Source organism: Microcoleus sp. FACHB-672, from assembly GCF_014695725.1.
Lineage (GTDB): Bacteria > Cyanobacteriota > Cyanobacteriia > Cyanobacteriales > Oscillatoriaceae > FACHB-68.
In genome coordinates, this window is record NZ_JACJOU010000009.1 from 1 (window position 1) to 115,343 (window position 115,343).

Sequence of the window (115,343 nt, forward strand, 5' to 3'; positions counted from 1 at the left end):
CTTTCTCTCTACTGTTTTATTAACTTTTGAATGAAGCTTTTGGCTACACAAAATCGTTTCGCCAATTCCCGTTGCGATATTTCTTCATTCTCATACACTTGGATTATTTTTTCCCGCAAGTCCAGTGAGTAGGCTTTCATCTTCACACCCTCAACAGCTCCCCATTACTGTACCTCTGTTATTCGAGAAACGCTATAAATTAATGTCGTTAAACTTTTAAATCGATATAATTCTCATTTCACCTATGTCGTAGCGATAAAGGTTCTCTTGGGACAACAGCACTTTGGACTTATCGCTTAAGGGAACAAGATTGACACAGAGCGTTTGTCACTAAGAAGTTTTTGCGACGTAACCATAAAGTCTAGACTATTAAAAACCCTTAGACGAATAGGATGCGTCATGCCGATCTATCGCTCCAAAACCTCCACCCAGGGACGTAATATGGCCGGTGTCCGCGCTCTCTGGCGCGCCACCGGAATGCACACTGAGGATTTTGAGAAGCCAATCATTGCAGTTGCCAACTCCTTATAGTCTGCCCTCGCGCGAGATCATCGCCGATTCAGTCGAGTACATGGTCAATGCCCATCGTGCCGAGCCCCTGGGAGCTGGCATACTATTTTGAGTGGCTCGAAACTTTCTTTTCTATTCTATTACTGTCCTCACCTTAACGTGTAGTGCTATTAACAGGTTAGAGCGGCAACTAATTGTTGAATATGTATCGGCTCATGGGTTGCCATTAATGTGATCCGAATTCTACTCGTGGGAACAGTGGGAGGGCGAATAGTGCCGGCAAAAATTCCCCTTTCTTTCAAGTATTTTCCAGTAGAGAGCGCTTCTTGGGCATCTTTCACCGGCACACACACAATAGGAGACTCTTGAAATAGCGGAACAATCCCAACTGCTTTGAGCAACTGTTGCAAATCAGCCACATTTTGCCATAACCGGCTGCGGCGTTCCGGTTCTTGTTGGACAATAGCAATCGCTGCTAATGCGGCTGCTGTGTCTGCCGGCGATAGTCCGGTTGTATAAATCCAGCTCGGTGCGCGATTTCGCAAAAAGTCTATCAAAGCTGCAGAACCGGCAATATATCCACCTAAACTGCCCAAGGCTTTGCTGAGGGTGCCCATTTGAATCAGCGATCGCCCTGTGCAGCCAAAATGTTCAACACAACCGGCACCCCTTGTTCCGAAAACGCCGGTGCCATGCGCTTCATCCACCAGCAGCATCGAGCTAAACGCTTCAGCCACTTCCAAAAGCTGCGGTAATTGACAAATATCCCCGTCCATACTGAAAACGCTGTCCGTAAGAATCAGGCAGCGTCGGTGAAGTTGCCGGTGTTGATTGAGTTGATTTTTTAAATCTTCAATATCATTGTGCCGATACTCCAAAACCGTTGCACCACTCAAAATCGCCCCATTTTTCAGGCTGGAGTGATTGTATTGATCGCCCAGAATCAAGTCGCGTTTGCCAACTAAAGCAGTGATCGCCCCCAAATTTGCCAGATAACCGGAACTGAAAACGAGGGCATCTTCGGTTTGCTTCAACTCGGCAATTGCAGATTCTAGCTGCCGGTGCAATTCCCGATGCCCCGTAATTAATCGAGAGCCGGTGCTGCCGGTGCCGTATTCTTGTGTAGCATTAATTGCGGCTTGAATTAAGCGCGGATCACCGGCAAGTCCGAGATAATCATTGCCGGCAAAGTTGATTACCTCACGCCCTTCTAGCAAAACAGTTGCACCGGGGCGGTTTTCAATTGTTTGCACAGAACGATACCAGCCGGCGCGATGAATCGTCGCCAAAGATTGTTCTATCCAAGCATAAGGATCTGTTGCCACGCTTGCAATTTAAGGCTCGTTATCAATGACTTTCTCAATTCTTTCTCGTTTATCAATTTTGAGAATCGGTTTGGTGGGAGGAATCACCATTCCCATACCAAATGCCACATCTGGCAACTGATAAGCGTGGTATTCTCCAGGCGGAAATACCTGATTAGGAGTAAAACAATACTGTTTTAGATAAACAATTTGATTGGGTTCACAAGCCGATCGGTTTAAAACCGGCTGAACTTCTTGCGGAATATAAAATGCTTCTGGGGGAATGATTGGTTCCTGATGTCCATCACCCGGAACACTGTGAAACTCTCCACCTCCAAAGCCGGATTCACTCATAATTTTAATTGGGGACTATTTTGACTCCCTCAATCTAGCTTTGAAAAATCTCTCGCCGGCAGCTTTTGTTATAAAAAGTTAATCATCTGCCGGTGAGAAATCGCGTCTTGCTAAAACTAAGTTCTAGCGCAGGGGAATGCTCTCAAAATTTAACTCACTGCCCGGTATGCGGTTATTAAAAGCTGGTGCCGGTGGCTGGGAAAAAATAGAACTGTTGTAGGGGTTCGGCAAATCTGGTGTGCGAATAATGGGATCGCTAGACACCTGCTGATTCAACACATCTAAATAAAGATTGTGAACCTCTCTGCCATCGCGGTTCATTTCGTTTTCCACAAAAGAATTTCTATACAGCGTACCTTGACCAAATAGAAAGTCTATTTGACGCCCGATGCCGCGATTTTGAAAGAAAGGTTTATCGTTATCATAAAAAGTCCGCATAAATGCTTCTTGAACAGTTGTCTGTCCGCTTTCTTGAGCATTTGAGGGCATTGCTTCAGTAATGATTGCACTCGCAACACTCAGCGAAGAGATTGTCGCCAACAGCCCTATCCAATTTTGCAGCCGCACGCCCATAAGACTCCTCCTCAATTTTTCTCACTCCTCAATATTAAACGCATCTCGTGGCAAAATGGCTGAATACTTAATGTTGTGTGTTGATTAATGAGCGATCTTTGCGTGGCTACTGCCGATTTAACAACGCTGCGCCGGCAACTTTTGGATTTATTCTGTGAGCTGGCTTATCAAGAAGGAGACTTTGTGCTTTCTTCGGGGCAGCCTAGCTCTTATTACATTAATGGTAAGCTCGTGACACTGCACGCCGAAGGTGCCTTAGCGACGGGTCGTTTGCTGCTGTCTATGCTGCCGGCAGATACGCAAGCCGTTGCCGGTTTGACATTGGGTGCCGATCCGATTGTAACGGCGGTGAGCGTTGTTTCTGCCTATGAAAGTCGGCCTATCCCAGCCCTAATTATCCGGAAAGAAGCGAAGGGACATGGGACAAAAGCCTATATTGAAGGGCCGGCTTTGCCAGAGGGGGCGAAGGTTGTCGTTTTGGAAGATGTTGTGACAACCGGCGCATCGGCAATGAAAGCCGTTGAGCGGCTGCGGGATGCCGGTTACAGTGTTGATTCCGTCATTTCGTTAATAGATCGGCTCCAAGGCGGTGCGGAACTATATGAGCAAGCGGGATTAAAATTTGAAGCCGTGTTTACCATTGAGGCAATTCAGAGCCGGTGGAAGCAACTGCAAACTTAAATTTAACTGGAGTTTAACGCTTAAGCACTAGACCTTTTGCACAATCAAGGTAATGTCCGCACCAAGGACAAATTTTGGCGTGAGGTGCTTTAGCGCGTCTAATTTTCCCCAGCTCGAATTGATTGCCGGTGTCGAAGAACTGCTTTAAAAAGCAGCAGACATCTACATTGGTAAGAATTTGGGACAGGCGAATGGAGGTGCGACTCCAAGAGGCTTCTATACATAGGAAGGTGTTGGCACTGTCTTATGTATATCCAGGGGGAGACGGGCTACAGGCAAAGACCGACGAGGGTTATAAGTTGGCGGCAAGGATTGCCGAGAGCAAGCCCCAGGCTTGGCGGGAGTGGATGCAGTGGAAGGGCATTCTTGGTACTATACTGATCAGGCTTAATCCCTACAGCTATTTTGTCCATAAAATTAAATTAAGTATAAATGCTTATTTTGTTAGAGGTTCAAGCTCTGATCGACTGACTGAACCGTGATTAGATACAAGCGAACAAAACACGGCAAGAGGACTGAACTTAGCCAGGCAGAGGTTGTCACTTTTTCCAGAAAACGAGATAACGAGATACTGATCCAGTTTTTTGGTGGGCTGAACGATATAGGAGAAGGAGGAAGTAAGGATGAATAGTGAACTCCAAAATATCGATGTCATTGAAACAGATGAGGATACTGCTGAAGAGGATAGTGGTGATAGTGGGGGATTGTATCCTTACGATCCAACGGAAGCCGATATTGATATTAGAGATGAGCCTCACACTATTTTTGAGTTATTGAGGAAATATGACAGTGACAAGCTTATTATCGATCCAGATTTTCAACGCAATGTAGTTTGGGAATTAGACAAAAAAAGTAAATTTATTGAATCTGTTATCCTAAATTTCCCCCTTCCTCCCTGGTATTTAAATCAAACAAAAGAGGGGAAACTAATTATTGTAGACGGTCTACAGCGGACTACAGCTTTACATGAATTTGTTAACGATCAATTTAAGTTAAGTGGTTTAGAAGCATTAACTAAGTTGAATGGCTACACCTTTTCAGAACTTAAAGAACTACCTGGTGACTATCAAACAAGGATTGAAGATAAAAAACTTTACATATATCTTATTAAGCCCTCGGTTCCCGTTAAAGTTGTCTATGATATTTTCAATAGAGTTAACACAGGAGGAACTAAACTTGAACGTCAAGAAGTTAGAAACTGTATTTTTTCAGGAAAATCAACCAAGCTGCTAAAACAGTTATCAGAAAAAGAATATTTTATAAAGGCTATAGACAAGGGTGTTTCACCCAAAAGAATGAAGGATAGAGAAGTCATTTTGCGTTACTTGGCTTTTAAACTCTTTGATTATGAAAAAAATTATCAAGGTGATATGAGTGATTTTGTAGAGAGAGCTATGAAAAAAATTAATTTAATGGATGATCTAGAAATAGATCTATTAAAAAATGATTTTGAGCGAGTAATGAATTTAACTTTTGAATTTTTTGGTTCTAAAAATTTTCGTTTGCCCTCGGGGAAAAATAGGGGAAGAATAAATATCGCAATTTTTGAATCTGTGTGTTATTTTTTTTCTGGCAGGAGCGATAAGTTTTTACAACCTCACAAGAAGTCTATTCAAGATAACTTTATTAAATTGCTTGAAAATCCAGAATACTTTGACGCTATAAGGTATTCCACGAGTAGCAAATCTAAAGTTATTACCCGCTTTAAACTAGCACAAGATATTTTAGGAGACGTAGAAAATGCTAACTAAAATAGAGTTAAAAAACTTTAAGTGTTTTAAAGATAAAATACAGTTTCCTTTAACACAGATCAACCTGTTAACAGGCATAAATGGGCGTGGTAAGTCTACTCTTTTACAAGCTTTGCTTTTAATGCGACAATCTATTGAGCATAGGGAAGTTACAACCCAAATTGTGTTGAATGGAAGTTGTGTAAGACTGGGTAATTTTGTTGATGTTAGGAATAGTAGTATCTCAAGAGATGAACCCATTGTACTTAAATATTATTTCCATGAAATTGTTCATCCCAATAAAGTTATTCATAAAGGTATGGAATATTTATTAAGACCAAATTCAGATGATGATATGGTGGCAGAAATCAGCCAGATCAACTTGTGTAATAAATTTAATTTAGACAATTCTGTTACTACGGTACAGAGAAAGTATTTAAAAAAAGACAATACTAATGAATACTCAACTACTGAGAATGAATCAAAAAGATTGCGCGACTGTTCATTAAATAATTTAATACCTAATGATTCTAGCCCTACTTTAATAGAAGATGAGGAATTTTATTTGAATTCCTTAGATGAATCTTTCAATTTTAGTCATATGCACTACATTTCAGCCGATCGCATTGGCCCACAAGAATTTTATTTCAAGTCCACTTTAAAAAACTTTCCTAATGTAGGTGCAAAAGGCGAATTTACCGTAAATTTGCTTTATACAAAAAGAAATAATTTAGTTAATGATATGTTGTGCTTAAAAGAGGATGCAAAGACATTATCTAATCAAACAGAAGAATGGCTAAGTTATGTTTTTGAGGGAGCTAAAGTACAAATATCAGAATCAAGAAGTAACATTTTAGAACTTTTATTTAATACCAACGCTTTAAAAGAGCGCTATAAACCAGCTAATGTTGGCTTTGGATACCATTGCATTTTGCCAATTATTGTTTCAGGATTAATTGCTAGAAAAGGTGAAATATTAATTGTAGAAAACCCAGAAGCGCATTTACACCCAAAAGCGCAATCGCGACTAACTCACTTTCTAGCTAAGGTTAGCAGTTGTGGCGTACAAGTTTTTATTGAATCACATAGCGATCATATTTTGAATGCCTTGCGAATAGCTGTGCTTGATAAAATTATTGACCATGAAAATTTAAATATATTATACTTACAGCTAAATTCAGAGCAACAAGTTGTACAAATTCCTGTTCAACCTAACGGAGGAATTGAAGAATGGCCCAAAGGTTTTTTTGATCAAATGGATAAAGATTTTGAACGTCTTTTTGGAATCTAAGATGGAAATTTTTATTAATGAAGAATCCCTTCAGGGACAGTATCTTAATGATGTCGAATTCAAAGATGCAGTAAGAGTTTTTAAAGCTATTTTTGATTTGATTAATGAAAAAATTAAAGATAAACAGATATATAAGGAGGATAGTAATTTATATGTCAAGTATGAAGCGGTAAAAGGCTCTAATTTCAATCAAAGCTTAAATCAAATTAAAGACAGATCACTTAAATTGGCCTTCAAGAATGTTGTTTTTAATAAATTAAATGCTAAAGAATGGCGTGCCGAACAAGTACATCGTTCAGAAGACTTCTTTGATTGTTTGATGAGTAGTGAAAATGAACAGTACAAAAATGTAAATAATACATCATTGGCAGAAATAGCTGAGAGAAAATTACAAAACAGTAGTTCAACCTATTTATTAATTAATTTTATCAATTCCAGTTTTCACCTTGTTCATCCACATATTACTAACTGTTGCTTAATTACTATCGTTAAAAATAGTGATGTACTAGATTGTATAAAATTAGATGGTCTTGATAATAAACCTGCGCTTGAAGATTGGCTAGAACATACATTTAATTTAAGCTGTTCAGTATATGATGAACTCTCTAAGGAACCTCCTACAGACGAGCAAACTATACTAAGAGAAAAACAAAGATTTCAAAAAACTTCATCCTATTGTCAGGATAGAGCTATTTACCGCGAAGTAGATACAGATAAGTATTGGTATGTAGATAATTTACATTTCGGTAAAGCTGCTCATTTAGAAGTTTTTAATAAAGCTGGATATCATATTGGAGAAGCTGATCTAAAAGGCCATATAGATGAGTGTAAACAAGATAAAAATAAAACTATTCGCTTGTCTTGAAAATAATTTAATATGTATCTGAGGTATTAGCTGTAGATTATTGAATTGCTTCTCTGATCCTCAACTTTACCGCAAACCCAGGCGGATGCCTCTGTAGCCCCTCAACCGACGGATAAACCGGCAAAAACCCAAGGTTCACAAGTTTATGCCGGCAAACCCAAAATTACCAACTGCAAATCCCCTGGCATCCTTTGCCGTCAATCCGGGTTATCCAGTCCAACCTTAGATTCATCCGCCGCAAGTTTAGTCGGCTTTAATGCACCTGAGCCGGCATGAAGAGGCGATACACTCATATAAGCGGGCGCTAGAGCTAAAACCACATTGTGCCGGCGCTTGGAATCAAGAAGGCAATACCCTGGAAAAATTGCACCGATTATGAAGAGGCAGTGAAATGTTATGAAAAAGCTGTTCAATTCAAACCAAATGACCCAGAAATCTGGAATAATCGCGGCAATGCGATGACGTATTTGCACCGGCATCCAGAAACGATCTCTTACTATGACAAAGCGATTCAACTTAAACCAGATTACTTATCAAGCTTGGAGTAACCGGGGGAGTGGGTTTGCCCAATGGTGCCGGCATGAGGATGCCATCGCCCCTGATAACGCCGCCCTTAAATTTAAGCCTGACGCTCCTGAGATTTGGTATAACAAAGCTTGCAGTTATACATCGCAGGGTCATGTTGAGTTGGCTGTCGAAAACCTGCAACAGCCGCTCAGCCTCAATCCGGGCGAATATTAAGAAGCTAGCCAAAACTGACTCGGATTTTGATGGGATTCGAGATTCAGGAGATTTTCAAGCAGTTAATTGATACATAGGTTACAAGTATCCATGAAGATTAACAATCAACTTGCTTTCGTACTCTCTACCCTGCTGTTATCTGTGGGAAGTGCTGCGGCTATCGCACAGCCGGCAGCACCACCCGCCAAGCCTCCTGCTGCTAAACCGGCAGCGCCGGCAAAACCCACAACTGCGCCTGCTGCACCGCTTTCGACACGGGAGAGGCAGGAGTTGCAACAGCGAAGAGAAGAAGAGCGAATTCAAAGATATGTCCAGCGAGAAGTTAACCGCACGTTTGGGTTAACAACTTCTATGCTGAATGTTTTGCTGTTTCTGCTGATTCTGTTTCCGCTTGCCGGCATTCTCAGCCTGTGGCTGTTGAAACGCAGTTTGGCGAATCAGATTAAATCTGAAGTGAAAGACGAACTCAGTAAGGAAGTTAAAGGAGAGATGGTGCGGCTAATGGGTGCCGGCATCGAAAATAAACGAGAAATTGCTCCGCCGCCGGCACAGCCCACCATGAGCGGTGAAAATGTGGCTCAATTAAAAGAGTTGATTTCAATGGCAATGGCGACTCAAAATGTTATTTCAGATGCTCGCAACTCAATTGAAGAGTCGCTCAACACCCAAGCTAAAACAGGGGATTTACTTAAAGATGTTTTCGGCCATTATGTGAAGCAGGGCGATAGCCTTTTTCTGGAAGGTCGCTATGACGATGCGATTGAAGTTTACGAAAAGGCAATTCAGGCTAATTCTGAGGATTATGAATCTTGGTGTGGTAGAGGGGTTGCATTAACAAGGGTGGAACGCTATGACGATGCAATCGCGTCCTTTAACCAAGCCCTCCGTATCAATTCTGAGTATGCTGATGCTTGGTATGAAAAAGCTCGCTGCTATGCGGTGCAAGGCAATATAGATTCGGCCATTGAAAATTTGAGGCAGTCGGTTAACCTCAATCCCGATAAAAGGCAGATTGCCAAGACTGACCCTTCTTTTGACGGAATTCGGGATAATGAGTGGTTTGAAGATTTGATTGCTAGATAGAAAAAATTGCTGAGAAATTTTTAATACCGGCAACTTTATTAAAAGGCACTGAGGTTAAAATAAAAGTTTTACCTGAGTGTCTTTTATTTTTTGCTGAAAAATCTACAAACATCATTTATAAAATAGGGAAACTCCCATGTAAACTCGAATCTCAAAAGGTATCTGTCTGCTCATTCAAATTCGAGTTTAACTCCTCAAAATGATTGACAAGTGGTGCTAAGTGCGGAGATTTGGTGAGTAGGAGAATGAGGCATTTCTTCCAGTTTGCCCCATTCCCTATTTCTGTCTACTTATAAATACTTCTGCAGGAGCAATTCCAACTTTTCCTTGGCTGCCGGTGAAACCTTATCTAAAGGCGTTAAAATCGCATACTTCAACGCTGAATGAGCATCTGATTGCGGTGGATTTTCAGTTAAACGCCGCACAGTTTCTTGAATCACTTTTTGAGCGTTTAGCGCATTGCGTTGTAGATTTGCGACCACCATATCTACCGTTACACTATCATGATCAGAGTGCCAGCAATCGTAATCTGTTGCCAACGCTAAGGTTGCATAAGCCATTTCCGCTTCACGGGCTAACTTGGCTTCCGGTAAATTCGTCATGCCAATCACTGTCGCACCCCAACTGCGATAAAGATGAGACTCTGCTTTCGTGGAAAATGCCGGCCCTTCCATACAAACGTAAGTACCTCCTCGGTGCAGCGTCACATCTGGCAACTCTAAACTCGCCACTGCATCCGCCAGCACTTTCGCCAGCTGGCCGCAGACAGGATCGCCAAAAGCAATGTGCGCTACAATGCCATCACCGAAAAACGTAGAAATTCGGTTCTTGGTGCGATCAATAAACTGATCTGGCACAACCATATCCAGGGGCTTTACCTCTTCTTTAAGCGATCCAACGGCGGATGCAGAGATTACATACTCAACCCCCAGACTCTTCATTGCGTAAATATTTGCCCGGAATGGCAACTCTGAGGGTAAAAACGTGTGATTCCGACCGTGACGGGCGAGGAAAGCCACTGGGGTTCCTTCTAAGGTTCCCACAATCAAAGCATCGGACGGTGCGCCAAAGGGCGTGTCAACACGCACTTCTTCGACATCTTTGAGCGCATCCATTTTGTAGAGTCCGCTGCCACCAATGATCCCAATCTTTGCTTGAGCCATGATTTTTCCCTGCTGCCTTGTTATTTCGCCAAGCTATTTTACCGGGAAATGAGAAGGACTGGAGCGAGATGACCGGCTTTGTCAATGATAAGTATCACTTTATCGATTAAAAATTGTCACATTCCTGATATGCCGGCAATCACTTAACATCTTTATGAAATCTTTAAACTTATAAATATTGAGTGATGTTCAACCTCTACTTCCCAGAAACACAATGCAAGCTCAAGCCACATTACCTAAAATCTCATTAGACAAAATTGTTGAGCGGATTATGGCATTTCGCCAAATCTCCCGCATTGACCAGCGTCTGCTCATGTCGTCACTGCTCTCAAAAGATTCATTAAGCGAACAAGATCAAAGCAGTATCAACCAGGTATTTGATGCTCTGCAACGGGGATTACTTAAAGTAGTAGATTAAGTTTAAATGCCCATATTCAGTAATCTTTCGGATTCATTTTTCCAAAGAATTCGTTTTGTGATAGATGGTGCATTCCTGCCGGCTGCTTTTTATCTAGGATCTGCGATGTCACCCGCTTATTTATCCAAAAAATGAAGCGCGAACAGCAACATTGTCTGTTCGCGCTTCACTGTATATCCCGCAAAATTACTGACTATTATTAAGGTTTTGAAGTTGGCCAAGGAATTGTACGGTCTTGGCCGAGTTGCTTAGAGACGGCTTCTGCGCCATAGACGTTAAGATGGCTGGGATCAGCAAAATAATCATGTTGAGCCGGCCACCGGCTTGATAAATCGCGGAAAATAAATCCCCTTTCTCCGGCAAAGCGCTGCATAAACTGCTGGAATTCTCGCTCATGCCGCAGCCGCACTGAATCTAAATAATCCTGCGTCAAGGGCAAATTAACTATGACAAGGGGTATCCGTTTCGACTTCACAAAAGCCACAACCGATTGCAGTGCGGCGGCTTGCTGCCCTTGCAAGTTAAAGGAAGCATAATCACCATCGTATTCACCCGGAACTCGACGCACACGCTCATAGTACGTTGCCGGATTAAATCGAGTGGACACCGCATTAAAACCACTGCCGATCCGTTCACTTTCAGGGGATCTGGCCGGTTGCGCTGCCGGCGCTGTACGGGTTCTCTGTTGTGCCGGTGGCCAAGACGGGCCGCTTCCTCGGCTGGGTATGGTTCGTTGCTGGTAGTAGACCTCTGCAAGCGGCTGTTGCTGATTCTCGTCCCAGAGTTGCGCTTGATAGTGAGCGCCTAAAATCGGGCGAATTTTGCTATCAGCAGCGCTGCTTTTAAAAGATTTAAAAGACAATTTTTGTAAGCGACTGCTGCTTTTTCGCCGGATGGTGTGGCCAGGAGACTGCGGCACCTCTTGACGAAAATTGATCGGATCTGGCCGAATGATGCCGCCCCCCGGTGCGCTGCTGGGGCGAGTTGCCGGTATGCTGCTTGGGCGAGTTGGCGGGCTAACACTGGGGCGACTTCCCCCAGATAAACGCTGGTAGCCAGGAGAAGCAAGGATCGCATTGTAAGTGCGATCCACTCGACCACTGTTAAAAGCACGCACCCCATCCGCCCACACAATCATCCGAGGCAACTGCTGTGGGGTTAAAATTTTCCGCAGCAAGACATCCACAACTTGAGCCGTCGCCCCATTAACGCCAAAGTTAAAAACTTTTAGCTTCGCATATCCTTGAGATGCTAAAGCCGTTTGCAAAGCCACCGGATCGACGCCTTGCAGGGCGCGGGAACTGCCCACAATTAAAATATCAGGTGGGCCTGAAGTTGCCACATATTGCTGATATAGCGCCAGTTGCCGGTCGAGAAGTTCGCTATTAAAGGTTGGGTAGGAGGGGGCGACAGCCGTATAGGTGCCAGAGGCGAGGATGAGTGTGTCCCCTTCTGCTTGAAATGTTTGTGAAGATAATGCCGGCTTATCCCGGCCAAAAGCGATCTCTTCAGCAGAGAATAAACCAGGTAAAAGCATTAAACAGAAGGCAAATCTGTTCAAATGGCGCATGGCTAACAATTGGCGGTTCATGGTTGGTGACGCTCAAGTCATGGAAATTAGCAATTAATACCAAGTTGCGCGATAAATGTGCAAAGTTCCGGCAATTGGAACGATAACTGCCTACAGATTCCGCCCCAAGGGTAACGCGCCTATCGGGATGAATGCAACTCGGTCTAACCATTAACAATTAGCAATTTCGTAATAACCAAAAACCACTGTAAGTCATTCCAGAGTCATCTGGTTGTACTAACAGAAAATGCAGTCCTTGAGTTAATTGCTTGCGTTGTTCATACGCCTTGGCTGCGGCTGCAACTTCTTCATCTTCAAATGTCGCCAAAACCCATCGATCTGCAAGCCCAGCTTCTAAAATTAACCCATCTGGATCACCGGCAATGTAATTCATCGCTACAGGGCGGGCATCTTGCAGCCATCTGGCCAATTTCATGGATTGCCGGCCTCCATCAATAATAACCCCAGGCACGGGCACGGTTGAGGCTAATCCCAGATTAATTGGCAAGAAAGATTCTGGCATTTCCAAAATGGGGATCGCTCTGCCGGCAAAGGCATCAACCAGATCGCCGGCATTTAAAGCAGCAAATCGCCACTGTTCACCTAACAGAGTTTCTGGTAAAGGCACTGGCGGCGGACGATCAATCGCGAGCAAATCCACAACTTCGCCGGTGTAATTTTTCTCTTGTGGGTAATCTTTAGCTTTGACTAACAACCAATCTTTCACAAGGTTGCATTGCCGATTTGCTTCCACTCGCACGCCCAAAAGCTTGCCGGCTGTTTCCAGTAAGCTTAAGGATTGAGGGCGAAATACTTGAATGAGTTCGGGTAAATTACCACCGTTAGCCAGCTTTAAATGCTCAGCTAACCAGCTAGCATTGGCTTCCGCTTGGGGACACATCGCACTGTACCTAAAGCTGCCGGTTGCCTCACACACCAGCAATTCCCACAACTTTTGTCCTTGCTCATTTTTAAGGGGACGTTTGTAAAAATCAGCCAGCCAAATACGCATTTTGTTATCCCCAAGCTTATTCAAACCCTATAATAATACCGAGTAAGTGACGGGGATGATAGTCAAGCAGATTTTCGTATAATATCGGCTCTATTTTAATCGTTCCACTCCAATAAAAAAGGCAGGTATAATACCTGCCCTGACTTACCCGAAATTCTAAAAAGAACTACACCGGCAGACTCGCTAAAATCGGTTTAACATCCGCCGCACAACCGGGCGCATAAACCTGAGTGACATAGTCCGCAATCATTCGATCTGTATTGAACAAAGGAGCATTTGTTTTAATCGACTCCTTCATCATGCGAACCCAACCGTGAGGAATTCCATTCGCATCTTGGTCATAGTAAAGCGGAACAATTTCCTCTTCTAATAACCGATACAAAGACTCTGAATCAATGCGATCTTGCAATTCCTGATCGCTGGTATTAGCATCTTCACCAATTGCCCAACCGTTGAGTCCTTTGCCATTGGCATCAGCTTTGTAGCCTTCGCACCACCAGCCATCAAGGACACTGCAATTAATCCCACCATTAAAGCAAACTTTCTCGCCACTGGTGCCAGAAGCTTCCAGAGGACGGCGGGGGTTATTTAGCCACACATCAACACCTTGCACCAATTTTTGGCCGGTGTAGATGTTGTAGTCTTCAATAAATGCCACCCGCGTGAGAATGGATGGGTGCTTACACCACTCCATCAACCGCTGAATGATCCGCTTGCCTTCTTCGTCGCGGGGATGTGCTTTGCCGGCAAACACGATTTGCACTGGACGATTGGCATTGCCAAAAATCCTTAAAGCCCGTTCTGCATCGCGCAGCAGCAAGTGACCCCGCTTATAAGGACTGAAGCGCCGCGCAAACCCAATGGTTAGCACGTTTGCATCTAACAGCTCATCAGCTGCTTGGATGCGGTGGTGGTCTTCGTTGCGATTTTGTCGTGCAACCTTGACTTTTGATCGTGTATATGCAACTAGACGCTCTTTAAGGATTTTGTGACGTTCCCACAGTTCCTCATCGGGAATCGCGTCTACCTTTGCCCACATTTGCGGGTCAAGGAGTTGGCTTGACCAATCTGCGCCCATATATTCAGCGTAGAGGTCACACAGCAGGGGTGCTGTCCAAGTTGGGGCGTGGACGCCATTGGTGATGTAACCGATGGGGACTTTGTTCTCAGGCCGTTCTGGGTAAAGAATATTCCACATCTTGCGGGACACTACACCGTGCAGTTCACTGACGCCGTTGGCAGTGCGGCATAGGCGCAGGGCTAAGACGGTCATGCCGAAGGGTTCCCAAGGATCGCCAAGACGACGCGCCCCCAAGGCCAAAAACTGTTCGCGTGATAATTTTAAGGTGGGCCAGTATTGGGCGAAGTAGGAGTCCATCAAGTCAGATGAGAAGACATCGTGACCGGCAGGAACGGGGGTGTGGGTGGTAAACACGCAGCGATCCCGCACTGAGGCTTCGATATCGTAGAAGGATTTGCCGGTTTTCTCCATTGTGAACCGGGCAATTTCCAGGGTGCAAAAAGCGGCGTGTCCTTCGTTGAGATGGTAAACAGCCGGCTCTATGTTCAATGCTTCTAATGCCTTGACACCGCCGATCCCCAGCACGACTTCTTGGGCGATCCGGGTTTCTTGGTTACCGCCATAAAGGTGGCCGGTGAGCCAACGGTCGATAGGATCGTTATCTTGCCGGTCTGTATCTAGCAGGTAGAGAGAGACACGCCCCACCTGAGTCCGCCAGATTTGGACTTTGACAGAACGCTGGCGAATATCAAGTTCTACGGTGATGGGTTGGCCCTGGTCGTTTGTCATCAACTCTAAGGGCATTTCCTCAAAGCGGTTGTCAAGGTAGTAATCTTCTTGCCAACCGCCGTCATTGAGTCGCTGGTGGAAGTAACCTTGCCGGTAGAGTAAGCCAACACCAACCAGGGGTACGCCCAGATCCGAGGCAGATTTGAGGTGATCGCCGGCTAATATTCCCAAGCCGCCCGAATAAATCGGCAGGGATTCATGAATGCCGAATTCCGCACAGAGATAGGCAACGGGGTGTTCGCGAGAAATTTGGGGTGCAACGCGACTCGCCCAGGTATTGCGTTCTGACATATAGCGGTCAAACTGCTCGACAAGCGCTTTGACTTGCTTGATGTAGAACGGATCTTCGGTCAGTTCGGTTAGGCGTTCGCTAGAAGCTGTCTGAAGAATGGCTACTGGGTTATGGTTACAGCGTTCCCACTCATCAGCACTGATGCGCTGAAATAGGGAAACTCGGTCAGTTGTCCAACTCCACCAATAGTTATAAGCCAGATCTGCTAATCGCTTGAGAGGAAGGGGTAACTTCTGGGCTAACTTTTGGGCTGGAGTCATAGAACGGTCATTTGTCATAAAGTAGGTCACTCTCAATACTCTCCCAGTTCTCTGATGCCGGTGATGACACACGCACTCACGCCCCCAATAACTCTTCAGCGTTCCGTGCGGTTAGGGGCCTTCTCTGTGCGTTGTCATTCAACCTTTATCTCAGGAAACCGTATTCTAGCTTGACAGGATTTTCGAGAGAGGGTGTACTTCTTTACACTCTTTCCACTTTTGTTAACTTCTCAGTTCTCAGTGAGAGTGGAAGTGCCGAGCGCTCAGGCCGGCTGTTTCGGGTTTAGGGTGAAAAATGTTGGCACAGGTTACAGATGAACGTGCAATGGGTTAGGGCATGTCATCAATTAAATGTCAATTTAGGTGACAATCGATAGCCCCAGTGAGTTGAGCCAATCAACAGGAGTGTCCCCATGACGCGCCGCTACGCTTTGCGGGATGACCAGTGGGAACGCATTAAAGACTTACTCCCAGGACGAAAATAGACGGTTGGAGTAACAGCTAAAGACAATCGATAGACATGAACCTGCTATCTAAAACGTTGTCGGCACCCCATTTTTAATGCCTTCACGTCGAGGGCTGGCCAATCGTTCTCAGTTGCTCGGTAAGCGAGTTTAGCCCATCCCGCACTCAGTCTAATACTATTACCTTTTACCAAGCGTCCTCATCCTTATGGGTGAACTTATCGAAGGATTGTCAAATCCTCCAAAGGGTGAACTCGTTAGGCGATGGTGATCAAGGAAGTTGCTTTCTAATCTAGGAAGTGTAGAGATTCAACTCACTCCTTCTCAGTAAACTTAACGACACTAATCAGGGGTAATCAACTTGGCTACAATTATTGGGACATCTGAACACGACAATCTTAGTGGAACTGCTGGTAAAGACAGCATTATCGGGTTAGCCGGCAACGACAACATTGATGGAGGTATTGGTAGTGACACAATGGACGGCGGTGTTGGTGATGACGTTTATTATGTAGACCGCACCTGTGATGTAGTTATTGAAGGTGTTGGTACTAGCTTCGATACCGTCTACTCTAATGCCAGCTACAGTTTAAGTGCCAACGTGGAAAACCTTTACCTTCAAGGCAATGCTTATTACGGCTACGGTAACGAACTTGATAACCGTATTGTAGGCAATGCCGATAATAACTACCTCTGGGGTGGTGCTGGTGACGACTTCATCAATGGTCTTACCGGCAACGATACGATGGTAGGCGGCATAGGTAACGATGCTTACCTTGTAGATAGCACCAGTGATGTGGTTACTGAAGAGGTGGCTGCCGGCGAAGACGTTGTCTATGCCTATGCCAACTATAGTTTAAGTGCCAATGTGGAAAGGCTCTACGTCCAAGACGGTGTTGATTACGGCGCTGGCAATGAACTTGATAACTTTATCGAAGCCAATATCGGCAATAACTACCTCTGGGGCGGGGCAGGAAATGACACCATCTCTGGCCGTGCCGACAGCGATGTATTGACTGGAGGTGCCGGGGCAGATTACTTTAAATTCCACTCTGCCAATGAGGGTAATGATACGATTACCGACTTTAGCAGGGCAGAAGGAGATAAAATTGCGCTTTCAGCCTACGGTTTTGGTAACTTAATTTTCCCAACAGGAGAGACACCTGAATCTCTGCTTTCTTCTCAGTTTGCCACTGATGCTGGAGCGACTGATTCCAATCATCGTGTCATCTACAACTCATCAACCGGCGCACTCTTCTTTGATTCAGATGGTATAGGAGCAAACGCACAGGTACAAATTGCCAGCCTCTCAACAGGCTTAGCTCTAACTAACAGCGACTTCCAAGTTTTTGCATAGAATCGTTAACCTGTTGCTCAAAAAGCAAAGCAATTAAGCTTCCTCTCCAGCACTCAAAAGTAATTTTTAGTCGTAGCGTAGCTTTTTACGTGCATAGCTTTGAAGGGCAAAAAGCGATTTTTTAAACTAACGTCAGTTCGGGATAAGGAGGAGTGGAACAGATACAGTTGAAAGTGCCTAATTCTCAACGCATTTGACCACCCCACGCCCCGTTTAGAAGCCTTGTTTTTCCATGTCGATGACTTCTGTCAATGGTTTGAACCCCAGTGGAGGCAGAAATTGCCGGGGGACGGTGTGCAACAGCGCCAACGGTCTGGCAGCTTCTATCTGAGCGAAATTATGACGATTTTGGTTGCGTTCCATCAGTCGCCATACCGTAATTTCAAGTGTTTCTACACCCAACGGGTCTGCGGAGATTGGCGCGATGCCTTTCCAGGCTTAGTCAGCTACAACCGCTTTGTGGAGTGGATACCGTCAACACTCATCCCCTTGTGTGCCTACTTACGCCATTGCTTTGGGGCCTGCACAGGCATCAGTTTTATCGACTCGACCAGTCTCAAAGTATGTCACAATCGCCGCATTAATAGCCACAAAGTCTTCAAGCCCCTGGCAACTCGTGGAAAGACCTCGGGCGACTGGTTCTTTGGCTTTAAGCTACATCTGGTTGTCAATGAGCAGGGGGAATTGCACGGGCGTCGTCCTCACCCCTGGCAACACGGACGACCGTAGGCCAGTCCCTAAACTCCTCCAACACCTCTTCGGTAAGGTGTTTGGTGACCGGGGGTACTTGTCACAGAAATTGGCACAGCAGTTATGGCAGCAATCCGCGATTCAACTGGTCCCCAAGCTCAAACGGAACATGAAGAATCGCCTGATATTGCTCAGCGATAAGCTGCTCCTGCGGCGACGCGCAATTATTGAGTCTATTACCCTTCCAACTGAAGAACATTTCTGGGATAGAACATTCCCGCCACCGCTCCCCAGTCAATGGCTTTGTCAATGTAACCTGTGGGCTGATTGCCTATATGTCACCAGCCCAAGAAGCCGTCTCTGTTGAGCGACGAGGCTTTGCCTGCTGCCGCTTAAACCGAACTCACGTTAAACTATCATTACAGCGATTTTGGGGTGCCGATGAACACCCCATTTTTAATGCCTTCACGTCGAGGGCTGGCCGCTCGTTTTCAGCTTCTTGGTTAACTCGTGCAGCCCATCCCTGACGATGTCCACCTGTGCCGGCGTAGCAACCCTCTCAGCTAGCAACGTCCGGCTCAACATATTCTTTAACTGGTATTACTTATTGCTCTTACAGTTACTGCTTCGGAGCCGGCATCACACAAATTGGTATTTCGATTCAGTCTAATACTATTGCATTTTACCAAGCGCCCTCATCCTTATGGGTGAACTCATCGAAGGATTGTCAGCCCCTCCAAAGGGATGAACTTCTTGGGCGATGGTGATCAGGGGTGTTGTTTTCTAATCTAGGAAGTGTAGATATTCAACTCACTCACACCTTCTCAGTTAACTTAACGACACTAATCAGGGGTAATTAACATGGCTACAATCATCGGGACATCTGGACACGACAATCTTCATGGAACCGCTGGTAATGACAGCATCATGGGGTTAGCCGGCAATGACACCATCAGGGGAGGTATGGGTGTTGATACAATGGACGGCGGCATTGGTAATGACGTTTATTATGCAGACAGCACCCATGATGTAGTTATTGAAGGTGTTGGTGCTGGCATCGATACAGTCTTCGCCTCTAGCAGCTACGCCTTAGACGTAAATGAAGTGGAAAACCTTTATCTGCGAGGCAACGCTATTTACGGTTATGGCAACGAACTCAACAACCATATTGTGGGTAATGCCGGCGATAATACGCTCTCAGGCGATGCCGGCAACGACAGCATCTATGGATTAGCCGGCAATGACACCATCTATGGTGGTATGGGTATTGACCTATTGGTCGGCGGTGTTGGTAATGACGTTTATTATCTAGACGGTGATGTAATTAGTGAAGAAGCTGGTGCTGGCATCGATACAGTCTTCGCTTATACTGGCGAAATATTAAGGCCCAATGTGGAAAATCTTTACCTGCAAGGCAGCGCTATTTACGGCTTAGGCAACGAACTCAACAACTATATTGTGGGTAATGCCAATGATAATTGGCTCTCAGGCGGTACCGGCATAGATACAGTGATAGGCGGCTTAGGCAACGACTCTATTACTATTTCAGGTATCGGCAGCGATGTATTGACTGGAGGTGCCGGTGCAGATTACTTTAGATTCCACTCTGCCAGTGCGGGTAGTGTTACGATTACCGACTTTAGCAAGGCAGAAGGAGATAAAATTGAGCTTTTAGCCTTTGAATTTTACGGCTTAAATTTCCCAGTAATAGAAAACACATCTGAAGCTCTGCTTTGTTCTCAGTTTGTCACTGGCGCTGGAGCAACTAATTCCGATCACCGTATCATTTATAACTCATCATCGGGCGCACTATTCTATGATTTCGATGGTACAGGAGCAACTGCACAGGTACAAATTGCCAGCCTCTCAACAGGCTTAGCTCTAACTAGCAGTGACTTCCAAGTTGTTTAGCAGCGACTTCAAGTTATTGCATAGAATCGTTAACCTGTTGCTCAAAAAGCAAAGTAATTAAGCTTCTTCTCCAGCACTCAAAAGCAATTTTTTAGTCGTAGCGTAGCTTTTTACGTGCATAGCTTTGAAGGGCAAAAAGCGATTTTAAACTACCATTGCAGCGATTTTGGGGTGTTCACCGGCACCCCATTTTTAATGCCTTCACACGGATGGCAGGCCGCTCGTTCTTAGCCGCTCGGTTAGTTCGTTTAGCCCGTCCCTAACAATGTCTACCTGCGCCGGCGTAGCAACCCCCTCAGCTAGCAACACTTGCAAAGCTTCCAAGACTTCCAACTTCTTGCCTAGAATCCGATCAGCTACCCAGTGCGGCATCGGGTGCTGCACCTTCGAGACTTTCTCAACAATCCGTAACACTGTACCGTTTGGGGCCTTGTGAATCTCGCGGGATGTTGTGGTAATCGTTACCCCGTTGACCAGGTAATCGCGTAAATTCTCCATCGCCTTGAGCCTGAGAACTTCGGGGCAGGTATCCCGAAACGCACGACGGCACGGGAAATTGATGATTGGTTTTTCCCCAATCAGTAATCGCTGGTGCCTAACCTACCCTAATATTTTTGTACTGCGGTGGGTTAAGGCACAGGAAGTTGGTAATTAGTCTTTTCTCACTCAGTGATCGCCGATGCCTAACTCACCTTATTGCTGCAAACTAAGCACTGAAAGATTAACCCCGTAACTTGCGAATGAGTTCTCTGATCACATCAGTTTTCGTTCTGCCTTTGCTGGTGCAGTAAGATTCTAAACGCTCCAGCTCGGTAGAAGGAAGCCGAATGGTTAGCACTTTATCGGAGGGCGGTTTTGTTCTTGGCATGGCTGTTACAAGCTAATAAGACTGTAGTGATTAGGTGTTGAAAATATTGAAATACTTGTACTAATCTTGTGCTAATTCTAATTATAGCTTAGAGATTTTAAATTCGCGGTTGAATTAACCGGAATTTATGCTAAATGCTGCGCTCGCTCGATGAAAAAATTAGTAAGCAATGGCTTTAAAGTCGCTCCCAGAAGGGATGGGAGTGGAATCTAAAGACAGTTTGTTACTAAAAATTATGTTAGCAATTTAATCGGGAAACATGAAGATTTAACCAACCAGCACAACTCTGGCGGTCTCTACTATAAGCGACTTCAAAGTAAATACCGGCAACCCCAAATATACCTTGCTAATCTAAATTCGAGTGAGACTACCGGCCCATATTTCGCTTCATCCGATCAATCTCATCATCTGTTTCCCAACGTCTAAAGGCTTCCTCTAAGGAATCAGCGCCGCCGGACATTGTGCGAGTTTGACTTTGATTCCAACCGGCAGTTTGCCAGCTTTGTTCGGTTTTTTGCGTGTTGGTACGCGTTGCTGCTGCTGCGGCTGCTGCCTCGGTTGCTTTCGCCCGCACTTCCTGCCGGCGCTGTTGGATCTGCTTGTACAATTCCTTAGATTTCTCAATGCGTTCCTTAACGCCCTGCATTTGACCCCAGAATTGATTTCCTTGCCGCAACAGCGCCGCCTCTCTTTCTTGCGCTGCCTGAGCCAAATCGACCCGGTTCGATGCTTTCGCTTTTTCGATGCGGCTGTGCCAACGCTGGATATCTTGAGCGGTGGAGAGAATTTGATCTTGCAGCCCCTTTTCTTTGCGCTGCAAATCAACGATCAGCCGCAGGGTATCTTCTTCTTGCTCCCGCAACTGTTCTTCCAGCGCCTGCAACTCTAGATGGGGATTATTGCGTAAAAACTCTTCCAGTCTAGTTTCTAAAAACCGGCTGAGGTCTTCAAATAGGCCCATCGTTGGAACTCCCAAGATCAAGTGTGCCCTTTCATGCTATCTAAATTAGCCGGCAGGGCGATTTTAGATTTTAGATTTTAGAGGAATTCTAAAATCCAAAACCCAAAATCCAAACGATTTAGAACTTTTGCCCGACATAAATCGAGCGGACTTCACCGTTACGGCGAATCACGGCTTCCTGGTTCGCCACTTCTACCAGTGCCCAACCGCTAGAGCCGATACTCTCCCCGATGTTCACCCGGCGAGCGACGCCGCTGATTTCAAACAGGGCGGCTGAGCGTTCTCCGAGTTCGAGAATGCCAACCAAGGTATGAATAGCTGCCGGGTCAAGGCTGGGCAGAGTCGTTGCGTTAACGCTGGGTTCAGCACTTGGCTCAAGCGGCGGTGGTGGAATTTCGCCAGCCGGCACAGGTATTTCTGCTGGAATTGTCGGAACTGCCGGTTGAGGTTGAATTTCAGGAAATGCCGTTACGGCTGCGGATGGGACAACCGTTGGGGATGGGGCGGCTGTTGGGGATGGGGCAGTCGTTGGCGATGCCGTTGCCGCCGGGGATGGTTTAGCTGTTGGGGAGGCTGCAGCCGCCGTTGGGGATGGCTTAGCCGTTGGAGGCTTGGCTGCTGCCGGCTTAGGAGCCGATGGCGTTGCTTTAGCGACCGGCGGCTTAGGGGCTGGTGGTTTGTTCCGTGCGTTGTTTAGTGTCGGTATGGCCACTTTTTCTAGGGCAGTGGCGAGGCGGTTGAGCGCTTGGGCTAAACTGGTCGCATCTGACAGATTCAGTGACAGTGGCAATGCCGGCAGGTTAATGGTTGTAGATTGCTGGGTGGGTTGCTGTTGCTGTTGCTGTTGTGCCGCCGGTGCGGTGATTGTTGGTCTGCCGGCTACAGTTTTACCCACTTCTCCTCTGCTTTGAGCGATTTTATCGAGCGAAGCCATTACATAGTTCGCAAACTTGGCATCTGAGGCAGAGATCGTTGGAGATGGAGCGATCGGCGAGGGTGCCGGTGCCGGTGCTTTTGCAGACATCCGTTGCCACTGTGCACGACTTGCCAGCCACAAGCCCAGCATAATGACTAGGGAGCCACACGCTGCCCCTAGTAGCCATTTGTCAAACCACTGGTTAGAGTCTTGCTGTTTGTTGCCCGTTGTAACGACTTTCGCCTCAACGGTTTCCTGAGCCTCAGCCCGCTTCTGGAGTTCGGCGGGTGAGGTCATCGGCGGCATGACGATTGCCGGCACTGTAATTGGTTTTAAAGATACATATTCCGAGCGGGCCGACTCTGTGGGCAAGTGATTACCACCCACCAGAATTCGGTCAACGTCCTCGAATAAATCGTCCATTAAGCGATCTGCATAAGACTCAACCGCCACTGTTCCAGGGCCGGTTGGTTCTTGCAACTCTTCTGAGGCTATCGTTTTTGTTCTGACATTTTGAGACATAGGTTTTTCGCGTTTACGGCTCCTCAACGCCCCCGACCCACACGCTACGAATCCACGAGTTTACAGGGCACTCCTAAAAATTTAGCAGGAGAATTTCATCAACAGGTGGATTTTAGTCAGTTGATAAAAAAATTATAGGTTAAGAGGAGGGGCGCTAAGCTTGCCGTTCTGACTGTTTGCCTAGCGCCCTTGCTAGTTAGAAATGCCTGAAAATGAGTCGTAGCCTCAGATTTTGGCAAGTTTTCCCTGTGCAGATTCGTCAAAGATTCTACACTTTTCCCACACCGACTGCGGCCAATTGACGCGAACGCAGTTCCAAATACACCAGCAGCGCGTTGACATCGGCAGGATTTACACCGCCTATACGACAAGCTTGCCCAATAGTCAAGGGTTTGACCTTAGCAAGTTTCTCCCGCGATTCCTTGGAGAGGGTGTCAATGTTGGCGTAGTCTAAATCTGCCGGCAATTTCCGATGTTCTTGACGCGATATTTGGTCAATTTGGTGCTGCTGGCGCTGGATATAGCCAGAGTATTTGATATCAATTTCTGCGCCTTCTTGTTCAGCGGTATTTAAGTCTGGGTTTGCCAGTCCATAACGATCCAGATCAACGTAATGGATGTTAGGCCGGCGCAACAAGTCAGCGAGGGTGATTGAGCCTTTGATCAGTTGCTGCGTATCTGATGCGATCGCTTTGCCAATTTCATCATGCTCTTTAATCCGCGTGGTTTCCAGCCGGCGCTTTTCATCTGCAATATTTTGCTGTTTGCGGGTGAATAATGCATACCGGCGATCATCAATTAAACCGATTTCTCGTCCAAGCGGTGTGAGACGCTGATCAGCATTATCTGAACGCAACAACAGCCGGTATTCAGATCGAGACGTGAGCATTCGGTAAGGTTCGCGCAAGTCTTTGGTACAGAGATCGTCAACTAAGGTGCCGATGTAACTTTGCTCACGCGGGAAAATAATCATTTCTTGGTTTTTCACCAATCGCGCCGCATTGATCCCTGCGACGATTCCCTGCGCGGCAGCTTCTTCATAGCCGGTTGTGCCGTTAACTTGGCCGGCACAAAATAACCCTTCGATTTTCTTGGTCATCAGGGTTGGGTAACACTGAGTTGCCGGCAGATAATCGTATTCAACGGCATAAGCAGGACGTAGCATCACGCACTTTTCCATACCAGGAAGCGAGCGCAGCAATTGCACTTGCAGCTGTTCTGGCAAGCCGGTGGAAAATCCCTGAATATACAATTCTGGAATATCGCGACCTTCGGGTTCAATAAAGATTTGGTGGCTTTCCTTATCGGCAAAGCGCACAATTTTATCTTCAATGCTAGGGCAATAACGCGGCCCTTTTGCATCTACCCAACCGCCATAAACAGGCGATAAATGCAAATTTTCCCGAATCAGCCGGTGCGTTTCTGTGGTTGTGCGGGTGAGGTAACAATTCATCTGTTCCCGTTCCACCCAAGCTTCCGGATCGAAGCTGAACCAGGAAACTTTTTCATCACCCGGTTGCGCTTCCATGACGCTGTAATCTACGGAACGCTTATCAACGCGTGCGGGGGTTCCTGTCTTTAACCGGCCTGTCTCAAAGCCCAGCCGATTAAGGGTTTCGGTTAATCCTGTCGCTGCAAATTCTCCGGCGCGTCCTGCCGGCATCGATTTATTCCCTACCCAGATAATGCCACCGAGGAAGGTGCCGGTTGTTAGGACAACTGCTTTACATTGAAAGGCGACGCCAAAGTAAGTTTCAACGCCAATAATTTCATCATTTGCGCCTAATACCAAGTCAGTTGCCATGCCTTCGCGAATGGTCAAGTTTTCTTGGTTTTCGACAATATTTTTCATCACGGCAGCGTATTCGCGCTTATCGGTTTGGGCGCGTAATGCCCAAACTGCCGGCCCTCTTGAGGCGTTGAGGATGCGCTTTTGCAGGTAAGTGCGGTCGGCGATTTTGCCGATTTCACCACCCAGTGCGTCTACTTCGTGGGTAAGTTGAGATTTTGCCGGCCCTCCCACTGCGGGGTTGCAGGGTTGCCAAGCAATTTTATCTAAATTAAGGGTCAGCAGTAGGGTGCGACAGCCCAGACGTGCGCTAGCGAGTGCCGCTTCACATCCTGAGTGGCCGGCACCGACTACCACAACATCAAAGGCATCTTGGAATTCTACAGGTGTGTGTGCGGTCATAGTAAGCGTTTGAGCTGCAAAGACTCATATTAAATAGTTTAACGGCTAAACTGGGAGCGGCGGTATTATGTTTTCCTGGTGCCGATTTAAAATATCCAAATTTACTCTATATTAGACGCGATTAGCACTTAGGCTAACACCTCAACAAGCCGTTAAATTTTATGTTTCGGTAAGCTTTCTGCTGTTGCAAGCCTGATATGGATTCACCCACTCGTATTTTTGAGTAAGCTAGCAGAAGATGGTATGGATAAATTTTGGTTAACTGAGGAAGAATTGAGAGAGGATGTCGCCCATACCTAATGCCATTCAAGAGTGATTCATGGATATATAGCAGATGCTCAATTTGAGCTTAATTCTTTAACTGATAAAATACCGAGAAAAATGAAAATCAAATCTTTAATAAAATCTATTTTAAAAAAAGTTGTTTCACCTGTCAAAGTCAATCAGAATTTAACGAATCTTGTATGCAATACAGACTTGGCCTTAGCACGTCTTGCAAATTTGGGTTTTAAACCTAACCTTATTTTTGATGTTGGGGCTTATCAAGGGGATTTTACTAAATTTTGTGTGGAATTATGGCCTGAAACAAAAGCAGCTTGTTTTGAAGTCATCCCTCACAAAGTTAGTGAGCTAAAAGATTTAGCATCTTCTAATGCGTCGATTCAAGTATTTCCAACATTATTGGGTGCAAATTGTCATGATGAATTTCCATTTTATCAACTAGAACGTCATGCTGAAACCGCTTCTAGTGTTCTGAATACACAAACTGCCTTCAAGTTACCTCCTCAATATTATCCCATGTCTACAGTAGATGACATTGTCAAGAATCACTTTGCTGGACACGGCCCAGATTTGCTAAAAATTGATGTGCAGGGTTATGAACTTGAGGTTCTTAAAGGTACAGAAAACACGTTAAATCAAATTCAAGTAATTTTGGCAGAGATTAATCTATTAGATATCTATAAAGATGCTCCTTTGTTGGCTGAACTGATTGCGTGGCTAGATGCACGAAACTGGGTAACGTATGATATCTGTAGTTTTTGGCGTCGTCCACTCGATCAAGCTTTGTGGCAATCGGATTTTATCTTTGTGCAGCGTGACAGCTTCCTACGGGCTAATAAAGGCTATTCTAAAAAAAGTTAAATTGCAAGCTAAGCTTATCTGCCTTAAAATTAAATATCTCCCTAGAAGATAAAATCTAGGAAGCGTCAGTTCGGTTTAAGCGGCAGCAGGCAAAGCCTCGTCGCTCAACAGAGACGGCTTCTTTGGCTAGTGACAATAGGCAATCAGCCCACAGATGACATTGACAAAACCTTTGACTGGGGAGCGGTGGCGGGAACGTTCTATCCCAGAAATGTTCTTCAGTTGGTCAATAATAGAGTCAATAATTGCGCCTCAACGCAGGATCTGCTGATCGCTGAGGGACATCAGGGGATTGTTCATGTTCCGAAGGCTTCTAAACGGGCTATCGGGTGGTCAGATGTGTTGAGAACTAGGCGCTTTCAAATGTATCTATTCCACTCCTCCTTATCCCGAACTGACGTTAGCTAGCCATTCAGAGTCAATTCGATTGGAGTGGCTAGACAAAACGCGGAAGGCGGCACAGCTTTTTAGTGGATTGTTTGAGAATTAATTCAAGTAATTGATCGCAGCGTGTCGTGTTCCCTAAACCAGATACTGAAGATGACGCAAGTTGAGTGATCACGCAGTTGACTCTGTGCAACCCTTAAGTTACATTAAATAACGGTTGCCCGATATAAAATATAGATGCCGAAGATTGTTGACCATGAGCAATATCGCAAAGAGTTGCTCCACAAGTGCTTTGACCTGTTTGCACAGAAAGGATACGCTTCCATCACAACTCGACAGGTTGCTAAAGAATTGGGCGTATCAACCGGAACACTCTACTACTACTTCCCACGCAAGGAGGATATGTTTGAGCAACTGGTTGAAGAAATGAGTCAAGAGTATCTTCAAATCTTCGCCAGCGAATTAAAAGACGGGCAAACGCGATCAGAGCGCTTTGAGGCACTTGCCAACTTCGCAGTCAAGTATGAAGACCGTTTGATTAAAGAAATCTGTATGATGGTTGATTTTTGTCAACAGCAGGGTATTGAGGCAGTTCGCAATAATGCTGTCCTTGCACGAATCAGACACCGAAACAAGCAAGCTTTTGCCGACTTGTTTAGAATTCCAGACCCAGCCCTTGCAGACTTTGTGATGATTCAACTTATGGGCTTGATGCTGGCCCGTATGGAAGACAATCACATCCCAATCTTTGAGCAAGTCACGCTACTTGGAAAAATATTGACTACTTACCTAGGAAGATGAAGAACTCTATGATCCTGCAACGGCTAAAGCCTCTTAATCGGTGGATGATCGCACTTATTGTTTCGGGAATTGCCATCACAGGTGGCTCACTCTACTACAGCATTTCTGAGTTTGGACAGAAGCCGGTCGAACCTGTGGCACCTGCACCCACTATTGAGCCAATCACAGCGTTGGGGCGACTAGAACCCGCATCAGAAGTAGTGCGAGTGGCTGCCCCAGCGACGCTAAATAATGATCGCGTTGCTCAACTGCTAGTTAAGCGAGGTGATCGCGTTCAGGTAAGTCAGGAAATTGCGATTCTTGATAGTCGCGAAAGGCTGCAAACAGCTTTACTTGAGGCGCAGGAGCGAGTTAGCACAGCTCAAGCAAAACTAGCTCAAGTCAAAGCAGGAGCAAAATCTGGGGAAATTGCAGCTCAGCAAGCCGAAATTACTCGTCTTGAAGAAGAGTTGCAGGGCGAAATAGCGACTCAAACGGCTGTTATTGCTCGTCGGCAATCCGAGGTTAACGGCGCACAAGCCGACTATAACCGCTACCTAATGTTGTATCAGGAAGGAGCGATCGCAGCTTCCAACCTCGACCAAAGGCGGCTTACATTGGAAACTGCTCAAGCACAACTCAACGAAGTCAAATCTAATCGGAACCGCACGGCTGACACATTGCGTGCCCAAATCAATGGAGCCAGAGCCACGCTAAACCAGATTGCCGAAGTTCGCCCTGAAGATGTCCGGGTGGCGCAAACGGAGATAAACCAGGCACTTGCAGCAGTTAAACGGGCTGAGGCTGAGTTGAAGGAGGCAACCATTCGCGCACCGATCGCAGGGCAAGTTCTGGAAGTTTACACCCAATCCGGTGAGGCGATCGCTGACGAAGGCATTGTTGACCTGGGAAAGACTGACCCAATGGAAGTGGTTGCAGAAATTTACCAGAGCGACATTGCCAAGATTCGCAGTGGTCAATCAGCGATCATTACTGGTGAAGGGATTTCTGGAGAACTGCGGGGAACCGTTCGTCAACTTGGGTTGCAAGTCAGCCAGCAAAAAGTCTTCAGCAATCAGCCTGGACAGAACCTTGATCGCCGCGTCGTAGAAGTCAGAATTCGCCTCAATTCAAAGGATAGTCAACAAGTGGCAAGCCTAACTAACTTGCAGGTACAGGTAGCCATTCAACCGGAAATGAGTTTGAACTAAAACATAACGGTCGCCCGATATCTAAAATTTTTGCTTACGTGTCATCAGAAAAACCTACACCAGGAAATTACTACTATGCTTCAAGGCACCTATCTGATTCTTTGCATTCTGGGAATTGCTTTACCCTACTCCCAATTCATCCCATTTATGCTGGAAAACGGACTTGATTTGGAACGTTTCTTTGAGCAGCTTTTTATCAATCGAATTTCTGCGTTCTTTGGTATGGATGTCGTAGTCTCATCTCTTGTTCTGTGGATATTTGTGTGGTCTGAAGGTTCACGGCTCAAGATGAAAAACTTGTGGGTTTACATTGCAAGTAATTTATTTTTTGGTGTTTCGTTAGCGCTACCTCTATTTCTACTGCTGCGGCAACGCAAGCTCGAAGAAACCACTTACTTAGATCAAATAGTTCAGTCTTAAACACGCTCCTGCTTTAACCAATTTCTCAGTTATTGTCTGTTCTCCAACTTTATACTTTCTTGGCTCAAATACTCAACTTATGTTGCGTAAACTACTTCGCAAAACACCTCTGGCATGGTTACAGGTAAAGCGAGAAAAAACTCGCCTCTTTGTTGCCTTAGCTGGAATTGGCTTCGCCGATATCCTGATGTTTTTCCAGCTTGGACTGATGGAGTCTGCCTATGTTTCTGCTACGGGGATGCACTATAGGCTACAGGGCAACCTGTTCTTGCTAAATTCTCTATCTGATAACGTGCAGACCATCAAACCCTTCTCGCGCTCTAGGCTATTTCAAGCAGCAGGCACAGATGGAGTCGCTGCCATCAACTCTCTCTATCTAGGAATCGGAAGATGGCGTAATCCTGCTAATCGAACCTTCTGGCAGGTACAAATCTATGGTTTCAACCCCAGTAACCCAGCAATGGATGTGCCAGATGCTGCACCTGAATTGAATAAACTCAAGATGTTGAATTATGTACTTTATGACCAGGCAGCGCGACCCGATCTGGGTAATGTTGCTAGTCAACTTCAGCAATCTAAACCGCTTCCAGCTCAACTGAATGACTTACAAATTCAAGTCACTGGTGTCTTCACAATGGGAGCTTCTTTCTCAGCTGATGGCAATTTGATTGTTAGTGACTCTACTTTCTTGCGTCTGTTTCCAGAACGCCGAGCAGATGATATCGATGTCGGTCTAATTACGCTGAAGCCGGGTGCAGATATCAAGCAAGTGCAAGTAAATATAAAAGCCAAATTGCCGGATGATGTGCTGGTCCTGACCAAAGAGGAATTTATCCAACGGGAGAGAAACTATTGGAGTCAAGTTAGTCCCATCGGCGTTATCTTTGGCTTTGGAACTATCGTAGGCTTTTTGGTGGGGACGGTAATTGTTTATCAGATTCTTTACTCTGATGTTTCAGATCACCTGCCCGAATACGCCACGCTTAAAGCAATGGGCTACGGTGATCGCTTCCTAGTAGGAATTTTGCTTCAAGAAGCTTTGATTCTAGCAATCCTGGGTTTTATTCCGGGATTTGCGATTTCACTTGGGCTTTACGGACTAATAGCACAAGCGACGCTACTTCCCGTCAAAATGACGCTTGAGCGTCTGGTACTCGTGTTGTCTTTGACGCTTGTGATGTGTATTGCGTCGGGAGCGCTCGCAATGAGGAAATTACAGTCTGCTGACCCAGCTGATATTTTCTAACTTCACACGATCAATAACCTTAACCCTTCATACAAAACCCTGATGTAATGGTGAATACGTTTATAGCTCCTCTTGTCGCGCTCGCCGCACTTGATAGCCTCAATCCAACGGCAACGGCAATTCAGGTTTACCTGCTCAGTACTCCAAAACCTATTGTACGGTCCGTGTTATTTATCCTTGGTGTCTTTTTGGCATATTGGACGGCTGGGTTGCTCATCGTTCTTGGTTTTGGCAAGGTAATTACAACCTTGATGAGCAGTGCAGGTTCATTTTTGTCAAACCCAATTATCTATGTCCTCCAATTCATCATTGGCGCTGTGATGCTTGCGGTTGGCTGGACACTAAACACAGCTAACGAGCAGAAAGCTGTAAAACATCCGAAAAATCTCAAACCGACTTATACGTTTTTACTCGGGCTTGGCGTAACGATCTGGGAATTTCCAACTGCGCTTCCCTATCTAGCTGCGCTCGAACGAGTGATTCAAGCAAGACTAGATCTACTCTCGATCATGAGTGTTCTGGGTCTCTACAACGTGGTTTTTGTTTTCCCTTTGGTTATTTTGCTGGGGATTTACATCGTATTTCAAGAGTCAGCTACAGGTCAACTGAATGGTATCAACCGCTCAATTAACAAGTTCGCACCTAAAATTTTGCGCGTCGTTTTAATTTGCCTTGGTGCAGTCCTCATCTTTGATTGCATTGCCTACTTGTTTTGTCATCCTTTTTTGCCTTCGTAGTTCAAACGATTACCTTAATTCTAACTAAGTCACTATGCCTACTTTAAACTCCTTAAATTTTACTCAGTTTTCAAGCACTAAACCTGTTATTTCTATCCATCAACTCAATCACTATTTTGGTGAGGGAGAATTACGAAAACAAGCACTATTTGACATCAATCTCGACATCCATTCTGGAGAAATTGTAATTATGACTGGCCCCTCGGGTTCTGGCAAAACGACATTACTAACACTAATGGGAGGCTTGCGTTCTGCACAAGAAGGTAGCCTGAAAATCCTGGGACAAGAGATGAATGGAGCGAGTAAAAACGAGATGAGGGTAGTGCGACAGCAAATTGGCTATATTTTCCAGGCACACAACCTGTTGACTTTCCTCACAGCTAAGCAGAATGTGCGAATGTCCCTAGAGCTACATGATCGCTATCTAGACCAAAATATGGATGAGATAGCAACCGATATTCTCAAGACAGTTGGTTTAGGAAATCGTGTTGATTATTACGCCGATAATCTATCTGGAGGACAAAAGCAACGGGTTGCTATCGCGCGTGCTTTGGTGAGTCATCCGAAAATTGTTCTAGCAGACGAACCTACCGCTGCACTGGATAAAAAATCAGGTCGAGATGTAGTAGAAATGATGCAGAAATTGGCAAAGGAACAAGGCGGCACTATTTTGCTAGTGACGCATGATAATCGGATTTTGGATATTGCTGATCGCATTGTTTATATGGAAGATGGTCGCTTGGCCGCCAACCCTGATGCTGTTGCACTTGTGGAATAGCGCTCAATAAGCGAAAGCGCTCACTATTCACTATCTAACCCACATTCCGCCCTTTCAACTGTCACAGTCGATAATTTTGACCTCATCGCCTAGCAATAAACCTCAACTCCTCCAACACCTCTTCGGTAAGGTGTTTGGTGAGCGGGGGTACTTGTCACAGAAATTGGCAGGGCAGTTAGGGCAGCAATCCGGGATTCAACTGGTCACTAAGCTCAAGCGGAACATGAACAATCCCCTAATGTCCCTCAGCGATCAGCAGATCCTGCGTCGAAGCGCAATTATTGACTCTATTATCGATCAACTGAAGAACATTTCTGGGATAGAACATTCCCGCCACCGCTCCCCAGTCAAGGGCTTTGTCAATGTCATCTGTGGGCTGATTGCCTATTGTCACCAGCCCAAGAAGCCGTCTCTGTTGAGCGACGAGGCTTTGCCTACTGCCGCTTAAACCGAACTGACGTTAAGAAGATATTGAGATTGGGATGCCGGCAAATCTATTTGAGGAGAATTTAAATTTTTAACCGGCTTTGATTGTCATCTGCCGTTTGCGGCGTGCTGCTAGCAATCCTCCAACACCCACAATACTGCCAAAAACGGTGAAAGGTTCGGGAACTTCTTCTGATTTTACAACGGGTTCTGCGTCCCAGCAATTGATACTATCAAGTCCCAGGTCAAGTCCCAAACCAGAAAAAGGATTTGTCCCGGCACTAGCACTGCCGGTTGAGAGCGCTCCAGCAACAGTGGACAGAGGATTTATAGAAAAAGAAGCTTTCCCTAAAACACCGCTTCCTACAATCGGTGTTCCTTTAGGAGCGAGCAAACCACCCCAAAATGTTGTAGGAGATTGAGAAACTAAAAACCCCGCTAAAGTTGGCTTACCGGAAGCACCGCTGATAAAGCCACCAATACCCGACAAACCGCTTACGGCACCTTTGATAAATTTGCTGCCAGAGAAAGAGAAGTTTGTTACAGATCCCAAAGTTGCAGGAGTGGAAGTGTTTAACAAAAAGGAGCCACTTCCCCCACCCTTCGTTGTAAAAGAAAAGTTGAATGCTGCTTCAGCCGGCGCACACACTGATCCAATTGCTAGAACTGCTGCTCCTGCTGTAGCCAATGTTAATTTAGTCAATAATTGTGATGCCATATTAAAACTTTCCTGTTGATGGTTAAAAAAGAAAAGACTGGCGACACTCGCCCAATCTTCAAGACTGTGTAATGTCAGAGCAGCAGCGCTCACACTAGAACATTTTTCAGTGGGATGCCGGCAGATTAGGCCAATTGCTACTTTGAAACAGCAAGCTCGACAGCGCTAATAAGTAGTTTTACTCTCTAGCGTTCAGCAGCAATTTGGTGTCTTGTGTAAATTTACTCGCCAGACTCAGCCACAGGCAATAGCTGGTGCTATGTTTTTACAAAAACATTACATTTGTAGAGCTTGTTTAATGAAATTGTAAAGACGGGCACTCTTAGAGGGGGCAAGAGTTAGTTTAAATACATAGGATTGCCCCAAAGAGAGACCTGATTTAATAGGCTGTGTAATTATTGATAAGCCGGAGTCAATTTAGCTTTATTTTTATGCCGGCAAAATGTTGAAAAATTATACTTCATTTCCGCTCAAGCAGCCGGCATTCTTCAAAATAATTAATATTTCAGGCTTTCTGCTGTGCAAACAATTCCTTAAACCTGCGCTGTTGTTGATTGTGATCCACAATAGGAGCGGGATAACCAACAGCTTGGCGTTCCACCGGCGTAATTTTTCCACTCAGCAACGCGGCGGTATCTACACCGGCTAATTCTGGAATCCATTGCCGGATATATTCACCATCGGGATCGTATTTTTGCGCTTGCGTGGCTGGGTTGAAAATCCGCAAAGGTTTGGGGTCCATGCCACTCGATGCACTCCACTGCCAACCGCCATTATTTGCAGAAACATCGCCGTCATAAAGTTTTTGCATGAAGTATTTTTCTCCCCTTTGCCAGTTAATAATTAAGTCTTTTGTAAGGAAACTGGCAACAATCATGCGGCAGCGGTTGTGCATCCAGGCAGTTTGATTCATTTGACGCATTGCCGCATCAACAATGGGGTAGCCGGTTCTGCCTTCACACCAAGCTTGGAAACGCTCATCGTTCTCATCGTCATCCCAAGGAAAGTCTTTAAAAGGCTGACGATAAGGGCCGGCAGCTAATTCGGGAAAATTATACATCGCGTGTTGATAAAATTCTCGCCATGCGAGTTCTTGTTGCCAAGTTTGGACGCCGGCACACGCTTCATCACTGGCACATCCTTGCATTACAGTATCGGTTGCCGCCCAAACGCTGCGAATACCAATCGCACCAAATTTAAGGGCAGCACTTAGGGTAGAAGTGCCCTCAACGCCTGGAAAATTACGCTGTTCTTGATATCCATAAATTGCCTTTTGGCAAAATTCTTCCAGTTTTTCTTGCGCCGGCTTCTCTCCCGGTTCTAGTAACAGAGGGTTATCCCAAATAAAGCCTAAATCTTTGGCACTAGGAAGTGTGCCGGCACCAGCATTTTTTGCGGCTTCCTCTTCACTTACAGTTAAATTTTCAGCAGCTTGCAGTAATTCTGCCGGCTCGGCTTTCGGTTTGCTCACCCAATTTTTCCAGAAAGGTGTGTAAACCGTATAGCGCTGTCCTAAACCCGTGCGAATCTCCTCTGGTGCGTGTAAGATTTGATCCCAAAAATTATGTACTTGAATGCCTTTTTCTTGGAGGGCATTTTTAACCGTGAGATCGCGTTCTTGAGAATACGGTTCGACATCCCAATTCCAGAAAACCGCTTTAGCATTGAGTGCGGATGCCAGTGCTGGGATCGCTCGCTCTGGCTGAGCTTGCAGGATTAATAATTGGCTGCCGGCTTTTGCATAACGCTGCTGAAGTGATTGCAAACAGCCTATCATGTAAGTAACGCGTGCCGGCGCGACATCCCCTGGTTTGAGAATATTGGGATCGAGGCAAAAAACACCCACGACTTTCGGAGTTTGCTGCCGTGCTGCTGCCAGTCCGATATTGTCAGAAATGCGTAAATCTCGCCGGTGCCAAAATAGAATTAAGTCAGACATTGATTCTCAAATTTCTACAACTGTTTTTAAACGTTCTAGGGACGCAGAGGATGATTTTAAGCAGCCCAAAGTTTGCGTCCTTTACGTTTAAAAGTTTCCACTTCTGCCACCATAAAGGCTGGGGATATTAGTGGAGATCGGTCTTTCGGATGTTTTTTTCTGATTCGCTTTACTTTAAATTAAACTGATTGGTATGTCCAGAAATTTTGTATTCGCAGTGTGGGTGGCTAGCGCTCTTGCGGTTTTAGCGGCAGATGTGAGTGTTGCCGGTGACGCATCTCTCAGCGTCGCTCAAGGAGTTGGCAGCGCCTCTTGTCTGACGGAACGGTTTGACAAAGTGCCGCGCTCAGTAACCGTTATTACACGCTCACAAATTCAACAACAAACCGCCTTGACACGGGACATGAATCAAATTCTCTACCGGCTGGTTCCGGGTTTTGGCTTTTCTGCACGAAACACTCGTTTTTCAAGAAGTGCTTTGCGAGGTAAGCAGCCTTCTGTGTTAGTTGATGGTGTTCCCTTATCTATCGATCCAAGAAATATCGAGCCGGCCACCATTGAGCGAATTGAAGTTATTCCTAATCCCAATAATCGGTGTCGATTTTAAATAATTTGAATGTTGCCGGCATCGAATGGAAGTTTATTTTACCAAACTCATCAAATGTCTGTCTAAATCGATCAAATAATCTCTACCATAAGGGCCATTTTCTAAGCCAGCAATCAGATGATCCGGAAGATCCTGCGCAATTTCCACACTACAGGAGCCGGCTGCTAATGCAATTGTTGCCACCGTATCCACATCACCTGTAAAGGCAATACAATCTTTTAAAAGTTCGCTCATGCTGTCATTTCGCATCACGGCGGTAATCGCTGCTCTGACGCTCATCCAGCCTTTTGAACCGACCTTTTGCTGCCACGGTTCTCCCCATTGATAACCGGCAACCTGAGTTTCAAGAAATGTTCCTAAGTTGCTTTTTTCTCCTAGCTGGTAAATGAAATAATGTGACATCAAAGCAGATGCAATAGCAGCATTAATTCCATCGGGTGTATTATGAGTAATAGCCGCCTGAATTGTGGCAGCTTCGATGACTTTTTCGACTGTAGGAAATACTCCAATCGGGCCGGCACGCATTGACGCTCCGCTTTTATCACTTGTCCAATTAATTTGCTCTAAAAATTGATTACCGTCTTGAATGCCTAACAAAAATTGATAAAATCTGCCGGCATAGCCTTCTCGTTCATCGCGTTTAAAGGCTGTAACAAATGCTTGTGCTAAAACTTCGGGTGTCCAGGGTTTTTGAGAAACAATGGTTTCGGCAATGGCAATGCTCATTTGGGTGTCATCTGTGTAGCACCCTGGAATTAACGGGTGACGAGGATTCTGTATATACCGGCCCAAATTATTGTATTGATCAATGATTTCTTGGTCTGCATATTCAAAACCGGCACCGTAGGCATCTCCAACTGCTAGCTCAAGCAACATAGATTTTTATGTGTTTATAAAAAAGTTAGTTCTGAGATCGATATCAACTGTCTGCCGACTGTAATTCTTGTTTTTGAGGAACAGGTTGTATTTTGTAAATCGCTGTAGCCACTTCTTGAAAAACAAAGTTATTTAGCTCATAACGCACTGTATCAACTCGTACTCCATCTGCCAAAGGTTGATGAATAAACTCAATTCTGTATTCTAGAATCGGCTCGGCAGCACATAACATTGCCGTAATTGCGTTTTCTTGTACTTGAAATCGAAAGCAAATGGGAAACAGCAAATTATTTTGCAATCGCAAATCCTTATAACCGTACACAACTGTTGCATCCGAACCTAAAGGTGCGAAGCGAGTTTTATCTGTATAAATATCCTGAGAGTGAGAGGCTCTTTCAAGAACGGATAAGCCGGCTTTCAACGCTAATAAATATAACAGTCCGGATAACTGACACAAACCTCCCCCATAACTAGCTTTCAGTTCATTTTGAACTAAAGTGCGACCGATAACATAACCTCTAGATTTGTTAGGGTTGCCAACCAAATGCCAAAATGACAAGATTTCTCCTGGCTGGATTGTTAAATTATCAACTTGCTGAATCGCTAATTTTAGGTTATGAATTTTATTAGCAGAAAATTCATTAGAATAAATCGGTTGAGTAATCACAATTTGCGAATTAAAACTTGTGCCTTGCTCAACCCTATGATTAGAATAACTAACAAACCTAGCGCTACGCCCTGTTACAGCATCGATTAACTTTCTATGGCAGATTTTGATATAAAGACGCAGACGGGGTGGAAGCAAATTTTTCATATTAAAATAGTAGAGGCTTTAGCGCAGCGTGCCCTCTAGGCACAGCATATCGAGCGCAATCGCTTAAGGATTGAACCAAAAATTTGATGCCCCCCTATCTCAAGAGGACACGCTGCGCTACAGATATTTAAACTGAAATAAGATGCACACAGTTCAAGGCTCTACAGGTTGTTAATAGCCTTGACGACAATAAGCGCATTGAATTCCGAGCGGAACTAAAAATAATTTAGCATCAAGCGAGCTGAGCGGGCGAGAGAGAAATATTTCTTATAAATTCAAAAACGGACGAGCTAGGAAAAAGCTAGAAATCGATTTCGCATCCACCGGCTCTCCTGCCCAAATCGCTTGATCCAATTCTTGAGGCGTCATTAAGACTGTTTCCATATCTTCGTCATCATCTTGATCTGGAGGAGTTTCTAGCAGTTCCAAATCTTGAGCGAGAAACGCATAAATAATTTCATCTGAATAGCCAGGGGCGAGAAAAAATTCCCCTAATTTTTGCCATTTATGAGCGCGATAGCCGGTTTCTTCTTCAATTTCACGCTCAATTGTTTTAGCAGGATCTTCATTCGGTTCAATCGTGCCGGCGGGGAACTCTAAGAGCCGGCCTTGAACAGCAAAGCGATACTGACGCAGCAACACCAATTTCCCCTCTGGCGTCACCGGCACCGCTAGCGCACCGCCCGGATGACGGATACATTCCCAATCGCCCTCCACCCCATTTGGCAGACGCAATGTCGTCACATCAAAATTAAATTTGCGACCTTGATAGGCGAGACGTTGTTTTAAAACTTCGGGCGGTTCTTGGCCTAGAGGCATAATCGTTTTTAAGTTTTAGAGTTTTGATTTTTGATTGAAAGTTAACGGCGTGCCAAAAACTTTTGACAACGAATCTCGCAAAAAAAGCTAAACTTTTAACCCCTTTAGAGAAGCGATCACTCTATCTTCGCTATTGTTAAAAAGTGAGTGATCGCTTCTGCTTATATTGCTTTACTCTTGCACTTTATGTCCAATGGCAGTGATAGCCTGTTTAAATGACTCTTCTGCAGCTTGCGAGTCCAAAGTTACTGTCTTGCCGGGTACATCCACTTCTATGCTTGCATCTGGATCGATCGTTTTAATCGCTTCGGTGATGCTGTCCGCGCAACCTTGGCAAACTATTGAAGGAACGTTTAATTTTAGTGCCATACTTCAACCTTGTTAATGTACTAATTCTTATTTTCAACCTTGATGGCTCTGCTGGCTATCAGCCGCCAGGAAGAATTTGTTTGATCCCAGATGAGTGAGCTTAAAGCCGGCAGACTCCTCCACAGTCTAATGCGTGAAGCAGTTGTACGATCGCTTTCCCTGAAATTGGCTCCACCCAATCTGGAGCAATTTCAGCCAACGGCACCAGTACAAACGCCCGTTCTCTCATGCGCGGGTGAGGCAATTCTAGCGTTGGCGTGTCCAAAATTAAATTATCAAATAATAGTACATCTAGATCGAGGGTTCTGGGACCCCATCGTTCCCTGCGAACCCGTCCAAATTTAGCTTCAATAGCTAGCAAGGTTTCTAACAATTCTTGCGGTGTAAGTTGCACGCGCAGCAACGCACAGCCATTGAGATAAGCCGGTTGTGGAGGACCCACCGGCACGGTTTTATACCAGCTAGATTGACGTTCTAAAGTAATCCCTGGAGTGTTGCCAAGAATTTTGATAGCAGCTTCAAGAGTTTTGCTGCAGTCGCCAAGATTGCTGCCAAGCGCGATGGCGCAGCGTGCAGGTTTTTCCAATCGATTTAATTTTTCGAGTGAGACTATTTACTTTGAGCTTATTTTTGAAAGGTTAAAAGTAGCAAGCAGGCATCTCTTGAGCCGATGCTGTTGATATGCCGTGCTTCTTAACCAATCGTACTACTTGATTATCTCTTAAGCAAGCCCAACTTAAAAACTAAACTGGGTGCGGAGGTTACCAATAAAAATAGTTGGGTTATCATCGAAATTATTTGGATTTCCAATAACATAAAAAGCTGGAACAACCGCAATGTTATCTGTAATGGGAAGGAAATAACTCGCTTCGATTTCGTACTGAGTGCCGCCATTTCCGCCCCCGGCAGCTAGAAAGTCGCGCCCATCTAAAACATCAAAAGGAATCAGAAAAGATAGAGTTCCCAGCGCTCCTTGCCGACCTAGATCGGGAAAAGCAAAGCCAAATTGAAAAGCTTGAGCGTTAACTTCTCCACTCGGACGACCCGACGTGGTTGGCTCTATATTGGTACTGCCATAACTATAACGCCCAAAAAGACCAAAGCCACGAGTAACCAGCCAGTCAAAGTTAATGCCAAAAGTATCGGCACTAGCATTTTCAATTGAGCCACCAAAGCCATCATCAGCAACGCCATAAATTGGCTCTCCAGTCGCCCCGCCAACGCCAAAGCCAGTTAAATTACCATTTTCATCAAAAATGGGGACATTTGCATCAATTTTGGAGCGGGTGTAGTTCAAGCGAATGTTTGCTCTGTCGCTGGGAGAAAAAATGACCTCAGCCGTTAGTGTGTTCGTGGCATTAAAAAATCCTTCATTTGGATCGGATGCCGTATCAAAAAAAGCAGTAGGTAAATACTCATTACTTTCCGCCAGATAGCCAAAGCGAAACTTAAATTGCTTGCTCATGTCTAAGAGAACAACTGCACCTGCACCCCGATCAATTGTATTAGATAGAGTGCTGCTAATCGAGTTAAAACTACCTGCACCTGTCAAGAAAAAGGTAAACGCATTGTTATCAAAGTAGCGATACCAATTAATACGTGGGCCGACAACAAGTCGAATTTTATCAAGTACGGGAAATTCATAAAATAATTCCCGCAAAACTACTTCACCTGAGCCAACATTTGGCCCTGCCGTTTGGTCAGTATAAGGGGCACCGAATGTGTTGTAAAGGCCGGCAGACGCCAACGCATTCGCCGGTGAGTTACCATTACCAACAGCTAGCTGAGTCACTAAACTATCTTTACCCGTAAAAGAAGTTTGAAGCGTCAACCACACCAAATTACTAAAAGTGGTTGCCGGCTCCTCATCGGTTGTTTGAATAATGGGTCGGTTGGTCACTGAATTTCGCCCTGCCGGCCGAATTTCCAGCGGCGATCCTAAATCTGTTGTTTCAATTTGAAGCGTGTCGCCGAAACTCGCTTTAGTAACATTAAAGAAAGCTAAACCAGAAAGCTTAGTTATTGTGGAAAATTGATTCGATTCTAACTCAATAGTACGAGCTTCTAAGGCGTCTACCCGACCTCGTAAGGTAGCGAGTTCTACCTGAAATTCTTCTTGCAAGCGCTGCAAGATAGCTAAATCTTCTTTTGTGGCAAAATCACCATCTTGCCCAATTAATCCGACAATGACTTCCAGACACGCATTTAAGCCGGCAGCAAACTCATATCGAGTTAGGGCGCGGTTTCCCCTGAATGTTCCATCTGGATAGCCGGCAATACAACCGTAGCGTTCAACCAAGTTTTGCAATGCTTGAAAAGCCCAATCGGTCGGCTGGACATCTGTTAATTGCGAAACAGAAGTTACTTGCTCCATTGAGTCATTTTCTTCGACTTCCAAGCCAGAACTGCTTAAAACACGGACTTCATTAAATTTTTGTTCGGGTGAAGGCGTAAAAGTGCTGGTAACGTCATCGGTTTCCACTTCCACCTGAGTTAATAAACTTGCCTCATCAAGCCTCAGTTGCTTATGTAAAAGAGGAAAAGTGTTTAAAACTTCCTCTGCACTTGCCTGAAGTTGTCCCCAGCAAATTAAATGACTGAAGACAAATAAAGATAAACAAGAAGTTTTTAGAGGTACATTCCAAATTTGATAAATCTGTGCAACTTTCACAAGAGATCCTCACACTTAATCGCTACTAAATCATTATGAAGGCGGATGTTATCAATAATATAATATTAAAAGTTAATGTTCATAATATTAATTATAAATTCGCATTTGTTAACATTTTAAATTCAAAATGCTTTTTTGTTTAAGTTGAGGTAAATATTCTTAATTTTATTTTATAAATATTTTGTAGTAGTCTGTAACTATCTGAATTATTAATGCCAATTGGAGGTTAAGTTTTACTTAAAATTACAGTTTTTTCGCTGGTAAATTCGCAATATAAGCTCGCCAACCGCCCCACTCAGTAATCTCCTGCTTGCCCTCGCATAAGAAAGCTTCTCCTAAAACTCCTAACACCTCTTCTCCATCTAAAAGAAGAAGTTTACCCACACACAACCCAGCTGGCTCTTGTAATAAAATCTGAGTGAGATTGTTAGTCGGTATTGCCCAAATTTCAACACAAATAGAGCCTCCACCTATTTTGACTTTCATCATAGCAGGGTGGCGATCTTCAATTGACCAAAGACGATAAGCGGGTTCTGTTAAAGTTTCTTTAATAAAAGTCGCGCCGGCATTCAGTAAATTTTCGTTCAGCTCTAACCCGCGCATCAAGGTGCCATTCACCGCTAAGCTTACGGTTTGCATAAAAATATTGGCCTGCTAAACTATAGAAATGACTGGAGTTACTACTGTTTTGTAAGTTTTTTCTAAAGCGTGAATAACTGACTCAGTTTTTCCAGTCCAACCCACAATTCCTCCTTGAGCGCGAATCATTTCTAAAGTAGATTGTTTAAATTTTGAAAAATAGCTTTCAGTGGCATCCTCGACCAACAAACACTCAAATCCCCGATCATTTGCCTCTCGCATGGTTGTCTGAACGCAAACCTCAGTAGTTACTCCAGTTACAATTAAATGAGTGATTTCTTTTTCGCGCAAGAGAGATTCTAAAGGAGTGTTAAAAAAAGCGCCTTTCCCTGGTTTTGGTATTATGGTTTCGCCCGGTAAAGGTTCTAACTCCGGGATAATTGCATTGCCGGCTTCACCGAGAATTAAAATGCGTCCCATCGGGCCAACATCGCCAATTTTCAACTGGCTTTTCCCACGAAGAAGTTTAGCCGACGGACAATCAGATAAATCGGGCTGATGTCCTTCAATTGTTTGAAAAACCGGCAACTTGCACGCGCGAAATATTTCTAGTAATTGCTTAACACTTGGGACAATTGCTTGAAGCCTGCTGACATCATTTCCTAAAGCATCGCCAAAACCTCCAGGTTCTAAAAAGTCTCGCTGCATATCGATAATTAACAGCGCTATATTACCATTTAAAGGAAGTTCGTAATCGTAAGGTTGAGCAGCGATGAAAACCATATTTACTAACTCATTGCTATTGGTCACTAAATGATAGCGAAATCGGTTTTTCCCAAATGGCTAAAACAATGCAGCCAGCTCGGCTTTTAACACTGTGTTGACTGCCGGGTGAATTAATCACAAGCGTGCCGGCTTCATGTTCACCATTTCCATCGGTTTGTGAGCCAGAAATTACAAAAATGTGTTCAAAGCCGATATGCTCATGCCTAGGAACACTTGCTTCCGGTTGGTAGCGGAGTAGCGCCGCAGCAGATCCTTCTTCACCATTCCCATAAAGCGGGTAGATATCAACCCCTGGACGAAAAGGTTGCCAGGGTAACTCATCCTGTCGTGAAGCAATATTGATTAAATCTTTGAGAATTAAAGCCGGCTCATGCTGTTCAGTCATAAACTTTGCTACCTAATTGCTAATTATTAAAAGAAATTAGCAATGATTAATGTCCGGCCATACTACGACCGATTGTTGCAAAATCTGCCTCAGCAATCGTACTTTCATAAGCAAATTTGCCTTCACTAATGACTAAAATTCGATCTGCTAGTTTTAGCAATTCATCTAAATCTTCGCTAACTAACAACACTGCAACCCCTCGATTTCGCGCTTCAACAATTTGACCGTGAATGTACTCCACAGCCGCAAAATCAAGACCAAAACAGGGATTTGCAGCAATTAGCAGCTTAATTTGATCGCCAGAAAGTTCTCGCGCTAACACCGTTCGCTGCACATTTCCCCCCGAAAGATTGCCCACCGGCGTCTCTGGAGAAGGCGTTTTGATTGAAAACGCGTGAATCAATTTTTCAGCCATCTGGCGAATTGCCCGCAAAACGAGAAAAGTGCCGGCTTTGGCTTGGGGAGGTCGGTCAAACGTCCGAAAAGCAAGGTTTTCGGCCACACTCATGTGAGGGACACAGGCATTGCGAAGCGGTTCTTCTGGCAGCACACAAACCTTGTGCTGGAACATCTGGGCGCGTGTGGCTTTATAAACTTCGCCATTCACCAAAACCTGTCCTGCTGTGGCAGAACGTTGGCCGGCAAGTACCTCCACCAACTCCCGCTGACCATTGCCAGAAACGCCGGCAATTCCCACAATTTCACCGCTATGAACGGTTAGATTAATATCAGAAACAGCTTCTAACCCATTGTCTTTATTGGCGTGAAGATTTTGAATCTGTAGTACAGAAATTGCTTCAAAATGCGCTGTTTTTTCAACCGGCTGTGCTTCTCGTTGCTCACCCAACATCATCTGCGCCATATCTGAAACCGTGAGATTTTTCACGATTCCGTGACCAGCAAACTTGCCTTTACGCAACACCGTGACTTCATCCACAAATGCCATAATTTCGCGAAACTTGTGGCTGATCATCAACACACTTAAGTTGCCGGCAGTCACTTCTTGGCGCAACAACCCTAAAACTTCATCAGCTTCTTGCGGAGTTAAAACCGAAGTTGGCTCATCTAAAATTAAAATGCGATTTTGCAAGTAAAGTTGTTTTAGAATTTCCAGTTTTTGCTTTTGGCCGGCAGCTAATTGAGCGATGGGAGTATCTAGAGGAACTTGAAAAGGAGCCGTTTGCATAAATTCCCGTAATCGCTCAGATTCCGCTTTCCAATTAATTAAATTAGGACTATCAAAACGAGAAAGCACTAAATTTTCCGCCACTGTCATCGCCGGCACCGAAGTAAAATGCTGGTACACCATCCCAATGCCGTATTTATGTGCATCACGCGGACTAGAAATTGTGCGCTGTTGTTTATTGATCAAAACATTTCCAGTTGTGGGCGTATAAAAACCCATCACACACTTCACTAGCGTACTTTTCCCCGCGCCATTTTCACCCAGCAATGCGTGAAAAGTTCCCGGTTTTAGATGCAGCGAAACATTATCTAAAGCCACCATCTTCCCAAATTGCTTAGTCATATTCACCACTTCCAATTCTGGTGGCGGAATTGACTGTTGAGTCCTGCCGGCTGATTCCTGAGTAAACGTATCTGCTATTTGTGTCATTTTAAACATCCATCCTATTTATATGTACTTAACGTCAGCCTACGCCTACATCTGCGTTTATTTGCGGTTAAAAAGTCCATAATTCCTCGCTTCCATGAACTATTTTTCAATCCCTTCAATAAACGTTTGTGAATCTGCAACAGCTCCAAAAACGCCCCCTTGCATTTTGATCATTTTCAAAGCCGCCAAATAATTGCCATAATCCGTTGCGCCGGTGCAATCAGAAAGCAGCAAACACTCATAACCGCGATCATTCGCATCCCGCATCGTTGTGTGAACGCAGACATCCGTGGTAATGCCGGCTAAAACTATATTTTGGATGCCTTTGCGTCTGAGCAGTAAATCTAAATCCGTTGCATAAAAAGACCCTTTTCCCGGCTTATCTATCACAGTTTCTCCTGGCAAAGGTGCAAGTTCTGGAATAATTTCCCAGCCGGCTTCACCTCGAATTAAAATCTTTCCACAAGGGCCAGGATCACCAATGCCGGCACCAATTTGACGTGAACGCCACTGCTTATTTTCTGGCAAATCAGATAAATCAGGTCGGTGTCCTTCGCGGGTGTGGATCACATGAAAATTTTTAGCTCGTGCAACTTCTAAAACTCGTTGAATTGGCTCAATTGGGGCACGAGTTAGTGATAAATCGTAACCCATTTTATCGACATAGCCACCAACACCGCAGAAATCTGTCTGCATATCAATAATCAGCAGAACAGTATTTTCTGGACGCAGATCGCCATTATAGGGATAGGGATAAGGATCGGCTTCAACAAAACGTCCCATAATCAAGTTTGAATTTCAAATGTACGAATTTTGAATGAATCGAGATTTAATTGCTAACTGTTTGTTCCTAACGCGCCAGGGGCACCTGTTAAAGTTCGTTTCGGAGAACAGGTAATAATCATGATTGCTAAAGTTAGAATGTAAGGCGAAGCATTCCATAAATAATAATGTGAATTGACGCCGACTGATTGCAAAGCCGGCCCGATTGCTTGTGCCCCACCAAATAGTAAAGAAGCGTACAAACATTGGATGGGATTCCAACGCGCAAAAATGACGAGTGCAACTGCCATTAGTCCCTGTCCGCTAGAAATCCGCTCATTCCAACTACCGGGATAATAAAGAGATAAGTAAGCGCCCCCAATCCCGGCTAAAAAGCTGCCGGCGACGATGCTGAGCATTCTCACTTTAAAGATAGAAATTCCCATTGCTTTTGCGGCATCTGGACTATCACCAACCGCGCGGATAAATAAACCCCAACGAGTTGATTTAAAAAACCACTGCATTAGGGGAGCAATGATCACGCCTATTAGAAAAAGTGGGCTGATTTTTAAGGCAGATTGGATCTGAGGTAAAGAACTCCAAGCCCCTAAATCAATTGTCGGCAATTGCGGTGCTGAAGGTTGAATAAAAGGTTTGCCAAAGAAAAAGGCAATACCGCTCCCGAAGATAATCATGGCAATGCCAACGGCAATATCATTCACCCTCGGCTGCTGGGAAAGCCAGGCGTGAATGAATCCTAACAGCATCCCGGCAATCCCTGCGACTAATACCCCTAACCAAGGAGAGCCTGTTAGATATGAAATGGCGTAAGCGAGCATTGCGCCGGTGAGCAAGGTTCCTTCTAATCCCAAGTTAATTTTGCCGCTTTTTTCTGTTATACATTCCCCCAAACTAACAAACAGAAATGGCGCACTTCCTCGCAGCGTACCGGCAGCAATTGCTAAAGGAACTCCCCACCAACCTAATGCTTCTGCACTCATTTTTTTATCCTTATTTTTCTGAGATTTAAATGTGGTTAACTAGGAATGGGTGCTTGAGGATTTGGGATAGGAGGTAAGGAATCCGGCCCTGGACCTTGACCTTTTTTCCCGATACCTTCTTTAAAGATTGCTAACCGTCCGTAGAGCGATTCACTATACAGAACGACCAAGAAAACTAGCCCTTGAAATACTAAAACTGTTGCGTCTGGAAGTCCGTGCGCTCGTTGCAAAATCCCGCCGCTGGCGAGGATGCCCCCAAGTAAAATTGCGACTAAAGTCGCGGCCAGAGGGTTATGTCGGGCGATGAAGGCGACCAAAATGCCGCTGTAACCGTAGTTTGCATTGAGGGATTCATTGGCGCGCCCGTGCACGGCTGCAACTTCCACCATGCCGGCTAATCCCGCACAAGAGCCGGCGAGGAAACAAATTGCCATTGTTAACTTGCCAACCGGCAAACCGGCAATTCGCGCTGCTCGGATATTGCCGCCGGCAGTCCGTGCTGCAAAACCAAATGTTGTGCGCTGGATCAGGAAGTAGGCGAGCGCACAGGCAATTAACCCGTAAATTAGCCCGTAGTGAACGCGTGTGCCGGGGATAGTTCCCAGCATATTCACCTCGGCAATTGGGTAGCTGGAGGGCTTATTGAGGGAAGTCGGGTCACGCATCGGGCCACCCACCAAATGGTTGAGGAGGGCGATTGCAATGTAGTTCAACAGCAAACTGCTAATCGTTTCATTCACGGCTCGATAGTGGCGCAACGCTCCCACCGCGCCGATCCACAATCCCCCACAAATCATGCCAGCAAGTGCCATCCCCATTTGCACAATGGTTGCCGGTGCGGAAGAAAGGGCGAGTCCAGCCGCTACAGCCCCAATTCCCCCAATTACGAGCGCTCCTTCATTGCCAATAATGACCAACCCTAAACGAGCGGGAAGCGCCGTGCAAAGGGCACTCAGCATTAAAGGAGCTGCCCGAATTAATGTGTTTTGAAAGGAGTACCAATTGCCAAAGGCTGCTTTGTAAATTGAGCCATAAACCTCGAAAGGATTGGCTCCCGCCAGGGCACAAAAAATTCCAAAAAGAATTAATGAGCAGAGGAGGGCAGCGATTGGGATGCAGACTGCTTCTGAGGTTCCACGCCAATTGTGCCGGTTAATCATAATTTATGGGGAATGGGCATTGGGCATTGGGGATGGGAAGTCGTTTTAACTGCCGGCATTGCCAACGACACCGGCAACCAGCCAATTCATTTTTTCGAGTTCACCGTCTTGCTGTTTGAAATCTTTTCCGGTTGGAATTACTACTTTGCCGGTGTTATCTTTAATTTCTCCCTTGTAAACAATCATGCTGTCGCTGAGAAACTTTTCTTTCGCAGCTTCAGCATCTTTTTTTGCTTCCGCTGTGACGGCTGGGCCATAGTCCGATAGTTTCAAAAATCCATCTTTTAAGCCGCCGCGCACGATATGAGGAATTCCCCCATTCATTAAGGTTTTACCGGCTTTGATCATTTCGGCATATTTGGAATAGACATTTGTCCAATCCCATTCTGCGCCGGTTAAATATCCTTTAGGAGCCAGCGTTGCTTGATTCGCGTGATAGCCGCTAGAGAAAATACCGCGCTTTTCTGCGGTTTCTACAACAACTTTGGGGCTGTCTACATGAGAAGTGAGAACATCAATGCCTTGGTCTGCCATACTGTTAGCAGCTTCCGCTTCTTTCACCGGCACTGACCAATCGCCGGTGAAAATAACTTGAGTTGTCACTTCTGGTTTCACGCTGCGTGCGCCTAGGGTAAAACTGTTGATATTTCTCAACACTTGAGGAATCGGTTTAGCAGCAATAAATCCAAGTTTGCCGGTTTTGGAAGCATGGGCGGCAACAATGCCGGCGATATATTCAGCTTCATCGATGTAGCCAAAATAACTGCCAGCGTTTGAGGGGTGAACGCCTTCCTGATAAAGTCCTCCACAGTGGATAAATTGAACTTCAGGATAGTCTTTTGCGATTTTCAAAATATGCGGATCGAAGTAGCCAAACGAGGTGGGAAACAAAACGGTTGCCCCGTCTTGTTCGATCATATTTCGCATTGTTTCTTCTACCGCAGTCGTTTCAGAAACATTGGCTTCTTCAACAGTTTTTACCCAAGAAAGTTTAGCAACGCCGGCCCTTCCTTCAGCGTGGGCTTGACTGTAACCGTAATCATCTTTTGGGCCAACATAAATAAAGCCCATCACAATCGGCTTGCCTTCTCCAGTGGAATTAGCTTTAGTGCCGGTTGAGGAACTGCATCCAGTTCCAAATTTCGAGGTAACTCCAAAGGCTGTCGTGGCTAAAATGCCCCGAATAACCTGACGGCGGGATAAAGACATGAAACGTCTGTTGCTCACTCGTTTTTTCTCTTATAAAGAATTATGAAGATGTCTTAAGTGAGTTAATATTTAGTTGGGGGTAATTCCGAAGAATAAGCAAATCAAACACTGCTTATGGAATTAAGTTTGTATCAACAAATACAATTATAATAATTTCAAGTTTTTGCCCTCTAGCTCACAAATTGGGGCTGAATAAATCATTATTGAGGCATTATTAGCGCCTAAATCTTAGGATGTCTCGCTGTCTGCTGCCGGCACCAATAAAGCAGAAAAAACTCCGGTGAAAAACCGCTGATAACTAGGTATAACAAAAGGCACATCAAGGAATATTTGTCAAATTGAGAAATGTATCTTTTTATAGCGGTTTGCAAGTTGCCGGCCTGTACCTGTAGTATTTAGAGCGGATTTGAGAGAGCGTTTGTCACGTTGCCGGCAAGAGAGAATCCGCGCAACAGCCCCTACAGCGGAGCGGTAAGCTATGAGTAGAGGAATAAATTGGCCTGCCGAGTTTTGGAGTGTGTCGGGAATGGTGTGCTGATGTCAGATGAACCCCCATAAAATGCCGGCAGAAAACACGAGTTTTGAAATTTCTTCGATTTAGTATTACTGGATGCGTTAAAATTTTAATGGCGCTTGCAGCTAAAGTTAATTATTTTTTTTCATAGAATCGAATTTGGTAATCCCAATTACTAAATATTTCTACAGTCGGCAATTAGAAACAACCTCAATTTAAACCCTGAAGTTGATAGGAAGCCGACAACAAAAAACTCTAACCTCTAAAAAAAATGCACCGGCCTATTTATCTCGACAATCACGCGACAACTCCCCTTGATGAGCGGGTACTTGCTGCTATGCTGCCTTATTTCACAGAACACTTTGGGAATCCGGCCAGCGTCACTCATCAGTATGGCTGGGAAGCGGAAGCGGCTGTTAAACAAGCAAGGCAGATTTTGGCAGATGCGATTAATGCCACACCGGAAGAAATTGTCTTTACCAGTGGCGCAACAGAAGCAAATAATTTAGCGATTAAAGGTGTTGCAGAGGCTTATTTCAGCAAAGGCCGGCACATTATAACTGTGGCAACCGAACATAACGCTGTGCTTGATCCTTGCGCGTATTTGCAAACACTGGGATTTGAAATTACTTATTTGCCCGTGTGCGGTGATGGGTTAATAGATTTAGCCCAATTAGAACGAGCCATTCGTCCCGATACAATTTTAGTATCAGTAATGGTGGCAAATAATGAGATTGGGGTGATCCAGCCGGCAGCAGAAATTGGGGCGATGTGTCGCGATCGCAATGTACTTTTCCACACGGATGCTGCCCAAGCCATCGGAAAAATTCCCCTGGATGTGCAGGCGATGACTATCGATCTCATGTCCCTAACCGGACACAAAATTTACGCCCCAAAAGGAATTGGTGCCCTTTACGTGCGCCGACGCAACCCCAGAGTTCAGCTAGCACCCCAAATGCACGGGGGAGGGCATGAACGGGGAATGCGATCCGGTACACTTTACACGCCGCAAATCGTCGGGTTCAGCAAAGCAGTGGAACTGGCAATTTCCGAAATAAAGTCGGAGGCAAAACGCCAAAAAGCACTCAGAGACAGGCTTTGGGAACAGCTAAATCGGCTACCAGGTATTCATCTTAATGGCCATCCGATTCAGCGGCTACCGGGTAACTTGAATATCAGTGTTGAGGGAGTTGACGGACAGGCTTTGCTGTTGGGGTTGCAGCCGGTGGTTGCGGTTTCTTCGGGTTCGGCGTGCACTGCTGCCAAAATAGCCCCCTCCCATGTTTTGCAAGGGTTGGGACTGCCAGAAACCTTGGCTTATGCCTCAATTCGGTTTGGTATTGGCCGGTTTAATACTGAGGAAGAAATCGATAATGTTGCTCAACACGCTGTTACTGCGATTCAATCTTTACGGCAATTGCCGGCAGCTACGACTTTCAAGTAGAAGTTTTTAGTTTTTTTGAAAACTTTAATTTTTTGACCGCAGATGATAGCGCATCGTGCCTGAAGGCACGATGCAGATATATTACGTTTCTTTGCTAAAGTTTTTAGCCTGAGTTAGTGAGTTTTTTTGTTTGGCTGCGGTTTTAACCGAAAGCTCTCATTGGCTCTTCCGTTGTCTCGTCTGTTGCCTCGTCTGTTGTCTGTTCTGTTGTCTCTTCTGTAGCCGGCACCACAACTGTTAAACCCCCGGGAATGCACTCAATTTCCACCGATGTTGTGCCAATTAATTCTCCATCTAATACGACTTTCTGTGCCGGCTCTGTTGTGACTTTAATGCGTTTTGTCCGCAAGTAAATAATATCTTCTCGCTCAGCAGCGGTTCCTAGCAAAGCAGTTCCCAATAAATTAGTCATGGCGTTAATAGCCTCTAACTGATTTGTTGAGGTAACAATTGTTACATCTAATAAACCATCATCAGCAATCACGCCGGCTGCCCCTTGCGCTAGTACCGATGTGGGGGGTGCTGCATTGGCAATTGTGACTGCAATTGCTTGAACCTTACTGACGAAGTTATCAATTTCTATTTCAGCTTCAAATGATTCTATTTCCCCTAACTTTGTCAAACCGGCAATCACGTATGCCAGCTTTCCCAACCAGTTTTTAGACTCGCGATCAGCTTGTTCGACTGCTTCAGCTTCTAACCCAATGCCGGCGAGTAACACCATTGGTTTGCCATTACACGTAGCCGCGTCTACCACGCGGGTATGGCCACCTAAAATCGTTTCGCAAGCGGCTTGGATTGTGTTAGGAAGCCCCAGTGCGCCGGCAAACGCATTCGCTGTTCCCCTAGGAATGACAGCAAAGGGGATGCCGGTGCCGATGGCGGCATCTGCAGCTGAGGAAATAGTGCCATCTCCTCCAGAAGCAATGAGCAGATCGATTCCGCGCTCAATCGCTTGTTTTGCCAGCTCATTCGCGCCCACTTCTTTGCTAGTCATCTGAATATCTAATGTAATATCTGGCTCCAAAAGTTTCCAGATCGTTCTTAAATCTTGCTCTGGATCGCCTTGACCGGCAATCGGATTAAAAATTAGAGTAGCTGAGCGAGTCATAAAAATTTTCGTGTTTGAAGTTCAATTTTAGAGATGAAGGCCAGAAAATTTCACCCTTGCTTGAGGGTTGAGAATTTTCTGCCTGTTTTTAACTTATTGAGCGGGCAATTTTCACTCAGAAGCGGCAGTAGCGTCTACGCTGTCTTCTAGTGCTTCGATATACTGACTTTCCATTAAGTAAGCCCCGTTTTCAAAGCGCACACCCCAAAAATCCCCTGGACGCCGATCAAGCACAATGCCTTCTTCTCCCAGCTGAATCACATTCGGTGGACGCAGCATGGGTTTCGGTTCTGCTGTTTTCACGTAAGACGGTAGTGCCACCACTCGGACTTTTTTGCCAACAATAAATTCTTTAGACATCAGCGATTAGCGCTCGGCAGACTTTTTACAGATGCAATCAAGTCTTTACAGACTGTAGACTCTCTAGAATCTACAGTCTATCTTCCCAATTGCATAATCTGTACCGAGCGCTAGTCGACTGACAGCTTTTTAAGGCGCTTGCCAAATTCGCTGGTGATATTGCTCTAAATCAGCATAGGGATCTTCATCGGCATGAGAATGGTTGTGTCCGTGGTGATGGTGGTGACCATTTTCATGCGAGTGATTGTGATGATCGTCACTATGCCCACTGCCGGCTGCCAACCGGAATTTACACATTTCACAGTTCATCTGCACCTGCCCTAATTGGGTTTCAATCTCCCTTTCCCGCACGACACCCATCAGCTGCGGGTGAATTCCCATTTCTGGCAGACACACCATCGAAATGTCAGGAAACTGCTCTTGCTGTTGGGCGGTGATGTCAAAAATCTTTTTAACCAGCACGCCGGTGAACAGAAAATAAGGCAGGACGATAATTCGCTTGGGTTGGAACAGACTAGCGCGACGAAACCCTTCTTCTAAACGCGGGTGAGTGATGCCGATAAAGCAAGTTTCCACCGTTTGGTAGCCGCTGCCTTCCCAGAGAATTCGGGCGATTTTGCACACGTCGCCGTTGGCATCAGGATCGCTGGAACCCCGTCCCACAAACAGCAAGACAGTATCTGAACGACTCCACTGCGGATCGTCGAGTTCTGCCAAGCGCGACTTCCACAACTCCAGAATGCCTGGAGTAATTCCAAAGTGACGTCCGTAGTGAAATTTCACCTGGGGATGGCGTTGCCGCGCCCGATCTAGTTCATTCGTCACGTCAAATTTGTTGTGACGCGCCGCAAATAACAGCACAGGCAGCACGGACATTTCGGTGTAACCTTGCTCAACGCACTCGTCTACGCCCTGCTGAATCGTGGGGGCGGTGAGTTCTAGAAAACAAGGCACGACTGGGCGTGAGTTGTCTAAGGCTTGATAGGCAGCGGCAAAATCAAGTAAATTTTGCCGACCATCATTATCGCGGCTACCGTGACCTACCATTAATAGCGGGCGCTTCACCGGCAGGGGCGGCAATTCAATCAGCGGCTCAGTTGGGTTCGACAGGGCGTTGAAAGTGGGTGAATTTGAAGTAAGCATTAACTGGGTTCCTTTCCCGTGCGAGGCGGAAAATTAGCGTGAATGGGTAACAGGAAGGCATTCTGGCTCACTCAATTTTCGATTAGCGATTTTGATTTTGGATGAGACAGGTTTTGCCAACCATCTCCCATCTAAACTCTCAAATCTCTCATCTCATATCGATTTACAGCTGCCGCACAGCCTCGGATTTTCACCGGCGTTTCCCTATCCTGTTACGGTTCGGGTGTGCAAACGTTATCTTAGCCCATCGAACTGCTATCTCAAATGCAGGGGAGGGGGAATTTTGAGGGTTATATTTTTGATTTTTGAGTTTGTAGCGAAGAATTTGTCTGTCTTTGCCGGTTAGTACAGTGCCATCATCAACTGCTTTCTGTAGTCTTTCGTAAGGGGATTCTCATCGCCTAACAAGGTAAAGATCGCCAGCATCGCTTTTTTTGCCGCGTCATTTTTATAATTTTTGTCTTCTCCAATGACTTCTAAAAACATTTCCAAAGCGTTTTCATAGTCTCCTTCTAGGGTCAAACAGGATGCTTGGCGGAACATTTGATCAGCTTCGCTGTTTGTTTCTGGGTTGTCGCAAGCTCTTTTTAAAATAATTAATTGTTTGCCGGCTTGAGCTTTGCTGAAATATTCTTTTTCGTATTCTGGCACTGAATCCAATAACTTTTCAGCATTTTCTAACTGATTGAGGTCAATTAGGAAAGAAGCCATTTCAATCGCAATTTGTCGATTTTCTGGATATTTTTCTACTAAATCTCTAAAAGTCGCTTCAGCTTTTTCTATCTGTTCATCAGCCAGATATCCATCAATGGATTCCAAGCCGATTTGAATTTCCGATTTTATATTATGGTTGGATAAAAATCCTCTGAGTTGAGGTTCTGGCAACACGCCCACAAATTTGTTGACCATTTCCCCCTGATGCATGAGTCTCACATCAGGAATTCCCTCTACCTCGTAATCGTGGGCTAAACTTTTATTTTCATCAATATTAACTTTCGCAACAACTAAGTCATACTCTTGCGCGATTTTTTCTAAAATTGGTTTTAACATTTGACAAGGCCCGCACCACTGGGCATAAAAATCTATCAGCACCGGCTTCTCAAAAGATTTTTGAAAAACTTCGGCTTCAAAGTTGTCGCTATTGACGGTAACGGAATATCCCATTTTTCACCCCTTCTTTTTTGATGCTACTTCTGAGTTAACTTTTAGACTGACAGCTTCATCCAACACTCACTTGCCGGCGACTTCCATGCCCAACTTATCGCTAAAGTGCCTTTGGGACAAGTGAAACAGATGATTCAGTCTCAGTGGGAAAAAATTGTTTCTGACTTCTCGTAGTTTGTTGCTGTAGAGCTCGTTCGCATTCTGCGCTATTGATGGTGAGGCTGCCGGCTTGCTTGCAGGAGGAGCCGGTGAAATTTTACGTTTAGTGAACTAATTATACCTCACCTGACTTATTTTTGCCGTGATCCCCATCATTCAACTCGTACCCAATTATCACCTTTGATCCCCATTACAATCACCAGCTTGTTTAGCCTTATGTTGCATATTTAAATAGGAACTCATTAACTCTACTAACTTTACTGCCATGCAAGCACAAGCCACCCGTCCCCAACTCTCCGTCGAGCAAATTGCTGATCGCATCTTCACTTCCCGCAAAATTAGCCGCGTCGATCAACACTGGCTGATGTCGGCTATGCTCTCTAAAGACTCTCTCAGCCCCGAAGATCAAAATTTAATTTCCCGCTTGTTTCATAGCTTGCAAAAGGGAACTATCCGAGCGGTGGATTGAATCACTGTATTTATCAAATCAGTTTCAGGGTGTCTTCTCGCAACCAACAACCGCTTGTCGGCTTCATTTGAAATAACTTATTTTAATTAAATTAAATTTTAATATTAGAAATTAATATAAAAAATTAGACATAAAATAATTATGTCAAACACCTAATCAATGATTTGAAAACAATAACTTATATAAAGTTTGATAATACCGGCATAACGGCAATTTAACCAATTTAAGCATTCATTAGCTAATTGCAAAAGAAGAAGAGTTTTTAGCAGCCCCTTTAAGTGTTAAGATTTTCAAGCAGTCCTAATATTGTTGAGGAAACTGAATTTATGACACTACCTGTTGGAACTGCTGCCCCCGCTTTTACCGCCAAGGATACCACCGGCAACACCGTCAAACTGTCTGACTTTGCCGGCAGAACACTGGTTCTGTACTTCTACCCCAAAGATGATACCCCAGGCTGCACTAAGCAAGCCTGTAGCTTCCGGGACTCCTATTCAGAATATCAAGGCAAAGATATTGTTGTCCTCGGCGTTAGCAGAGATGATGAAGGTTCTCACCAAAAATTCACCGAGAAATTCAGCCTGCCGTTTCCCCTATTGGCTGATGTTGATGGCACCATTGCCAAATCTTACGATGTCGATGGAGGCAATTACGCCAAGCGCGTTACCTATGTGATCGATCCGATTGGCAAAATTTCGCAAATCTATGAAGGTTCAACTCTCAACACTGAAACTCACGCCAAAGATATTTTAGCTGCAATGGTCTGAGCATTCTGCGTGTGGGGACTAAATATTTGATCATCCCATCACAAATTGAGCGGAATTTCTAATTAACCGCCCGTAGAGTGTCTCTATGGGCGGTTTTATCATTCGTCAGTTGGCAACAAGTTTTTAGAAGATTGTGAAAAGTTAGTAGCCCGAAAAATAACCTCTAAAGGTCACCTTTAATAGCACAGAGAAGGTGAGGGGTGAAAGGGGGAGGAGGTGAGAAGTAATCCTGGGCAGCGACTAAACTGAATAGGACCGGCACAGGGAACGCCGGCAGCTTATTGACCCAATCATTTACATTACCATTAACACAGTAACTATGAACATTCAAGAAACCCTTAGCTTAAAGATTCTCCAAGACACTTTTTTTAAAACTTTGCCCGCAGACTCTGCAACTCTTACGGATCGGCAAAAAGTTAAATTAAGTGCTGGTCAAACGTTTAAAATTAACCGTTCTGAGGGGATAAGCGGTCATCTTAAAGTAGAACTAAACGGAGAATTTTCCCCAATTGGGAAAATAGGTTATCTTTACGCGCCCCACGTCCAAATCATTAAATCATCACCGGCTTTTACAGGCAACCAAGCTGATGCTTCAGCAGTGCCTCCGGGCCTATCTTTGCTAACAATTACGCAAAAGACAAAACTGAAAAGCCAACCGGAAGATTCATCGCAACTTTCCGCTGCAGAACTCATCGAATTACCTCAAGGACAGACTTTTTACATCACCGGCTATGCCTGCGTTGAACGTCATTTTCGCGTAACATTTGCTCAAGAAATCCCGAATTTTGGAAACAGCGGTTATCTTTATTACCAGCACGTTCAAATTAAAAAAGATGGCCAGGATGTGCAGTTTGATGCCAATGCTGTAATTCTCACTGTTGTTGAAACAACAATTTTTAAGAAGAAACCTGCTGAGGCAGTTAATCTGAGACCCGATGAACAAATTACGGTGCCGGCAGGGATGATTTATGGGGTTGCCGGCTACACACTGGAATCGGGACACCTGAAAGTTTCACTCACAGAAAACTTAGCAGGATTTGGCAACACCGGCTATTTTTATCCAGATTTTGTTCAACTCAGCCGAGGCGGCAAATTATTTAACCCTTCGCCGGCTTTAACCTATGAAGGGCCAGCCGAAGTTTTAGTGAACCAAAGCACCACTCTCAGCGGTTCGTTTGACCCGCAGCAAGTGACAAATGTGGCATTAGTCGCTGAAGATAAATATCCGCTTGAAGTAACCCTCAACCGCTCATCTGGGAGCTGGCAAGTTAAATTAGACCGTGGGTTTAAAGATGCCGGTGCCCGGTGGTTGCGCCTTAAGGGAACCGATGCAAAAGGTCAGGTTGTTAGCAGCCAAATTGTTTACCTCACTGTCAGCGCAAATGCCGGCACTGTTGGTCAATCTCTTACCTTAAAAATACTCAAAGACACCTTTTTTAAAACCACGTCGGGTGATTCTGCAAATCTCAATTCCCAGCAAAAAGTTCTGGTGAATGCCGGCCAAACCTTTACCGTCAGCAAATACGGATATTTAGACGGACACTTGAAAGTAACCCTCAGTTCACCCCTGATGCCGGTGGGAAATTTTGGCTATCTTTATGAAAAGCACGTTCAGCTAAGCAAAGGCAGCCAAGTCTTTAAGTTTGAAATTGAAGATGTGACGAGCACTCCCCTAAGTGCTCAGTTGCTGGTAACAGAAACGACGGTTATCAAAGCTAAGCCGGTTGATTCATCGACTCTGCCGGCAAATCAAAAAGCAGATTTGCTCTTAGGACAAATTCTTGGCATCACCGGCTATGCCTGCATAGAAGGACATTTTCGCGTAACACTAACCCAAAGTATTCCAGGTTTCGGCAATGTTGGTTATATCTATTGGCGTCACGTTCAAATTAAACGAGACGGCAAAGTTGTGCCGTTCGATCCAGATGCCCTAACCATTACAGTTGGGCAAACAACTATCTTGAAAAAGAAGTTGGCGGAAAGCAGCCGGTTAAGCGCTAGCGAAAAAATTGACCTGGCTTTAGGAAGAGTTTACGGAATCAACAGCTACAGTTTAGAAGATGCCAGTCACATTAAAGTCGCCTTAACCGAAGAATTGCCTCAATTTGGTAACACGGGTTATCTTTATACCGGCCACATCAAAATGCAGCGGGGAAGCCGCACCTTCGATCCCTACCCTAGCCAAGTAGAACTGAATGTGCCGTATTTTTCCCAACGCGATAATCCTCGCTTCTACTGGTCAACTTGCAATGTCACTTCAATTGCAATGCCATTTTATTATTATGGGGTGCGGAGTAGTAGCGGAGGGCAATTAGAAGACGAATTGCTACAGTGGTGTTTCAACCGATACGGGGAAGGGAGTCAAATGGAACACTCCGTACTTTCCCAATTAATTCGAGCTTATGGGTTCAAAACCAGTTTTAGCACCACACGCACTTGGTCAGAGATCAAAATTGAATTAATTAACCGGCGTCCTGTCGTACTTGCCGGCGACTTTACCGCCACCGGCCACATTCTCTGCGTCATCGGTTATAACTCCAGCGGTTTCATCGTCAACGATCCTTGGGGAGACGCCCTCACCGGCTACGCGGATACTGAAGGCCGAAAATTACTGTATCCCTATGGCTATATAAATCAAGTTGCCGGTCCCGACGGGAAAGTGTGGGCGCACTGTATCTCCCGATGAATGCGGGCAAGTTTATGATGGGCTAATAGCAAAAGTCCTCTAAAGACGACTAGGAAAGGTTTTTAGTCGTCTTTAGAGGATTCTTCGTTATGAGGGCGGAATTCAATCCCCACGGCGAATGCTTTGGGTTAAAACTTGCTTAGTTTTCTTCCACCGGCGGCTTGGCTTCCTGCTGCCCTTGGATGCGCTGAAGCTGTTGATTTCGGTAAGTTTCGGCGGCAGAATTGACATTTTCTCGCTGTTCGGCAGTAAATTCCTCCATATTGCTGAGGCTGCCCATTTGAGCTTGGTGGATTAAATCCAACATATTAAACTGGCCATCGTTACGCCCGGAGAAGGTGCTGACTTCGTTGCTTTGAGGTGCTGCACCACAGCCCCGGAGTGCTTGGGCACCTGCACAGGTTTGAGCGAAACTGCTTTGGGGTAGGGCAAAGGGAATGACTCCCATTGTGGCGAAGCTGGCTAGAACAAGCCAGTTGCGGGACTTTACGGATGCCGGCGGGGTTGTGTTTTTCATAATTGATGGTTTAAACGCCTTAAGTTAAGACAATTGTAATCACGCAAAGGTTCTGCGGAGTAGTGGCTGAATTATCAGTAACGCGATTGCATCAAAACCCAGAAGCACTAAGAAAGCACCGGCAAAGGTGACATCGCCCCAAGGTGCTTGCATCACTACGTTGTTCAGCGCCCAGTCGCTATGCAGGTAAAGATAGCGAATCGGTTCAATGGCGTAGCTAAGAGGATTTAAGGTGGCGACAATTTGTAGCCATTTCGGCATGAAGGAAAGCGGCGCAAGGGCGGTACTGGCGAACAGTAAGGGCAAGTTGGTGACAAAAATCACGGCAATGAGTTCAACGTGTCCCGGCAGGGCAAACGCTAAACCCAAGCTTAAGCCGGTGACGCCTAAAACTAGCAGAAAAATAATGAGACCAATCGCGCCTAATCCTGCAATACCAGGCAATCCAGATCCTAAAAATGCGCCGGCAGTAACAATCACTGAGGTTTGAATTAAGCTCAGTGTCATGATAAAAATTGCGGAAGCCACCACAATCGAAAATCGGGATGCCAAGGGGGCGACAAGCAGCCGGTTGAGAAAGCCAAATTCGCGGTCAAACATCACCGGCAAGCCGGCATTGAGTGCGCCGGCAAAGGCAGTAAATACAATCACGCCGGCACCGAGAAATTGTCCGTAATTCTGACTTTCCCCAAATAATCCTTGCGGAGCATTTTGAAACAACGCCCCAAACAAAACCAACCACATCAAGGGTTGAATAATGCCGGCAATCAATGTTGAGGGGCGGCGTTGCAGTTGAATAAACAAACGGCGCGTCAGTGCTAACGTTTCTTGCACAAATTCGCCGAACAAATTGTTAGAAGTGCTTGTCTCTCCAGCTTTCTCAGTTAACCAGCTAACATCAGGCTTGAGTGGAGTAGTTGTCTGACTCATATTTTTTCTTTATCTGCGTTTATGTGCGGTTAAAAAATCAAACCTTAGCGCATATTCTGCTTTTTCTCCGCCTTCGGATCACGACTGCCGGCTGCTGCAAGTTCCGCATCTAACAGCGTCTTACCCGTTGCCGCCAGATACACATCATCCAAACTTGGACGCGATTGGGCGATGCCAAAGGTGGGTAAACCGGCATCCCGTAGCGATTGCTGAATCATCAGCAAAGCGTCACTTTGTGCGGCTACCACCATATTCAGCGAGTTGCCCTGGGCGCTGTTAATAATCACTTCTTGCACAAATGGCAGAGATCGCAGCATCTCACTGGCTTTTTCTGCTTCCTCCAAGGGGGAAAACTCCCGGATGCGAAGGGTGACGCGATCTCCCCCGACTTTGTCTTTAAGTTGCGATGGGGTGCCGGTGGCGATGACTAAGCCTTTATCAATGATCGCGACTCGGTCAGCCAGTGCGTCAATTTCTTCGAGATAATGGCTGGTAATCAGTACGGTGGTGCCGCTATCGCGCAGTTGGCGCAAAAATGACCAAATTGCCATGCGGCTTTCAATATCAAGTCCGACGGTGGGTTCATCTAAGACGAGGACTGCCGGTTTATGCAGCAAGCCGGCTGCCAAATCGAGACGCCGGCGCAACCCTCCAGAATATTTGCCGGTTTGTTTATCTGCCCACTCTTCTAAACCCAGCAACTGGATTGCGGTATTAATCCGATCTTTTGACAAATTGCCTGGAATATGATAAAGAGCTGCTTGCAGTTGTAGCAGTTCCCGCCCTGTCAGCACTTTGTCTAAGGCGACTTCTTGAGCGACATAGCCCAACAGCCGGCGGGCTGCCCTTGGCTCGTCTGTAACGGAGATTCCAGAGACTTCAACGCGCCCTGTGTCTGGGGTGGCTAAGGTACACAGACAGCGGATGGTTGTGGTTTTACCGGCACCATTTGGGCCAAGCAGACCAAAAATTTCCCCAGGTTCTATCTGAAAGGATACGTCTTTTACGGCGTCTACAGAGCCGTAGCGTTTTTGCAGCTTCTCGATTAAAACGGCTGGAGCCATGATTTTGTCAACGCCTGAGCGATTTTGAAATAAATCTATACAATCTTTACTTCTATTTTAAGCTATTGCTCAGGCATTAACGGTCAGCCGATGATATCTAATCCTATTGATGAGCTTAAATTAGGATGGAGGGGGAGATAGGGAGAGTGGGCAGTAAGGGCGCAAAAGCGTGCGCGCCCTGTTCAGAGAAATGCACCCATCACCTCATCCAATGCCCTATGCCCCATGCCCTCTTCAGGAGAGAAAATAAGTTAAACAGTGAGAAAAAGAATTCTCCTCTTTTACCTTTGAATGAGTTATTTTTTACGCCATCGGCTCAATTCCTGCTTTGTCTAAAATTTGAGGGATTAAGTCTTCGCGTTTGACTGCCATCATATGAACACCTTGACAAAGTTGCTTTGCCATCATTACCTGTTCCGCCGCAATTGCAACCCCTTCTTGCAGAGGATCGGAAGCTTTGGCTAGGCGATCAATAATATGTTGGGGAATTTGAACTCCCGGCACATTTTTATTAATAAATTCAGCATTTTTGGCGGATTTAAGTAGAAAAATTCCAGCGAGAATCGGTTTATTTGCGCCGGCAGCGATTTGAGTCATGAATTTCTCTAGCCGGTCAAAATCGCAAACTAATTGGCTTTGGAAAAACTGCGCCCCTGCTTCCAGCTTACGCTCAAACCGGCTCTGCAAACCTGACCAACTTGCTAATTGTGGATCGACAGCCGCCCCAACAAATAAATCGGTTGCTCCATCGGTTAACGGCTTATCATTCCAATCAAACCCTTGATTGAGCTTATCAATCAGCCGCAACAATCGCACTGATTCTAAATCAAATACACCCTTACAATCTGGATGATCGCCGGCTTTTACGGGATCGCCGGTTAATGCTAAAACATTATGAATACCCAGGGCATACGCGCCCATTAAATCAGCTTGGATGCCTATTCGGTTACGATCTCGACAAGCCATCTGGCAAATCGGTTCAATTCCGTGTTGCAACAAAATCACCGACGATGCGAGTGACGACATCCGCATCACTGCGCGACTGCCATCGGTAATATTAATCGCATGAACACGATCCTTGAGGATTTTAGCCATTTCAACCATGTGGACTGGGTTTCCCCCCTTGGGTGGCGTTACCTCAGCCGTGATTAAAAATTCGCCGGCTCTCGCCGCCTCACGAAAGCGATGGCGAGTCTGTGTTGATACAGGGAGGCTGCTAGCGGGTGAATTGGGCTGCTCTATCATGGGTAAAAACCAAGAGGATTAAGATTTGGTGTAAATGACTACTCGCTCTTTTGTAGCCTATTTTCTCGCTACTCGCCTCTGCTGGGGAATCATCAAAGGAGCAAAAAGGGTGCAAGATTTAGCGATTGACACTAGACAGATGAAAAATAAAGAACCGCCCTTGTAAGGGCGATTCCTGACGGCAGAAAATCTCTGCTGGAATTACAATATTCAGACGCTCACACTAGGCCCTTATGTTTAAGGTGCCTGTGCTTCGCTCTTTAAAGGGGCATGGAATAACCCATTGCCGCTTTAACCTTTAAAAGCGTGTCATTGGCGATTGCTTCTGCTTTTTGTCTTCCTTCCCGCAGTACGGATTCCAAATAGCTGCGATCATCCATCACTTCTTTATATTTTTCCTGAATTGGTTGCAGCGTTGCGATCATCGTTTCAGTCAATAAGGGTTTAAATTGACCCCATCCCATATCCTGACACTCGGCTGCAACTTCCTCTTTTGTCTTGCCAGAAAGGACCATATAAAGCGTGAGTAAGTTCCGGCACTCAGGACGATCTGGATCGTCAAACGTCAAACCGCGAACAAGATCGGTTTTACAGCGTTTGATTTTTTTGGTAATCGCATCGGGCGGATCGAGCAGGTTGATTCGGCTTAATTCTGAAGGATCAGATTTTGACATTTTGCGTGTGCCATCTGTCAAACTCATCACCCGCGCTGCTTCTTTGCGAATCAGGGGTTCTGGCATCTTTAAAACCGGCTGCTCTGGTGTGCAAAATAAATGGTTAAACCGATTGGCAATATCGCGAGTCAGTTCTAAATGCTGTTTCTGATCTTCCCCCACTGGCACGCGATCGGCTTGGTAAAGCAAAATATCCGCTGCCATGAGTACGGGGTAATCTAGCAAGCCGGTGTTGACATTTTCTCCCTGCCTCACCGCTTTTTCCTTAAACTGGATCATATCTTCCAGCCAGTTGATCGGCGTGATGCAATTAAACAGCCAGGTTAGTTCGCTATGAGCGCTGATGTGAGACTGGATAAAAATGCTGGAATGATTGAGATCGATGCCACACGCTAAATAAAGCGCTGCGATTGTGTAAGTATCTGCCGCCAGCGTCGCTGGGTTGTGCGGTGCGGTAATTGCGTGTAAATCCACCACACAAAAGTAATTTTCATACTGGCTCTGCCCTTCTACCCAGTTGCGAATGGCTCCCAAATAGTTACCCAGATGCAGATTGCCGGTTGGTTGAACCCCAGAAAGAACGCGCTGCTTACCCATAAATACTACTTAAGTACCGCCGAACACACCTTTGGTGCCGGTTTAGAATTCCTTATAAATAGTTTTACATCTTCTGGTGCCGGTGATTCGCCTAGGGCAGGGCTAAAGCGCCAAATTCGCTTCACCTGTGTCGATCCTGAGTCATTAAGACACTCAAAGGGGCGCATCTCCTTTTTGCTCTCGCCCTTACTCTTTGAGAGGGTTTCAGCCCAAACAGTGGTTTACCCATGACAATGTGAGGAATGAAAAGGGTGAGTGCTTGGAAACGAGAACAATTTTTCTTTCCCTCATTCACTTTTGAGAGTTATCAGTTAGCAATGATTAGTTATGAAATTTTTAGGAATTGATTTCGGCTGGATGTCAGGGGCGAGTGGTTTGTGCTGCTTAACGTGGCAGGATGGGGCTTTGAAATTACTGGATTTAGCCAGGTATTCAACGATTGAAGATATCCTCGCTTGGGTTGACGTTTGGGCACCGGAACCGGAACCAGCAATGATTGCGGTAGATGCGCCTACTTTAATTCCAAATGCCACCGGCATGAGATTGCCTGATAAACTGACCCATAAATATTTTGGTCGCTATCATGCCGGCTGCTATCCTGCCAATCTCAACAGCCGGTTTGCCCAACGCACAACAGAATTAGGACTGAGTCTAGAAGCGCGGGGTTTTATTCATGCGCCGGTAATAGAAAATCAAAGAAGTGAACGCTATCAAATAGAAGTGTTTCCTCACCCTGCGATTGTAAATTTATTTAATCTTGAGCGAATTCTTAAATATAAAAAAGGCCGGCTTTCAGAACGCCGATTGGAATTAGCAAAGTTGCAACAGCATATTTTGAATGGGTTGCCGGCACTAGAGCCAAAACTGGATAAATTAAGCTTACAAAATATACAAAGTAATCAAGAATCTGATATTTTCTGCGACCTCAACACCCTTGCCGGCTCACATCTTAAAGCCGTTGAAGATTGCCTTGATGCTCTAATTTGCGCTTATGTAAGGGCGCACTGGTGGTACTGGGGATTAGAGCGTAATTTAGTCTTGGGTGATCACGCTGCCGGCTACATCGTTATCCCTTCTAGAAGCGGAAATTGGTATTTCGGTTCAGTCTAATACTGTTGCAATTTACCAAGCGCCCTCATCCTTACGGGTGAACTTATCGAAGGATTGTCAACCCATCCAAAGGGATTAGCTTCTTGGGCGATGGTGATCAGGGGTGTTGCTTTCTAATCTAGGAAGTGTAGAGATTCAACTCACTCAAACAACTGTGCATCTTACTGATAAGCAACTTTCTTCTGCCCAAGCCACAGCTCAACTCAACAAGCCTCAACTTGTACTTGGAGCAAAAGGCAAAGCCGTTAAAGAACTGCAAAAGCTCCTCATCCACTGGGGTTACTGCCCAACAATTAATGGGATCTTTAGGCAGACAACCTTAGAAATTGTCAAAGCATTTCAGTACCGCGTCTTCCTCAAACCCGCTCAGCAACTTTCTTCTGCCCAAGCCACAGCTCAACTCAATAAGCCTCTACTTGTACTTGAAGCAAAAGGCGAAGCCGTTGAAGAACTGCAAAAACTCCTCAACCACTGGGGTTACTACCTGACGATTGACGGGATCTTTGGGCAGACAACCTTAGAAATCGTTAAAGCATTTCAGCGCCGCGTCTTTCTCAAACCCGATGGCATTGTGGGGAATTTAACCTGGCAAGCACTTTACATCGGCTCTCCCAATATGCCGATTTTACAACGGGGAAGCAAAGGTCAAGCAGTCATTACACTTCAGGAAACCCTTCAAATCACTGGCCACTATACAGAGCGGATTGACGGTGATTTTGGCTCAATAACTGATGCTGCTGTTCGCAGTTTCCAGAAAGATGCCGGTTTAGTCGCTGATGGCATCGTTGGTTCTCGGACGTGGTATGCCATGAGCAAAATTTTTGCCGCAATGGGGTGCTAATTAAGGCTCGCTAAAAATCAGCAGTCAGTCCTAGCCCATAGTTTCAACTGAAACAAAGAGCGATGGAGTGGCTCCTTCTCAGTTAACTTAACAACACTAATCAGGGGTAATCAACATGGCTACAATTATTGGAACATCTGGAAATGATAATCTGCCTAGACTTACTGATCCAAGCACAGTCGGTAATGACAGCATCTATGGATTAGCTGGCAATGACACCATCAATGGAGGTGTTGGTGTTGACACAATGGTAGGCGGCATTGGTAATGACTTTTATTATGCAGACAGCACTAGTGATGTAGTTATTGAAGGTGTTGGTGCTGGCACAGATCGTATCTATGCCAACACAAACTACACCTTGGGCACAAATGTAGAAAACCTGTACCTTCAGGGCAGTGCTTATTACGGTTACGGCAACGCACTCAACAACTTGATTGTGGGTAATGCTCAGAATAACTATCTCTGGGGCGCTGCCGGCATCGATACAATGGCAGGCGGTTTAGGTAGTGACAGATACGATGTCAACGATACTACTGATGTGGTTATTGAAGGTGTTGGTGCTGGCACAGATATTGTCTACGCCTATGCTAGCTACACCTTGGGCGCGAATGTAGAAAACCTTCAACTTCTAGGCAGTGCTTATTACGGTTACGGCAACGCACTCAACAACTATATTGTGGGTAATGCCAACAATAACTACCTCTGGGGCGCTATCGGTGTCGATACAATGGCAGGTGGCTTAGGTAGCGACAGATACGATGTTAACGATGTCAGTGATGTGGTTATTGAAGGTGTTGGTGCTGGCACAGATATTGTCTACTCTTATAATGCCAACTACACCTTAAGCGCGAATGTTGAAAACCTTCAACTTCAAGGCAACGCTTATTTCGGCTATGGCAATGCTCTCAACAACTCTATAGTGGGTAATGCTAACAATAATGTCATCAATGGTGGTGCCGGCAACGATACGATGGCTGGTGGGCTAGGTAAGGACGCCTACATTGTAGACAGCGTCAGTGATGTGGTTACTGAAGGTGTTGATGCCGGAATAGAAGACGTTTATTCTTCTGCTGCCAACTACACCTTGAGCGCGAACGTTGAAAACCTGTTTCTCAGCGACAGCGCTTATTCCGGCAATGGCAATGCACTCAATAACTCTATAGTGGGTAATGATGGCAATAACGCAATCTCAGGGGATGCAGGAAATGATACGATTAAGGGTAGCGTCGGTAGCGATACATTGACTGGCGGAACTGGATTTGATTACTTTTACTTTTACTCTTCGACTGAAGGCATTGACATCATTACTGATTTTAAACAGCAAGAATTAGAACAAGATAAAATTGTGCTTTCATATGCTGGGTTTGGTAGCAGTATATTCACGTCATGGGAAATGCCTGGATTTTTAGATTCTTCACAGTTTAACATCGGCGCTGCGGCTTCTAATTCAAGTCATCGTATCATCTACAACTCATCAACCGGCGCACTTTTCTTTGATCAAGATGGTACAGGAGCAAACGCACAGGTACAAATTGCCGGCCTCTCAACAGGTTTAACTCTAACTAGCAACGACTTCCAAATTATTGTATAGAATCGCTCACTTGTTGGTAAAAGAGCAAAGCATTTTATTTTATAACTTCAGCTCCTTTGAGAGATCAAAACTTTCAGAGGAGTTTCTCTTAACAGAATTATATAAAGCAGATCGTAAGGAAAGGACGCAATTTTGACTAAATCGTCTCTCTGAATATTTATCTCAAATTAAAACTTAATTCTTGCCCCTTCCAGTAAAACCAGCAACAGTTTTAACGAGTCAAATTCTTTCTTAACACGATGCAAAACAATAGCTAGGGAGTTTGTACTTTTTATTGTATCAAGTTGCCAAGGAATACAACTCTTAATATTTAACGTTAATCAATAATTTGTAAGTTAGAGTTGTAACAACACTAATTTGGAGTAATTGACATGGCTACAATCATTGGGACATCTGGAAATGATAATCTACCTAGACTTACTGATCCAAGCATAATTGGCAATGACAACATCTATGGATTAGCTGGCAACGATACCCTCAATGGGGGTGTCGGTAGCGACACAATGGAAGGCGGTGCTGATCATGATATTTACTATATAGATACCCTCAGTGATGTGGTAACGGAAGCGGTGGCTGCAGGCACTGATGTTGTTTACGCCTCTGCCGGCTACACCTTAGGCGCAAACGTAGAAAACCTATATCTCCTAGGCAATGCTGATTACGGTTATGGCAACACACTCAACAACTATATTGTTGGTAATAGTGGTGATAACAGACTTTGGGGTTCTTTTGGCATTGATACGATGGTTGGGGGATTAGGGTATGACCTTTATCATGTAGGCAACACCAGTACTGTAGTTATTGAAGGTGGTGGTGCCGACATTGATACGGTATACGCAACTAGTAGCTACACTTTAAGCCCTAATGTAGAAAATCTTTATTTGCAGCAGAAAGACGCTTATTACGGCTATGGCAACGGACTTAATAACTATATTGCCGGTACTCCCGGCAACAACTACCTTTGGGGATCTGTTGGAGTTGATACATTAGTAGGTGGCTACGGTAATGACACTTACTCTGTAGAAAGCACCTATGATGTAATTATTGAAGGGGTGCATGAATCGTTCGATACCGGCACAGAAACCGTCTACGCATACAGCAGCTACACACTAAGCCCCAATGTAGAAAATCTCGCTCTCCTAGGCAATGCTTATTACGGTTACGGCAACGCACTCAACAACTTTATTGTCGGTAATGCCCAGAATAACTACCTTTGGGGCGCTGTCGGCTTCGATACAATGGAAGGCGGTTTAGGTAGTGACAGATACGATGTAAACGAGACCAGTGATGTGATTATTGAAGAGGCTAATGCCGGCACAGATATTGTCTACTCCTATGCCGCTACTTATACCCTAAGCCCGAATGTAGAAAATCTTTATCTTGTAGGCAGTGCTTATTCTTCAGGCTATGGCAATGTACTGAATAACAGGATATGGGGTCATAGCGGCAATAATTACCTCTTGGGTTTATTAGGAAATGACACCCTCGCTGGAGGTGCTGGCACCGATTCGCTTATTGGAGGTGCCGGCACCGATTCGCTTATTGGAGGTGCCGATGCAGATTACTTTATCTTCTACACTATCAGTGAGGTTAGTGAGGGTAGTGATGCAATCGATTTTAATGCGCTAGAAGGAGATAAAATTGTATTTTCAGATAGTGGTTTTGGCGACAGAGTAACCACCACAACAGGAGTTATACCTGGATCTCTGCTCTCTTCTCAGTTTGTTATTGGCGTTGGGGCAACTAATTCCAATCATCGCGTCATCTACAACTCATCAACCGGCGCACTCTTCTTCGATTCAGATGGTTCAGCGGCAGGCGCACAGGTACAAATTGCAAGCCTCCCAACAAGCTTAGCTCTAACTAGCAATGACTTCCAGCTTATTGCATAGAATTGTTAACCTGTTAGTAAAAGACCAAAGCAATTAATTTTATAACTTCAGCTCCTTTGACAGCTCAAAACTGGCAGAGAAGTTTTTTTTAACCAAAAATAAACGCAAGTTTTCTTGAAAGAGTAGAATCGCACACTGATAGCCGTCAGCAACTTCTATCCATTCCGAATCGCCGTATTCAAATCTGTGCGCTAGTCTCCAGGGCATAGCGAATCATCGAGTAACTCCATTGCTATTTCTATGTCTTTCAGTACGGCCTTAGATTTAGGTCGCTTATCTTTGAGTCGGTTAAATACGGTTCCCGCATCTAGCAGTTTGAGCGCCGGTGCTGCCGGCTCTGATTTCTGCTCGGCAAGCTGTTCTTTTAGCAGTTCTATCTGGTTGAGCGCGTCACCATGTTTTTCATGGAGTTGATTGCACTCACTGTCTAGGTCATTACGCTCTCGCTCCAATTCCTCAAGTCGATTTTGCAGTTGTGCTATCTGTGGCCCGGTTGTATCCGGGCTTATTCTTTTCCCAGTTGCGCCTCGACCGCTGCCGATAGATTGGCGTCGATCAGGCTGTTTACCAGCTCTCCCAAGCCGTGTTCGATTTGAGCTTTTATCTTCTCCACAAGCCGAGGTTCAAGCCGATCGATCAGCGATTCATCGTTAGTCGGCTCTGATTCCCTTACCCGGGTACTACCTAGATTAGTGCTAGGTACTCCATCTAGGTCATCTAGGTAATTCTTAAGATACTGATTTAGTAGAGCCGATGCGTTTGTGCCATTGTCTCGCGCTTTGTTCTTGAAGGCTTCCCACAGTTCGGCTTCAACGTTAAACGTGGCAAGCTTCTTGCCATCGCCGGTGTTGGACATATAGGTATCTTATCCTTCATATAGGTTTATCTAGGTCAGATTAACACTACCTAGATAGTTTGTCCAGGTAGACCTATAAATATTTTGATTTACCTATAATTACCTATATACTTTTTCTAGATACCCAGGTTGCTCATTGGATACCTAGACAAACACCTAGATTAATCCCACAGCCCTTCAAATCGTTGGGAGTTACCTGGTAAGCGTAATTAGCAACAAACCCGCTTCAGTTGCAACAAGCTGATTAAAAACAGAGGTTCAAGCCAACTTTCACCACACCACGGGGGATTCAGCCTCTAGGTTAGGATAACTTTGTTTCCTAGCATGGCTAAGAACTGATAAAGAGGCGACTGCGCCGCGAACTTGGGAGTCGGTGACTTCGAGGTATTTTTGCAACTCGGTTAGGGTTCTGTGTCCTGATATTTCTTGGATCACCCTCAAGGGGATGCCGGCGTTGCTCATCTGGGTGAGTGCGGTGCGCCTGAAGCTGTGGGTGGAGACTCCCTCAATGCCAACTCGATCGCAACCGGCTCGGAGAATTCGCGCGGCTGATTCTGGGGTGAGGTGTTTCCAGTGGTGCCGACTGTGGCGACCGGAGAATAAGTGCGCGTTTTGCTCTGGGGGCTGGTAAGCGGTCAGCAAAATTCTGAGGTCTTCAATCACGGGAATGGTGCGCGTGGCTAGCTTGCCCTTGGTGTTGCCTTTGCGGATAATCAGCGCCGGTCTGATTCGCCCTTGCCGGTCGTAGACATCAGTTTTGAGAAGTGAACACGCTTCTGCAATCCGGCAAGCTGCATAAAGGCACACTCCAAACAGCGCCCGGTCACGGTCGCTCTGTAATCCATCGTTAAATAGCAGCTCAATCTCCTCTTGAGCGAGAATCGCTGCTTGGCCGTGGCCGTCAATCTTCACAGCATAGGCTTCCATTCACTTTCCTCTCTCATTGAACAGCGTTGGGGGTGCGTGTGCTCCTCTCACTCCCTAAATTTGCCGCAAATTTTCCCCAACGAACAATTGGCACTCTACCAATTGGCAAGTGCTTTGGGCCTTAAATCAACCAGAGTTCGCCGTATCTACTAGATTTCGGCTATGTTGTGCTGCCTGCTTCAGTCCCCTTACAGAGAAAAGCAGGGCAACACACACCAAAAGACCGTGTAACTTGGTCAGTCTATAAAACTAAGCAGTTTCCATTCAAATAATTTTCCCACCGCGTAGGAAGCAGACTCAGATATTGCCGGATACTACGAGGCTCAAGAGTTTCCATTCAAATAATTGTTCCCGTGTGTGAGGAAATTGGATAGAGTACGCCAGCGGACAAGGAGGGCTGAAGTTTCCATTCAAATATTCTTCCCAGTAGGCGGGAAATCAAAGCTTGATTATCTTTGCTCGCTGCCATCGGAGTTTCCATTCAAATAATTTTCCCAACAAGTGGGAAACACGGGCTATTCACAATAGCAGGTGAAATGCCGATTGAGTTTTAGTTTCCATTCAAATAATTTTCCCTGCGAGGGGGAAATTAAATAGTTCTATTTTGATGTAAATCAAACATGGTTGTTTCCATTCAAATAATTTTCCCAATGAGTGGGAAACTATCCAGTACAACACAGACTATCAACCCACACCCTGGTTTGTGTTTCCATTCAACTAATCTTCCCAGCGCGTGAGAAACAGTACGTTATACAGACTGTGCCGGTATTTCCATACAAATTTGGTTTTCCATTCAAATAATTTTCCCAGCGTGTGGGAAACCAAGCTCTACGGTGCCACCTGAGGTACAAACAGCGATTGATAATTTTCCATTCAAATAATCTTCCCAGCGTGTGGGAAATGAAGATGATTTTGAAATCGTAGTCCCTGCAGCCATGTTTTCATTCAAATAATTTTCCCAGCGTGTGGGAAGCAGACGATCATAACCGAAATAGTGGCAGACGCTACTGCATTTCCATTCAACTAATCTTCCTAGCGAGTAGGAACTGCTTGTGACAAAGTGATGGCCGGATTCGGCGAGGCATTTGGGTTTCCATTCAAATTATTTTCCCAGCTAATGGGAAACAAAATGGGATGCGATACAGCGATAATTATCCACTTCGGGTTTCCATTCAAATAATCTTCCCAGTGCGCGGGAAATGGATAAGAAATCAAAAACAGGAGGGTTTGAAGTACCGTTTCCATTCAAATAATCTTCCCAACGAGTGGGAAACCTCTAGAGATAATTTACCTCAATTCAACCGTCTGTACTAAAAAGCGGCTATGTTCACCACCGATCTACGGTTCGTACCCAAGGACACACGTGGGTTTCCATTCAAATAATTTTCCCGGCGCGTGGGAAACGGCTTACTCAAGCAGTTTACTCAAACAATACACTCGTAATTAGAAAGTTTCCATTCCAATAATCTTCCCAATGAGTAGGAAATGCTAATCCCATTTGGGACTATGCTAGCGCTGAAGTTTTCATTCAAATAATCTTCCCAACGATTGGGAAGCTGTAACCCATTAAAACTCTTATTGGGCTGAGTGTCTAGAGTCAACTTTCGGCTGCCGATTTATGCCCAATCCTCACCCCATTGGCTTTCAATTTGGCGTGTGTCTTTGGGAATTTCCTTCCATTGAATATCGAGCGTCATCTGCTTTGGGTTTTCTGGAGCGGTTGCTGCAACCTTCAATGCTTTAAAGTAATCGCGTTCTTTAGGAGTCAGCGCAGCCCATACCTTAGTCAGTGTGCCTGCTGGTAAGCGCTGCCCGTCTTTGGTCATGGCAGCCTCAACAACCTCCCAAGCCCAACACTCCTCAATAGCCTCTCGCATAATCGCTACGAAGTCGATTTCATCATCGCTGACAGCACAGACAGCAGGTGACGGCACGATGTCAGAGCTGCTGACAGCACCAAACCCTTGTGGCTCTAGGGTGACAGCAACATCCTCAATTTTGGCGTCTCTATTTACTTTTGGTGTTTCTTCAGCAGCATCATAGTGAGAGAAATTTTCTTGCGAAAAAGTTTTGTCTATCTGCTGTCTGTATAGGCTAGAACCCTTATTTTCGTAGGGTGACAGCACACTTTTTGCTGCTGTCTGTGTGCTGTCATCTGCTGTCTGTGCTGTCTGTCGCATAAACAGCTCACTGGGCAGCGGAATATCATCGTCAAAGCCTTCTGATCGGAGCCGCACCCCTCGGATAACTCGCGCCATTTTCCCGCCAATACTGATACGGTCGCGAGAAACTTGCCAACCAAGTTGAGTTTCAGCAATCCGCACAAGCTCCTGAGAGTAGCGAGTGTTTTCCATTGGCACACGCCCAAAATCGTCACAGAATTCTCGGTAGTTGGTGTAGAGTCGGCTAACTTCGGTATAGGCCGTAGCGTCAGGAACTAACCGCTCCTCCAAGTGCAACCCTGCGGAATTAGTTTCGACCGTCTGCCGCCACGTCTGAGCTTTAAATTCTGGAATTTCACCCGCTCCGATACCTTTGATGAATTGCTCGACTTGAATATCTGGCAGCAGCAGCGCAACGGCTGTCAAAGCAGATAGCTCGCTCTCAATCAGTCCCTCAATCTTAGGGTTACGTTCATGGGCAGCGAGTCGATTCGAGAAACTGACAAGGCATAGTCTGCGCTCTAGCCCGGTGGTATCGCCGCTAAATATAGCTGAATTACTTACGACCGCTAAGCCGCCATAGAACGGGCTAGAGGCTGGTTTCTTGTAGATTTCTCGGTAGCTGATGTCATCGCCGCCGGTGAGGGCTTTCAATCCGCCATGATTGCCGTTCTTTCTATCCTCATCAGGGCAGATTACCAGCTGCGAATCAATGATGTTGGCGATGGTGTAATCGTCTGAAAGCTTACCTAGAGTTGCCGCTCGATGGTTTGGCTTTCCTACTAGCCCTTGCAGCAACCTGATAAAGGTGCCCTTACCGGCTCCTGGCTCACCGACCAGGTGTACAAACATTTGAAACTCAGAGAAACGCCACTTAAGAATTCCGTTGATGATAGCCAGCAATTTGAGAACCCGCTGCCCATCGCCGCCCATCGCTTTTGTCATGTACCCGTAAGTGTGTGGGCACATCTGTTGCAAAGCTTCCAGGGGATGCAACGCGCTCAGGTTATGCAAAATGCTGTACTGACGCGGGATAACGCTAGTGAATCGCATCCCTGCTGAATGGCTGAGTAAGTTGTCAGTCTCCATGTCCAGAACGCCATTATCAAAAGCCACGTAACGCTTGCGGTCGAACGTCACCCACTTTTCCAAAAGCAGCTCTCGCTTTAAAAGCTTGATGGTGTTCTCAACATAGCTATCAGTATCAAACTGGATATTGCGAGCCTTGATTTCTGTGTAGACTACCTTGCCGAATACGTCATCGTCTAAGGCTTCCCAATACTTCTCATTCCAGATGCGCCAAGTTTTCTGCTCGTTGTGGAATGCCCAGCGAGGCTGATACTTCTCAGCCAGCTCTTGAGCCATTTGCCTTGGTGTCGGTGGTTTGGTTTTCGATTGGTAGTCATCATCATTGCTGGTGAACTGCTTTTCCCATGCTTCAAGGGTCTGTGCCTTAGCAAGTACATCCCGCTTGAATTTATCGGCACCGTTTGCCTTTATGTAGTCATCCATCCCTTTTCCTTCCTCTTGTGACCATAGGCTGGTAACGTTCCATATCGGCACGTCAAATTTTTGCAGTTGACGTGCAAGTGTTTTTGCTGCCCGTAGAACGTCTTTGTTCGTTACGCAGTCGGCATCAAAAGCGACAATGAACCCGAAACCTGATCGAGCATATTTCTCTAACTCATTTACCAAGTAACGCTTGCCCTGTGGATCACTCTTGCGGCTAGTTAGCCCCATTTCTACCCCCAATAGGGCAATAGTGGCTAAACCATTAGCACACCCAGCAATTGCCTTAAAAAAGCCTTCTGTAAGCAATAAGCAGGGATGCCCCTCGATCATGTAGCAGGTTGCCTTGAGTGCTTCCAGGTCATCCCAGTATTTAGGGTTGTCAGGGTTATTAGGCAGCATCGCATCGTAGTCGCCTAGCTGCGAGCGATACTTGGCTGCTTTCTTTTCCTCTGGTTGTTTCCAGGGCTTGTCAGGCTTGAACTGTGCTTGGATGCCTTTGCCTTCAAGCCAGATGCCGGCAGATTTAGCTGTGTAGCCTAAAAACTGGGTAGCTTCTAGCTCATCCATTGACCTGCAATTTGCCTGAACCCATGCAAGAGGTAAACCACGTTTTTCAGTAAGCTCTCTGTAGTGTCGATGTTCTAAAGAATTCTTGCGTGATACTTGCAAGCCTTGAGATTGTTGTGATATTCTTGCAGTACATGAAACAATATTCGTAATCATTTGGCGCAACCTCCTAGTAGATGAGTGGGTAGCGCCATCTGCTTATTTGGGGTAATTAGGCAAGCCGGAATACTAGGTTTTGAACTTAGAGAAGCTTTTCTTCCGTTAATTGGGTAGAAAAATTGGTAGAATTTCTACCAATTTTCATCCTTTAAGTTCTGGAAGCCTTGCGGGGCAAGGGTTATAAATTTTGTGACCCCTTCCGGTGTCGCAGAGGTCAGTTCGCGGTAACCTAGTAGGTAAGTTTTGTTTTGATAAGTGGCTAGTAACCACTTGGGCTTGCCGTCTTTACCTGCAAAGTAGAGATGGCGTTTTTTTTAGTTTTTAAAAATGCCTAAAGATACGATATCACGCTACATCTGGATGCCGCATACATCTGCACGCTATTTGTAGCAAATGGTTTGAAAAGTAAGTAAGTAGTTCCAAATATTGCACCCTTAACTTTTTAAAAGGCAACCCCCATTTTACAAGCGTTTCAGCACGCCAGCTTGAACATTGAGGAATTGACCGTCTTAATTTTCAAAAATTAACCTTGCTATTAAGGGGTTACAGATTACTGGACTACCTAAGTAGTCCAGCGTGTAAACCTATATAAAATCAGGCACTTTAGGGCAAGACGAAATCACACCGGCGTAGCAGCGGAGGTTAACGCTTACACGCTGCCGAGTTATCATGCTTCACCCCCAAAGCGGTCAATCATCCCGTTAAGCCGATTCATCCCAGCCTTGAACTTGCGCCCCTTGCAGCCTAGAATTTCCTGCACGATGTAGGATTTTGACTTACCTGCTTTCAGGTGTGCTTCAAGAGCGAGAAATAGCGTATACTCCTCATCTTCGTTAGTGGGTAACGATTCTGGCTTCGATTCGGGTAAGCCGGTTTCCTGTGCCGGTTCGCGATCGCTTTCGGTAGCAACTTGCGCCGGTGATAGTTGTTTACCTTCCTCCTGTGCCGACAGTGCCCCGAAAGGCTCTAGAGTAAGCCCGGTTAGGTCAGGGACTTCTAGCGGTTGCTCATTAAATAATCCCGGTCGTTTACACCCCTTTAGCCACTCTAGAAGCGCGGCATCCTTGAGCGATCTGGCTTTATTTATAGCGATTGTGCCCAAATAGAGCCGATCAAACCCCTCGCGCATCGCCGCTTCACCTTCTATATCAAGGGTTTTAGCGTTCTCGTCCTGCGCGAGGATAATTGCCGGCAGTAGCACCTTACGCGCTTCCCTTGCAGTGGCTCTGATGTATGGTCGCCAGTTGTCGCAATTTGCTGCGATGGCCGGTGCTTCATCAATGATCGTGCTGCACATTGGGAAATCTTCAATCCCAAGATTCCGCATTTTGTAGCGGTGATCCATCTCCTCAATTTGCGCCGCCAAGTAAGCATCAATCGCCTTGAAATCCCGACCGCCGCCAATCACCGGCAGCTCGCCCCAGTCGCGCTTTTTATGGTGTGGGTCAAGCACTGTTACCCGTCCCCCCAGGCGTCGAGCGACTGCTTTGGCAATCGTACTTTTGCCGGTACCGCTGGCTCCCACAATCAGCGTGTTTTTTTGCCCCAAGGCATCAAGGTTACCGGGCTTAATCTCTTTCATTTCAATGATTGTGGCGTCAATGGTTTCGGCTGATGGGTTTAGCGCTTGGTGTATCCAGTTCTGGTGTGCGATCTCGCTTTCATCTCTAGCAATTGTCATCATCGGCTCAGTTCGCTGGAATATCGCACGGCCACGCTTGGCGGCAATCGCTAAGATGACTGAACCGCCATAAAAGACCGGACGCATTTTCCGCTCGGTGATGCTGCCAGAGGTCAATAAAAGCGTTGCGCCGATTACGGTTCCGCCAATCACGACCCCGGCGTCAATGTGGGTTTGCAAGTAGAACAAAATGTCCCTAGGATGCAAGGTTTTCATCACAGCACCCCCAGAGCCACACCGGCAATCGTTTGGATGATTCGATAGGCGATCAGCGCTCGAAGTTGTGGGTATCGGTTGCCCAGGAATCCCAGAGCCAACCCAAGCACGGCAAAAATCGCACCGGCAGCGAACGCGAAATGTGGCAGCCGTAGCAGGTGTGAAAAAAAGCTGAATGCAAAGGCAGTGCCCGAAATCCGCAGCAAGGAATCTAGGGCGATGTCAACGGGTTTTGTGGGTATCATTTGACCCCTCCCCGGACATTGAGTTCGATTTGTAACTGAAATTCTTGTGTAGCGCTACTTTGAGGCGCAAGGCTTAGGATATAGGCGTTCATTAGCGCCATGAGAAATCCCAAAGCCAGAGTCATTCCGAGGCTATCGGATGGCATGATGTATTAAGCTCCTTTCCCGGCTAGAACGGGATAGTGGGTCAGCTCCTGCTGGTGTTTGCTGCACCTTCAGGGGCGATATTTACTTCCATCTCTACACTACCGGCAGCGGAAGTAAAAAGAAAGACTTTGGAAAAAAGAATTTAGGAAGGGCTGCGGCAAGCCACGCACAGCCCGATCAACTCACGTCGGTATTTACCTCCCTAGCTTAGCTGCTTGGTAAAGGCTGATAATAGGAGGTGTGCTTCTAAGGAACCTAAAGGTTTCCTCCATGCACATACAGTTTTTAGGCTGCTGCGTAACTGCTTGGTGGTCTTCTAAGGAACCTAAAGGTTCGCTCCATGCACAGGCAACTCCAAGCAGCGAATTTATGCAACTTTACAGCCGACTCTCGACCCGCTCCCGTCGTGCGATTTCACGAAGAACCTGGCATGGTCGCCCCTACGATTACAGACCTAGGGGTGATTTGCTGGTGAGACTGAGCAAGGAGACGGGCTTGAGCATTTCCGGTGTTTATGAGCAACTGCAGAAAGAGCGGCGCGAGATTCTGCAATACTCAGAATTCCAATAACCCTAGAATTGTCTCAACATCTTTTAAGCTGGCTTTTGATTTGGGGTGCTTGCCCTTGAGCTGGTTAAGTAGCGTTCCCGCGTCTGGTAAATCGCTCTGTAGCGCTTCGCATCGCTCTGTAGCGGTCTGTATCGGAATCTCTGGCTGTAAAGCTGCTACCGTGCAAATTGCATCCTTAAGCAGTTCTTTGTCCTCGCGCAAGTCTTCCACTTCCTGCTCTAGTTGTCGTGTATTACCTGGATGATTGTCCTCGCTGACCGTGTAATACGTGGCTGCAAATTCTTCTATCACGTCTGCTCGCGTTGCTTCTTTCGCCTCAGCTATCTGCCCCAAAGTCTCCCAAGTAGTATTGGTTAATCGAAGGGAACGCACATTTCTCTGCTCATGCCCAATCTGGGTAAACAGTCCATCTTCACCACGCTGTTTTGCCATAATTGCTTTGCTCATTAGTTGTACCCTCTCCTACCCGAGAGGGTTTCTTTTATCGAGTATTACATGGCTGATCTAGGTTGTCAACCAAGTATTACATGGATCTCATAAAGAAAAAAACACTCCGTGTATTACGTGGGGAAAACATTTTACTGGCCGTGTAATACTTGGCTTATTCTCAAGAAGCTTTGCAAGGTCGCTAGAAAATTCTCAATAAAGATTTCATAGCAACTCACCGGCATCGTCTACAGCTTGTTGGCTGACTCCGATATAACAAGGAAAGACTAGCGAATGATGCGTGACCAGACCGTTGCTGGATGTGGCTGAGGGGTGTACCCGAATCGTGCATCATTGAGTATCTAATGGGAAGACCATGCAAATATAGGGATTTCAATAATTGTGGTGATGGAAATTGGTAATTCCGATTCAGTCTAATACTATTGTATTTTACCAAGCGCCCTCATCCTTATGGGTGAACTTATCGAAGGATTATGAACCCCCCAAAGGGATTAGCTTCTTGGGCGATGGTGATCAGGGATGTTGCTTTCTAATCTAGGAAGTGTAGAGATTCAACTCACTCAAACAACTGTGCAACTCGCTGATAAGCAACTTTCTTCTGCCCAAACCACAGCTCAACTCAACAAGCCTTTACTTGTAGTTGGATCAAAAGGCCAAGCCGTTAAAGAACTGCAAAAGCTCCTCATCCACTGGGGTTACTACCTGACGATTGACGGGATCTTTGGGCAGACAACCTTAGAAATCGTTAAAGCATTTCAGCGCCGCGTCTTTCTCAAACCCGATGGCATTGTGGGGAATTTAACCTGGCAAGCACTTTACATCGGCTCTCCCAATATGCCGATTTTACAACGGGGAAGCAAAGGTCAAGCAGTCATTACACTTCAGGAAACCCTTCAAATCACTGGCCACTATACAGAGCGGATTGACGGTGATTTTGGCTCAATAACTGATGCTGCTGTTCGCAGTTTCCAGAAAGATGCCGGTTTAGTCGCTGATGGCATCGTTGGTTCTCGGACGTGGTATGCCATGAGCAAAATTTTTGCCGCAATGGGGTGCTAATTAAGGCTCGCTAAAAATCAGCAGTCAGTCCTAGCCCATAGTTTCAACTGAAACAAAGAGCGATGGAGTGGCTCCTTCTCAGTTAACTTAACAACACTAATCAGGGGTAATCAACATGGCTACAATTATTGGAACATCTGGAAATGATAATCTGCCTAGACTTACTGATCCAAGCACAGTCGGTAATGACAGCATCTATGGATTAGCTGGCAATGACACCATCAATGGAGGTGTTGGTGTTGACACAATGGTAGGCGGCATTGGTAATGACTTTTATTATGCAGACAGCACTAGTGATGTAGTTATTGAAGGTGTTGGTGCTGGCACAGATCGTATCTATGCCAACACAAACTACACCTTGGGCACAAATGTAGAAAACCTGTACCTTCAGGGCAGTGCTTATTACGGTTACGGCAACGCACTCAACAACTTGATTGTGGGTAATGCCCAGAATAACTACCTCTGGGGCGCTGCCGGCGTCGATACAATGGCAGGCGGCTTAGGTAGTGACAGATACGATGTTAACGATGCCAGTGATGTCATTATCGAAGGTGTTGATGCTGGCACAGATATTGTTTACTCTTATAGTACCAGCTACACCTTAGGCGCGAATGTCGAAAACCTTCAGCTTCAAGGCGGTGCTAATGACGGCATTGGCAACGAACTCAACAACTCTATTGTGGGTAATGCCGCCAATAACATAATCTCAGGTCTTGATGGCAGCGATACAATGGCAGGCGGCTTAGGTAACGATACTTACCATGCAGAAAGCCCTGGCGATGTGGTTATTGAAGGCGTTAATGCTGGTACAGACCTTGTCTATGCTTATACCAACTACACCTTAAGTGCCAACGTCGAAAACCTATTTCTTAATAGCGGTGCTAATGACGGCTACGGCAATGCACTCAATAACTATATTATGGGTAATGCCGGCAGTAACATAATCTCTGGCGGTGCTGGTGTTGACACAATGGTAGGCGGCATAGGTAACGACATTTACTATATAGACAGCACCAGTGATGTGATTATTGAAGGCGTTAGTGCCGGCACAGATAGCGTTTATGCCTCTGCCAGCTACAGTTTAGGTGCCAACGTGGAAAACCTCTACCTCCAAGGCAGCGCTTATTACGGCTATGGCAACGCCCTCAACAACTCTATAGCTGGTAATATTGGTAATAACCACCTCTGGGGTGGCGCAGGAAATGACACTATTACTGGAGGTGTCGGCAACGACACGATTAGAGGCAGCGTCGGCAGTGATCTATTGACTGGAGGTACCGGTGCAGACTACTTTACCTTCTACTCTGCCACTGAGGGTAGTGATACCATTACTGACTTTAGTTGGGCACAACTAGATAAAATTGCACTTTCAGACAGCGGCTTTGGTGGCAGCTTAACCACCACAACAGGAGCCACGCCTGGATCTCTGCTTTCCTCTCAGTTTGTCACCGGAGCTGGGGCAACTAATTCCAATCATCGCGTGATTTACAACTCATCAACCGGCGCACTCTTCTTTGACCAAGATGGTACAGGAGCAGCCGCGCAGGTACAAATTGCCAGTCTCTCGACAGGCTTAGCTCTAATTAGCAGTGACTTCCAGGTTATTGCATAGAATCGTTAACCTGTTGCTCAAAAAGCAAAGCTATTAAGCTTCCTATCCAGCATTCAAAAGCAATTTTTTAGTCATACCATAGCTTTTGAGTGCATAGCTTTGAAGGGCAAAAAGCGATTTTCAAAACTATCATTACAGCAATTTTGGGGTGCTGGTGAACACCCCATTTTTAATGCCTTCACGCGGATGGCAGGCCGCTCCTTCTTAGCCGCTCGATTATAGCCCTACGTGTTAAGGTTAGGACAGTAATAGAATAGAAAAGAAAGTTCCGAGCCACCCAAAATAGTATGTCAGCTCCCTATAGTTACGAGTTGCGAACCAAAGCCATTGAGGCATTTAAGAGAGGACAAAGAAAAAGCTAAATATGTCGAAGGCTACAAATAGGGCGCAATAGCTTAGACTTGTAGCTAAAAAAAGAAAAAGAAACCGGAGACTATCAAGCCAACACGAGGAGATAGAAAGGCAGACCTCCCAAAATCAAAGACGAGTCAAAGTTTCAAGAGTTTATCAAAGAACATAAAGAGCCAACTCAAGGGAGAATGGCCGAATTATGGGGAGAGAATTTAACTCAACAAGCGGGTGAGCTATGCGTGTAAAAAGCTAGGCATTACTCGAAAAAAAACTACGGGTATCAAGAAAGAGATGAAGAACTCCGAGCAGAGTTCATAAAAAAGTTGAGGCTTGGCTAGCGCAAAGTCTAATGGCTCACTTAGAACTGGGAGATATCGTTATACCAATTCTTCAAACATTTACTACAGATAGTGCTGCCAATATATAGCCTCGTCCCACAATTGAGGCAATCACTTCTGAATTCATCTTTTCCAATTGTTGACTAATTAACAGCCGTAACTCTTCTAAGTTATTTGGTAAGTCTCATCTCAACCCCTTTTTTAGATACTGCCACACCTGTTCTATGGGATTTGATTCCGGACAATGGGCCGGTTGAAACATTAAAATAATATTGTTGGGTATTTTCAGCTTTTTTGCTTTATGAAACCTGCCATTGTCTAACTGTATGATCAAAATACTATCAGGGAATTTCTCTGCCACTAACTACAAGAATATCTCAAAGCATTGACTATTTAAATGGCTGAATTCGTAAAAGAAATGCTCTCCGGTCTTTGGCTCTACGACTCCATATATATAAGTTGCTTGAAACTTCCATTGGACTTGACCAATTGGTTTGACCCCACGAGCCGTAATTTTTCGGCCACTCATCGTCTTTAATCCTATTTGCGTTTCGTCTGAGCAAAAAAATCTAACCTTGTCGCCTAAACCCATTACTGTTATGGCTATCTGGCTCAGCATCGCTAGGTTCTCTACAAAGTTTTTTTAAAACTCTCTAATCTTTATTCTGAGTGTTCTTTGCTTTTCGGTCTCGCTATTTTAGGAGAAGCTTTTAATTTATAAAACACCAACTGGTGCACTGTTTTATAGTTAGCTACTACACCTAAATCTTCTGACAACCATTGACAGATTTCTCCATAACTATTAAATCCTTGATTTGAATGCAGTTTTTTTCTAAGGCTTTTTCTGCCCAAAGGGGTATTTTTCTGGGTCGGCCCCCTCCAACTTTTTTCTCCAAGAATTTTTCTAGCCCTCCTTGACGGTATTTGGCTAACCAATCTTGGACAGTCACTCTATTTCTCCCTAGAACTTGGGCAGCTTCTGTTACTGTTCTAGCTTTTTTTGTCTTGAGTAAGTACAACAGTTGTAGTCGTTCTTTCCCGGATCCGGTTTTTTCTTGGCTCAGCCGTTTCTTAAGTTCGGTTTCACTTTCGGTGATTTCTATCTGACAGACTCCGGCCATTTTTTTCTCTAACTCTACTCAGGTAGTAGTTTACATGATTTGTAGCACTGGTTTCAAGAATTGGTATTATTTTTGATAATGCCTCTTTTCATAAGGGGGAAATATCAGAGAAATTATCGAAAGTGCCGGATGCGAGGTCTGGTAAATACCCGCCTTACTCACAAGATTTAAATAAAATAGAAAATTGGTAGGCTGTTTTAAAAACTTGGATGAAACAGAGGCTGAAGGAATTTGAAACCATCAGGGAATATGTATATACAGCCCTCAAACAATGTTATAATGTTTTTGCCTAATGTTCTATGTATTTAATAATGTCTGAAAACACTTCAGTAATTTTTGAGAGTCGGCACCTTTAGACACAGGTTATTGCCTTGCACTAAATACCTGTTGTGCTGTCAAGCTCAATTGCGGAAATATTGATGATTGAATTCGGTCATTTTTCCGAAACTGCTTGAGCTGGTATTCGCCTTTGAGTAACTGGTAAATACTAAGCGTAGGTTGTTTTGGGTTGCCAATGTAGCGCCTACCGCCTAATCCTAAATAGTCTACAATCCAATACTCAGAAATCCCCATTGCCTCGTAGTCTTCTAGTTTCAGCGCATAATCATCGCTCCAGTTCGTTGAAACAAGTTCTACAACCAAAGGGATGGAACTCCCAACTGTGATAATGGATTCCTTTCCCCATCGGGGTTCGTTGTTCTCAACTCCCTGCTTATCTAAGACAATGACATCGGGTTCATAGCTTGATTCTTGTGCCGACTTGACAACGCATTCCTTGGGAATGAAATAAGGCAGTTGAGATCGCCGAATCTCTAGAAAAAACTCGCCCGCTATAAATCCGGCGATTTCCGAGTGCTTACCCGTTGGTTTTGGCACTTCAACAATAACCCCGTCGTGCAGTTCGTAATGCTGTTCTGAATTCTCTGGATACCAGGCAATAAATTCATCAAATGTTACTTGTTTTAGTAGGGCTTGAGCCATAGAAATTACTCCACCTCTATTTAAAACATGGCTTTCTGTGAAAGGTGAGAAGAGAGCGTATTTCAGCTTTCTTTTCACCTTTCTTACTTCACTTTCTTATGCCCACAGCACCACTCTGGGTTCATAAGGACTGCTGAGATGTGGGTGGTGAGGCAGCACCCGTAGGGAAACCCCTTGAAGACCGGAGGAGGTGTAGGTGATATTGCCGGTGTAAACGCTCAGGCTACTGTTATCTTTGCCTTGGAAATTCATCACCACCGGCATCCCATTAACAATCTCACCGTTAGCATCCACCGACCCTTGATAGAGTTCCACCTGCAAATCATCCGGTGTTAATCCTGCTAAGTTCAGGCGAACTTTAACGGGAATTGTTTGATTAACCTGTAGATCGGCTGGTTCAGCGATATCAATATCTTCAATTTTGATATCAGACCAATGTTTAAACAGGTTCGTCTTCCAACCGGCTAAGGTTTTAGCGGCTGCATGGTTGTCTGCAGTCATATCGCGGTAGCGGTCGCTCGCTGGGAAGTAAGCCCGCATCGCGTATTCGCCCACCATCCGGGCGGTATTAAAGTGGGGGCAGTTGAGGCGGATGGAGTCCTTCATCTTCGCTACCCAGCGACGGGGAAGCCCTTCCTCATCCCGGTCATAAAACAATGGCACCACTTCTTGCTCTAGCAGATCATATAGAGCGTTGGCTTCCACCGTGTCCTGATACTCCGGATCGTCATAGACTTCACCGTGACCGATCGGCCAGCCGGTGCGGACATAATCGGCCTCATCCCACCAACCGTCAAGGATGCTGAGATTGAGCAGTCCATTCATGGATGCCTTCATGCCGCTGGTGCCAGATGCCTCCCGTGGGCGTCGGGGGGTGTTTAACCAGACATCACAGCCAGAAACCATCATCCGCGCCACATTAATGTCGTAGTTGGGAATAAAGACGATATGCCGGCCCATTCCCTGTTCGCGAATCGAGTGGATAATCTCTCGGATGACTTCCTTACCGGGTGTGTCTTTGGGGTGCGCTTTGCCGGCAATCACAAACTGCACCATGCGTTTTTTCTGGCCGACGAGCATTCCGCCCTTAAAGCGCTCGGCATGGAGATCCAGCAAAATTCGCTTAATTCGGTCGATATCGCGTAAAAACAGGGTGCCGCGCTTATAGGTGGCAAACCGGCGGGCGAATCCAATCGTTAAAACGCCCGGATCGAGGACTTCTTGCGCCTCTGCAACTTCCACCGGCGACGCCCCGCGCTCCCGTAAGTATTTTTGCAGTCGCTCGCGCACAAACACCACCAACTCAGACCGGCAGCGTTCGTGATTTCGCCATAACTCATCATCGGGAATGGTATCCACGCGATCCCACAGGGAATTGTCTGCGGGTGTTGCCGGCCAAGATGGGCCTAAGTATCGGTCGTAAAGCTCCTGCGTGAACTTAGCCACACAGCTACGGGCGTGAACTCCATTTGTAATCGAAGTAACCGGCACTTCATTCACGGGCAAACCTGTCCACAAATCCTGGAACAGCACCCGCGACACTTCTCCGTGCAGCTTGGCAACCCCATTGACAAAACTCGCCATTTTAATCGCCAGCGTTGCCATATTGAACGGTGCTTGCTTGTCACCCGGATTTTCGCGCCCCAGCCCCAGAAATTCCTCTGTCGGCAGGCCAAAGGTGTTGGCGTAGTGGCCGACAAAGTGCATGATTTTGTCTGGAGGGAATAAGTCGAACCCTGCCGGTACCGGCGTGTGGGTGGTAAACACATTACTGGCGGTCACCACCTGTTGGGCTTCGCGATAACTCAGACCCTGTTGCATATACTCCTTGATGCGTTCCAGGGCTAAAAAGGCCGCGTGGCCCTCATTCATGTGGTAAGCCGTGGGTTGCAGTCCCAACGCCTTCAGCATCCGCACCCCACCAATCCCCAGCATGATTTCTTGGTGCATCCGCATATCGATGTCACCGCCATAAAGTTGGTCGGTGATGTCGTGGTCGTAGCGGTTGTTGGGTTCAATATTGGTGTCGAGCATATACAGCGGCACCGTGCCCACCTGCACCCGCCAGACGCGAGCGAAAACCTGCCGGCCTGGGTAGTCTACGGCGATCCGCAGTTCGTCCCCGTTGGCGTCTCGTTCCAAATGCAAGGGCATATTATAGAAGTCGTTAATCGGGTAACGCTCCTGCTGCCAGCCATCGGGGTTAAGATATTGACTGAAATAGCCTTCTTGATAAAGCAAGCCCACACCGACCAGGGGTAAGCCCAAGTCGCTAGCGCTCTTGAGGTGGTCGCCGGCGAGTATGCCCAAACCACCGGAGTAGATGGGCAGGCATTCAGCGAGGCCAAATTCAGCCGAGAAGTAGGCGTAGCACTCCTTCTGCTCTGTATGACCCCGATGTTTGCGATACCAGTTCCGCTCGGTCAGGTACTCGTCTAGCTGGCGGGCTGCCCGTTCCATGTGAGCCAGAAAGCCTTCATCTTCCGCTACTTCCTGTAGGCGATCTTGAGAAATGGTGCCTAGCATTAAAACCGGGTTATGCCGGCTCGATTCCCACAGATCGCGGTCTAGGCGTCGGAATAAGTCTTTGGTTTCAACATTCCAATCCCAGTGCAGATTGTAAGCAAGCTTGCGGAGGGGTTCAAGTTGCTCTGGTAGAGACGAGGAAACGTTAAAGGTACGAATTGGCTGCATCGGCAGATCCTTGTAGGGACGCTTGGACTGGAGACTAGGAACTAGGGAAGAAACAGAAAGTAGGGTATAGAATCTAGCCACTAGCCACTAGCCCCTAGTCTCTAGCTCATTGTCTCTTCAGTTCTGTCAAAATCATGGCGCTCTTAATACAACTTTTCGCATTTGCCGGGAAATTGGCCATTTCCCGGGACGGGCCGCTTGCCTGTCGTTGGATACCGCTTGCCGGTGGGGTGCGGTTAAACAGCCATCTTTCCCTGGATTGAGGCATGATCGATACAGAAGCTCATTGAGCTACAACAGGGTGCCATAACGGGTTTGCAGGATGTGTAGCAGCAACAGAGGAGCGAAATGCTAGAGCAGAATCGGCAGAAATTAGAGAGCGAGCAGCGCTTTCGAGCACTCATTGAAAATGGAACGGATCTAATTTTAGTTTTAGATGCTAATGGGATTTGCCACTATGCCAGTCCCTCTTTAGGGCGGATTTTAGGCTACGGCCTGAATGAAATTATTGGGAAAAGCGTGTTTGAATTGGTGCACTCAGACGACGTGGCGAAGCTGGATCAGATATTTGATTATGCCTTAAAAACCCCGCGATCACACTTGCCCATTGCTGAGTACCGAGTGCAGCACAGCGATGGTTCCTGGTCTATTTTTGAGGCTGTGTTGACAAATTTGCTGGATCACCCGGCAGTGCGGGGAGTGGTGATGAACAGCCATGATGTCACTGAGCGCAAATACTCGGAAGCGGCATTGAAACAGGCTGCTACTGAGGCTGAAGCCGCGAACCGGGCAAAAAGTGCATTTCTTGCAAATATGAGCCATGAACTCCGCACGCCGCTGAGTGTAATTATTGGCTACAGCGATATGCTGCTGGAGGAAGCTTTGGCAGTTGGCGATAAGGACACGGTGCGCGATCTCAAGCAAATTCGCACAGCCGGCGCTCATCTGCTGACTTTAATCAACGATATTCTAGACATTTCTAAACTCGAAGCCGGCCAAATGCGGTTATATTTAGAACCTTTTAGTATTGCCAGTCTTATTAAGGAAATTGTTAGCACAACTCAACCGATTGTTGATGGCAACGGCAATACTTTAAAAGTAGACTTACCCAGCAATTTAGACGTTATTTATGGGGACGCAACGAAATTAAGGCAGGCGTTACTTAACTTGTTAAATAATGCGGCTAAGTTCACTCAGCATGGCAAAATTATCCTAACCGTAAGTGAGAAAGAGGGGGAACCCGAGGCAGCCGATGGGAAGGAGAGCCGGTGGATCGTCTTCCAAGTTCAAGACACCGGCATTGGTATTGCCGCCGAACAGTTACCCCATCTATTTGAGGCGTTTACTCAAGCGGATGTTTCAATCTCTCGCATTCACAGCGGTACGGGTTTGGGTTTGGCGATCAGCCGCCGGCTTTGCGAGATGATGGGCGGTAAAATTACTGTTGAAAGTGAAGTGGGAGTGGGTTCGACCTTTAGGATTTATCTTCCTGCCGGCATGACAAATGCGAATACAAAAGTTGCTGCCGAGGAGGATGATACTGAATGATATTTTAGATAGAAAAAGTGCAGAAACCTCCATTTGCTGCCGGCACAGTCACCTGACAATCAGAAGCTAGAGATTTCTGCGCTACCGATTAATTTTCCTATTAACACCTCACGCCGCGTTAGAACTGGTGCGAACTTTGTCAATCGTTACGGCAATAATAATCACCAAACCTTTGACAACTAACTGCCAGAAAAATGACACGTTCATCAGCGTTAATCCATTATTAAGGAGGGCAATAATTAAAGCACCGAGTAAAGTTCCCCAGATCGTGCCAATGCCACCCGTAAAACTCGTTCCTCCCAAGATTACAGCGGCGATTGCATCTAGTTCATAGCCTTGCCCCAACATTCCCGTTGCACTGTAGAGGCGCGAGGCGCTCATAATACCGCCTAAACCGGAAAGCAACCCACTCACGCCATAGACAAATAACAGCACGCGATTGACTTTAATTCCTGTTAGTCGTGCCGCCCGAATATTGCCGCCAACGGCATAAATATGTCTCCCCAGAACCGTTCTTCTTAAAACAAACCAACTGGCAACAACGGCAAGCAAAGCAATGACAACCAGCCAAGGAACTGGACCGAGATAATTATTGCCGATCCAAGCAAAATTTAAATCTCGATTAAGAACGGTGGTGCCGTTGGCAACTAAGTACGCAACCCCACGTAAAGCTGTATAGGAACCAAGGGTGACGATAAAAGGTGGTAATCCTAAATAAGCAATGAGAGATCCGTTGAGTAAGCCTAAACCTAATCCCGCTAAGAGGGCAGCCGGTATGGCAAGCAAACCCACACCTGGAATCAACGAGACAAGCACCCCAACAACTGCCGTTACGCCTAAAATTGAGCCAACTGAAAGGTCAATTCCGCCTGTCAAAATAACAAATGTCATGCCGGTGGCTAGCACAATATTAATTGCTGCCTGCCGAATAACATTAACGAGATTTCCAGGCGAAAGAAAGCTTGGCGTAACGATTGAAAAAATAATACAAATTGCCACCAAAATTGGTAAAATACCGGCAACCTGGATAAAATTTCTCCAAGCTTGGCGTTTACTCGCTTTCTGGCGCTCGCCTACTGAAGTTCTGGTCGGTCTGATTTCGGTTTTACTCATGATTTCGCTACCTCTCTTGCCCCTGTGGCATAAGCCATGATGTTCTCTTGTGTAATCTTTTCCCCAGTTGAGCCGCCAACTTCCCCAACGAGGCTTCCCGCACGCATGACTAAGACGCGATCACTCATTCCCACAATTTCCGGCAGTTCGCTGGAAATCATTAAAATGGCTACACCTTTTGCGGCTAAATCGCTAATAATTCGATAAATTTCGCTTTTTGCTCCGATGTCAACGCCTCGCGTTGGTTCATCTAACAAAAGGACCTTGGGGTTAATGGCTAACCAACGAGCTAGTAATAACTTTTGCTGATTTCCCCCAGATAGATCCATTGCCCTAATGCTTGGACTGGCAAGCCGAATCCCTAAGTCACTAATCGCATCAGCTACAATTTTTAAGAGGGACTTTGAGTTGATAATGCCGGCTTTTGCTTCACGCTCCAGAACATTCAGGGTGATATTCTCACCCGAACTCATGTCTAGAAATAAACCGAGATTTTTGCGATCTTCTGGTACATAGGCAATTCCCGCTTCAATAGCATCATTGGGGCTAGAGATGTTTAATGGGCGCGTCTCTTTGATATCTTCTGGAACATAGGCAATTCCTGATTCAATTGCATTCGTGGGTTCGGAGATTTTCAGAGAACGACCTTCTAATTTGATTTCACCACTCGTCTTTTTGTCTGCCCCAAAAATTAGACGGGCAAGCTCAGTTCTGCCGGCACCCACTAAACCGGCTAAACCTACAATTTCGCCGGCATGAAGTTGAAAATTTGCCGGCTTTACCTTGCGCCCATCACTTAAATTTCTGACTTCAAGAACCACTGGGCCAGGGTTTATTTGACGTTTATGTTCGTATAAATCCTGTAAAGGCCGACCTACCATCATTTCAACTAAGCGTTCGGCGGAAATTTCTCGCTTTTCAAGAGAGCCAATATAACCTCCATCTCGGATGACACTCACGCGATCAGCCAGAGCATAAATCTCTTCCATGCGATGGCTAATATAAATCATCGCAATGCCCTCACTTCGTAAGCGGCGAACCACCTCGAAAAGCTTTTCTGTCTCACGATCTGAAAGTGCCGCTGTTGGCTCATCCATCACTAAGATGCGGCTTTTATGTTTGAGTGCCCTGGCAATTTCAACTTGCTGTTGTTCGGCAATGGAAAGTGTTGAAACCAGATCCCCCGCGCCAAAACTTGCATCGAGATTTTCTAGTACCTCAGTTGCCTGCCGGCGCATTCCCTCTTGATCAAGAAAGGTGCCTCCTTTCTTTAGTTCACTCCCCATAAAAATGTTTTCAGCAACGGTCAGATTTGGGGCGAGATTTAACTCTTGATAAATAATCGCGATGCCTAAATCTCTAGCTTGACCGGGATTTGTCATCTTAACCACTTCCCCGTCAATTCTTATTTCACCGGCATCGGCGATATAAGCACCGGCAAGAATTTTCATCAGCGTACTCTTGCCGGCACCATTTTCACCCATAAGGGCATGAACTTCGCCTGGGTAAATGGTGAGATTGACCCCATGCAAGGCGGTGAAACCGTTAAAGGTTTTTGTAATTCCTTGCATTTCCAGAACAGGCTTCGTTTTTATTGAAGTTTCAGTGCTACTTACCATCAGAAATTCCTGTTATTTAATACTTCGCGCTCCACAACGCGACAGATGATCAATTCATGAATAAGTGGAATTAACAAAAGTGTTTATTCACTGGTCCAGCCTTTATGCTGATTAACATTTTCACGAGTGATGAGTGTAACGGGAATCAGAATGTTGGGATCGGCAGGCTTGTTTCCTTTAATAATGTCGTTTCCAACTTCAACTGCTTTGGCTGCCATCCGAAAAGGATCTTGAGCTGCCGTCGCCGCAAATAGGCTTTTTTCTTGCTTGAGCGCATCTAGCGCTTCCGGTGCGCCATCGACGCCAACAATAAAGAATTCGCTTCGTTGTGCTTGTTTAGCAGCGAGTTCTGCACCAATGCCGGTTGGATCATTAATCGCAAAAACCGCATCAATTTTTGGGAAAGATGTGAGCAAATCGCTCATGACTCTTAACCCCCCATCCCGGCTTCCTTCGGCATTTTGATCTTTTGAAAGAATCTTGATATTGGGATATTTGGAAAATACGCTCAGACACCCCTCAACTCGCTCAATCACGGAAGCAACAGGAGGCCCATTAATAATCACAACATTGCCTTGACCTTTTAAGCGATCTGCAATGTATTTACAACTGACTTCACCGGCTTGCACATTATTTGACGTGACAGTGGCATCAACACCGCCTTCAGCAGCAGTATCAACTGCAATAATAGGAATTCCTGCTCGCTTTGCTTTTTCTACAGCCGCAAAAATCCCCCGACTGTCCGCAGCATTCAGTACAATCATGCTGACATCCGAGGCAATGAAGTTTTCAATTTGGTTGAATTGCTGATTTAAATCGTCCCCGCTGGAAACGAGCGTTGTTTTCACGTCTCCACCGCCTATTTTTTTTGCTGCCGCCTCAGCACCCTTCCCAATTTGTACAAAGAAGGGATTGCCGAGATCGCGGACTGTAACAGCAACCGATGAAAGTTCTGTGCCTCGATTCTTGCCGGCTTGAGTGTTTTCGCTATCTGCTGAACAACTCACAAGAGTGCCCGTGACTAGACTTAAAAAACCGACTGCGACCGCTACTCGTTTCACTTCAAACTCCAATGAATGAACGATCGGTTGAAGAGAGCCGATTGCTAATATGACTGTGCAAACCTAACAATAGCCCATGTATAGGATTGCCCAATACCTTTTGATTTTCTGCTAGTCAAATCTCTCTAATCCGATTGCCAGAATGCTTAGGAGAAGAGATGAATTAAGGAATACACCTCGTTCTCTCTTCCGGAAAATTGCTATTTTTTCTTAAAATATCTTAGAAATGGGGAAGCGTTCCTGTGCTTCAAATTAGGAGAAGTTTTTTGCAGAAGCCACACTTGCAAAGTCATATTAATTTTGACTCTCGCTATTTTTTATATTCTGACTTTAATACTAACTTGTCATCTATCTTTCGATTGATATAATGCTTTTAAAAAAGCTGCCTTGCTTAAATAAAATTATTAAATTTTGTGAAGATTTTTACGCAATCTTTTTTCTTGACGAACGAATATTGTTCGCTATTTTGTCAAAATAGCGAAGGCTAGTATTATACTTCAAAAATACAGGATTAATCTTAGAAAAAGTTAAAACTTAGGTAAAAGCTAACCCGTTTAACTTAGGAAGCTATACCCAAAAAAAAAGATAATAAAATGTTCGTTTTTGCCTGACCCTTGGACAATAAGCTAGGCAAAAACAATCTATTTCTTCAGAGAAAATTTTCTCAAATTAATCGGGTTAATTCCCCATTAAAAGTTAAAGCCGGTACGAATCAACCCTACCCATTGTGTATCGTTGCGGCTGTCATTTTCAGGATTAATCACCACCCAAAAAGCCGGAGTAATGGCAATGTTGTCATTTATCTGAAAGCGATAGAACGATTCAATGTGATATGAAGAATCTGGCTCATCACGCACATCACTGTTGATGACGCGTGCCGGCAAACCTACTAAAATACCGGGGAGGTTGCCTTCACCCCCGACATCTGGGAAACTCAGACCAATCGCTCCATACATAATATTGGCGCTATCACCTTTACCAACGTTGAGTAGAACCGAGCCACCTCTACCATCAGAGAGGTTGCTGTCACCAGAACTGTTGGCATAGGCATGGGTGTAAACGCCCCAAGCATGAACTTGAAAGTTAGGAGAAAAGCGGTAGAATCCTTGTATTCCTAGGGAATCGCTGGATGTAGCAATATTGTCTCCGAAGGGTCGTCTCGCCAGAAAACTGCCGGTATCCCCCGTGAGATCAACCTTGTCACTGGGTGCGTAGGAACCGGAATACAAAATACTAACGCCTCCCGACTTTCCATAGTAAGCAAGCTGAGCCAAGGCGTTGTAGGAACTGTTAAATATACCATTTTTTGGCCTTGGGATATTCGCATTACCGGATAAATAACCCACCGTTAAAACCAGGTTTTTGCTGATATCCCAGTTAACCGCACCGCCTCCACCGCCGCGCCGGTAGATGGGACTGTATTCTCCAAACTTGGAAGGAATTCCTAAACTATCGCTGGCGATGGTTGCAGGGGTAAGCAAGCCGGTAATATCAGGATAGCCAACACCAGTTGGCCCAATTGTAAGGGTGATATTCGGCGTAATTGGAGTGATATAGAGCAGGTGAGGCAGGATAATTTCGTTATTAAAGTTGCCATCAAAGTTTAATCGCGTCATATTTGTCCCCGTCTGTTCAGCAATGTTTCCAAAATTGCCGAATTCCATGCGGGTTCTAAGAAGATCGCGACCTGTAAAGCTGGTTTCAATATTTAATCGAGCGCGATCACTAAAAAAGGTTCTGGTATCATCGCTATCTCCACCAACGCGATCACCAAAGGTGTCGTTTACTGCCATGATAATTTCAGCATTTAGCTTAGTCGTGGTGGAGAATTGAGTTGCTTCTAATTCTGTGGTTCTTGCTTCTAGAGTATCTACTCGACCACGCAATGTTGTTAATTCATTGGCAAATTGGTCTTGCAGTTTTTGTAAGGTTACTAAATCTTCTCTGCTCACCTGGTTAGGCGCTTCTGTCCCCACTAATTCGCTCACAACATTGATACAGGCATTCAATGCGGCTGCAAATTCGTATCGAGTCATCGCCTGGTTCCCTCTGTAGCTGCCGTCGGGGTAGCCTGTGATGCAGTTGTAGCGCTCAACGAGCGATTGTAATGCTTGAAATGCCCAATCTGTGGGTTGCACATCCGAGAGTTGAGAGACAGAGTTGATCTGCGATAAGGGATCTTCAGCGACATTTTCTGAAGCTTCAGTCTCTATAGTTTCCATCGGCTCATCCGCAACCGAGTGATCTATGGGTATCGCCCAAGTTGCAGATGCGGCAAGTAAAAAGAAAGCCGGTGATGCGATTAGAAATGCACGAACCCTGTGAAAAAAACACTTAAACATCATAAAACATGACTTTTTAAGGTTGATATCTATCGCAACAAAGAAATTTTCAAGGTACTGGCAATTAAACGTGTGCGCGGCGATATAGCGAGTAATCGGCTCGCTGAAAACACACGTACTTGTTTTTGCTAATAATCGATTCCAGATTGGATTTCTAGATGCTTATATAAAGAAAGATATAAAGAAACACCCTCGGTTTTGCCTCCTAAAAATCCTGGGAATTTCTTAAAATATCTTAATAAGGATGTAAGCTCTCTAGCACTGAAAATCTGGAGAAAGTTTTTAACGAAAGCTACTAAAGCTTTTGTTTAAAGGCTTGCAGAGTTATATTAAATTTAACTCTCGCTATAATCCATGCTGATATTAACAAATCGGCTTTGCATCTATCTTAAGATGGATGAAAGATTGAGAACCTAGCTTAAATGCGTTAAGTTTTGTATTATCTCTGGTCAAGATTATTTGTAGGTTTAATTAAAAATAAATCGTTGATCGTTAATCAACTGTTGCTTGAATCGGTGAGATTTGAGATATCTGTTTTAAAGCTTTTAAAGAGCCTAAAATAGCTGAAACGCTATCATACATAGCAATTGCAAGATGACATAGAGGTTTAACCGGCTGCTGCTCAACCTTTATGCAACTTATAAGTGTGGCTGCTGATGTGCCGGCAGAAATCTTCCTTTATAGCGAGCGCTACAATAGTTGAGCCGAATCAGTTGAAACTCGCATCTTGTATGAGTCTCAGCAACCGCCAGAGAGTTGGCTCCTTCAGGGTTAGGATGAAACATCCTCACGCCTGTCAAAGTTAAGCAAGGATGTATCAATTAATACTATCGTTTGCAAACACGCCATAGGCTGCCGCTAAGGAGAGAGAAGGCAATTGCCGCGATCAACCATTGAGAGGGTGCTGGCGCTGTTCCTTGAAACAAAGGCAGCTGGAAAAAAGTAATGATTGCAGCCACGACACCCATTAAAGCCGCACCGGCAATGAGTCCAGATGCGTAGAGGACACCTCGCTCTAACTGATGACTAAATCCGCCTTTTCTGCGCTCGACAAATAACCGAATTAACCCGCCAACCATAATGGGTACTGCTAAATGGATGGGCAAATAAAGCCCAACCGCAAAGGCTAAGGTGGGTAATCCCATCATTTCCACACAGCCGGCAAGGGCGATGCCGGTGAGGACAAGTCCCCAAGGCAGGTTGCCGCCTAAAACGCCTTCGATGACGAGTTTGATCAGGTTGGCTTGCGGTGCTTTGAAGTTGCCGGCAACGATATCTGCTCTGAACAATTCCATTACGGTGCTCATGACTAAGGCAGTGGCAACGATTGCAATGATTTCACCGATTTGCTGGTTGCGGGGACTGGCACCGAGAAGAAAGCCGGTTTTCAAGTCTTGGGAGGTGTCGCCGGCCATTGCAGCGGCGATGCATACGAGTGCGCCGATTGTCAAGACTGCGATTTTGGCTTCTGCGGGGCTGTAGGCTTGTCCGAAAAGCAGGGCGCAGATCAGCACGGTGGCAATCGTCATGCCGGAGATCGGGTTGGAGGAGGAACCAATTAGCCCGACGATACGGGAAGAGACGGTGACGAAAAAGAAAGAAAATACGACAACTGCAATGCCGGCAGGGATGCCCAGTGGGCCGCCGGTTCGCAGGGGGAGGAAGGCGACTAAAAGGCCGGTGGCGATGAGTCCTGCAAGGACGAGGGAAAAGGGTAAATCTTCGTCGGTTCGCGCCACAGATGTTCTGCCGGTGCGCTGACGCAAACCAGCGAGGGCGACTCTCACGGATTCCCAGAGGGTGGGGGCTGATTTGATCAAGGTGAATAAACCTCCGAAGGCGACGGCACCGGCACCGATGTAACGCAGGTAGCGACTCCAGATGGTGAAGCTGTCCATCTGGGCGATGGGAGTAGTGAGTTCTGGGGCGATGGGAACGCCGGCAGCGCTGCCAAACAGATAGATGAGGGGGATGATAACCAGCCAGCCAACGGCACCACCGGCAAGCATAACGGCGGCGATTTGCGGCCCGATAATGTAGCCCACACCGAGGAGTTCCGGGGTGACATCTGCGCCGACTGAGGTGCGGAAACCCAGTCGGTTGATGGCGATATCGACTTCTGCCGGCCACAGGTGGGCGAATCTTTCTAGGGCGGTGTAGATTGCGCCAATACCCATGCCGGTGAATAGCAGTTGGGCTTGCCGGCCTCTGCCTTGGGCGGCAACTTGGACTTCTGCACAGGCAGTGCCTTCAGGATAGGTGAGGCGTCCGTGTTCGCGCACAATTAGTAGCCGGCGCAGGGGAATCATAAATAAAATTCCCAGCAGTCCGCCAAGGATAGAAAGGGGGAAAATTGGCCAGAAGCCGGGGGTTTCGCCCCAGAGATACAGGACGGGAATCGTGAAGATCACGCCGGCAGCCAATGAGTCACCGGAAGATCCAATCGTTTGCACCATGTTTGTTTCCAGAAGCGTGCCGCGTCCGGTTGCGCGGAAAATGGCGACGGCGATGACGGCAGCTGGGATAGAGGCAGAAACGGTGAGTCCAACTTTGAGTGCGAGATAGGCATTTGCTGCACCGAAAAGGATGCCGGTGGCGATGCCGACAATTAGAGATCGTATCGTCAGTTCCGGCATTTGCACATCTGCGGGGACTGCCGGTTGATATTCTTCTCCCGGTGGTAGGGGTTGGTAGGCTTGTGCCGGCAATCTTATTTCAGGTCGGTTTGCATCTTCAGACATAAAATATCAACTCTCTTTTGAGAAAGTAATAAAATTAGAAATAGATTTTCCAGATGTACTATTTTAAGCACTTTTGGTTTTATGAATCGCTTAATTTTTGCCGAACCCACCTTATCTAAACCGCTTCATCACTGGCAGCCGGCTACCTGGGAAGATTATGTGCAATTACGGGATGAGCCGGCAGACGAGGAAATTAGACTATTTTTTAATCAGAATTCTCTGTTTATTGACATGGGTAATGAAGGAATTGACCACGCGAGATTCAATAATCTCTTTACACTTCTGTTTGGTTTCTGGTTCACGCTTAAACCAGAACTGATTTTCGATGATCTGGGAGGATGTGTCCTTGAAAAACCTAACCACCAAGGTGCCTCACCAGATTTAGTGCTTTATATCGGGCAAGGTTCACCGCGCTGGCAAAAGGGAGAACCCCGCCGAATTAATCTGGATAACTGGCGGGTTCCCGATCTGGTGGGAGAAGTGGCTGACACAACTTTAGCAACGGATTTAGATGAGAAAAAACAACTTTATGCGGCTTTAGGAATTCCTGAATATTGGGTTGTGGATATCAGAGCAGAAAGAGTATTTGTGTTTTGCTTACAAGAAGCGGGAAATTATAAAGAGTGTCAAACTTCTGTAGCACTTGAAGGGTTGTCAGTTTCTTTATTAGAGGAAACTTTACAGCAGTTGAACCAAGGAACAAACGGCAGCGCAGCCCTGTGGTTTTCTCAACAGATTGCGAATTTGTCGGAGACTCAGTCCTAGTTGATATCTATCAAAAGTATTATCTGAAAAATATGAACGTGAGCAGCCCATTCTTGCCAAAGGTTCGTGGAGGAATCTTGCCGGCTGGCCTTTATCTATGGGAACAGAATGCTCCCAATCCAATATTTTTGTTTGAAGTCTAGAGTGAGCATTAATTCTTGCTAGCTCCTGTAGAGATTGATGAATTCTAAAATGGCTTGCTCTTGAAAGCCTTGTGCAAGTTTCTGTAGAGTTTGAGTAAAAGGAAGATATTTTTTATCCGATTGCTCTAGCAGTTTTGCCTGTTTAATGATGCCTTTTAAGCTGCCGCGCACAGCTAACTGGTATAGGGTTTCCAATTCCGTCGCAGAAGGTGGAATTATCTCGCTTTTATGAGTAAGTTGCTGAACAGAGGTTGGGTAGATTTCTGCATAAACCCATTCAATTTGCAAATGCTTACGGAGCTTTTCCAGAAGTTCTATTGCCTGCACAGGTTTAGGCAAAAAGGCATCTCCTCCAGCTTCCAAACTTTGATGCTGATCGGTATCAAATACACTCGCAGAGGAAACAATAATGATGATGTGTTTCAGATTCTCCGATTCGCGAATACGCTTTATCAGCCCAAATCCATCCAGTTCTGGCATGACTAGATCGGTGATCACTAAATCGGGCTGAAACTCTTGAACTTTCTGCCAACCTTCTTCACCATTGCCGGCTTCTACAACTTCAAATCCAATAGGTTGCAACAAGTTACAAATAACCGAACAGTTTTCCCACTTGTCATCCACAACAAGGATTTTACGTCGTTCGCCTTTGATGCCAACGATTTGTCCATGACGATCAACTTGAGCTGTTTTTATCCACTCGTCTGCTTGGGGTAGGCTGGCATCAAACCAGAAGATACTGCCAACACCCCTTTCACTTTGGACTTGAATGGCACCCCCCATCAGGCTGACGATCTTTTGGCTGATGGCAAGTCCCAATCCGGTGCCTTCTGCTTGGCGTTTAGCGTCACCGGCTTGTTCAAAGGGCAGAAATATCTTTTGCAACTGATCGGGAGACATCCCAATGCCGGTATCCCGCACTTCAAAGCGTATTTTGTCTGCTGTAGCAAAGCTAATGTTTAAGCTAACGCTGCCGTCATCGGTAAACTTGATTGCATTACCCAAGAGGTTGAGCAAAACTTGCCGCAACCGTTTTTCGTCGGCACGCACTCCGGTGGGTAACTCGGCGGGGGATTGGTAGTTAAAGTTGATGCCTTTAAGATCAGCGCGAATGCGGCACATTTCCGCAACGCCTTGCAGAAATGCAGGGAAGTGGAAGTCGGAGGGGTTGAGTTCCATCTTGCCGGCTTCTATTTTAGAGAGATCGAGGATGTCGTTGATCATGGTTAGCAGGTGGGAACCACACTGGTAAATCACATTCACCTGCCCTCGCTCCTCTTCACCAACCGTTTTAGATCGCTGCAAGATTTGGGCATAGCCCATGATGCCATTGAGCGGAGTTCTTAACTCATGGCTCATGTTGGCAAGAAACTCACTCTTTGCTTGGTTTGCCGCTGCACTTCGCGCCGCTTCGCGAACCGCAATTTCTTTAGATTGCTGTAATGCTGCTGTGCGTTCCTCAACTTTAAACTCTAGTTCTTCATTCACTCGCTCGATCCGTGCTTTTGCCTGTTCTCGCTCCATAACGACGGCTGACAAGATCAGTGTGGTAACGCACACTGTTCCAATAAACGCTTGCAATAGCAGTAGGGATTCGTTCAGGGTGCTGCGATTGAATGAACTTGTCCCTCGAATCGCACCGGCAATTGCCAATGCTGAAACTAAAAAGATTGCAATCGCGATGAATCGTTGTTCAGAACGAAATGCCGACCACAGTAATAGTGGAATCAACAAATATTCAACCGGATAGCCGAAGCCAAAAGCCACGATTCCCACGCTTAATAGCAAGAAAGCCCAGATCACAAGTTCCAAGCTGGACTGAACGACTCCTCGTGATGTGTGTTGCGTTGCTGCGTTTATGGGTTTGCCGGCTTGAAGGCTACGCTTACTGAACCAATGCTCAATCCAAAGCAGCAGAAGCGGTGCAATCACCAAAACGCCAATGGCATCTCCTAACCAGAATGTTAACCAGCTAATGAGGTAGTCTTTTCCCTCAATGAATCCACACAGGTACATGGTTGTCGAACCAAAGGTTGGACTCACCATACAGCTCAACAGTTCAATTCCAGTAAATTTTGTAACGTTAGGTGTAGTGGAAAATATATAGCGAGAACCGATGAAGCGTTTAATGAGATATGCGCCCACAACTGCCTGTAGGACGGAACCTGTGGCAATACCCAACCCAGAAATAATCGACATTGACAAAATGCCTGTATTTGCTGAAAAGGCCCATGTTGCAGCAACCAACGCTCCTAACCAAATGCCCCACCAAACTTGATAGCCCATGAGCAAAATGGCGGCAAGTGCAATGCCGGACGGTGGATAGACGGGCGTAATGAATCCCGGCGGAATTGCAAGATATTGCCCAAGTTTTGCTGTGACATAGTAAATGAGTGCAATCAAGAAGATTAGCAAAACTTGTTTGGAACGATTAAGGAAAGCTAGCAAATTCATAGGAGAGAGCCAGAGTTGAAGTATTCAAGGTTAAGCTGCTTCAAACCTTAACAAACCCAGATTTAAAGATAAAATAGCATTTTACCTTCCGGCTCTTCTGTAGTTCTGGTTGCTAAATTTCTTTTATTTATCTTTCTTAAAAAAAGTTGAAAAAGGGGTGAATGCCGACAATCTGTGCATCTTCAATCGGTTGTAGCATTTCTAACAGACAAGATGCCGGTACAGCAAGCTTTTCAGGATGATGATTATGAACCCATCATAGAGTAGGGCTATAGATAGCTTCTCGCTAATTGAAACTGATTGCAATAAAAAAGCCGGTGGAATGCCGGCTAAATTGATTGATCATAAAATTACCTTTAGCATTAAGTATTAGCGAAAAGGTTCAACTTTAAGAGATTGTCTAGTTTCAGTGGCTGGCTGGTTAGGCACATCCGCTCTCCCGTCCACAATGACAGCCATGACGATAATGACGCCAATGAGCAGCCCTAACAAACTTCCGAAGGGATTGTCCACTTCTTGAGCATCACAGGAGTTTTTACAAACGCAACAGACAAACAGGTGTGGCTTCTGAGGGTGCTGAACAAAATGGCAAGGAAGTTTTTGAAGATTTTTACCATCGTAAGGGCAGGACATAACAAAGAACTCCAAATATATATAAAGGTATATTGGGAGCAATGGGCTTTGATTATGCAGGTGGCAGGGCATTCTTGGGAGAAGTTATGTCACAAACTTTCCTGATTCATTACTGCATCTAACAAAATATCAGCACCGAAACGCACGGGATCGGTGCAAGGCAAACCGGCTTCTTCCTGCACTTGTGTGATTGCATCTCTGGCTGCCGGTTCATCTAAATGGTGAGTGTTGAGTGCAATTGCAGCCACACGCGCCGGCTGCAATGCACCACCGGCGCCGGCAACCGCCTCATAAAGCTGAACCACAGCCGGCAGCGGCGGAATCTGCACCTGGGGATGATTGCGAACATGAGTTTGACCGGCTCGATGCACCAGCACCAAATGAGTTGGCTGAGAACCGCGCAGCAGGGGCAACGTAGCCGTCGATCCCGGATGCAGCAGGGAACCCTGTCCCTCAATGTGCAAAATGTCATGATCGTTGCCAAACTGCATCACCATCTGTTCCACTGCGCCGGCAGCAAAGTCTACCCGCACCGCATCCAGCGCAATTCCATCACCGGCAATCATCAAGCCGGCTTGTCCTGTTGCCAGAAATTTGGAACGTAACCCGCGCCGCACAGATACCCGGTTCAACTCCAAACTCGTAGACATTTTGCCGATACTCATATCCGTGCCTACCGTCAAAACGCGCCGGCAAAGCAGTGATCGCGCCTTCGCACCGCCAATTGCCAAACGAGTCGGTTCTTTCCGCACATCCCAAATCCACTGTCCCTCCCGCAGCAACTCCCGAAATTCCTCATCTTTTGCGAGTTGCGAGTGCAACCCATTCACCACCGACAACCCTGCTGCTACAGCCTGCCGAACTTCCGCCAGCCATTCTGCCGGCAACGCACCCCCAGATGGCGCAATGCCGATTAATAACACATTGGCATTGTATGCGAGCGCTTCCTCAACCGAAGCAACTATTGGCACATCACGCGCAATGCCGGTTAATTCTGGCAGCGACTCACCCGCACATTGCCGATCAATTACTGCCACAATCGCCGCTTCACTAAAACGCAAAAGGGATAAGCCGGTTTTTCCAGAAGATCCACGAATCCCTTCATGCAATAAAATAGCCACTCGATCTTGATTTTTTAGCATAAAATTAACTAATTTCTAAAAATCGAAACCTAACTTTATTCCTCGCTCCCAATCATCTTAGAACACCAACAACAGACTATCCCTACATCTACGCTCATCTGCGAACACCCAACAGTACTTTATCGACTACATCTGCGTTTATCTGCGTGTATCTGCGGTTAAAAAATCCAATTTTTTCCTTACCCCCAATCCCGGCAAATCACTCGGCACCAAACACCCCTTTTCTATCACCGCGCCGGCGAAAGGATCATCTATCAGATTCAAATGACTATCTAAATCTAAATAATCTGCCAAAGGTGATAACTGAGCCATCGCAGTATTCGCAATCGAACTATCCGAATAACACCCAAACATTACTTGTAAGCCGCAAGCTCTTGCAGTATGTATCATCCGCAACGCTTCAGCTAAACCTCCGGATTTCATCAACTTAATATTAATACCATGCACCCGGTCTGCCAACTTGGGAATATCTCGACTTGTGAAACAGCTTTCATCAACAAAAATAGGCAAAGGCGATTTTGCTTTTAATACTGGCAAATCTTTTTCCTGTCCTGCCGGCAGCGGTTGCTCCACATATTTAACACCCCAATCTGCAAGCCACGAACACATTTTCACCGCATCATCTAAACTCCATCCCCCATTAGCATCAACACTTAATTGAGTCTTAGGGGGCGCTTCTTCCTTCACTGCCATCAGCATCGCCCGATCCGCTTCAATTCCAGCCGGACTGCCCAATTTTACCTTAACAAACTTGAATTTTGTTAATTTGAACCAATCTCGCACCCGCTCTTTTGCACCCTCTGGCGAATTAATTCCAATTGTGACAGAAACAGGGGTAATTGCTTTAAGATTGAGTCCCCACATTTGCCATAGGGGCAATCCCACTTTTTTACCTAACCAATCATGCAAGGCTGTATCGATTGCCGCACGGGCAGCAGAGGGTGTTTTAAGTTCGATGAATAATTGTTCGATTTGCTGCCCGTTGAGGGGATTCAATCCCTCGGCAAGTCTTACAAATGGCTGCAATGCTTCCAGGATATCCTCAGTGGTTTGCCGGTTACTTCCAATCGAAAACGGTGAAGCTTCCCCCCATCCTTCAATGCCGGCGTGTTCGATTCTAACCCAGATATTCGTTGTTTGGGCGGTAGTACCGCGACTGATGGTGAGGGCAAACCGTTTATGGACAGTAAAGGATTCAACGTGTATTTGCATAGGGTTGCGATTGGGGGCAAGCTTATTCTTTGATCATCCATTGAGATTAACATTCCGAGACTCACTTTAAGCCTTGATGTCTTCTTCAATTATGAACAAAAGATTTTAGAGTTAATGATATAATACAATCAAATTGTTTAACAATCTTTTTTAAACAAGGAGAAACCATGTCTTTACAAGAACTGAGAAAACAAATTTATAATTTGTCGGTAATGGAGCGCTTAGCCTTAATGGAAGCAATCGCACAGTCGCTTCAACAAGAACTCAGACCCCGACCAGATCGAGCTGCTCGCATGGAAGCATTAACGCGGCTGCGTGGAATTGCAAAAACAGATGAAGCCTCACCCACTGATGCGGAAGCCACCGAAGCTTATGTGGATTATTTAATGGAGAAATATAAATAATGCGGGTTTTGGTGGATACGAATATTGTTCTAGACTATATTCTTGATCGCGAACCCTTTGCAGCAGAGGCTTCTACTCTATTAGAGTACATCGCATCAGGTGAAATAGAAGGGTATGTAGCCGCCACAACCTTAACCAATATTTTTTATATTGTCAGACGGGCAACCCGGAGCCTTGAGCGTGCGAAACACGCTGTTTCTGATACGCTAACCTTAATGGAAATCTGCTCGGTTGACCAGAGCATTTTAGAGAGAGCTTTTGCCTTTAATTTAAATGATTTTGAAGATGCAGTTCAGATAGCTTGTGCGCTGGCAAATAATATTGATGCAATTATCACCCGCGACGCTCAAGATTTTGTAGATGCTCCTTTATTAGTTTTATCCGCCGGCGAATTATTAAATACTCGGCAAGCGCCTTAAATTGAGAGGCAAGTGGGGCAAGCAGCCGACACAGTTGCACTCTGGACAGTTCCAGAACCGAGGATCGATGTCTGCTGGCGCTATCAGATCCGCTGGAGTCACAAAGCAGTTGCAACTCCTACCCTAGAAAAATTGTATAAATGTCAGGTGTTTTAATCATAAAACCCTGACCTTGTAAAGACTTCACCGATTTTCTTAACCGCTCCCCCTGGATGTGTCACGCAAGTAGGGTCTAAGATAGTAAGGACTTTGCCGCCCATCTTGAATATGATATCTCGCCCTGAACCCTCACACGCTAGCTCTATCAGGAGGTCTGCCCAAATGCCTAACAAAATCTTGGACGCTCATATTGAAAACGCCCAGATTTTAATTAGTCCGATTGAAATCAAAGCCAAATTACCCTTAACGGTTTCAACCGGCAATCATGTTTTGCAATATCGCAAAGAAATACAAGATATCCTGGATGGGAAGGATAAGCGGAAATTTATCGTTGTTGGACCCTGTTCAATTCATGATGTAGATGCCGGCTATGAATATGCAAAGCGCCTTAAAACACTTTCAGAAAAAGTAAAAGATAAATTTTTACTGATCATGAGGGTTTATTTTGAAAAACCCAGAACAACCGTGGGCTGGAAAGGATTAATTAACGATCCAGACATGGATGATTCTTTTCATATAGAAAAAGGTTTACACCTGGGGCGTCAGTTCCTGATTGGAATTGCCGAATTGCAATTGCCGGCAGCCACAGAAGCCCTCGATCCGATTGTCCCGCAATATATCGGCGACTTGATTTCCTGGACAGCTATTGGCGCACGCACCACAGAATCACAAACGCACCGAGAAATGGCTAGTGGGCTTTCGATGCCGGTGGGTTTCAAAAACAGCACAGATGGTAGCATAGAAGTCGCTTTGAATGCCTTGCAATCAGCGAGCAAACCTCACCATTTCCTAGGCATTAATGCCAGAGGATTAGTGTCGGTTTTCAAAACTACTGGCAATGCCTATGGTCATATTATTCTCCGAGGCGGGAATGGTCAGCCCAACTTTTATCCAGATCATGTAAAAGCAGTAGAAGAAAGATTGCAAAAGGCCGATCTAGCTGTAAGGATGGTCATTGATTGCAGCCACGGCAATTCAAACAAAGATTACAGAAAACAAGGGTACGTTTTTGAGAATGTAATGCAACAAATGGTGGACGGGAACACGTCAATTGTTGGCTTGATGTTGGAATCGAATATCTATGAAGGCGGTCAATCGATTCCGATTCCAAGTCAACTTGATCAACTCAAATACGGGGTTTCTGTCACCGATAAATGTATCGGTTGGGAGGAAACAGAAGAAATGATTTTGGCTGCCTACGAAAAACTGCCATAAAAGCTTAGTGGGTGCATGGGGGGTGGTGCTAGGTAACCCTAATCAAAGCGACAATTCTTTAGATTCTTGTAATAACATCGCCCATGCCTCCCAACTTGAAAACAGCACGAATTATTGCCCTCGCCCTATACAGGTTGGGGCTATTTTTGTTTTTGTCTAACCACCCGGCTGCTTTCTCTAAAACAAAGCCGGCAACATCCTTGAAATAAGGAATTTTGAGTTAGCCGGTTTTATCGAAGCTGGCATTAAGGGAGTTTTTGGAAATAATGTTTGGTGATTGCATCAAGTTATATACAAACTTTCTAATTATTAGGTAAAAATGATTTATCCTGGCCGTACTAATCTAATAATTACTCTTATTAAAACTTACTAACTTCAAGGCGGGTTGCGTAAAATCCGGAAATTTACAAACTTAACAGAGACACTTAAAAAAGTGGCTAATTTAAACAAAATAAGTTTAACTTCAAGACTTTAATAATTAGTGGAAACCGGCTAAATGTGAGAGCAAGGCTAGTAATCACGTAAATTCAGCAAAATTCCTCTGGTTTCGGAAACTTGCTGAGCAAGAATCAGTCCTAACTTTAATCTAAGGTAATGATTTATGAGCTTTTCTCTGAAAAAGATTGAGCGTTATTGTTTTCGCGAAATAAGTAGTGGAAAATTTGGATTTTCTCGCCGCAAGCTGATTCCCATTTTTTTGTTAGCTGGAATTGTGTCCGCCGGCACAAGTTTTATGCTATTTAATCTTGTTGGGGTTGATAAAGCTGTTAGCCAAAGTGCCAATCAGCGTCAACAGACATTTACTAGCTCAAGTTTTCGGGCTACTTTGCAATATCCGAGTCACTGGAAACTAATAGAAGGTTACGATACATTTAACACGCGCTATGGCAGCTCTAATGGCTTTTTTATGATGTCCGCTATCCAAAATGAAGGAATAACTTTTGAGGCTTTGTGCGCTCAGGAAGCGAGCCACAAGCTCAAACCTTACGGCTCAAACCCTCGCATCCAGAAACTACAAATTCAGGGACAGCAAGCCTGTTTAATTTTGCCTTCAAAGGATCAAAATGAAGCCATGATGAACCAAGCTCAGCTCATTGTTCAAGCTCCGCGAGAGATAAAAATCTCTGGAAGCCGATACAAGAACTTTGTATTAGTGGCCGATAAATACCATATCCGAGAGCTTGCTAAGACACTGAAATTTATTTAGCTCAAATTCTTGTGAGGCAGGTACCTTGCTTGCCTCATAAGAAATGATTGAATTCTGATCTCGGTGCAACGGCTAGGGCTGTTTTTTTATTTGCTAACATAATATTTTTAAAGTTTAACAGGTATTTAGGATTGATAGCAATGTCTAAACGTATTTCTCGCCGACAGTTTCTTAAGCATAGTAAAGCTGGAATTCTCGGTCTTTCGACTTTTGGGTTAGTGAGCTTGGGGTGTAATTCTCGCGCTTCAGGACAGTTAAAAACCAATGTGCCGGCAGAAAAATTGATTGCCGGTCTTCAACAGCAAATCCCTCAACTCATGCAAAGAGCTGGGGTTCCAGGTGTTGCCGTTGCGATGGTTAGGGATGGGGAAATTCTTTGGAGTCGTGGCTTCGGAGTTAAAAATACAGACAGTGGGCAACCTGTCAATGAAAATACCGTATTTGCTGCCGCTTCTTTAAGCAAGCCGGTGTTAGCTTATGCTGCTATGAAACTGTACGAGCGGGGCGAATTAGACCTCGACGCTCCTTTAGCAAATTATACGGCTAAACCTTACATTTCTGATTCCAGAATTTGGAAAATTACAGCGCGGTTAGTGTTGTGTCATAAAACAGGGTTTCCCAACTGGAGTGGGGACGAGCCGGTTTGGATAGAGTTTACTCCCGGTGCAAAATTCAGCTATTCAAGCGAAGGTTTTCTTTATTTGCAAAGTGTTATAGAACGCATAACAAAGCAACCGTTTAATGAATATGTAACCCGCAATGTCTTCGCACCTTTGGGTATGACGAACAGCAGTTATATTTGGAAAAGTTCTTACCAATCTTCAAGCGCCAACGGACATGATAGGGATGGTGTTCCGTTTCCTGTCGGTAAACCCTCTCAAGCAAACGGTGCCGGCAGTTTACGCACAACGGCTACCGACTACGCAAAATTTTTAATCGCCATGATGGAACCGGCAGTGAATGATCCTTTCCGACTCAATGAAGTAAGTTTAAATAAAATGCTGCAACAAAACAGCGGAATTAGTCAATCTTTGGGTTGGGGTCTCGGTTGGGGGTTGGAACGCACCAACGATGGAGATTTTTTCTGGCACTGGGGAGATAGTGGGATCTTCAAAAGCTTTGCGTTAGGTTCCAAAAGATTTAAAACTGGAATGGTTATTTTAACGAATAGTGAAAATGGATTGAGGATTTGTGAAAATATTGTTCGGCTGGCAATAGGAGGACAGCACCCAGCCTTTTCTTTTTCGATGATTGATTACTAAGATAATTTTTTAAGGCTTAAGAAATGAAGTTAGCTAAATCGCCTAGAAAAGTTAAGCGGCTGAAACGGAGATTTGCGAGAGTGGCAATTCTAGGAATTGCTACGCTTATCCTTTGGATTGGATATTTAGCCGGCAGCATCTATTTTTACGGCACTCAAACAACAACTGAGTCAGCAGATGCAGCCATTGTCTTGGGTGCAGCCGTTTGGGATACAGAACCGTCACCCGTTTTTAGAGAGCGCATCAATCATGCAATTACTCTCTATAAAACGAATCAAGTTAAAAATATTATCTTCACCGGCGGACAAGGGGAAGTCACCGAAGAGGCAGAATCAATTGTGGCAAAAGATTATGCAATTGAGCGGGGAGTTGCGGGGGGAAATATTTTGACTGAAACGCAATCGCGAACAACATTTCAAAATCTTTACTATGCAAAGCAAGAAGCTGAAAAAAATCAGTTAAGTCAATTTTTAATTGTCAGCGATCCGTTGCACATGAAACGAGCGATGCGAATGGCGCAAGATTTAGACATGAAAGCAAATTCATCCCCAACACCAACCACGCGATATAAAAGTTTGCCGGCTCAGTTGGAGTTTTTGAGACGAGAAACATTATTTTACGGCTTATATTTAATCAAACGGTTATTTGAAATGCCGGCTCAAAATCCTCACACCTTTTAACTTTATTAAAAGTCTAGGCAAACCGAATTTGCTATTAGCCGGCATCGGCAGGCTTCACAGCGGCCTCATCCTTATGCCGGCTGCTGCATCAAAATTTCTTGCGGCCAAAGCATAATCTCTTCCAGATTCTCCCATGCCGGCGCAAAAGGTTGCATGGCTAAGGAACAAGACTTCCAGCTCCCTTGCACCGGCACATCGAGAAGCTGGCAGTTGCCCCCTCGGCGTCCTTCGATCGTGTAGAACCGGCAATTGCGACAAGTGGAAGTACAAGGGCTACTGGATTGCATAAAAGTTATCGCTCGAAAGTGATGCTTGTACTATGAAGCTTTTTTTTCGAGCGTGAAGTAGTCTAGGTATCAAAAAAGGGAGAAAAAGATTAAAAAAATCTGTTACTTAAAATTTATAAGAAACGGTAATAAAACAAATTTCGATTGCTTATAGAATTCACAATCTGCCAAGATGGCATTTTTTATTTCGTTTATATGATAAAGTCCGGTTAATTAAGGAAATTGACAAACTGATTCGTCAAAAAGTCAAAGGCTTTTAGAGAAAGGCTTAGAGCCGTTAAGCCCGGAGGCAAAATTCACAAGTTACAATCCAAACTTGCTCGGATCAAGCAAATTTTTCTCCCACGATCCCCAAACGGGGAAAACTACCCTCGATTTCTGATCCCCTTTGCCTCTTTCCTTCAATTGCAACAGGCAAGTTAAACCGGCAATCGCCCCTCAGCCGGCTCTCTCAGAAGCTCGCAAGAACGACCACAGTTGAGAATCTGTGAAATCAGGAATCACCATTGCCGCACCGACATCGAAGAGGTTTTGCGGAGGATGGGTTGAAGCAATGCCAATTGTATAAATGCCGGCAGCCACAGCCGAACGAATTCCAGAGGGAGAATCTTCAAAGGCAAGCGCTTCTTCTGGCTTTACACCCAAACGGCTCAGCGCCAATAGATAGGGAGCGGGATCGGGCTTTCCTGCCGGCCCATCTTCCGCTAAGATTACCTGCGGAAAAATCTCGATCAGTTCCAAAACTTCCAGCATAAACTCAGCATTCGCACGCGGGGCATTTGTCACAAGCGCCCGTTGCAACCGGCGCTCATCTATCCAAGCGATCACATCAGGAAGTCCGGGCAAACATTGAAGTTCAGTCGCCAGCCGGCGGAAGTGAGCCTCTTTTTCATCTGCAACCTGCTTGCCTTCAGATTCCGTCAAGTGTGGCAAAATATCTTGAACAATCACCGGATTGAGACGACCGCTAATCCGGCTTTTATAAAACGCCTGATCAATTTCTAAATCATGCGATCTCAGCAATTCTTGCCAAGTTAAAAAGTGGATCGGGTCAGTATTTGCCAGAGTTCCATCGAGATCAAAAAGTATTGCCGCCAGCATCGTTTCTCACCCATTCCTTAAGTCTGAATACCGAGGCTAATTATCGCCCGGAATTAGCAAATCTCTAGTTAAATTCCGCACCATTCCTCATTTATGGGAATGCCGGCTTAGATTGAGTTTGCGAAAATAACCGTCATTAATTTTTCTCTTTCTGACTCTTTCCTTCTTTCACTCAGCACTCAGCACTCTTTCCTCGCGCCTAATGCCGCAATCGCGACACCGGCAAGCAAAACCGCCGCACCTCCCAGAACCGGCACTGGCGGCACTTCCCCAAATAGCAGATAGCCAAGGAGACTCGAACCCACCGGCTCAAACAAAATTGCCAGCGTCACCAAGGTGGGTGAAATCCAGACAACCGCCCAGTTAAAACTGGTGTGGCCAATCAACTGAGGAAAAATGGCCATCAACAGTAGGTAGAGATAAACCTCTTTCGGATAACCGATGTAGCCGGCTCCAAACATCGGCGGCAGAGGCAAAAGCACGAGCGCTGCAACCGTGTAAGCCACCGCCGCGTATCCCCCGATGCTCAGTCCTCGCCGCTGCGCCTCCCGCCCTAAAAGCAAATACAGGCTAATGGCAACCGAACCCAGCAGCGCCAGAAAATCCCCCCATAGTGGGTTGCTGCCGGCATGAGCCGAACCTGCATCTCCGAAACCGATACACAAGCCGCCGGCGAAAGCAATGGCAATCCCAGCCGCTTGTTGCGTGGTGGGTTTCTCCTTAAACCACAGCCATGAAAGAATTGCCACCCAAACTGGATTGGTTGTGACGAGGGCGGTAGAGGCTGCAATTGAGGTATAAGAGAGCGAAGTAATCCAGGTGGCAAAGTGCAGTGCCAGAAAAAACCCCGCCATGCCGGCAAAACGCAAAGCACCCCGATCTAGCCGGTTAAACTGAATGCGTCGCCACGTTGGCAGCAAAATCAGGCCGGCAAGCGCCAGACGAGAAGCCGCCAAAACCAGACTGAATCCCACGCCTCCCGCGCCGGCTGCTGCAATGGCCAGCCGGATAAATATTGCCGCCGTCGAGATGGCCAAAATGCCAGCGCTCAGAACCAGCCCTACTTGCCAACGAGCCGGTGGCTCGGCTAGGCTCATCTACTCAATTCCTATGCCAAATTCTTCTATTTTGTCTGATCCTGAGCGCTTTTTTAACCCAGAGTTACAAAAAAGTTAGCGCCAAGTTCCCATAGGAAACCACAGACAGATTTGAGGAATTCTTAGCTATTTCTGCTAGCAAACCCGGATTTCTCCTTTGTGTCAAGAAGCAACTCTGAGTCGGCGATTCTTTAATTGATTTCTAGAACCTAGACCCGCAAATCGCCAGCACTCTTTCTTCAGGCTGGTTTCTATGTTTCTCCCGGCATATCAAAATTTGAGCTAACCGTTGCTCCGCATAATACTGATGGACGAACCAACCCAAAGGGGCACCGGCAATGATGCCAACAATCAAACCCGTAAGCAGGCTATTAATTAGATTTTTTCTACTGCCATCTGTTTTGCTAGGATTTTCATTCAATTGCTTTTGCATCTTCCAGCCCTCAAATACTCACCTCTTTTAAGAGAATCAAATGATAGCGCTACTTGCGTCCCTCTAAATGCTTATCTTATAAACTGCCGAATTCCTCTCTTTGGGGGGTTCCATTCAAAATTTTTTCTTTTTTCATTTACAAAGTGAACACTTATCAATAGCTCTCATTCTGCTAACCTTTAAAATAAGAAATCTTTTGGTTTTAGAGAAGTGTTATCATTTTGCGTGAATTGTTGCTGCCGAAAAAGCCGACTGTCTTAACCCTACAACGATAACGGCCTTTGCTCACAAACTTTGTGCCTCAGCCATGCGCCATTTGCCTCTAGTCCCTAGTCTCTAGCCCCTAGTCCCTATATAGGTCGGAGCATCTACGTGAAAAACAATCGAAACCGTCATCAATTTTGGCTTTTGCCGGCCTGTTGTACTGCTGGAATTGTCATGGCGCTGCTTTTGGGTTTGTTGAGCCGGTCGCCTGCAATCGCACAAGGGAAAAGCGATCCGATGACTGCCTTCAGTGCCACTGTAGCTTCGCCAAAATCGGAACTTTCTTTAATCAGTTACCCGCAAGATTATTCTGATGAGTTGCTAGCTGTCAAAAGCCCCGAACGAGTCAAAAAAGTAGTTCCCTCAGTTTCCAAAGCTCCAATCATTTTAGATGGTCGAGAACTTTTTTTACTCAGTCAAGCGGGAGATTATCCCGCTGAATTTCGCGCTGAATGGATTAATACTCAACTAAAACAGGTCGCTCAATCTTCCGTGCCGGTGACAGTCAAGGTTGAAGAACGTAACCAATTATCAACGATTTTACTGAATGATCAGTATTTGCTGACTGTCACCGAACGCGATGCAATTGACGGCATGACAGCAAAAGAACAAGCTGATATTTGGGCGAAACAAATTCAGCAAGCACTGCAACAAGCTCAGCAAGAACGCAGCGGCGACTTTATTCAAGAAGCCTTAATTCAAGTCGCTGCGATGATCATGTTTGCGCTGGTGCTTCACTGGTTTGTAGGACATATTTGGCGGCACTATATCGTTACAGGATTGCAAAGAGTGATGCCGGTGCCGGCAGGTTCCAATCCTGAATCTCATAAAGTAATGGATGTGTTGCTCAACCTCACTCTAGCGAGTGCGCGGTTGGGGTTATGGCTAGCCACAATTTTTAATATCACCAATCTATTTCCCTTAACGCGGCAGTGGAGTTACCGGCTCACAAATAGTTTGGGTGCAACGTTTACTTCTCCGATCCTCACCCTCAGCCAAAACGATTACTCGGTGACGGATCTCCTCATTCTGATGGTTCTACTTTTTGGAGTTGTTTTTATTTCTGGAATTGCCACCAATCTGGTAAGGTCTCGAATTTTAGGACTCACCGGCTTTAATCGGGGCGCACAGGAAGCTGTTGCCGTCATTATTAAATATAGCTTAATTATTTTGGGCAGCCTTGTTGTGCTGCAAATTTGGGGGTTAGATATTAGTTCCTTAACCATTCTTGCCAGTGCGCTAGGCGTTGGGATTGGTTTTGGATTTCAAGATATCGCCAAAAACTTTGGCAGCGGTTTAGTATTAATTTTTGAGCGCCCAATTCAAGTGGGAGATTTTATTGAAGTTGGAACATATATGGGCACGGTAGAGCGAATAGGGGCACGCAGCACCCTGATCCGAACGCTCAATAATGTTTCTATCATTGTGCCAAATTCCCGATTTTTAGAAACTGAAGTCATTAACTGGAGTCATCACAATCCAGTTTCCCGGTTGAAGTTGCCAGTTGGTGTGGCCTACGGTTCAGATATGAAAAAAGTTAAACAAGCATTGTTGGATGCCACGAAAGATCATGAGGGTGTCTTGCCCTTTCCTGCACCCCAAATTTTATTTATAGGGTTTGGGGAGAGTTATCTGGAGCTTGAATTACTTGTGTGGACAAAAGAACCTAGCAAACAATATATTCTCAAAAGCGATATCTATTTTCGCATTGAAGAACTCTTTCGGGAGCAAGACATTAAAATTCCTTTCCCACAACAAGATTTACATCTGCATTCTGAAGATTTGCCTTTGAGTTTGTCGCCTGAATTGAAGCGTATTTTATCACGTCTGTTAGAACGCTTAGGAAATCAGCAAAACGGAACATCTGATGGAAGAAAGAAGGCAGAACACGATAGAATTGAGCGGGATTGAAAGCACGCCTTGTCACCTCAAGAGTTTCCAGTAAGCGCGGGGATATGGCTGGCTTCTACCAATATTTAGATGTTGCCGACCTCAGACAAGCAGAAAAAGGAGAAATTACGATTTATGCCTAAAAAAACTCGCGGCGTTATTGCAGCCGGCCACCCGAAAACAGCAGAAGCTGGTGTTGAAATGTTGCGCCAAGGCGGCAATGCTTTTGATGCCGCAGCCGCTGCAATCCTAGCCTCTTTTGTCACTGAATCTGCCTTGACCTCGGCTGCCGGTGGCGGATTTCTTTTAGCACACACGCAAGATAACCAAAATATTTTATTTGATTTTTTCACTCAAACCCCACGTCGAAAAAAACCTGAGTCAGAATTAAGTTTTGTTCCGATTGAAGTTAATTTTGGCGGAGCCGTGCAAGAATTTCATATTGGGCTTGGTTCTATGGCAGTGCCGGCCAATCTTGCTGGGGTGTTTTACGTTCAAAAAAAGTTAGGCAGATTACCTTTTAAAGCCGTTGCAGAGCCGGCAATTCACTACGCACAAAACGGCATAGAACTCAACAATTTTCAAGCTTACTGCTTAACACTTCTCAGCCCTATTATGCTGGCTTCTGAAGGAAGCCGCAAAATATATGCCCCCACCGGCACGCTTATTCAAGCCGGCGAACAATTATTATTCCCAGACTTTGCCAATACATTAACCTACTTAACAGAAAAAGGAGCAAGAGAATTTTACGAAGGTGAAATCGCTCATCAACTTGTTAAAGACTGCCAGGATCAAGGGGGGCATTTAACCTTAGAAGACTTAAAAAATTATCGCGTTATCGAAAGAACCCCGCTGATTATAAATTATCGAGGCAATACTTTACTAACAAATCCTCCGCCGAGTTCTGGAGGCACACTGATTGCCTTTGCCTTAAAACTGCTATCCAATGTTAATCTAGAAAATCTAGAATTTGGCAGCCATCGTCATTTGCAAATATTAGCAGAGGTGATGCGTTTAACGAATGATGCCAGAAAAGATGGTTTAGATGGAAATCTTTATCAACAAGATGTTGCAGAGAATTTTTTAAACTCTTCTCATTTATCGAACTCGGTTAATCAATTAACAGAAATTTCCAGTAAATGGGGCAGTACCACCCATCTTAGTGTCGTTGATAGTGAAGGAAATGCTGCTAGTGTTACAACTTCCAATGGGGAAGGCTCGGGTTATGTAATTCCCGGCATCGGCATTATGGTC

At 45.5% G+C, this 115,343-nt stretch carries 108 protein-coding genes and 1 pseudogene (1 of these 109 running past the window's edge); 46 read left to right on the forward strand and 63 right to left on the reverse strand.

Features of this window, described 5'->3' with window-relative positions:
* Positions 1-399 precede the first annotated feature (399 nt).
* Positions 400-531 carry a hypothetical protein gene (locus H6F56_RS05520; RefSeq protein ID WP_323797597.1) on the forward strand — a complete coding sequence of 44 codons (132 nt, stop codon included), beginning with the start codon at positions 400-402 and terminating at the stop codon, positions 529-531.
* A 149-nt stretch (positions 532-680) separates the two neighbouring features.
* Here H6F56_RS05520 and bioF read toward each other — a convergent pair whose 3' ends face one another.
* The 3 genes from bioF to H6F56_RS05535 form a co-directional block, all read right to left on the reverse strand.
* Positions 681-1,835 (reverse strand): 8-amino-7-oxononanoate synthase, encoded by a 1,155-nt coding sequence (gene bioF, locus H6F56_RS05525; RefSeq protein ID WP_190665865.1) that lies wholly within the window; start codon positions 1,833-1,835, stop codon positions 681-683.
* Between the two features lie 9 nt (positions 1,836-1,844).
* Positions 1,845-2,168 carry a hypothetical protein gene (locus H6F56_RS26130; RefSeq protein ID WP_242031878.1) on the reverse strand — a complete coding sequence of 108 codons (324 nt, stop codon included), beginning with the start codon at positions 2,166-2,168 and terminating at the stop codon, positions 1,845-1,847.
* Between the two features lie 123 nt (positions 2,169-2,291).
* Positions 2,292-2,741, reverse strand: coding sequence for a hypothetical protein (locus tag H6F56_RS05535; RefSeq protein WP_190665866.1), 450 nt, complete (start codon positions 2,739-2,741; stop codon positions 2,292-2,294).
* An 87-nt stretch (positions 2,742-2,828) separates the two neighbouring features.
* Between H6F56_RS05535 and pyrE the strand changes: the two genes are divergently transcribed.
* The 8 genes from pyrE (at position 2,829) to H6F56_RS05570 (ending at position 9,132) form a co-directional block, all read left to right on the forward strand.
* Positions 2,829-3,422: an orotate phosphoribosyltransferase gene (gene pyrE, locus H6F56_RS05540; protein ID WP_190665867.1), complete on the forward strand. Its 594-nt coding sequence runs from the start codon at positions 2,829-2,831 to the stop codon at positions 3,420-3,422.
* 623 nt (positions 3,423-4,045) lie between these two features.
* Positions 4,046-5,173, forward strand: a complete 1,128-nt coding sequence (locus H6F56_RS05545) for a DUF262 domain-containing protein (protein ID WP_190665868.1) — start codon at positions 4,046-4,048, stop codon at positions 5,171-5,173.
* Entirely contained in the window at positions 5,163-6,443 is a 1,281-nt protein-coding gene (locus H6F56_RS05550; RefSeq protein WP_190665869.1) for an AAA family ATPase, read from the forward strand. Before H6F56_RS05545 ends, H6F56_RS05550 begins: the two co-directional genes overlap by 11 nt.
* Position 6,444: 1 nt before the next feature.
* Positions 6,445-7,308, forward strand: a complete 864-nt coding sequence (locus tag H6F56_RS25725; RefSeq protein WP_199312602.1) for a hypothetical protein — start codon at positions 6,445-6,447, stop codon at positions 7,306-7,308.
* Between the two features lie 256 nt (positions 7,309-7,564).
* Positions 7,565-7,687: a hypothetical protein gene (locus H6F56_RS27270; RefSeq protein ID WP_416360984.1), complete on the forward strand. Its 123-nt coding sequence runs from the start codon at positions 7,565-7,567 to the stop codon at positions 7,685-7,687.
* Positions 7,632-7,856 (forward strand): tetratricopeptide repeat protein, encoded by a 225-nt coding sequence (locus tag H6F56_RS05560; protein WP_190665870.1) that lies wholly within the window; start codon positions 7,632-7,634, stop codon positions 7,854-7,856. Before H6F56_RS27270 ends, H6F56_RS05560 begins: the two co-directional genes overlap by 56 nt.
* Positions 7,807-8,049, forward strand: coding sequence for a tetratricopeptide repeat protein (locus H6F56_RS05565; RefSeq protein WP_190665871.1), 243 nt, complete (start codon positions 7,807-7,809; stop codon positions 8,047-8,049). Before H6F56_RS05560 ends, H6F56_RS05565 begins: the two co-directional genes overlap by 50 nt.
* A 90-nt stretch (positions 8,050-8,139) precedes the next feature.
* Positions 8,140-9,132, forward strand: coding sequence for a tetratricopeptide repeat protein (locus tag H6F56_RS05570; protein WP_190665872.1), 993 nt, complete (start codon positions 8,140-8,142; stop codon positions 9,130-9,132).
* Positions 9,133-9,422: 290 nt separating this feature from the next.
* Here the strand turns inward: H6F56_RS05570 and H6F56_RS05575 are convergent, their stop codons facing one another.
* Complete coding sequence (locus H6F56_RS05575) at positions 9,423-10,295, reverse strand: S-methyl-5'-thioadenosine phosphorylase (RefSeq protein ID WP_190665873.1); 873 nt, start codon at positions 10,293-10,295, stop codon at positions 9,423-9,425.
* Positions 10,296-10,509: 214 nt separating this feature from the next.
* Between H6F56_RS05575 and H6F56_RS05580 the strand changes: the two genes are divergently transcribed.
* Positions 10,510-10,713 (forward strand): hypothetical protein, encoded by a 204-nt coding sequence (locus H6F56_RS05580; RefSeq protein ID WP_190665874.1) that lies wholly within the window; start codon positions 10,510-10,512, stop codon positions 10,711-10,713.
* A gap of 199 nt (positions 10,714-10,912) precedes the next feature.
* On the opposite strand, the gene H6F56_RS05585 is transcribed toward H6F56_RS05580, so the two are convergent.
* The 3 genes from H6F56_RS05585 to glgP (H6F56_RS05595) form a co-directional block, all read right to left on the reverse strand.
* A complete protein-coding gene (locus tag H6F56_RS05585; RefSeq protein WP_190665875.1) occupies positions 10,913-12,304 on the reverse strand; it encodes a hypothetical protein in 1,392 nt (463 codons plus the stop codon).
* 157 nt (positions 12,305-12,461) lie between these two features.
* Entirely contained in the window at positions 12,462-13,295 is an 834-nt protein-coding gene (locus H6F56_RS05590) for a Tab2/Atab2 family RNA-binding protein (protein WP_190665876.1), read from the reverse strand.
* A gap of 166 nt (positions 13,296-13,461) precedes the next feature.
* The gene (gene glgP, locus H6F56_RS05595) at positions 13,462-15,687 is read right to left on the reverse strand and encodes an alpha-glucan family phosphorylase (protein ID WP_309236449.1); all 2,226 of its coding nucleotides are present in this window, start codon (positions 15,685-15,687) and stop codon (positions 13,462-13,464) included.
* Between the two features lie 795 nt (positions 15,688-16,482).
* Here glgP (H6F56_RS05595) and H6F56_RS05600 point away from each other — a divergent pair.
* The 3 genes and pseudogenes from H6F56_RS05600 to H6F56_RS05610 all read left to right on the forward strand — a co-directional run bounded on the left by H6F56_RS05600 (position 16,483) and on the right by H6F56_RS05610 (position 20,079).
* Entirely contained in the window at positions 16,483-17,478 is a 996-nt protein-coding gene (locus H6F56_RS05600) for a calcium-binding protein (protein WP_190665877.1), read from the forward strand.
* 180 nt (positions 17,479-17,658) lie between these two features.
* Positions 17,659-18,564 (forward strand): annotated as a pseudogene (locus H6F56_RS05605) (IS982 family transposase).
* A 465-nt stretch (positions 18,565-19,029) separates the two neighbouring features.
* Complete coding sequence (locus H6F56_RS05610; RefSeq protein WP_190665878.1) at positions 19,030-20,079, forward strand: calcium-binding protein; 1,050 nt, start codon at positions 19,030-19,032, stop codon at positions 20,077-20,079.
* A 201-nt stretch (positions 20,080-20,280) separates the two neighbouring features.
* Here H6F56_RS05610 and H6F56_RS05615 read toward each other — a convergent pair whose 3' ends face one another.
* The 5 genes from H6F56_RS05615 to mnmG form a co-directional block, all read right to left on the reverse strand.
* Positions 20,281-20,577 carry a hypothetical protein gene (locus H6F56_RS05615; protein ID WP_190665879.1) on the reverse strand — a complete coding sequence of 99 codons (297 nt, stop codon included), beginning with the start codon at positions 20,575-20,577 and terminating at the stop codon, positions 20,281-20,283.
* A gap of 223 nt (positions 20,578-20,800) precedes the next feature.
* Positions 20,801-20,947 (reverse strand): ribbon-helix-helix protein, CopG family, encoded by a 147-nt coding sequence (locus H6F56_RS05620; RefSeq protein WP_190665880.1) that lies wholly within the window; start codon positions 20,945-20,947, stop codon positions 20,801-20,803.
* Between the two features lie 367 nt (positions 20,948-21,314).
* Positions 21,315-21,908, reverse strand: coding sequence for a TIGR04376 family protein (locus H6F56_RS05625; RefSeq protein WP_190665881.1), 594 nt, complete (start codon positions 21,906-21,908; stop codon positions 21,315-21,317).
* 118 nt (positions 21,909-22,026) lie between these two features.
* Positions 22,027-23,346: a hypothetical protein gene (locus H6F56_RS05630; RefSeq protein ID WP_190665882.1), complete on the reverse strand. Its 1,320-nt coding sequence runs from the start codon at positions 23,344-23,346 to the stop codon at positions 22,027-22,029.
* Positions 23,347-23,614: 268 nt separating this feature from the next.
* On the reverse strand, positions 23,615-25,537 hold the full coding sequence (mnmG, locus tag H6F56_RS05635; RefSeq protein ID WP_190665883.1) for a tRNA uridine-5-carboxymethylaminomethyl(34) synthesis enzyme MnmG: 1,923 nt from the start codon (positions 25,535-25,537) through the stop codon (positions 23,615-23,617).
* Positions 25,538-25,849: 312 nt separating this feature from the next.
* Between mnmG and H6F56_RS05640 the strand changes: the two genes are divergently transcribed.
* From H6F56_RS05640 to H6F56_RS05680, 9 genes are all read left to right on the forward strand, one after another.
* Positions 25,850-26,680, forward strand: coding sequence for an FkbM family methyltransferase (locus H6F56_RS05640; RefSeq protein WP_190665884.1), 831 nt, complete (start codon positions 25,850-25,852; stop codon positions 26,678-26,680).
* 129 nt (positions 26,681-26,809) lie between these two features.
* Complete coding sequence (locus H6F56_RS05645) at positions 26,810-27,088, forward strand: hypothetical protein (RefSeq protein WP_190665885.1); 279 nt, start codon at positions 26,810-26,812, stop codon at positions 27,086-27,088.
* A gap of 216 nt (positions 27,089-27,304) precedes the next feature.
* Positions 27,305-27,868, forward strand: a complete 564-nt coding sequence (locus tag H6F56_RS05650) for a TetR/AcrR family transcriptional regulator (protein WP_190665886.1) — start codon at positions 27,305-27,307, stop codon at positions 27,866-27,868.
* Positions 27,865-29,058 (forward strand): ABC exporter membrane fusion protein, encoded by a 1,194-nt coding sequence (locus H6F56_RS05655; protein ID WP_242031879.1) that lies wholly within the window; start codon positions 27,865-27,867, stop codon positions 29,056-29,058. Before H6F56_RS05650 ends, H6F56_RS05655 begins: the two co-directional genes overlap by 4 nt.
* Positions 29,059-29,133: 75 nt before the next feature.
* A complete protein-coding gene (locus H6F56_RS05660; protein ID WP_190665887.1) occupies positions 29,134-29,478 on the forward strand; it encodes a DUF2834 domain-containing protein in 345 nt (114 codons plus the stop codon).
* Between the two features lie 79 nt (positions 29,479-29,557).
* Positions 29,558-30,724 carry an ABC transporter permease DevC gene (gene devC / locus H6F56_RS05665; protein ID WP_190665888.1) on the forward strand — a complete coding sequence of 389 codons (1,167 nt, stop codon included), beginning with the start codon at positions 29,558-29,560 and terminating at the stop codon, positions 30,722-30,724.
* 47 nt (positions 30,725-30,771) lie between these two features.
* A complete protein-coding gene (locus tag H6F56_RS05670) occupies positions 30,772-31,461 on the forward strand; it encodes a GAP family protein (protein WP_190665889.1) in 690 nt (229 codons plus the stop codon).
* A 34-nt stretch (positions 31,462-31,495) separates the two neighbouring features.
* Positions 31,496-32,239, forward strand: coding sequence for a DevA family ABC transporter ATP-binding protein (locus H6F56_RS05675; protein WP_190665890.1), 744 nt, complete (start codon positions 31,496-31,498; stop codon positions 32,237-32,239).
* 76 nt (positions 32,240-32,315) lie between these two features.
* Positions 32,316-32,687: a transposase gene (locus H6F56_RS05680; protein ID WP_190665891.1), complete on the forward strand. Its 372-nt coding sequence runs from the start codon at positions 32,316-32,318 to the stop codon at positions 32,685-32,687.
* 69 nt (positions 32,688-32,756) lie between these two features.
* Here H6F56_RS05680 and H6F56_RS05685 read toward each other — a convergent pair whose 3' ends face one another.
* Complete coding sequence (locus H6F56_RS05685; protein ID WP_190665892.1) at positions 32,757-33,383, reverse strand: PEP-CTERM sorting domain-containing protein; 627 nt, start codon at positions 33,381-33,383, stop codon at positions 32,757-32,759.
* Between the two features lie 505 nt (positions 33,384-33,888).
* Positions 33,889-35,322 carry a cryptochrome/photolyase family protein gene (locus H6F56_RS05690; protein ID WP_190665893.1) on the reverse strand — a complete coding sequence of 478 codons (1,434 nt, stop codon included), beginning with the start codon at positions 35,320-35,322 and terminating at the stop codon, positions 33,889-33,891.
* A gap of 193 nt (positions 35,323-35,515) precedes the next feature.
* Between H6F56_RS05690 and H6F56_RS05695 the strand changes: the two genes are divergently transcribed.
* Positions 35,516-35,929 carry a TonB-dependent receptor plug domain-containing protein gene (locus H6F56_RS05695; RefSeq protein WP_190665894.1) on the forward strand — a complete coding sequence of 138 codons (414 nt, stop codon included), beginning with the start codon at positions 35,516-35,518 and terminating at the stop codon, positions 35,927-35,929.
* A 33-nt stretch (positions 35,930-35,962) separates the two neighbouring features.
* Here H6F56_RS05695 and H6F56_RS05700 read toward each other — a convergent pair whose 3' ends face one another.
* The 14 genes from H6F56_RS05700 to H6F56_RS05765 form a co-directional block, all read right to left on the reverse strand.
* Positions 35,963-36,805 (reverse strand): ADP-ribosylglycohydrolase family protein, encoded by an 843-nt coding sequence (locus H6F56_RS05700; RefSeq protein WP_190665895.1) that lies wholly within the window; start codon positions 36,803-36,805, stop codon positions 35,963-35,965.
* A gap of 43 nt (positions 36,806-36,848) precedes the next feature.
* The gene (locus tag H6F56_RS05705) at positions 36,849-37,619 is read right to left on the reverse strand and encodes a VanW family protein (protein WP_190665896.1); all 771 of its coding nucleotides are present in this window, start codon (positions 37,617-37,619) and stop codon (positions 36,849-36,851) included.
* A 267-nt stretch (positions 37,620-37,886) separates the two neighbouring features.
* Positions 37,887-38,438, reverse strand: coding sequence for an NUDIX hydrolase (locus H6F56_RS05710; RefSeq protein WP_190665897.1), 552 nt, complete (start codon positions 38,436-38,438; stop codon positions 37,887-37,889).
* 171 nt (positions 38,439-38,609) lie between these two features.
* Positions 38,610-38,807, reverse strand: coding sequence for a heavy-metal-associated domain-containing protein (locus tag H6F56_RS05715; RefSeq protein WP_190665898.1), 198 nt, complete (start codon positions 38,805-38,807; stop codon positions 38,610-38,612).
* Between the two features lie 100 nt (positions 38,808-38,907).
* Entirely contained in the window at positions 38,908-39,393 is a 486-nt protein-coding gene (gene folK / locus H6F56_RS05720; RefSeq protein WP_190665899.1) for a 2-amino-4-hydroxy-6-hydroxymethyldihydropteridine diphosphokinase, read from the reverse strand.
* A 150-nt stretch (positions 39,394-39,543) separates the two neighbouring features.
* Entirely contained in the window at positions 39,544-41,478 is a 1,935-nt protein-coding gene (locus H6F56_RS05725; RefSeq protein ID WP_309236450.1) for an iron uptake porin, read from the reverse strand.
* A gap of 243 nt (positions 41,479-41,721) precedes the next feature.
* Positions 41,722-42,117, reverse strand: a complete 396-nt coding sequence (locus H6F56_RS05730; protein ID WP_190665900.1) for a glutamyl-tRNA amidotransferase — start codon at positions 42,115-42,117, stop codon at positions 41,722-41,724.
* A gap of 15 nt (positions 42,118-42,132) precedes the next feature.
* A complete protein-coding gene (locus tag H6F56_RS05735; RefSeq protein ID WP_190665901.1) occupies positions 42,133-42,840 on the reverse strand; it encodes a cysteine hydrolase family protein in 708 nt (235 codons plus the stop codon).
* A gap of 16 nt (positions 42,841-42,856) precedes the next feature.
* Positions 42,857-43,228 (reverse strand): cupin domain-containing protein, encoded by a 372-nt coding sequence (locus tag H6F56_RS05740; protein ID WP_190665902.1) that lies wholly within the window; start codon positions 43,226-43,228, stop codon positions 42,857-42,859.
* Between the two features lie 46 nt (positions 43,229-43,274).
* Positions 43,275-44,843, reverse strand: a complete 1,569-nt coding sequence (locus tag H6F56_RS05745; protein ID WP_190665903.1) for an ABC transporter ATP-binding protein — start codon at positions 44,841-44,843, stop codon at positions 43,275-43,277.
* A 99-nt stretch (positions 44,844-44,942) separates the two neighbouring features.
* Positions 44,943-45,626, reverse strand: coding sequence for a cysteine hydrolase family protein (locus tag H6F56_RS05750; protein ID WP_190665904.1), 684 nt, complete (start codon positions 45,624-45,626; stop codon positions 44,943-44,945).
* 53 nt (positions 45,627-45,679) lie between these two features.
* Positions 45,680-46,606 (reverse strand): ABC transporter permease, encoded by a 927-nt coding sequence (locus H6F56_RS05755; protein ID WP_190665905.1) that lies wholly within the window; start codon positions 46,604-46,606, stop codon positions 45,680-45,682.
* A 35-nt stretch (positions 46,607-46,641) separates the two neighbouring features.
* Positions 46,642-47,766: an ABC transporter permease gene (locus H6F56_RS05760; RefSeq protein ID WP_190665906.1), complete on the reverse strand. Its 1,125-nt coding sequence runs from the start codon at positions 47,764-47,766 to the stop codon at positions 46,642-46,644.
* Positions 47,767-47,811: 45 nt separating this feature from the next.
* Positions 47,812-48,975, reverse strand: coding sequence for a BMP family ABC transporter substrate-binding protein (locus tag H6F56_RS05765; protein WP_190665907.1), 1,164 nt, complete (start codon positions 48,973-48,975; stop codon positions 47,812-47,814).
* A 785-nt stretch (positions 48,976-49,760) separates the two neighbouring features.
* On the opposite strand from H6F56_RS05765, the gene H6F56_RS05770 reads away from it, so the two are divergent.
* Entirely contained in the window at positions 49,761-50,933 is a 1,173-nt protein-coding gene (locus H6F56_RS05770; RefSeq protein ID WP_190665908.1) for an IscS subfamily cysteine desulfurase, read from the forward strand.
* A gap of 142 nt (positions 50,934-51,075) precedes the next feature.
* On the opposite strand, the gene H6F56_RS05775 is transcribed toward H6F56_RS05770, so the two are convergent.
* From H6F56_RS05775 to trxA, 4 genes are all read right to left on the reverse strand, one after another.
* On the reverse strand, positions 51,076-52,044 hold the full coding sequence (locus H6F56_RS05775; RefSeq protein ID WP_190665909.1) for a YegS/Rv2252/BmrU family lipid kinase: 969 nt from the start codon (positions 52,042-52,044) through the stop codon (positions 51,076-51,078).
* 111 nt (positions 52,045-52,155) lie between these two features.
* Positions 52,156-52,404, reverse strand: coding sequence for a regulatory protein SipA (sipA, locus tag H6F56_RS05780; RefSeq protein WP_190665910.1), 249 nt, complete (start codon positions 52,402-52,404; stop codon positions 52,156-52,158).
* Between the two features lie 129 nt (positions 52,405-52,533).
* Positions 52,534-53,547: a sirohydrochlorin chelatase gene (locus H6F56_RS05785; RefSeq protein WP_190665911.1), complete on the reverse strand. Its 1,014-nt coding sequence runs from the start codon at positions 53,545-53,547 to the stop codon at positions 52,534-52,536.
* A 342-nt stretch (positions 53,548-53,889) separates the two neighbouring features.
* The gene (gene trxA / locus H6F56_RS05790) at positions 53,890-54,711 is read right to left on the reverse strand and encodes a thioredoxin (protein WP_190665912.1); all 822 of its coding nucleotides are present in this window, start codon (positions 54,709-54,711) and stop codon (positions 53,890-53,892) included.
* A 424-nt stretch (positions 54,712-55,135) separates the two neighbouring features.
* Here trxA and H6F56_RS05795 point away from each other — a divergent pair, with 424 nt between their 5' ends.
* From H6F56_RS05795 to H6F56_RS05805, 3 genes are all read left to right on the forward strand, one after another.
* Positions 55,136-55,339, forward strand: a complete 204-nt coding sequence (locus tag H6F56_RS05795) for a hypothetical protein (RefSeq protein WP_190665913.1) — start codon at positions 55,136-55,138, stop codon at positions 55,337-55,339.
* Between the two features lie 326 nt (positions 55,340-55,665).
* Positions 55,666-56,106 (forward strand): peroxiredoxin, encoded by a 441-nt coding sequence (locus tag H6F56_RS05800; RefSeq protein WP_190665914.1) that lies wholly within the window; start codon positions 55,666-55,668, stop codon positions 56,104-56,106.
* A gap of 319 nt (positions 56,107-56,425) precedes the next feature.
* Positions 56,426-58,792, forward strand: a complete 2,367-nt coding sequence (locus H6F56_RS05805; protein ID WP_190665915.1) for a C39 family peptidase — start codon at positions 56,426-56,428, stop codon at positions 58,790-58,792.
* Between the two features lie 139 nt (positions 58,793-58,931).
* Here H6F56_RS05805 and H6F56_RS05810 read toward each other — a convergent pair whose 3' ends face one another.
* From H6F56_RS05810 to trpS, 5 genes are all read right to left on the reverse strand, one after another.
* A complete protein-coding gene (locus H6F56_RS05810; RefSeq protein ID WP_190665916.1) occupies positions 58,932-59,309 on the reverse strand; it encodes a hypothetical protein in 378 nt (125 codons plus the stop codon).
* Positions 59,310-59,348: 39 nt separating this feature from the next.
* Entirely contained in the window at positions 59,349-60,239 is an 891-nt protein-coding gene (locus H6F56_RS05815) for an ABC transporter permease (protein WP_190665917.1), read from the reverse strand.
* A gap of 44 nt (positions 60,240-60,283) precedes the next feature.
* Positions 60,284-61,303 (reverse strand): ABC transporter ATP-binding protein, encoded by a 1,020-nt coding sequence (locus H6F56_RS05820; RefSeq protein ID WP_190665918.1) that lies wholly within the window; start codon positions 61,301-61,303, stop codon positions 60,284-60,286.
* 303 nt (positions 61,304-61,606) lie between these two features.
* Positions 61,607-62,548: a methylenetetrahydrofolate reductase gene (locus H6F56_RS05825; protein ID WP_190665919.1), complete on the reverse strand. Its 942-nt coding sequence runs from the start codon at positions 62,546-62,548 to the stop codon at positions 61,607-61,609.
* A 260-nt stretch (positions 62,549-62,808) separates the two neighbouring features.
* Complete coding sequence (trpS, locus tag H6F56_RS05830) at positions 62,809-63,819, reverse strand: tryptophan--tRNA ligase (RefSeq protein WP_190665920.1); 1,011 nt, start codon at positions 63,817-63,819, stop codon at positions 62,809-62,811.
* A gap of 327 nt (positions 63,820-64,146) precedes the next feature.
* Between trpS and H6F56_RS05835 the strand changes: the two genes are divergently transcribed.
* From H6F56_RS05835 to H6F56_RS05850, 4 genes are all read left to right on the forward strand, one after another.
* A complete protein-coding gene (locus H6F56_RS05835; protein ID WP_190665921.1) occupies positions 64,147-64,929 on the forward strand; it encodes a DUF429 domain-containing protein in 783 nt (260 codons plus the stop codon).
* Positions 64,930-65,083: 154 nt separating this feature from the next.
* Positions 65,084-65,770, forward strand: coding sequence for a peptidoglycan-binding protein (locus H6F56_RS05840; RefSeq protein ID WP_309236451.1), 687 nt, complete (start codon positions 65,084-65,086; stop codon positions 65,768-65,770).
* 115 nt (positions 65,771-65,885) lie between these two features.
* Positions 65,886-67,361 (forward strand): calcium-binding protein, encoded by a 1,476-nt coding sequence (locus H6F56_RS05845; RefSeq protein ID WP_190665922.1) that lies wholly within the window; start codon positions 65,886-65,888, stop codon positions 67,359-67,361.
* Positions 67,362-67,732: 371 nt separating this feature from the next.
* The gene (locus H6F56_RS05850) at positions 67,733-69,253 is read left to right on the forward strand and encodes a calcium-binding protein (RefSeq protein WP_190665923.1); all 1,521 of its coding nucleotides are present in this window, start codon (positions 67,733-67,735) and stop codon (positions 69,251-69,253) included.
* 191 nt (positions 69,254-69,444) lie between these two features.
* Here H6F56_RS05850 and H6F56_RS05855 read toward each other — a convergent pair whose 3' ends face one another.
* The 8 genes from H6F56_RS05855 to H6F56_RS05890 form a co-directional block, all read right to left on the reverse strand.
* A complete protein-coding gene (locus tag H6F56_RS05855) occupies positions 69,445-69,705 on the reverse strand; it encodes a hypothetical protein (protein ID WP_190665924.1) in 261 nt (86 codons plus the stop codon).
* A 53-nt stretch (positions 69,706-69,758) separates the two neighbouring features.
* Positions 69,759-70,109 (reverse strand): hypothetical protein, encoded by a 351-nt coding sequence (locus tag H6F56_RS05860; RefSeq protein WP_190665925.1) that lies wholly within the window; start codon positions 70,107-70,109, stop codon positions 69,759-69,761.
* Between the two features lie 270 nt (positions 70,110-70,379).
* Positions 70,380-71,036, reverse strand: coding sequence for a tyrosine-type recombinase/integrase (locus H6F56_RS05865; protein ID WP_199312603.1), 657 nt, complete (start codon positions 71,034-71,036; stop codon positions 70,380-70,382).
* A gap of 1,032 nt (positions 71,037-72,068) precedes the next feature.
* Positions 72,069-72,281 carry a hypothetical protein gene (locus H6F56_RS05870; protein ID WP_190665926.1) on the reverse strand — a complete coding sequence of 71 codons (213 nt, stop codon included), beginning with the start codon at positions 72,279-72,281 and terminating at the stop codon, positions 72,069-72,071.
* 371 nt (positions 72,282-72,652) lie between these two features.
* Positions 72,653-75,433, reverse strand: coding sequence for a DUF3854 domain-containing protein (locus tag H6F56_RS05875; RefSeq protein WP_190665927.1), 2,781 nt, complete (start codon positions 75,431-75,433; stop codon positions 72,653-72,655).
* Between the two features lie 670 nt (positions 75,434-76,103).
* Entirely contained in the window at positions 76,104-77,333 is a 1,230-nt protein-coding gene (locus H6F56_RS05880) for a type IV secretory system conjugative DNA transfer family protein (protein ID WP_190665928.1), read from the reverse strand.
* Entirely contained in the window at positions 77,333-77,578 is a 246-nt protein-coding gene (locus tag H6F56_RS05885; protein WP_190665929.1) for a hypothetical protein, read from the reverse strand. Before H6F56_RS05885 ends, H6F56_RS05880 begins: the two co-directional genes overlap by 1 nt.
* Complete coding sequence (locus H6F56_RS05890; protein WP_190665930.1) at positions 77,575-77,724, reverse strand: hypothetical protein; 150 nt, start codon at positions 77,722-77,724, stop codon at positions 77,575-77,577. The genes H6F56_RS05885 and H6F56_RS05890 overlap by 4 nt, the downstream gene beginning before the upstream one ends.
* Positions 77,725-77,995: 271 nt before the next feature.
* On the opposite strand from H6F56_RS05890, the gene H6F56_RS05895 reads away from it, so the two are divergent.
* Positions 77,996-78,295 carry a hypothetical protein gene (locus H6F56_RS05895; RefSeq protein WP_190665931.1) on the forward strand — a complete coding sequence of 100 codons (300 nt, stop codon included), beginning with the start codon at positions 77,996-77,998 and terminating at the stop codon, positions 78,293-78,295.
* On the opposite strand, the gene H6F56_RS05900 is transcribed toward H6F56_RS05895, so the two are convergent.
* Entirely contained in the window at positions 78,281-78,742 is a 462-nt protein-coding gene (locus H6F56_RS05900) for a hypothetical protein (RefSeq protein WP_190665932.1), read from the reverse strand. The two genes, H6F56_RS05895 and H6F56_RS05900, sit on opposite strands and share 15 nt — an antisense overlap.
* A gap of 519 nt (positions 78,743-79,261) precedes the next feature.
* On the opposite strand from H6F56_RS05900, the gene H6F56_RS05905 reads away from it, so the two are divergent.
* Both H6F56_RS05905 and H6F56_RS05910 read left to right on the forward strand, forming a co-directional pair.
* Entirely contained in the window at positions 79,262-79,801 is a 540-nt protein-coding gene (locus H6F56_RS05905; RefSeq protein ID WP_190665933.1) for a peptidoglycan-binding domain-containing protein, read from the forward strand.
* Positions 79,802-79,916: 115 nt separating this feature from the next.
* Complete coding sequence (locus tag H6F56_RS05910; RefSeq protein WP_190665934.1) at positions 79,917-81,413, forward strand: calcium-binding protein; 1,497 nt, start codon at positions 79,917-79,919, stop codon at positions 81,411-81,413.
* Positions 81,414-82,286: 873 nt separating this feature from the next.
* On the opposite strand, the gene H6F56_RS27275 is transcribed toward H6F56_RS05910, so the two are convergent.
* Positions 82,287-82,463 (reverse strand): transposase, encoded by a 177-nt coding sequence (locus H6F56_RS27275; RefSeq protein ID WP_199312604.1) that lies wholly within the window; start codon positions 82,461-82,463, stop codon positions 82,287-82,289.
* Positions 82,464-82,863: 400 nt separating this feature from the next.
* Positions 82,864-83,223 (reverse strand): helix-turn-helix domain-containing protein, encoded by a 360-nt coding sequence (locus tag H6F56_RS25735; RefSeq protein WP_199312605.1) that lies wholly within the window; start codon positions 83,221-83,223, stop codon positions 82,864-82,866.
* Between the two features lie 68 nt (positions 83,224-83,291).
* Here H6F56_RS25735 and H6F56_RS27280 point away from each other — a divergent pair, with 68 nt between their 5' ends.
* On the forward strand, positions 83,292-83,414 hold the full coding sequence (locus H6F56_RS27280; RefSeq protein ID WP_416360985.1) for a hypothetical protein: 123 nt from the start codon (positions 83,292-83,294) through the stop codon (positions 83,412-83,414).
* Positions 83,415-83,586: 172 nt separating this feature from the next.
* Here the strand turns inward: H6F56_RS27280 and H6F56_RS05925 are convergent, their stop codons facing one another.
* Complete coding sequence (locus tag H6F56_RS05925; RefSeq protein ID WP_190665935.1) at positions 83,587-84,204, reverse strand: Uma2 family endonuclease; 618 nt, start codon at positions 84,202-84,204, stop codon at positions 83,587-83,589.
* Between the two features lie 96 nt (positions 84,205-84,300).
* Positions 84,301-86,898: an alpha-glucan family phosphorylase gene (gene glgP / locus H6F56_RS05930; protein WP_190665991.1), complete on the reverse strand. Its 2,598-nt coding sequence runs from the start codon at positions 86,896-86,898 to the stop codon at positions 84,301-84,303.
* Between the two features lie 348 nt (positions 86,899-87,246).
* On the opposite strand from glgP (H6F56_RS05930), the gene H6F56_RS05935 reads away from it, so the two are divergent.
* Entirely contained in the window at positions 87,247-88,446 is a 1,200-nt protein-coding gene (locus H6F56_RS05935; protein ID WP_190665936.1) for a PAS domain-containing sensor histidine kinase, read from the forward strand.
* Between the two features lie 108 nt (positions 88,447-88,554).
* Here the strand turns inward: H6F56_RS05935 and H6F56_RS05940 are convergent, their stop codons facing one another.
* From H6F56_RS05940 to H6F56_RS05960, 5 genes are all read right to left on the reverse strand, one after another.
* Entirely contained in the window at positions 88,555-89,559 is a 1,005-nt protein-coding gene (locus H6F56_RS05940; protein ID WP_190665937.1) for an ABC transporter permease subunit, read from the reverse strand.
* Positions 89,556-91,178 (reverse strand): sugar ABC transporter ATP-binding protein, encoded by a 1,623-nt coding sequence (locus H6F56_RS05945; protein ID WP_190665938.1) that lies wholly within the window; start codon positions 91,176-91,178, stop codon positions 89,556-89,558. The genes H6F56_RS05940 and H6F56_RS05945 overlap by 4 nt, the downstream gene beginning before the upstream one ends.
* Positions 91,179-91,261: 83 nt before the next feature.
* On the reverse strand, positions 91,262-92,239 hold the full coding sequence (locus H6F56_RS05950) for an ABC transporter substrate-binding protein (protein WP_190665939.1): 978 nt from the start codon (positions 92,237-92,239) through the stop codon (positions 91,262-91,264).
* Between the two features lie 689 nt (positions 92,240-92,928).
* The gene (locus H6F56_RS05955) at positions 92,929-94,584 is read right to left on the reverse strand and encodes an iron uptake porin (protein ID WP_199312607.1); all 1,656 of its coding nucleotides are present in this window, start codon (positions 94,582-94,584) and stop codon (positions 92,929-92,931) included.
* A gap of 824 nt (positions 94,585-95,408) precedes the next feature.
* Positions 95,409-97,322 (reverse strand): OPT family oligopeptide transporter, encoded by a 1,914-nt coding sequence (locus H6F56_RS05960; RefSeq protein ID WP_190665940.1) that lies wholly within the window; start codon positions 97,320-97,322, stop codon positions 95,409-95,411.
* An 81-nt stretch (positions 97,323-97,403) separates the two neighbouring features.
* Between H6F56_RS05960 and H6F56_RS05965 the strand changes: the two genes are divergently transcribed.
* A complete protein-coding gene (locus tag H6F56_RS05965) occupies positions 97,404-98,087 on the forward strand; it encodes a Uma2 family endonuclease (RefSeq protein ID WP_190665941.1) in 684 nt (227 codons plus the stop codon).
* A gap of 161 nt (positions 98,088-98,248) precedes the next feature.
* On the opposite strand, the gene H6F56_RS05970 is transcribed toward H6F56_RS05965, so the two are convergent.
* From H6F56_RS05970 to H6F56_RS05985, 4 genes are all read right to left on the reverse strand, one after another.
* Complete coding sequence (locus H6F56_RS05970; RefSeq protein WP_190665942.1) at positions 98,249-100,684, reverse strand: MASE1 domain-containing protein; 2,436 nt, start codon at positions 100,682-100,684, stop codon at positions 98,249-98,251.
* 369 nt (positions 100,685-101,053) lie between these two features.
* Entirely contained in the window at positions 101,054-101,317 is a 264-nt protein-coding gene (locus H6F56_RS05975) for a hypothetical protein (RefSeq protein ID WP_190665943.1), read from the reverse strand.
* Positions 101,318-101,406: 89 nt separating this feature from the next.
* Positions 101,407-102,459 (reverse strand): DUF1611 domain-containing protein, encoded by a 1,053-nt coding sequence (locus tag H6F56_RS05980; protein WP_190665944.1) that lies wholly within the window; start codon positions 102,457-102,459, stop codon positions 101,407-101,409.
* Positions 102,460-102,597: 138 nt separating this feature from the next.
* Entirely contained in the window at positions 102,598-103,671 is a 1,074-nt protein-coding gene (locus tag H6F56_RS05985; RefSeq protein WP_190665945.1) for a dipeptide epimerase, read from the reverse strand.
* Between the two features lie 167 nt (positions 103,672-103,838).
* On the opposite strand from H6F56_RS05985, the gene H6F56_RS05990 reads away from it, so the two are divergent.
* The 6 genes from H6F56_RS05990 (at position 103,839) to H6F56_RS06015 (ending at position 109,017) form a co-directional block, all read left to right on the forward strand.
* Positions 103,839-104,075 (forward strand): hypothetical protein, encoded by a 237-nt coding sequence (locus H6F56_RS05990; protein ID WP_190665946.1) that lies wholly within the window; start codon positions 103,839-103,841, stop codon positions 104,073-104,075.
* Positions 104,075-104,494, forward strand: coding sequence for a type II toxin-antitoxin system VapC family toxin (locus tag H6F56_RS05995; RefSeq protein WP_190665947.1), 420 nt, complete (start codon positions 104,075-104,077; stop codon positions 104,492-104,494). Before H6F56_RS05990 ends, H6F56_RS05995 begins: the two co-directional genes overlap by 1 nt.
* A 321-nt stretch (positions 104,495-104,815) precedes the next feature.
* Positions 104,816-105,868: a 3-deoxy-7-phosphoheptulonate synthase gene (locus H6F56_RS06000; protein WP_190665948.1), complete on the forward strand. Its 1,053-nt coding sequence runs from the start codon at positions 104,816-104,818 to the stop codon at positions 105,866-105,868.
* Between the two features lie 601 nt (positions 105,869-106,469).
* Entirely contained in the window at positions 106,470-107,075 is a 606-nt protein-coding gene (locus tag H6F56_RS06005) for a hypothetical protein (RefSeq protein ID WP_190665949.1), read from the forward strand.
* Between the two features lie 140 nt (positions 107,076-107,215).
* The gene (locus H6F56_RS06010; RefSeq protein ID WP_190665950.1) at positions 107,216-108,337 is read left to right on the forward strand and encodes a serine hydrolase domain-containing protein; all 1,122 of its coding nucleotides are present in this window, start codon (positions 107,216-107,218) and stop codon (positions 108,335-108,337) included.
* A gap of 80 nt (positions 108,338-108,417) precedes the next feature.
* Positions 108,418-109,017, forward strand: a complete 600-nt coding sequence (locus H6F56_RS06015) for a YdcF family protein (RefSeq protein WP_309236452.1) — start codon at positions 108,418-108,420, stop codon at positions 109,015-109,017.
* Between the two features lie 71 nt (positions 109,018-109,088).
* On the opposite strand, the gene H6F56_RS06020 is transcribed toward H6F56_RS06015, so the two are convergent.
* From H6F56_RS06020 to H6F56_RS06035, 4 genes are all read right to left on the reverse strand, one after another.
* Positions 109,089-109,304 carry a hypothetical protein gene (locus tag H6F56_RS06020; protein ID WP_190665952.1) on the reverse strand — a complete coding sequence of 72 codons (216 nt, stop codon included), beginning with the start codon at positions 109,302-109,304 and terminating at the stop codon, positions 109,089-109,091.
* 438 nt (positions 109,305-109,742) lie between these two features.
* Positions 109,743-110,405, reverse strand: coding sequence for an HAD family hydrolase (locus H6F56_RS06025; RefSeq protein ID WP_190665953.1), 663 nt, complete (start codon positions 110,403-110,405; stop codon positions 109,743-109,745).
* 179 nt (positions 110,406-110,584) lie between these two features.
* Positions 110,585-111,502: a DMT family transporter gene (locus H6F56_RS06030; RefSeq protein WP_190665954.1), complete on the reverse strand. Its 918-nt coding sequence runs from the start codon at positions 111,500-111,502 to the stop codon at positions 110,585-110,587.
* 202 nt (positions 111,503-111,704) lie between these two features.
* The gene (locus tag H6F56_RS06035) at positions 111,705-111,935 is read right to left on the reverse strand and encodes a hypothetical protein (RefSeq protein WP_190665955.1); all 231 of its coding nucleotides are present in this window, start codon (positions 111,933-111,935) and stop codon (positions 111,705-111,707) included.
* A gap of 372 nt (positions 111,936-112,307) precedes the next feature.
* On the opposite strand from H6F56_RS06035, the gene H6F56_RS06040 reads away from it, so the two are divergent.
* The 3 genes in view from H6F56_RS06040 to ggt are tightly spaced (each overlapping or abutting the next) and all read left to right on the forward strand, a layout consistent with a single transcriptional unit that may run on beyond the window.
* Positions 112,308-114,110 carry a mechanosensitive ion channel family protein gene (locus tag H6F56_RS06040; protein ID WP_190665956.1) on the forward strand — a complete coding sequence of 601 codons (1,803 nt, stop codon included), beginning with the start codon at positions 112,308-112,310 and terminating at the stop codon, positions 114,108-114,110.
* Positions 114,107-114,232: a hypothetical protein gene (locus tag H6F56_RS26750; protein ID WP_255513686.1), complete on the forward strand. Its 126-nt coding sequence runs from the start codon at positions 114,107-114,109 to the stop codon at positions 114,230-114,232. The genes H6F56_RS06040 and H6F56_RS26750 overlap by 4 nt, the downstream gene beginning before the upstream one ends.
* Positions 114,225-115,343, forward strand: partial view of a gamma-glutamyltransferase gene (gene ggt / locus H6F56_RS06045; protein ID WP_190665957.1) — the 5' portion only. It continues 438 nt past the right edge of the window; only the first 1,119 of its 1,557 coding nucleotides appear in the window; its start codon is at positions 114,225-114,227; its stop codon lies off the right edge, out of view. Before H6F56_RS26750 ends, ggt begins: the two co-directional genes overlap by 8 nt.

Coding starts and splice junctions, on each gene's coding strand:
- H6F56_RS05580 (WP_190665874.1), top strand. CDS start 10,510: ATGCAAGCTCAAGCCACATTACCTAAAATCTCATTAGACAAAATTGTT.
- H6F56_RS05810 (WP_190665916.1), bottom strand. CDS start 59,309: ATGAAAAACACAACCCCGCCGGCATCCGTAAAGTCCCGCAACTGGCTT.
- H6F56_RS05730 (WP_190665900.1), bottom strand. CDS start 42,117: ATGCAAACCGTAAGCTTAGCGGTGAATGGCACCTTGATGCGCGGGTTA.
- H6F56_RS05870 (WP_190665926.1), bottom strand. CDS start 72,281: ATGGAAACGGTACTTCAAACCCTCCTGTTTTTGATTTCTTATCCATTT.
- H6F56_RS05675 (WP_190665890.1), top strand. CDS start 31,496: ATGCCTACTTTAAACTCCTTAAATTTTACTCAGTTTTCAAGCACTAAA.
- H6F56_RS05570 (WP_190665872.1), top strand. CDS start 8,140: ATGAAGATTAACAATCAACTTGCTTTCGTACTCTCTACCCTGCTGTTA.
- H6F56_RS05860 (WP_190665925.1), bottom strand. CDS start 70,109: ATGTCCAACACCGGCGATGGCAAGAAGCTTGCCACGTTTAACGTTGAA.
- H6F56_RS05865 (WP_199312603.1), bottom strand. CDS start 71,036: ATGGAAGCCTATGCTGTGAAGATTGACGGCCACGGCCAAGCAGCGATT.
- H6F56_RS26130 (WP_242031878.1), bottom strand. CDS start 2,168: ATGAGTGAATCCGGCTTTGGAGGTGGAGAGTTTCACAGTGTTCCGGGT.
- H6F56_RS05660 (WP_190665887.1), top strand. CDS start 29,134: ATGCTTCAAGGCACCTATCTGATTCTTTGCATTCTGGGAATTGCTTTA.
- H6F56_RS05715 (WP_190665898.1), bottom strand. CDS start 38,807: ATGGCACTAAAATTAAACGTTCCTTCAATAGTTTGCCAAGGTTGCGCG.
- H6F56_RS05655 (WP_242031879.1), top strand. CDS start 27,865: ATGAAGAACTCTATGATCCTGCAACGGCTAAAGCCTCTTAATCGGTGG.
- H6F56_RS05695 (WP_190665894.1), top strand. CDS start 35,516: ATGTCCAGAAATTTTGTATTCGCAGTGTGGGTGGCTAGCGCTCTTGCG.
- H6F56_RS05815 (WP_190665917.1), bottom strand. CDS start 60,239: ATGAGTCAGACAACTACTCCACTCAAGCCTGATGTTAGCTGGTTAACT.
- H6F56_RS05585 (WP_190665875.1), bottom strand. CDS start 12,304: ATGAACCGCCAATTGTTAGCCATGCGCCATTTGAACAGATTTGCCTTC.
- H6F56_RS05550 (WP_190665869.1), top strand. CDS start 5,163: ATGCTAACTAAAATAGAGTTAAAAAACTTTAAGTGTTTTAAAGATAAA.
- H6F56_RS05630 (WP_190665882.1), bottom strand. CDS start 23,346: ATGTCTCAAAATGTCAGAACAAAAACGATAGCCTCAGAAGAGTTGCAA.
- H6F56_RS05740 (WP_190665902.1), bottom strand. CDS start 43,228: ATGACTGAACAGCATGAGCCGGCTTTAATTCTCAAAGATTTAATCAAT.
- trxA (WP_190665912.1), bottom strand. CDS start 54,711: ATGGGATATTCCGTTACCGTCAATAGCGACAACTTTGAAGCCGAAGTT.
- pyrE (WP_190665867.1), top strand. CDS start 2,829: ATGAGCGATCTTTGCGTGGCTACTGCCGATTTAACAACGCTGCGCCGG.
- H6F56_RS05895 (WP_190665931.1), top strand. CDS start 77,996: ATGCACATACAGTTTTTAGGCTGCTGCGTAACTGCTTGGTGGTCTTCT.
- H6F56_RS25725 (WP_199312602.1), top strand. CDS start 6,445: ATGGAAATTTTTATTAATGAAGAATCCCTTCAGGGACAGTATCTTAAT.
- H6F56_RS05820 (WP_190665918.1), bottom strand. CDS start 61,303: ATGGCTCCAGCCGTTTTAATCGAGAAGCTGCAAAAACGCTACGGCTCT.
- H6F56_RS05925 (WP_190665935.1), bottom strand. CDS start 84,204: ATGGCTCAAGCCCTACTAAAACAAGTAACATTTGATGAATTTATTGCC.
- H6F56_RS05900 (WP_190665932.1), bottom strand. CDS start 78,742: ATGAGCAAAGCAATTATGGCAAAACAGCGTGGTGAAGATGGACTGTTT.
- H6F56_RS05960 (WP_190665940.1), bottom strand. CDS start 97,322: ATGTCTGAAGATGCAAACCGACCTGAAATAAGATTGCCGGCACAAGCC.
- H6F56_RS05905 (WP_190665933.1), top strand. CDS start 79,262: ATGTTGCTTTCTAATCTAGGAAGTGTAGAGATTCAACTCACTCAAACA.
- H6F56_RS05710 (WP_190665897.1), bottom strand. CDS start 38,438: ATGCCTCTAGGCCAAGAACCGCCCGAAGTTTTAAAACAACGTCTCGCC.
- H6F56_RS05625 (WP_190665881.1), bottom strand. CDS start 21,908: ATGGGCCTATTTGAAGACCTCAGCCGGTTTTTAGAAACTAGACTGGAA.
- mnmG (WP_190665883.1), bottom strand. CDS start 25,537: ATGACCGCACACACACCTGTAGAATTCCAAGATGCCTTTGATGTTGTG.
- H6F56_RS06020 (WP_190665952.1), bottom strand. CDS start 109,304: ATGCAATCCAGTAGCCCTTGTACTTCCACTTGTCGCAATTGCCGGTTC.
- H6F56_RS05945 (WP_190665938.1), bottom strand. CDS start 91,178: ATGGTAAGTAGCACTGAAACTTCAATAAAAACGAAGCCTGTTCTGGAA.
- H6F56_RS05875 (WP_190665927.1), bottom strand. CDS start 75,433: ATGATTACGAATATTGTTTCATGTACTGCAAGAATATCACAACAATCT.
- H6F56_RS05610 (WP_190665878.1), top strand. CDS start 19,030: ATGGCTACAATCATCGGGACATCTGGACACGACAATCTTCATGGAACC.
- trpS (WP_190665920.1), bottom strand. CDS start 63,819: ATGGGTAAGCAGCGCGTTCTTTCTGGGGTTCAACCAACCGGCAATCTG.
- H6F56_RS05735 (WP_190665901.1), bottom strand. CDS start 42,840: ATGGTTTTCATCGCTGCTCAACCTTACGATTACGAACTTCCTTTAAAT.
- H6F56_RS06025 (WP_190665953.1), bottom strand. CDS start 110,405: ATGCTGGCGGCAATACTTTTTGATCTCGATGGAACTCTGGCAAATACT.
- H6F56_RS05760 (WP_190665906.1), bottom strand. CDS start 47,766: ATGATTAACCGGCACAATTGGCGTGGAACCTCAGAAGCAGTCTGCATC.
- H6F56_RS05990 (WP_190665946.1), top strand. CDS start 103,839: ATGTCTTTACAAGAACTGAGAAAACAAATTTATAATTTGTCGGTAATG.
- H6F56_RS05825 (WP_190665919.1), bottom strand. CDS start 62,548: ATGATAGAGCAGCCCAATTCACCCGCTAGCAGCCTCCCTGTATCAACA.
- H6F56_RS05785 (WP_190665911.1), bottom strand. CDS start 53,547: ATGCTTACTTCAAATTCACCCACTTTCAACGCCCTGTCGAACCCAACT.
- H6F56_RS06030 (WP_190665954.1), bottom strand. CDS start 111,502: ATGAGCCTAGCCGAGCCACCGGCTCGTTGGCAAGTAGGGCTGGTTCTG.
- H6F56_RS06035 (WP_190665955.1), bottom strand. CDS start 111,935: ATGCAAAAGCAATTGAATGAAAATCCTAGCAAAACAGATGGCAGTAGA.
- H6F56_RS05705 (WP_190665896.1), bottom strand. CDS start 37,619: ATGAAAAATTTGCTTCCACCCCGTCTGCGTCTTTATATCAAAATCTGC.
- H6F56_RS05940 (WP_190665937.1), bottom strand. CDS start 89,559: ATGAGTAAAACCGAAATCAGACCGACCAGAACTTCAGTAGGCGAGCGC.
- H6F56_RS05685 (WP_190665892.1), bottom strand. CDS start 33,383: ATGGCATCACAATTATTGACTAAATTAACATTGGCTACAGCAGGAGCA.
- glgP (WP_190665991.1), bottom strand. CDS start 86,898: ATGCAGCCAATTCGTACCTTTAACGTTTCCTCGTCTCTACCAGAGCAA.
- H6F56_RS05935 (WP_190665936.1), top strand. CDS start 87,247: ATGCTAGAGCAGAATCGGCAGAAATTAGAGAGCGAGCAGCGCTTTCGA.
- H6F56_RS05765 (WP_190665907.1), bottom strand. CDS start 48,975: ATGTCTTTATCCCGCCGTCAGGTTATTCGGGGCATTTTAGCCACGACA.
- H6F56_RS05805 (WP_190665915.1), top strand. CDS start 56,426: ATGAACATTCAAGAAACCCTTAGCTTAAAGATTCTCCAAGACACTTTT.
- H6F56_RS05890 (WP_190665930.1), bottom strand. CDS start 77,724: ATGCCATCCGATAGCCTCGGAATGACTCTGGCTTTGGGATTTCTCATG.
- H6F56_RS27270 (WP_416360984.1), top strand. CDS start 7,565: ATGCACCTGAGCCGGCATGAAGAGGCGATACACTCATATAAGCGGGCG.
- H6F56_RS05910 (WP_190665934.1), top strand. CDS start 79,917: ATGGCTACAATTATTGGAACATCTGGAAATGATAATCTGCCTAGACTT.
- H6F56_RS05845 (WP_190665922.1), top strand. CDS start 65,886: ATGGCTACAATTATTGGAACATCTGGAAATGATAATCTGCCTAGACTT.
- H6F56_RS06005 (WP_190665949.1), top strand. CDS start 106,470: ATGAGCTTTTCTCTGAAAAAGATTGAGCGTTATTGTTTTCGCGAAATA.
- H6F56_RS05965 (WP_190665941.1), top strand. CDS start 97,404: ATGAATCGCTTAATTTTTGCCGAACCCACCTTATCTAAACCGCTTCAT.
- H6F56_RS05885 (WP_190665929.1), bottom strand. CDS start 77,578: ATGATACCCACAAAACCCGTTGACATCGCCCTAGATTCCTTGCTGCGG.
- H6F56_RS05835 (WP_190665921.1), top strand. CDS start 64,147: ATGAAATTTTTAGGAATTGATTTCGGCTGGATGTCAGGGGCGAGTGGT.
- H6F56_RS05690 (WP_190665893.1), bottom strand. CDS start 35,322: ATGTCTGACTTAATTCTATTTTGGCACCGGCGAGATTTACGCATTTCT.
- H6F56_RS05535 (WP_190665866.1), bottom strand. CDS start 2,741: ATGGGCGTGCGGCTGCAAAATTGGATAGGGCTGTTGGCGACAATCTCT.
- H6F56_RS05775 (WP_190665909.1), bottom strand. CDS start 52,044: ATGACTCGCTCAGCTACTCTAATTTTTAATCCGATTGCCGGTCAAGGC.
- H6F56_RS05880 (WP_190665928.1), bottom strand. CDS start 77,333: ATGAAAACCTTGCATCCTAGGGACATTTTGTTCTACTTGCAAACCCAC.
- H6F56_RS05700 (WP_190665895.1), bottom strand. CDS start 36,805: ATGTTGCTTGAGCTAGCAGTTGGAGATGCCTACGGTGCCGGTTTTGAA.
- H6F56_RS05590 (WP_190665876.1), bottom strand. CDS start 13,295: ATGCGTATTTGGCTGGCTGATTTTTACAAACGTCCCCTTAAAAATGAG.
- H6F56_RS05620 (WP_190665880.1), bottom strand. CDS start 20,947: ATGCCAAGAACAAAACCGCCCTCCGATAAAGTGCTAACCATTCGGCTT.
- H6F56_RS05975 (WP_190665943.1), bottom strand. CDS start 101,317: ATGTCCTGCCCTTACGATGGTAAAAATCTTCAAAAACTTCCTTGCCAT.
- H6F56_RS05565 (WP_190665871.1), top strand. CDS start 7,807: ATGACAAAGCGATTCAACTTAAACCAGATTACTTATCAAGCTTGGAGT.
- H6F56_RS05745 (WP_190665903.1), bottom strand. CDS start 44,843: ATGACACAAATAGCAGATACGTTTACTCAGGAATCAGCCGGCAGGACT.
- H6F56_RS05850 (WP_190665923.1), top strand. CDS start 67,733: ATGGCTACAATCATTGGGACATCTGGAAATGATAATCTACCTAGACTT.
- H6F56_RS05755 (WP_190665905.1), bottom strand. CDS start 46,606: ATGAGTGCAGAAGCATTAGGTTGGTGGGGAGTTCCTTTAGCAATTGCT.
- H6F56_RS05750 (WP_190665904.1), bottom strand. CDS start 45,626: ATGGGACGTTTTGTTGAAGCCGATCCTTATCCCTATCCCTATAATGGC.
- H6F56_RS05670 (WP_190665889.1), top strand. CDS start 30,772: ATGGTGAATACGTTTATAGCTCCTCTTGTCGCGCTCGCCGCACTTGAT.
- devC (WP_190665888.1), top strand. CDS start 29,558: ATGTTGCGTAAACTACTTCGCAAAACACCTCTGGCATGGTTACAGGTA.
- H6F56_RS05575 (WP_190665873.1), bottom strand. CDS start 10,295: ATGGCTCAAGCAAAGATTGGGATCATTGGTGGCAGCGGACTCTACAAA.
- H6F56_RS05520 (WP_323797597.1), top strand. CDS start 400: ATGCCGATCTATCGCTCCAAAACCTCCACCCAGGGACGTAATATGGCC.
- H6F56_RS05970 (WP_190665942.1), bottom strand. CDS start 100,684: ATGAATTTGCTAGCTTTCCTTAATCGTTCCAAACAAGTTTTGCTAATC.
- H6F56_RS05545 (WP_190665868.1), top strand. CDS start 4,046: ATGAATAGTGAACTCCAAAATATCGATGTCATTGAAACAGATGAGGAT.
- H6F56_RS25735 (WP_199312605.1), bottom strand. CDS start 83,223: ATGGCCGGAGTCTGTCAGATAGAAATCACCGAAAGTGAAACCGAACTT.
- H6F56_RS05615 (WP_190665879.1), bottom strand. CDS start 20,577: ATGGAGAATTTACGCGATTACCTGGTCAACGGGGTAACGATTACCACA.
- H6F56_RS05650 (WP_190665886.1), top strand. CDS start 27,305: ATGCCGAAGATTGTTGACCATGAGCAATATCGCAAAGAGTTGCTCCAC.
- H6F56_RS05985 (WP_190665945.1), bottom strand. CDS start 103,671: ATGCAAATACACGTTGAATCCTTTACTGTCCATAAACGGTTTGCCCTC.
- H6F56_RS05995 (WP_190665947.1), top strand. CDS start 104,075: ATGCGGGTTTTGGTGGATACGAATATTGTTCTAGACTATATTCTTGAT.
- H6F56_RS06000 (WP_190665948.1), top strand. CDS start 104,816: ATGCCTAACAAAATCTTGGACGCTCATATTGAAAACGCCCAGATTTTA.
- H6F56_RS05800 (WP_190665914.1), top strand. CDS start 55,666: ATGACACTACCTGTTGGAACTGCTGCCCCCGCTTTTACCGCCAAGGAT.
- H6F56_RS05795 (WP_190665913.1), top strand. CDS start 55,136: ATGCAAGCACAAGCCACCCGTCCCCAACTCTCCGTCGAGCAAATTGCT.
- H6F56_RS05980 (WP_190665944.1), bottom strand. CDS start 102,459: ATGCTAAAAAATCAAGATCGAGTGGCTATTTTATTGCATGAAGGGATT.
- sipA (WP_190665910.1), bottom strand. CDS start 52,404: ATGTCTAAAGAATTTATTGTTGGCAAAAAAGTCCGAGTGGTGGCACTA.
- H6F56_RS05770 (WP_190665908.1), top strand. CDS start 49,761: ATGCACCGGCCTATTTATCTCGACAATCACGCGACAACTCCCCTTGAT.
- H6F56_RS05955 (WP_199312607.1), bottom strand. CDS start 94,584: ATGATGTTTAAGTGTTTTTTTCACAGGGTTCGTGCATTTCTAATCGCA.
- H6F56_RS06010 (WP_190665950.1), top strand. CDS start 107,216: ATGTCTAAACGTATTTCTCGCCGACAGTTTCTTAAGCATAGTAAAGCT.